Origin of the sequence: Pseudalkalibacillus sp. NRS-1564 (genome assembly GCF_050467905.1) — a bacterium.
Taxonomy (GTDB): Bacteria; Bacillota; Bacilli; order Bacillales; family Guptibacillaceae; genus Guptibacillus; species Guptibacillus hwajinpoensis_B.
In genome coordinates, this window is record NZ_JBITPM010000008.1 from 1 (window position 1) to 115,343 (window position 115,343).

Genomic DNA, 115,343 nt, shown 5'->3' on the forward strand with positions numbered 1-115,343 from the left:
TTTAATCCCTATCCATTCAGCAAGGCTAATTAATAATGGGACACCAACACCTAACGTAGCAAAAATAATATGAAAACCTAACGTTAGACTTGTTAATAGGCGACTTAGAGTCGCTGAATCTAGTTCCAAATTGTTCATCCCCTTTGTACCAATTTCTTATCATCTGTTACTCAACTTCCCTTATCATTCACAATAGAAACGATTGTACCTCTGAATTACACTTTTATTATGGCTCATTCGCGAGATTGTGACAAGTATCACAAACTGTATAATTCCGAAACTTTTTTTCTTGTTAATATTCTGTTCACATTTAGATTAACTTCTGTATTTTTTTCGTTTTACCTCCATTGAAATGTCTGATTCATATTAATGGACAAAAAAAGAAGCCTACTTGGCTTCTTTCTATACAGCGTCCATCATATTGAATTGTGATTTAACAAGCTCATAATACGTTCCACCTTTTCGCATAAGCTCAGTATGATTTCCTTGTTCTAATATGCGTCCGTGGTCGAGAACAATAATATTATCTGCCTCACGAATCGTTGAAAGCCTGTGAGCGATCATGATTGCCGTCCTGCCTTCCAAAACAACATTTAGTGCCTTCTGTATTTTCAGCTCTGTCTCTGTATCTATACTTGCAGTTGCCTCATCTAAAATCAATATTCGAGGGTCCGCAAGAAGTGCTCTCGCAAACGATAATAGTTGTCTTTCACCTACTGATAGGACGTTACCTCTTTCTTCTACCTCTGTTTCATAGCCATCACTCAAGCGCTGAATAAAAGGATCAGCTCCTACTGCTTTAGCTGCTTCCTTCACTTCTTCATCGCTAGCGTCCGGACGTCCAAATCGAATGTTTTCAATAATTGTACCTGAAAAAATGAACGTATCTTGCAAAACGACGCTGACTTTCTCACGTAAGCTATCGAGTTTAACGTCTTTAAGGTCCGTTCCATCAATCCGAACTGTTCCACTTGTAGGATCATAGAAACGGCTTATCAGATTAGCGATTGTTGACTTCCCTGATCCAGTATGACCCACAAGCGCAACGGTGTCACCAGCTTTCATTGTTAAGCTCATTTCATGCAGAGCTTTGCGGCTTTCATCATATGAGAATTCAACATTTTCAAATGTGATTTCGCCTTTCATTTCCTTAAGCTCTTTCGCATTTTCCTTTTCTGGTACATTCGGCTGTTCATCAAGAAATTCGAAGATTCTCTCAGACGAAGCCATCGCAACGAGAAGCTGATTATACACTTGACCAAGTCGAGAGATTGGTTCCCAGAACATCCCTAAGTAGAAAGCAAATGTAACAAATACTCCGTAGTCCATCCCATTTTGAATAAGATAAACCCCGAACCAAATTAATATTGCTGTACCAATGGCATTGGACATTTCAACAAAAGGTCTGAAAATCGCACTCTTTTGAGTCGCGTCTTTCCAACTAGCATAGTTTTCATGATTAACGCCCTGAAAAAATTCCATATTTCCTTTTTCCTGCGTATACGATTGAGTCACTCGAATTCCTTGAATACTTTCATTCAAATGGGAATTCAGCTTGGCTTGCTTAATACGAACTTGTTGCCAGGAACGACGAATACGTTTTCGCAAGCTCGTAGAAATGAGAAACATGAGCGGTAAAATAATCATAATAGCTAGTGTTAACTGAGGACTTAAGACAAACATGATGACAATGATTCCTAACAATAGAACAATATCCATGAGGAGATTAATAACCCCATTCGTAAATAACTCCTGCATGGAGTTCACATCATTAATTACCCTGACAAGAATAGAACCTGCCGATCGTTTATCAAAAAATCCATGCGACAAGCGCTGAATATGTTTAAACAACCCTTGTCTAATGTCGTAAATAATGTATTGTCCAAGCTCATTCGTCCATTTTATTCGATATGAGTTGGCAATCCAAGAAATCAAATACAATCCAGCTATGCCAATAATTAATTGAATAAGCAATGTTTGATCACGATTTTTGATCGCATGGTCAAATAGTAATACCCCAATAAAAATCGGTACGATCAATCTAACAGCCGTTGCTAATAACATTGAAATGATTGCTTTTGGCAACAAACTCTTCTTGTAAGGCTCCATGTATTCAAGCAAGCGCGACATTTGTTTCCAATTGAATTGTTTTTCAATTGCCGTATCTTGAGAGTAATGGAACCTTTCTCTACGATTTTGTTTCAATCCTTCACCCCATTTCAACCAGTTTGTCTGGCCATGATCTCTTTACGATCTTGATATTGTATATCATAAATATTTCGGTAGTAGCCGTTTTGATCAATGAGCTCTTGATGTTTTCCTCGTTCTACAACCTCACCTTCATTTAACACGATTATTTCATCTGCATGTTTCAAAGAAGAAATTCTATGTGCAATAATGAACGTTGTTCTTCCTTTCATAACCTCTTCAAATGCTTTTTGGATTTTCACTTCCGTTTGCATATCAACTGCGCTTGTAGCATCGTCAAGGATGAGAATACTAGGATCTGTTAGAATGGCACGAGCAATAGCAATACGCTGCTTTTGGCCACCAGATAGCCCCATTCCACGTTCGCCTAGTACCGTATCATATCCCTCTTTCATTTCCATGATGAAATCATGCGCCTGCGCTCTTTTTGCCGCATCCTGTATGGCTTCAAAAGAGATATCGGGATCACCATAAGCAATATTATCTCGTATTGTAGACGAGAACAAAAACGTCTCCTGAAGGACCACACCAATATTTTTCCGAAGCGATTTCACTGTATACTCTTTAATATTCCGTCCATCGATTACTACTTCGCCTTCGTTAGGTTCATAAAATCTTGCAATCAATTGGGTAATCGTTGTTTTACCTGCTCCCGTAGCCCCAAGTAAGCCAATCGTTGTGCCTTTTGGAGCATTAAACGAAATATTCTTAAGTGCTTCGTCATCATCAGAAGCATATTTGTGTGTGACATTCTCAAATGACACGTTCCCTTCAAGACGTTCAACATCCAACGCACCATCTCGATCATAAATATCTTCAGGCTCATCTAGAATCTCAAGTAAACGTTCTCCTGATGCTTTGGATTGAGAAAACGTATTGATGACGAATCCAAGGTTCATGATTGGCCAGATAATATACCAAACAAGACTAAAGAAAGCCACTAACTCACCAGGTTTAAGCTGGTTTTGAAACACAAGATATCCCCCATACGAAAGCAAGAAAACAACGCATAAATTCCCGATAAACTCCATGAGCGGGAAAAATTTAGCCCAAATGTATGATGTTGTTAAGTAGTTATCACGATAGTCCGTATTACTGTCAACAAACTTATTGATTTCAAAATCTTCTCTTGATAATGACTTTACCGTATTAATGCCACTAATATTCTCTTGTACTTTCGTATTCAACCGCGCCATTGATTTACGAATTCCTCTAAACGCTGGGTGAACTCTCTTATCGAATCGATAAACCACAATCGCGAGAAATGGGAGCATTCCAAGCGTAACTAACGCAAGCGGAATAGAGTATCCAAACATCACGATTAAACTAAAGCTTACGATAAGAACAAAGTTGATCACTTGTGCGAATCCAAATGATAAGAAAAACCGGAACCCTTCTACGTCAGCCGTTAAGCGTGACATTAAATCCCCTGTTTTCGCGTTATCATAATAACGAAAAGGTAAATATTGAAGTTTTTTGTAAAGCTCCTCTCGAAGTCGATACACTGCTGTTACTCCAAACAAGTCCCCTAGATATTGTTGGAAAAACGTAGCAGTCCCTTTTACGATCATGATTCCTATGAAACCAAATGCAAGATATGGTACCCATTTGTATTCTTGCTTTAGAATGACATCATCAATTGTAAATTGAAGAAGCATAGGATAAAGGACTGTGATACCCGTGACAAAAATAAGGGAAAATACGGACCATAGAAAAAGCTTTTTGTATGGCCAATAAAAATCTTTCAATCTTTTAAACGTTTCCATTCCAACACCACCTTCAGCCAGTAAATAGTCATTAAAAAAATAGTGACAATATACATAATATATCGGAATTCGAAATAAATAACCACCTATTAGGCCTAAAATTCGGAATTATTTAAACAGGGAGATTCCTACTTAGATCGAGAAGATATTTGCAATCATTCAGCTGAACGGTTCCTGCAGCAATTTTTTTCAAGCAGACAACTTAAATTCGTAGGGAACATTCGAGTGATTAGCTATTATAAGTCATACAAAAACCCCAGAGATCAATGCTCTCTGGGGTAGGTTGTTTTCTATCTTATTTAAGTGTTTCTTGACCTGGCTTCCAGTTAGCCGGGCAAAGTCCACCAGTTTGTAGTGCTTGAAGTACACGTAGTGTTTCGTCTACGTCACGGCCAATGTTGTTGTGGTTAACAACAGAGTATTGAAGTTCGCCTTCAGGATTGATGATGAATAGGCCGCGAAGTGCAACACCTTCATCTTCAATAAATACGCCGTATTCTTTAGAAACTTTATGGTTTGTATCTGCAGCAAGTGCATAGTTAAGATCACCAAGACCATTGTCGTTGCGGTCTGTGTTAATCCATGCAAGGTGTGTATGGATTGTATCAGTAGATACTCCGATTACTTCTGCATCAAGATCGTCGAATTCTTCGAAACGATCGCTTAGTGCTGTAATTTCAGTTGGGCATACGAATGTGAAGTCCATTGGATAAAAGAAAAGGACTGTCCATTTATCGTTCTTCATATTTTCTTCAAGGCTTACTTTGCCAAATTCTTTGTTTGTCATAACTGCTTCCATTTCGAAGCGAGGTGCTTGTTTTCCTACCATGCGTTCTACCATGTGTAAATCCCTCCTAGAAAATATCCTGCGGCTTTCGCCCACAAATGACATTATAGTACACGAGTTATTTTTAGTCAATGTTAAATAATAATTAATTTAATGTGGGTTAATGACCTTCCTCCACTATCGTACCCACGTTTACCCCTCACTAAACAGGGTAACTTTAGTATAGCGAAAATCATTTCATTCGTCTCGTCTTAACACTTCACTTGAATTATCATGACAATTTTCGCTATAATTTGACCGAGTGCTAATCCTACATAATGTAGTGAGAATTAAAGGAGGAAGTCTATTGAACTTTGTTGACAACATTAATTGGGAAGGTTTCTTAATGGATACTGGCTTAATTATCCTGAAGTTAATTGCTATCCTAATCATTTATGCAATTGTAAAAGCGATCGGAAATCGTTTCATCGAAAGAACCTTTACTCAAGTATCAGAAAAGCAGAACATGAGTCCAGGGAGAGCAAATACTTTAAAAAATTTATCAAAAAGTATTTATACGTATATTCTACTCTTCATGGTTGTTGCGATCATCTTTGAAACCTTTGGCTTTGATATTAAAGCGCTAATCGCTGGTGCAGGTATTATTGGCCTCGCTGTCGGCTTTGGAGCCCAAGGTCTCGTAAGTGATGTGGTGACAGGCTTCTTTATCCTACTAGAGAAACAAATGGACGTTGGCGATTACGTAACTGCTGGCGGCTTTGGAGGAATCGTAGAAGAAGTCGGGCTTCGCACAACCCACATTCGGTCGTTTGATGGGACATTGAACTATGTACCAAACCGCGAAATTAGCTCATTAAGCAACCATTCACGTGGTAATATGCGCGCTCTTGTTGATATTGGTATTTCTTATGATGACAATATTGACGAAGCGATCCGTGTGATTCAGAAAGTGTGTGACAACGTTGCGGCTACAAACGAAGCTGTCGTAGAAGGACCAGATGTTCTAGGTGTTCAAGGTCTTGGTTCTTCAGATGTTGTTCTTCGTGTTCTATGCCGCACTCAGAACATGGAACAATGGGGCGTTGAGCGTCAGCTACGGAAAGAAATTAAAGAAGCTCTTGATGCGAATGGCATTGAAATCCCATTCCCTCATCAAGTATTCATTGAAAAGAAAGAACAATAAGCGTTTGCCCCTTCCTTTCATTAGGTAAAGATATCACAGATCTTTCAAAGGAGTGTGATCATATTGCCTTACAATTCTAAAAGCGAGTTGCCAGATCAAGTGAAAGACAACTTGCCTTCGCACGCACAGGATATCTTTAAAGAAGCGTTCAACTCCGCATCTGATCAATATGATTCTGAGAAAACAGCTTTTAAAGTAGCATGGAGTGCTGTGGAGGAAAAATACGAAAAGAATGATAATGGAAATTGGGTCAAAAAGAATAACAATAGCTAAAGAAAATGAACCTCTACCTAGGTAGAGGTTCATTTTTTCATTGATAACGACTGTCCACCTGCTGACATACTTGATCAGCTGTCATGCCATCTGCGTTAATAACTGCCCCGTTCGTGCTTGCATTTTGCATGCCCATCACATTTTGATCTTGACCAGACACAACACAACAGTCACAACCATTTGCATCACTTTCTTGTTTAAAGGATACAACCTCATACCCTTTCGCTTGCAAAGCTTGAGCTACATCAGATAGCGTATCTTCTACAGCAATTCGTTTCATTTCCCTCGCTCCTTATGAATATGTAATTTCTAACTCTATTATTTTGACCAACGTTTTATGAATTATACGTATAGCATTCATCAGAGAAAAACTCAGTTATTATGTCAATCTAAAAAACAATAACCCCCAGGCATTAGCCTGGGGGTTATCAGTTTCTTAGTTTGCAACCTTATTTAAATAAGAAGTTAACGCAAGATACGCCGTTTCAATCGCAGACTCATCAGGTTTGAGTGTAGATGTATGCAGACCGGCTGGAGAATTCACTCCTAGCCAGAACATAAATCCAGGAATCTCCTTTAGAAAATACCCAAAATCCTCACCAGTCATCGCTTCTCGACATTCCACTACGTTGACATCTTGAAGCTTTCTCGTTTCTTCCATAAAAGATTGTACCAGCTCGGCATTGTTCGTCACCTGGTAATAATTAGAGCCATAATCAATAGAAGCAACACATTCAAATGATGCCTCGATGCCTTTTACGATAGCTTCAATACGGTGCTTGACTTGGGACATAGAATCAGCAGATAGAGTACGGATTGTACCTTCTAACCTTGCCTTTTCTGCAATGATGTTTTGCTTCGTGCCTCCGTCAATTTTCCCTACTGTTACCACAGCTGAGTCAAGAGGATCTACATTTCTCGCTACAATAGATTGGAACTGAGTAACGAGATGGCTAGCGGCAACAACCATATCACGTGTATGGTGTGGATACGCTGCATGACCCCCCTTTCCTTCTAAATCAATGAATAACTCAGAAGTATTGGCAAAGAGCAATCCTGGGCGTGTGGCAATCGTGCCTACAGGGTACTCAGGTGCAATATGCAACGCAATCATTTGATCCGGCTTCCATGCTTTAAACTCATCACTTTCAAGCATTGGCAAAGCTCCGCCAGGACCTTCTTCTGCAGGTTGGAAGACAAACAGCAAATTGTCTTTTACGGAATGAGTTGAATAGTACTCAAGAACGGAAAGAGCAATCGTCATATGAAGATCATGTCCACAAGCATGCATGAACCCTTCATGCTCAGACTGAAAATCATACCCGGTCTCTTCTTTGATTGGTAACCCATCGATATCTGTCCGATATCCGATCGTTTTTGAAGGACTTTCTCCATTTACAAATACAAGGATACCCGTTCTCCAGGTTTTCACCTGGAGACGGTCCTGTGGGAGTTTTTCTATAAACTGAAGAAGATAACGATGCGTTTTCACTTCCTGAAAGCCAATTTCAGGAATGCGATGCAGGTCTCTTCGTACGGTTTTGATGTCCATTAAAATTAATCGTTTTGAAGCTGACGAAGCTCTTTTTTGATTTCTGTTTTCGAGCGAGTTTGGTCATCAATTTTCTTAAGAACGCGTGCCGGAGTTCCTGCAACTAGTGTGTACTCAGGAACATCTTCAGTCACAATAGCACCAGCGGCTACAACAGATCCTTTTCCTACTTTAACGCCTTCTAGAACGACTGCGTTCGCACCAATCACAACGTCGTCTTCGATGACAACCGGGCTAGCAGAAGGTGGCTCAATAACGCCTGCAAGAACAGAACCTGCCCCAATATGACAGTTCTTACCGACAGTTGCACGTCCACCAAGAACTACGTTCATGTCGATCATAGTTCCTTCACCTACAACAGATCCGATATTGATCATCGCACCCATCATAATAACAGCATTATTGCCAATTTCAACTTGATCACGAATAACAGCACCTGGCTCGATTCGCGCTTGAATTCCTTTAAGATCAAGCATTGGAATAGCTGAATTACGACGATCATTTTCTACTACATAATCTTCAATATTGGAAGCTTCAGACTCAAGTGCTTTCTTAATGTCTTTCCACTCACCAAAAAGAACACCAGTGTTCCCTGTAATGAATGACTTCGTGTTGCTACCAAAGTCGATTCCCTCAAGGTTCCCCTTAATATGTACTTTCACAGGAGTAGATTTCTCACTGTTTTGAATAAAGCTAATAATTTCGTTTGCATCCATCATTTTCATGGTGTATTTCCTCCTTTGTTCATCATGCTTATACAAGCACAGCATGTTACTCATTTTATCGTACATGATCGATCACGTGAAGTCTAATCTTACAGGCTATTCACTTAATAATTCTACAAACTTCTGAACCTGCTTCAATTGCATCGCGGTATCATTTGTTAATAACCAGGTATCACGCTTTAATGGCAATCCTTCACCATCTTTAAGTGGAATCCGAAAATATTCTTTATCATTCTCTGTAATGCTGATGGAAGGTAAGATAGCGTAGCCAATCCCATTTAACGCCATTTGTTTACACGTTTCGATTTGATCAACGACAATTGTTTTCTTTGGAGGCGCAAATGATTGGGTTTGCCACCACTCCTGTATTTCTTGAAAATAAGTAGAGTCACTTTTAAATTGAATAAATGGTTTTTCTGTTTCTCGCAATTCTTCCATTGATTTAATGGACGTATCGACCAAATAGAGCTCATCTGAAATCAAATACTGACTTCTCCCTCTCCAATCGGGCTTTCCTCGAATAATTCCAATATGAATATCATCTTCGTACAAGTACCGTAATATGTCACTACTCCATCCTGTAACTAGCGATATTTTGACACTGGGATAGTGCTCAACAAATTTCTTTAGCACCGCTGGAAGCCAGTACTGTCCGATGATAGATGCTACCGCTAGTTTCAGCGTTCCATGCACTTCCGAGCTTAGCGCTGTCAATGCTTCAAATACTTTTTCTTCTCTCCGAATCGTATCATTAGCAAAAGCGATAATCCGTTCACCCGCGGGCGTAATCGTTAATCCTTTTTGCGAACGAAGAAAAATCGGTATCCCCCATGCCTTTTCAATCGATTGAAGGCGTTGACTTAACGCCGGCTGAGATACGTAAAGTCGCTCAGCCGCTCTTCGCATATTCGCTTCCTCCGCTAAGATCGAAAGAACCTGATATTCTGAGCTCATTAAAAGGCCCCCTTTCTTATAAATCTCCATTTACTCATAAGTAAATCTTATTGTAATTCATCATTATAATCTAATTTCATTATGGATTAAAGAAGACTATACTATGACATGAGATATTTTCGATGGAGATGATCATATGGAATGGCTTTTCTTATTTGGCATTGGTCTTATTGCCACGTTTGTTGGAACCTTGTCTGGCAGCGGAGGACTTATTAACTTTCCCTCGATGATGTTACTCGGTCTTCCCATTCATTCAATTATTTCAGCAAATAAGTTTTCAAATATGCTTAGTTCATTTTCTAGCTTTTTCGTTTTATTAAAGAGGAAGGAACTCTCCATGAAAGAAGCACTGAAAACAGGACCTATCGCTTTAACTGGTGGGGTCCTCGGTGGATTGTTTGCCTCGTCACTATCCCAACAGGCGCTGCAACTATTCGCCGGAGGAATGCTTCTTGTTGCCTTAACTTTATCATTTATGAAAAAGAAGGAATCAATTCATTTATCACATAACGTTCCTACCAAAGCACTCCCGTTCGTTGGTCTAATAGGATGGTATGATGGTACGTTCGGCCCTGGACAGGCGACTCTTCAAATGCACTTATTTCGTCACAGCGGCATCTCCTACCTTGCTTCGATAGGTCTAACACGATTTAATACCTTCTTAAGTTGTACAGGGGCTGTCATGGTCTATTCACTTAGTGGTCACCTTAACATGGCGATCGCGGTCCCACTTGCGGCTGGCTCTATCACTGGAGCACAAATTTCTGTTCGAATGGCCAATAAACTTTCTCTTGTGCAAATAAACTGGTTGCTTCGCTCCATGACCATTTTGTTGATTCTACAAGTATGCTACAGCTTATTTAATACACAATTTTAGGAGTGATTAACATGGTTATCGATTATATTCGTCTCCACCACCTTCAAATTTGTATACCAAACGACCAGGAGGAACTTGCGAGGAATTTCTATATAGGGATACTTGGCTTTGAAGAAATCGAAAAACCAGCTGTTTTAAGAAAAAACGGAGGCTTCTGGTTAAGAGCAGCAGACATTGAATTACATGTTGGGACCGAAAGTACTATTGTGCCAGGGAAAAGACATCCTGCCTTTGAAATTCATAATCTGCTAGAAGCAAAGGCACATTTAGAAAAACACCACATCCCAATACAAAAAGACAAACCAATCGAAGGATATCAGCGTTTTAGCTTTTATGATCCCTTTCAAAACCAAATTGAATTCATTTCACGTATAGGAAAACCCGGCTTATGAGCGAGCCGGGTTTTGTTTCTTATCAGGCTTTGGAATAAAGAGTACTAGCAGAAAGCTTAAGAGTGCCATGACTGCAACTCCTCCATACACCCATTTTAAAGAGGTTGTGAGTCCGTTCTGCAACAAATCAAGCACAGCTGGATCAAGGCTGTTACGCTTAGTTTCATCAAGTAATTGATTGGCTGTATTAAGGTTCACATCTTCTCCCGAAGAGCGGTTCGTTAAATATTGTTGAAGGCGGCTGTTTAAAATACCGCCAAGTAGCGCAGCACCGACTGCACTTCCAAGCGTTCGCATGAACATATTTGAAGCTGTCGCAATTCCTCGCTGTTTCCAAGAAACTGAGCTTTGGATGGCTACAATAAATGTTGTAGACGTTAACCCCATGCCAACACCGATAAGAAATGAACCAAAACCTGCAAAGATTGGTCCTAATGCTGGCGTCATCAACAGATAGATCACCGAACCGCTAATAAGTGAAATTCCTCCAACGACTGATGTAATCCTAAATCCGATTTTTATAACGAGTTTCCCTGCTATAGTAGACGCAATTGGCCATCCTATCGACATCGTTGTAAGCGTAAATCCTGCTACAATAGGAGATTTCTCCATTACTCCCTGAACAAATGTCGGAAGAAAGCTAGAAACACCAATCAAGATCATGCCCGTCGTAAACGTTACTGAATTCGATATGGCGATAACCGGATCTCGCCATATACCAAGAGGCATTAGCGGCTCTTTCGCTTTAAGTTCGACTCTAAAAAAGATCGCCATAGCTACGAATGATGTACTTAGAAGGGCGAGGATAGGTAAGGAAGTCCACTTCCAGTGAACGCCTCCTTCAATCAAGACGACCATCAATGCACTGATCGATACAAGCAAAAGGATGGCACCAGAGTAATCAATCGATTTCCGTTCTTTATCAATCGATTCATGAAGCAAGAGAACAACGCCAACTAACGATAGAACTCCGAGAGGAATGTTCATCCAGAAAACCCATGACCAATCAATGTACTGAACAAAAATACCGCCTAGAGCCGGGCCTGCGATAGCCGATATTCCCCACACGCTAGCAAGATACCCTTGAATCTTTGCCCGCTCCTCCATCGAATACATATCACCCACAATTGTAAGTGCTATTGGTTGTACGGCCCCTGCTCCAATTCCTTGAATAAGCCTGAAAAGGATAAGCGCTTCCATCGACTCCGCAAATCCACATAATAAAGATCCTATTAAAAAAATGACAATACCGATCGAATAGATCGGTTTCCTACCAAAGAGATCTGAAAGTTTACCAAAGATAAGGACCGTAATTGCAGACATTAATAAATAGGCTGAGAAAACCCAGCTAAACGTCGAGAATCCACCAAGATCGCTCACAATACCAGGCATCGCTGTTGAAACGATTGTTCCTTCGATCGCTGCCATGAACATTCCAATAATAATGGCTCCAAGTACGAATGGTCGATTGGTTTCCTTGTTTTGGATACTTGATGTGATTTGATTTGTTAGCGATTTCATTTTATTCATCCCCATATGTAAAAAACCCGGTAATAGTACCGGGATAAATGCTTAAGACTGTCTAACTGATGACTCATGCAAATAACGATTAACAAACTTAAGTAGCGCTCTTCTTGTTAGAATGCCTTTAAAGATATTCTCATCATCGACTACACAAAGGAAAGGATGATCAATTGCTAGCTTTAACCCTTTGAAAAAACCGTCCTTTTCATTAATACAAGGTATTTCTGTATTCATAACTTCTTCAACAACTAATTCACTTAATTTCTCAAATTCAATTCGTTCGATGCCTAGAATTGAATCAAGGATGAGCGGCTGACTAATTAATCCCTTTAGACGGTATTCAGTATCTAATACCGGGATAGACGAATAGCCTGATTTAATCAAAATAAGCATCGCGTGCTCCAAAGGATTCGTCAGCTGAACATGTGCTACTTTTTCTGCTGAAATCACAAGATCTTGAATTCCTGTTTCATACAAATTAGGTAATTCCATATGTTTTGCCATTTAAAACGTCCCCTCAAGCATGATTCGCCCTGTAATTTTTCTCTAATGAAGGTCTGTTATTATAGTAACATGAATGGGGATTGTCCGTTAACTATTGATTAATGTTCATAAATCATTTTACGAGTCATACCTCCATCAACGACTAAATTCTCACCTGTGACAAAATCATTTTCTTCATTCGTTAGGAAGAGACAGGCACGTCCAATATCTGATGGCTTTCCAACTCTTTTGGATAGATGCTGCTCATGATCCACGTCACGTAAGGCATCATAGTCTTCTACTTCAATCCAACCCGGGCTAATTGAATTGACAGTAATATGATCATCTGCAAGGGACACAGCTAGCGCATGAGAAAGCGCTACGATTCCTCCCTTAGTAGCAGCATATGCTTCACTGTTCGGTTCTGACATCGTCGCTCTCGTTGATGCAATGTTAACGATTGAGCCACCGTTATTTCTTCTCATAAGATGAGCAGCGGCACGAGACCCAAGGAATACGCTTCGTAAATTGGTGTTGATGACGTTATCCCACTCTTCTACACCTAGTTCATCCATATGTTTAAATGCTGTTAGGCCAGCATTATTGATTAAGATATCTAGTTGCCCATACTTCTCTTCAACTTTATAAAAAAGCTGTTTAATGGATTCTGGTTTACTTACATCTGTTAAGATAACGTCACCATAACCTCCATGCATTAATTCTGCTGTTTCTTTGCAACCTTCTTCATTCACATCGGCAAGAACAACGCGATAGCCTTTATCGGCATAAGCAATCGCAACTCCCCTACCGATTCCATGTCCAGCACCTGTTACTACAACGACTTTTTGCATCAAATAACCTCCTAAAACCAGTTTTTACGTTTGAAATAAACGAGCATTAAACCAGTTATGATAATCATGACAATCCATACGGCTGGATAACTCCATTCCCAGCTTAGCTCCGACATGTTTGTGAAATTCATGCCATAAATTCCTGCTATGAATGTTAACGGAATAAAGATTGTTGAAACAATCGTTAGTACTTTCATAATCTCGTTCATTTTCATACTTAAGCTGGAATAGTACACATCCAGTAAACCGTAAAGTTGGCCTCGAGAAGTCTCCACCATATCATTTGCTTGGACAATATGATCGTGAATATCCTGCAAATAAAAGGAAATGTCCTCTTTTATATAAGGGACTTTCCGATTAATTAATTTGTTCACGACTTCTCTAACTGGCCAAACCGTTTTCTTAAGCTGCAGAATTGTATTCTTATATTGATTAATATCTTGTAATGAATGATTATCAGGATCTTCCATAATCATTCCTTCTAACTCAGCTATACGATCATCCATTTCATCCATAATGATCAAGTATTGATCAAAGATTACATCAAGTAGGGAATAGTAAAGAAAATCCGCCCCACTCTTTCGAATTCTCCCTTTGCTTTCCTGAAGTTGTAAACGAACTGGATCAAATAAGTCACCGCGCTTTTCCTGAAAAGTGACGACTGTGTTCTCCATTAATATAAAACTCACCTGTTCGATGTCAAGATCAGTACTTTCAGGTGATAAATCAAGCATCTTTACAATCGAAAGTAAGTGATCTTCAAAAAAGTCTATTTTCGGTCGATGATCCGTATTTAAAATATCCTCTGTCGTTAAAGGATGAAGTCCTAATTTTTTACTAATCTGATCTACCAACTGAACATTATGTACTCCATTTACATTAATCCAAGCTACTTGATCAGAGTCAATCAATGTCTTTATTTTATCTATCGAAACATCTTCAAACTCTTCCATTCCATGAGAGTCAAATGCGATAGCTGAAACAGTGACTTCCTCCGTTTGCTCATCTCCTATATAAACAAGCGAGCCTGGGGGCATTCCTTTTTTTTGAGTTCGATTTCTTCTAAGTTTTGTACGAATCCCCATTTGATTCCACCTCAATTCTCTTCTAAAATACCCTAAATTAATGTATTGAAAACACGAAAATCTTTTCAATTTTCCTGTTAAGACGCATGTCCAACAATAATTCAGCATAAAAAAAAGCCCATTAAAAAGGGCTAAAGCACATCTTCTTTACGAATGATCTCTTCATACTTTTTCCAGAACATTTCAAGATCAGACTTAGAAGAATCTGTCTTAATAGCATTCCACACAACTATCATAAATAAAGCAAGTCCAAGAAATAAAGCGGCTAATGATAATAGTACAGCTACCATCAAATCCCCCCTAAACGGTTCTTTCCATTTTATGATGGTAAATGCACTAAAATGTTAGAATAAACAGATAATACTTGATTCTTTTTTCTAACTAGGTTATGTTACGAAAAACATCTTTTTCATCAAACAAGCACTTATTATCAAAAAGCAGAGTATAAGGAGGAGCATTATCATGGATCACTCTCGAAAAGATATTAAACAAATTGAAGAAAAGGCTAAAGAAGATCAACGCCGTGCCGAGAAAGCCAAAAAAGTTGTGAAAGAAGCACAAAAAAGCGCCAATCCACAAAGAGAACACAACGAATTCTCATCGAAACAATAACAAAAGGACGCCTTCTAATTGGAAGGCGTCCTTTTGTTATTGTTCTGTATTCAATTCAATCAGATTGCCATCAGGATCAGAAACAAAAATTTGGGCAAAACCACTTTTACTCGTTGGATTCTCATAAACCTCTATCTTTTTTTCACGCAGCCATTTCAACGTATTATCATAACTAGTAACACGAAAAGCGAAATGCCCTTCCCTGGATGATAATGAGGTTGAACCGCGAAGCGTATTAGCATCAGGATACACAATTAAATGAAGCTGTTGTTGACCGATTTGAAACCAGGCGCCTGGAAAATCAAAATTGGGGCGCTTCATTTCTTTCAAGCATAATATATCTTTATAAAACTTTTTTGCCCGTTCAAGGTCTGTTACCGCCAAACTAACATGATGAATTTGCTGCACTTCAATCAATTTTGTCCCTCCCGCTCTTTACTTCTTGATTCTCTTGATTACTACCTAACTTTTGACTTGAAGGTAAACTAATTCGAAAAACAGTTCCTTTGCCCTCTTGGCTAGTAACATCAATGCAACCACCGTGTTCCTTAATCACTTTATAGCTTACCATTAATCCTAGACCAGTTCCTTTTTCAGAAGTTTGGTAGTAAGGTTCACCCAGTCGATTAATCAGATGCTTGGGTATTCCCTCGCCTTGATCTTCTACTTCCACAATCACTTCTTTTTCTCTATTTTCCAAAAGACTGATTCTAAGTTGACCGCCATGCGGCATGGCTTCAATACCATTATTCATAATGTTCATAATGACCTGCTTAATGTGTGAACTGATACAAACGCACTGAATATCCGTATGACTATAAACTTCAATTATATCAATACTACACTCAGCAGCCTTTTTCGATAGGCGCTCAATTAAATCTCTCATTAGATGATTCATGTGAACCGTTTCGTACGAGACAAACTCTCTTTTTGATAGAAGAAGAAATTCATTTATCGTCTCCTCTAGCTGTTCCATTTCACCCCCAACTACTTTAAGAAGTTCTTGATTAACCGCTTCATTTCCATCCAGCATTTGAAGAAAACCTTTCACTGTTGATAACGGGTTTCTAATTTCATGGGCTACCCCTGCCGCAAGATCACCAAGAACGTGGCTTGTTTCCGTCTTACGTAGATGTTCTTCCGCATTCTTAATCTGTGTCACATCTCGAATAATGACAAGATGATGCTCAGGATAGATGTGGTAGCTTAGTGTAAAACTAAATGTTTGAACGACACCTGTTTGATCGTTCATTCTTTTTCCTTCGCCGCTTCTCCCTAATTCAGCAGGATGGTCCCAAGTAATATCACATTCTTTTTCTAATGAAGAATAATGCTTATCAACGACCTCGTTCTCTTGTAATTGAAATAGTTCACAAAATGCCCCATTAACTTTTACAATGATTCCTTTTTCATTTAGGATAGCCATACCATCTAGAGCTCTTTCGAACAATTGACGAAACCGCTCTTCACTTCGCTTTAGTTCTGAGAACATTTGTTTTCTCTCTGTAATATCACGGTATATGGTTAAGTACAAATCTCCATATCCGCTTTTCTTCGTTGTAAACTCAAGCTGTTTCTTTTCTCCACCGAGCATTGTGAATTGAAGATCGCCTCGAATTTCACCTTGTTCTTCTAACATTATTTGAAACGATTTTCCCGCCTTAATATCAACGCCTTCAAGAAAATCAAACAAATTATACGTTTTCAAATCATTTAAGCTTACCTTAAAGATCTGACAAGCAGCAGGATTCGCGTCTACGATCATCCGATCTTTGTCCCAAATTAAAATACCATCTAGCGCATTTTCAAAGATGTTCGTGAATTTATCTTTGCTTTCCATTAACTGGTCAAACAATACCTGTTCTTCGGTAACATCGCGAATTATTGATAAATTATAATCTCGATAGGCTTTATACGTTATCGATAATTCAACGGATTTCCGTTTGCCATTCTCAAGGAGAACAGGAAGCTTCTCCACTACATATCCCTTGTCAATCAAATTCTTTCTCATTTTTTCCAATGTTTCAAGCCCCTGAGGTGCAACATGATGTCCAAGCTTCATAGATTGAATCGATTCCATATCAATTTCAAAAATATCACAGCATGCCTGGTTGATTTCAATCAAGTTTCCCTCTTGATCTGAAAGCGTCATGCCATCTCTAGAATGATTAAAAATATGATCAAGCTTTCGACTTTTTTCAATCAATTCGAGCTGAAGATCATTTTTTTCCAGTTCAGAGCCGTCTTCAAGCATGGAAAATGTTTGCTGATTTGGTTTTTTATATTCCATACGCGGTCTCCCTTTATGTGTAATAGTCTCATTATACCATCTCGGGGCGTTGAACATAGTATTTAACTCCTAGAGTCATCATTTTACTGTATGATTTAATATCCTTTTCCTTTATCGAATACAACTGAGCCATTTACATATCTTCAGATGAATAAACATGAATGACTACTGACCCTTCGATCGCTTTTGCTCTTATTAGAATCGGCTGATTAAAATCATTTCGAAAGGAAAAATCTGGTCCGTACCAGCTAACCGTAGCATCTCTACCAGGCTTCACATATGGAACACTTCTACTATGGGAATAGCGTTCTAAAATATGGACACCAGCCTGATCTACTGCATTAAAAAGAGTAGATGAGACTTGACAAATCCCACCACCAATTCCTTCAGATAACTCTCCTCTTACAATGACTGGAGCTGGTAAATAGCCTTTCTCTTTTGTTCTTTTCCCAACTGTTCGATTGAAAGAAAACGTTTCTCCTGGGAATATTACAGTATTGTTAATCGCCTCAGCCGCTAACATAATATTCTTCGTTCGCTCCAGATTCCCTTTCCTAAAATAAGTAACAAACCCTCCCACTTGTTTTTTTCTAATGGATGATAAAAGCTCTGCGTTTACTTTTGGGTAAAGAATGGTGAGATCTGGTTGAATCCAAGTTGAACTATTGCGGTATAGACTATGAAGCAAATTCTCTCGAAAAGCGCCTCGATGTAACTTGTATCCATTGACTCCATCGACAATAGCTCCTTGATTATCAATGTAGGCATTTACTGGAGACTTTGAGATAGCTACATCTACCCCATCCATTAATTCCTCCACCCGATCTGCTTCATAAAAGGGATAACCAAGGTCTTTTGAAAACAACTCTTCTTTCTTAATCTGATAAGTTTGTGCTCCTTTGTGGTGAATCGTTATGTGATGGTTTGAAAGCGCTGAAAACGCTATGGCCAAAGATAGAAATAAGTGCACCTTTACCATTCCCCCTTCTGAACTCGATCGTAGTATGCTTCATTTTAGGGATTAATAAAATAGCATACATCAGAATCGCTTGAGCAAAATAACTATGATGACTATACACAAGGGGGGAGCTAATGAAGCGTTTATTTACTTGTTTCATTTTATTATGTACGCTAGTCATTCCTACACGCGCTATAGCTGCCGAACCTTTTGATCACCTTCTCCCTATCGATAGTGAAATCAAACTTCTGCCATGGGAAAAAGCAAATGAGCTCCTCCCTCGGAAATCGATTTTTACAATGATTGATATTGAAAGTGGGACTTCATTTCAAGTTCAACGGAGAGCTGGTAGTAAGCACGCAGATATACAACCGTTAACGAGTAAGGACACAAAGGTTTTAAAAGCGATTTATCAAGAATGGAGTTGGAAACGAAGGGCTGTCATTGTGCTATACGAAGGGAAAATGATTGCTGCTTCCATGAATGGAATGCCTCATGGAGCTGGCGCATTAGATAATGGATTTAACGGACACTTTTGCCTTCACTTCTTAAATAGCACGACTCATCGCACCCCTACACCAGATCCCGCGCATCACTTAATGATTCTAAAAGCAGGAGGACAGTTAGATCGCTATTTAATGAAGCGGACCCCTGAACAGCTCGTTGATGTTCTCATGCTAGCGATCAATAACACAGATGCTTCTTTATTAAGAAGAATTGTTTCTACACCTTTATCTGAGAACGAATTAATCGACCTCTCTCGCTTGTCGTTTACGAAATGGAAAGTGATCAAAACAGATCAAGCTGAACAACAAGTCAAAACCAGAGTCGAAATTTATATAAAAGATGCTGGTGTTATTACAACAACGATTGATTTCGCTGCACGACAAGATCCGATCACAAACAAATGGCAACTCGAAATACCAAAATTACTCGAAATTTCAAAAGACTAACAAGGAGTGACATAAATGGATCGTTTTGAACAAGCTTATGAAGAGTATGTTAAAAATAGTGAGGCATATCATACTCCACCAGAGGCAAATTCCACCCATATTACGGCCGTCCGCAAAAATGAGGATGGAGATTTAATTGCTTTTAAAACAAACACGGGAGAAGAGCTAGATTATGTCCAGGCTTTAGACGCTGCAAAGAATGGTCAACTTTCGGGGGTAGATGTATTTCAAAAGTATGGTAGAGAAATTATTCGAAGTGAGCCTGATGGTACGAAAGAAAATAATTTCGATCATTTACCAGAATTTTAAGGATGTCCGATCTCACTCCTCCGTTTACTTCTTGAACCAATGCAAAAAAAGCGGCACCTCAATGAAGTTGAGGTGCCGCTTGGAATGTATTATGTATGGTGATCCGTATTGGGCTCGAACCAACGACCTCTACCCTGTCAAGGTAGCGGATTGCCCTCCGGAGTGTTCATACGATAAGTCATACGCCGAGTCACGCGCATTTACTACGATAAGTCATTCCGTTCTTATTCCGATTAAGCTAAGTATACGCTATAGCAGCGTTACGTTGCAAGAAGTAATAGCGCTACTCTACGATAGTAACGTCCACTACCCGCGCAAAGTCCAGGCGAAAGTGCTCGTCATTCTCGCAAACAATTCGGAATTGCTTAGCGTAGTCATCCACGTAATGAACGCAGCCGATTACGTCTTTAATCTCGTAGTTAACCCAATATGTAAAGCGCAAGGTTAAGTTCTCCGCCATAGCCTCGCATATAATCCGTTCGAACTCTTCCATTTGCTGCGGATCGACGTCCGGCATTGGTACCCGTTTTTCCTCTTCGCGGAATTGTTTGAGCATTCCGTTGTGCTCCGTCATAAAGAAACCCTGCCATTTAATATTGCCGCGGTCCCGTAAAGTCATGTTAATGCCCCCTTACGGATATTATACACGAACACACGTTCCTTTAAACCACAAAAATAAGAAGCCCCTTTTAAAAGGGCATCTCAGTGCTCACCATATATTTCTTGAGCTCACATGGGCTTTACTCTTTTTTGCTACATTTATACAATTAACACCGCTTAAATATATTCTATAGCGCGCACCCTTCGGTAGAGAAAACTCATAATAACCTTCTAGGGGAATCGAAGAAAGTGCTTGTTCTTCACTTTCTGCTTGAATAACATGTACGAGGCTTTTTCCATCATTGAATTGGAATTCTACACTATATTCATTCATTTGCAACACCTCCTTCTTAATAGATATATTCTACAAAGAATCATTTTTCCCTTTAATTTCCACTTTGTTTTTTTATGTATTCCCGCGCCCATATTCGGACGCGAGCCGTATTTCCTTACTGAATGCGATTTTCCTCGCGGTGCTGAGCGATTCGTGCCCTAACGTCGTCGAGCGAAACTCTGTCACTCTCTTGCGAAACTGTCGTAGTGACCTCGCTTTTGTCGATTAGTAAGCCGTTAGCCTGAAAAAGAAGTTTCGCCATTGCTGCGCTCCCGTTAATCGCGTGTTTAACTACTGCGTCAAACACTTCCGGCAGCTTCGTATGCGTATTCGATACAATCTCCGCCTTTAGCGCCGCTTGAAAGTCCTGCCTCTTGCGCCAGTTTATCAATGTGTTGCGGTGAACACCGATTTCATCCGCGATTTCCTGATAGTTCTTACCTCCGTTATTAGGCTGCGCGAGAAACGAGATAGCCGCCCATTGATCCGCCGTTAATTCGTGTTTTACTCCCATTATAATTTCCCCCTTTTAGAATCTTCTTCTTAATCCTTGAGCAAATTCTCTATGAAAAATTTCATCTTTTTCTATCTCTCTAAAATATTTCCTCGTAGCTTCCGCGAGTTTCCGTCCATCTACTTCGATGACACTGTTCTGCTCCGTGTTCCGCGCAATCTTACCGAGGTATCGAATAGCCTCCGCGTCTGACATAGAACCTCCGTCACTTACTGACGGTTTGGATGCCGGAGTATAGGACGAAAGTAAACGGAACAACTGCGACTGTTGCGCCTCCGTGAGAATCATCTCGTTTTTCAACGCGCGAATGTCTACTTCGTTGTGCAGCTTCGGAAATTCTCGCAAGCCTGGCACTCCGCCCTCATGAAACTTCGGCTTAGCATCGCGAGCAATTCCGCCTTGGTGCTGTTGTGGTCGGTTGCCCCCGTAGAAGTTCGTCGTTACGTTTCGGCTAATTGATTCGATGATGCTTACGCCTTTCGTAACGGACATTCCGAGTTTTTGGTTTAGCGTGTCCGCGTATCCGATGTGATTCGTAACTTCGAAATCTTTGTAGACGTACTCTTCTAGTCCAGCATTTACGTCGCGTACATAATCCATTTTGTTTGTTACGTCGAAGTCTTTAAATATACCGGCTTCAAGATTTGTATTGACCCAATTCACGTAGTCCTCTTTAGAAGTGATGCCAAATTCTTTAAATATCTCGCGCATTAATTTGTCATTAATCATATCCGCGTAAGAATTTTTATCAGTAATATTGAACTCTTTCATGATGTACTCAGCTAATGTAGAATTTATTTTCTCAGCATAGGGTTCCCTATCCTCAACATCGAACTTCTTCTCGATATATTCACCGAGCTTACCGTTAAGCAATTCCGCCTCCGCCGAAGCCGCAGCAGTTTCACCGTAAATATCAACGATTTTATCGCGGACAGCTTGATACGATCCTAATTGCTCGCCCAGGACTCCGAGTTGTTCTTTCTGTTCTTGCGTAAGCCCTCCGGATTCCTCCGCTGCGGTGCGAATCTTATCGATCTGCAGTTGCGTACCGATAATCGCTTCATTTATCGCATTGATTTCGTCACCTTTAGCCGCGGTGATGTCGGTTTGAGTGAGTTCGAGCTGCGCCATTTGCGAATTAATCTCCTTAACCTTCGATAACTTTTTCTCGGTCGCTTTGAGATCCTCGCTATTGGTCTGAATATTTTCGAGTAGTTGCGCCCGTTCATCTAGTAGCGCCTGTTTGCGTTGTTCTACCGCGATAAGGTTCGCTTTAGCCGCTCTCTCACCCGCTGCATTTCCTTCTTCCTTATGCTTCGTAAGAGCCGCCTCTGCTTCCGCTTGTTCTACCGCAATGGCTGATAATTCTTTTTCTAATTCTTGGCGTTTAGCATTATCTGCGTTAATCTCAGCAAGTAATCGTTTCTGCTCGGCTAGGTTATCGTTATAATTCGCCTCTGCCTTCGCCTTTTGATTGTCGAGTTCTAGTCGTAAAGCTGCCCTCTGTTCAACGTTAAGCTTACGCAAAGATTCTGTTTCCTGAGCAAGCGCAGTTCCTTTCTTCGAAATCGCTACTTCCGTCTGAGGCGCCTGTTTAATAACCTCGTCATTGAGACGCAAGTATTCGGACATCTGATCGTTTGAAAGGCCGGATTTCTCTAGTAACGCAGCTTGCTCGTCTTTTAGGCGTTCGATTGCCGCCGGATCGATTGCTTCGTTAAGCTCCGAATTGATGTCGACGAAACGCGCAAGCTCATCCGTCGTTAACTGCATTTTATTGCGAAGACCTTCGAACTTCTCGATCGTCTGCTCCGTGGAATCCGCTTGCTCTTTTAGAGCGTTCGCATTTTCGAGAGAGACTTCGCTATTACGTGCCATTTCGTCTCGAACTCCGACTAATAGACCCGCAGCAACCGATAAGCCAAGAATAAGCCAGCCGGTCGGACCCATTGACGCGTATAGTAATTTAATTGCTCGCGATAGCTTAATCATAGACGTTGCCGCTAGCGCAAATCCGGCGGCAGCTGCGGTAGATTTGAGCCCAGTTGCGATTAATGCCGGGTTGATGTCGCCAAACATGCGGACGAGTTCCGTGCCAGCTTCGACGATTTCTCTAAACGGTCCTAAAAATTCATTCCCAATACTGATGCCCACTTCCTGCATGGCGGATTGAAAACTCTTGAAGGATCCGATTAGTGTATCGTTCTGCACCTTCGCAACTTCTGCTGCTGTACCTGCGGAGTTCTCTAACTCATTCGTATAACTCGCTAATTCGTCTTGTCCTACGTTGAGTAAGGCTATGAACCCCGACATACTCTCAGTGCCAACTAACTGCGCCATTGTAGCCGCCTTTTGCGTTCCGTTCATATCTTTCATTCGGTCGTTAAGGTGGCCAATTAACTCCGGCATTGATTTCATCTCGCCCGCTGAATTTTTAACGTTGATTCCCAATTCGTCCATTAGCTTTGCGGACTTGGCGGCTGGCTTGTTAAGCATTCCGAGTCCCGCTCGTAAACTTGTGCCGGCCTGTGAAGCCTGCACGCCTGCATCGCTCATGCGCCCCACAGCCGCCGCTGTCTCTTCGATCGACCATCCCATCGCATTTGCGACAGGTGAAATATACTTCATCGCCAGCGAGAGCTGGTTAAGATCCGTATTTGCAGTCGTCATTGTCTTAGTTAGCACGTCGACAACGCGTCCCATATCTTCCGCTTCAATGCCGAATCCAGTCATAATATTTGACGCAATATCTGCAGTAGATGCCAAATCTAATTGAGAAGCAGCCGCCAAATCAAGAACGCCTGGCATAGACGCGATAATTTTATTCGCTTTAAAACCCGATTGTGCTAAAAATCCCATTCCTTCTGCCGCTTCCTTCAATTGTTATAGCAAGGCTCTTTATCCTTACTTCTCACCCTTTCGAATGAGTATCGGACTATATCATTACCCTCGTCTTAACGTTAGGGCATTCGGCGCTCGTGGAGATTTCATCTGTACTAGATTACTTTCTCTAGTCTCTACACCTTCTCCGTATCCCTACGGAGCTAGGCTCGGGATTAGCGTAGCGAAAACGCCTTAGCCTTCCCCGAATTCACCGAATATTTTAGGTTACGAGTTTCCCCGTAACTGGCCAATACTTGCGTTTAGCCGAGAATGTCGTTGTCGCACCGAGTTCACGGACGGTTTCTTCTAACGCAGCAAATTCCGTTTCTGTAGCGCCCGATACAGCGGCAACCCTTGCTAAACTTTGTTCGAATTGAGCCGCTGTAGCTACCGAGCTTGCCACTGTTGCGGCTACCGCTCCGCCAAGTGCGAGAGCTCCCGTTTCTAGAGCCTTGAGTGAGCGTTGTGAATTTCTTGCGGAGGAATTAAGATCGCCCATCGAGTCGCGCGCGCTGTTGAGGTCGCGTTGGAATGAACTTGTGTTTAAGAGTAATTCCGCTTTAATTTGGCCGACTAACGACATTAGCGCCCACCTCGATCATGAAAACCTTTGAGTAATTCCGCGATATCATCGTCATCCAGGTCGTACTTGTCTAGCGTACTTTGTGCGAATGATAGTCTTTCGATATACTTATCGAAGCCTACTTTCTCGATAAAATCCGCAAGTTCGCCTTTGAAAGCTTTCTCTGCTATGGCATATATAGTACCCACCGCGTACCCGATCTCACTTGATTCCTGGCCGTTAAATTTGCGTACATTCTCCATATATAAAGCCTCCTAATTTGTTTTTTTGCATACAAAAAGGCCCGCATGGAGGCGGACCCGTTAATATTTTTTGTTTACTCCTGATTTAATTTAGATAAAAGCTCATTAATTTGATCTAGTATTTCATCAGGTTTAGATTCCGGTTCTTTTGTTACTTCCGCTTCTTTCACCTCCAACCTCTTCTTTGCAGCCGCGAATACAGTACGACTGTCGTTCGATCCGTCCATCTTTGCTAATAAACGCGCATTATCAACGTCTTCTTGTGAAAATGAAGAGTTAGTTGCGAGTTTTTCTCTCAGTTGTCTCTTAACGATGTGTGGATTAAATTTCTTATTATTATCCATCAATAGTCACCCCCACCGGAACCTCACCATAACTTAGTGCGCGTAAATCACGGTCAGTAATAAAGTATTTTTCTTTTTCGAGTTCACTGCTAAATTTAATTGGTTTTAACTTGTAGTGATAGCTGTCTCCTAACTCTGCCCTAGCAGCGTTTCTCTCACTTTCAAACTCTTTAACTACTCCGTTATAAGCAAAGACCGCTTCACTAAATTCTTTCTTAACCGCAAGTAAACGCTCAAGAACTGGTTCCATCTTTTTTTCCTTGAACTTACTAAAGAAATCGCTGTTGAACGCATCGACAACATCGTCCGAACTAATTTCCTCATTCGCAATTGTCGAGAATAGATACCGTTCCTCAGTGCGTCGCTCGACTAACTTTTCAGCCGCTTCAATCTTCGCAGCGAGCTGGTCTAGTTTCTTATCAACTGGCTTATCGGTTTTTACTGACTCCGCGATAGTCTTTTCATACTCAAACTTTAAAGCGTGAACCTGTTCAATTGCGTCTTGCTCGCGTTTAGCATATTCCTGACCTTTTTCGTTTCTTTTATTTTTCTGCTCAATGAATTGCTCAATGAATTCAAATTTCATAATTATAACCCTCCATTAGTTTGTTTTGAATTTTTGTTACTAGTTTAATAAGGAACGCGCGGAACCTCGAAGGTCGCGGCAACTCCTCCACCGGCTGTATCTCATATAAATCGTACAGAACTTCCGTATCCCTCTCGATAACACGCTTAGTCTCTACGGTATCGCTTCGGTGTTTAATCCGTCCGAACACTCCGGTCGTACTTAGCGTTTCACCGAACAACTCGCGAGTAGACGTCCATAATTCCGGCGCCGACACTCCGTATTCCTCAGCGAGAATGCGTATCCGGCGAATTGCACCGGTCGCATCTTCGTATTGCATTACGATTTCATCCGCATACTCTCCGTCAGCATCGTAGAGAATCGCGACAAGGAACGGGCTGGCTTCGACCATTTCGACATTGGCTACGACTAGACTTCGCAACGCTCCATCTCCTTAATATATAAATTTTAGAAGCTATGACCTTAACCCTCTTATAGAGTAAAAATTTCTTTCACATAAAAAAGAGCCCATAGAATTGGGCTCTATCTAAAAAAACTCTCCATATGGGAGAGTCTTAATGAGATCAAGCAGTGATCCCTTCTTTTTTTATGTCATTCATGTATTTAGTTTCAAGGCGCTTTCTGTTCATATGGAGGACATTAAAACTTACCTTAAAAGGTTTTTTGCTATAACCTTCATAAATGCTCTCCATTAAATCGCCATAAGAAAAATACCCAGTTTTGTATAGAGCAAAGAGTAATCTTGATTTCTTTTGAAAGATATATTCAAACTTTTCAAAAGCCTCTGGGCTTAATTCCCCTTTCTTTTTCATTTTACTCAAAAACTTCTTCTTTTCAGCATACATTATATTAATGGCAATAAACGGCATTCTGATAAAAAGATCGAAGAAAATCAAAGTTAAGTAAAGAGAAGTTGCTAAATCCTTGGTAAATGCAAAAAAGTTAAGCATCGTAAACAATACGAACAACATTAAAGCAAACCCCATGATTATAGCAATGTTACTGAGAATGAACATGTTTTTCCATCCCCTTTCCGGCGTCCTTTCCTTTTTGGATATTATTATCCAACTTTATCCAATGGCTTAATGTTAATGTGCCCAAAAACACAGTAGCATAAACCAATTGAATACAAAGTAAAAAATTATTAATACCCATACCGAACGAGTAGCCAAGAGAATAATCACTATTTAAAGTTACTTCATAAACTTTTTGAGCGTCATCTACAGTTGCGATGGTTAATATTCCTATTACACCTAATATATTCGCGATCATTGCAATGATTCCTGCAAACCAAATGAATTTCACTATCCATTTAAAGAAAGATTTTATTTCTAATAACGGATAAAATTCAAGTAAAATCGGCGAAAAAAATATCGAATGAGTAATGAATAGATTTCTTGAGTCAGATGGTATTCCACCTACAAAATTTGCCAAACAAATTCCGACAGCAAAGATAATTACTTTGATAGATTTCAAGGGTCAGACACTCCTCTACCAGGATAGTCCGACTAAACATATCACATTTTTCAATTTATTGGTAGATAAATAGTGATTTTTTCCACTTTTATGTCATAAATCTTTTACACTTAACAAATAACCGCCTGCTGTTTCGATAAGCACGTTCATGAATCCGAGCTCTCTTATGCGGTCGATAGCGTCGTCAATCACTAATCGACGGACTATTTCGCGTTTCGTATCGTCAAATGTGCGGCTGAACTCGTTAACTAGCTCTCCGGTTTCTTCGTCTACGATTTTCGTTAAGGCTATCGTTCGACCGTTTTCCGGATCGGTAATGCTTATCGCGATGATCGCCGTTCCGTCCACGTCGTCCACCTCCTCGTTCAATGCGAGGCATTTTCCAAAACCGTTGTGGCCTTCGCAAGTGTGTAAATTCTTCGAAGCTCTCGACAAGCCAGCGCACAAACGGCGCATTGTAGTCGTCGAATCTCGTATATGCGGCTGTTTCAGTCCGCGTTTTATTCCCATCGTTCCTCGGCATGACACACTCTCCTTTTTGATACGTATATTGCTCGCATATTAGTAAAATCGCTTGATTACAGCAACGGTAAATCGTTTTGAATACAAATACTCACGCAACTATTTCGAAGGCTAAAAAGCCGCCATATCAACGTTTTGCGAACACGTCAAATAAACGCACCAACTAAACGTTGAGGTACGCTAAAAGTAGTACGTATATTGCTCGCATATCGCAAAAATCGCACGAAATAAGCGACGCTATTTCCTTCCGAATACTAAACCCTATCCGACCCCATTTTCGTCTTCTAAAGCGACGTTTTCATCAGATACTAAAATGCCTCCGAGAAGGTGACGCGCAGCTCGTTTACGGTGCGACGGGACTCGGAATTGGACTCCGATGAGTTTTCCGAACTTAAAATAATCGGCTACAATCTCGAAATCTTTGTAACTGCGTTTCAAACGTTTAATAGTATCGCGATCCTGGGTGTAGCCCATTAAATTCTCACTAGAAATGCGCCAGAGTTCATTATTTACAGTGCTCATGTGATTCGACCCTCTTTAAATTCTTGATAAATTTCAAGAATTCGATTTAATTTAGTATGGTTTAGCTGCAATTCATCAATTAGTCTAGCTTTTACCGGTACAGTCAATGGTTTTCTCTCCTTCTCAATGTCATTAACATAGCCGGCCGAGATATTTAGGAGATCGCCGAACTCTCTCATCGAACAGTTGTAGACGACCCTTATCTTTTGAAATGTTTCATGAGTGATTTTCAAATACCTTCACCTCCACCAATTTTGTTAGCGAATAAACATTCACTTTTACGGAAAATAAAAAGCGACCCCACTATTTAAAGTAGAATCGCCTCAACGATTTTCAACTATCGGCCGAGTAGCTGAAAATTTCCTTCCCTATATACCTTTTTGTCTGCGGCTAAAATTTCGTGCTCTTTTGCGTTCATATTGGAGCTTTTCCTGTGAATACTTCGCGGTAAGATAACTAGAAATCTCTTTTGGTTCCATATTTTTAATTTCAACTTTTCCTGGCTTACGATCCTTTCTTGATTTAGATACTACTTTCTTTACTTCTTTCGGCTCACTAATCTCACCGCTATTATAAGGAACTTCCCTTTTGGGCTTAATTTTACCGCAAAAGTTGTCATCTCTATTTCGAGCCGCGATTATTAGGTCCAACTTCTCGTTCGAATAGGGTACCTCTTTTTTCCATGATCGCGAGAGCATTTTACGTTCATCAGTCCAAAATGGGTATTCTAACCAGTAAGCATAATGATTTTCTTTCTCCTTTGGATTTAATAGAGCTTCATCAGCTCGTTTTTTAGCTTTTTTTAAAGTATCCCTTTTAATCTTGCATTCTACAGAACATGTTCTACTATTATTTGGCCTTGTCTGATCGCGATAATAATAATGACAGTATTCACAACGTTTTATCTTTTTATCTTTCTTATCATGAAGTTCACCACTGAGCAATTGATTAACCTTTCGCAAAACATCTCCCTTACTCTTTGACTCAATAAATGATTTTGCGAATTCTATGGCGCCCTTGCCTGGATTTTCATATTTCATTATGTCCCCTCTTCTCTCTAAATTTAATGTTCATTTCTAATCCTCCCATTCACCAACCTCAAAATTTAAGGTTAGCCCCTTATACTCTTATTAAGGTTTTAATTCTTTACGCAATTAATGTCTATTACTATCTTGCCTGCGTTTTCTTTTGAATTAATCTTTATTTGTGTGCTTTACTCCGCGTTCTTTTACGAAGTAAAAGGCGCTAATGTTTTATAGTTCTTAGTACATTAGTTCTTAATACATTAGTTCTTAGTTCTACTTAAAATCTAAGGTATGGTGTCCTCAATATTTAAGGTCAGCTATACGTAATATTTAAGGTCGCTCTTAAAGTCGCCCTATCATAGCGTCAATTTCATCCTCTTTTTGAGGCATCCCGTATATCTCCGCTTCTTCCTCGCGTACTTGTTCTAATATTTTCATAGCCTCCTCATACTTTTTACAGGCGACAGGAAATCTACTTCTGAAATCCTCAATAGACAATGGCGTAGGAAAAGAATAAATGTGAAAAGGTTTTCTGAACTTATGTGTTCTGAAAACATCAAGCAAACCTACTTTTTCAAGTATCTTGATGTGTTTGCGAAGCGTTCCATCTGACATAGCCAATTCGAGTTGCAAACTTCTTTGCGCTGGCCATGCTTTTTCAAAATGAGCATGCTCGCTATTAGTATTGCGATGTTGAAAAAGGGCACGATAAACATCCAATGATGCACTTGTAACGCAATAGTCTTCATGTGTCTTTCCTGTCTCCATCCACGGCTCCCGGTCCTTTTTTTATCCGCGTGACCTAGAATCGTATACAAGCCGATCTCATTCGGATATTTAACGAATCCACCCTCATAAATGTGTTTATAGTAATCTCTCAACTTTTTCACCTCCCTCCGTTTTGCCCTCATAGCATAGTACCCGCGGTATTTTCACCTCGCGCAGTTTTGCGCATAAAAAAAGAACGCCCTCATGAGCGCTCACTCTCCCCCTCGAAACATTTGCGTCAGCTTACCGAATCCCACGTATTCCTCATCGTCTGTATTAATGAACCATTTTCCGTCCTCTCCCGTCTCCCAGCACATACTCACCGCGAAGCTGGCTCCGGTATCATCCTCCGGCAGTAAGACGTAATTAGGACGTATCAGCACGCCCTCAATCTCCGAAGTTGCTATCGTTCCGAACCTATCTCTATGCCGCAATTCTACTGCGACTGTTTGTATCGCCATTTTTCGTTCCCCCTTTGCGTAAAAAAGAAAAGCCCGGACGCTTTCCGCCTGGGCACGTTCTATCTCCGACTTATCCGATCGGAGGGTCGATTCGGTTAATTACGGCGATAAATGCTGCCGATGCGACTGCCGCAAGGTAAAGTGCCTTCTTCATAACGTCTCACCTCCTTTCTCGGAAGCATAGCGCTAGGCCATCCGCAGGTAACAGTTAATGGCGGATTCACGTTCGCCATAACGCTCGAGCTCCTTACGCGGTAAGACTGCGAAATGAAGGTCGCCGGATGCGATAAACTCTCCGTACCCGTCCCACATAAGATCGACGTCACCCTTTGCGAGAGCTACGCAAAACGTGCTCATGGGCTTGTTTGTCGATTGGCTTGCGTATTTCTCAGCCGTCGCCACGTCGCCTCTTTTCGCAGCCTGGTACGCCAATTCGGTCGGACTCGTCGGCCGGCAGTCGCGGCCAAAGTGAACGAGAGCGAAGTCGATATTCTCTTTCATCTGACGTAAATACTTCTCGCTTGCTCCCGTAGCCTTTGCGCGATCATAGCAAGCCTGTAAGTCCGAAATAGTCCGGTCTTCATCCTCGTGTAAGTACGAGATGCCGGTGACAAAGTACGATTGTGCCGCGAGACGAGGTGCGAAGGTTGCCGCCTTCACTATTCCCGCATAGTATCTCGCTTTCTTAACGTCTCCGCGATAGAGATAGCTGTAAGAGAAGATTTCCGCGAGCCTAACTAGAAAACTATCACGCAAGAAACTGTTATTTAGCGATCGAACCTCCGCCTCTAGCGATTTACCGACTTCGAACATTAACGAATGCTTGCCCGCCTTGAATAACGCATATACCTCGATGATCTTAATTAACGTAGGTAACTCGTTACTATTTGCGACGCCCATGCACTTAATCCGTTCGTTTAGTTCCTCCGCGGTGATTTCACGAGCAGTATATCGAAGGAATTCCGTATAGAGCCTGGCGAATTGAGCGTTTTCCCTGCGATATCCCTCAACATTCTCGTCGATTAGAGTTCGGAGCAGTTCCGTCTTGCCATTAACCGAAGACCATTCCATCGCGCATCGCTGATTTAACGCTGTTTCTAGCTTCGACACCCACTCCGCAATAACTTCCGTGTAGTTTTCCGGAAACAGATACGCAGCTATTTTTACCATCGCGCTAAATCCAATCTCACTAGAGGAATTTACGAGTCGCGATACGGTAGGTACACTTACACCTGCTATCTTTGCGAGTTGAGTTATGTTAATATCCGCAATTACCATATGATTTTCAATGATGCCGCCAATTGATTCTCGTTTATTTGCTTTCATTGCGTAACCTCCCAAGCTCATCTGCGAGCGCAATTATAGTAAGACCCGATGAAGTTCCGACAAACAAGATACACCATTGCATAAGAGTTAACGTCATGAGATTACCTCCGTAATAGTTTGTTGCGGTGACAGCTTCCGATACTAAGCACAGCGGGCCCTTGCTCCGCTTAATGCCGGGCTGTTCTTTACGGTTGGAGGCTCATACGTCTTGCCTACTGACGTACGAACGGTTCCGACCTCACCGTCTTACTTGCGATCAATTTCCGCTAATCCTTGCCGGGATCCATTCGACCTGTTGCCGAAAATTACTCGACTATTTGATCGAGCGAAAAGTTAACGACGTTCTTAGAATCAAATTGCGACGAAATCATAAAGTCATATAATGAAATTTCTCGCGCAGCTTTCAAATAGTTAATTGCCGGAATGCCGTCCAGCTTTTTACCGAGAAGGATACTGCCAGCCTGCGGAATATATGGGCCGTCTTCCACTTGATAAACACGGACTATTCGTACAGTGTGAGTATCCACAAATAACGCCCAGGAATCATTGAATAATTGCGCATCAAGCTCGATGCCTTCTGAGAAGCGAATGATTATTTTATCCACGAACTCTCACCTCGCAAGTAGGATCAAATGAGACGGGAACCAAACCGTTCAATGCGCGTTCAACTTTATATTTCTTATGGCACTTTGCGCATAATGTAGATTTAACAGATTGATACTTGAGACAGGCTGAACATTTTTGAGTTTTCATAAACCATTTCCTCCTAATATCGTTTTGAGTTATTAACTTTATGAGTTAATATTAACTCTATTCGTTATTAACGTCAAGCGTTATTTGTGATAAAATTTATATAAATTTGAGAGGGGGAGTTTGAATGGTAACTATTACATTAAAAGAGATATTAGAAAAACGAGGAAAATCTATGTACCAGTTAAGTAAAGATACAGGCATTCGACCAAATACAGTTGGACAATGGGTAAATAGTCCTGGAACTGTAAAGTCAATAACCGTAGACACGTTAGATCGTTTTTGCGAAGCTTTAGATTGTGAGATAGAAGATATTATTAAACACAAAAAAGACGCCCTCGATTAAGAGGACGCCTGGTTACGTTTTATTTGATTAATCTCGTCGCGGATTTCCCTATTTGATTGTTCATACGATCTCAGGGACCCTAATATCATTCCAATCCCCAGAAACAGAATACCGCCCAAAACCCCTCCGAATAAAGTTGTGAGCGCCGAATCAACCTCCACATCATGGAGTGCCTTAGCGGATTGGTACTCCATTTGTGCAACTTCATTATCAGGGAGCGTTTCTGCAATATCTTTCGTGTCATTGAATGTTTCTCGATCGATAATTATAAATGAAATCCCTCCAACCAATACCCCAAAAGCTATACTGAGAGCACCTACTACCTTTAGTAATTTCTCCATCGAAAAACCCAGCAAAACTATCTCCCCCTTCGTTATAAAGAACTTTTTCTAATATATTCCACATAATAAAATTTAATCCTTTATTTACGTTTACATGCTTTTGTTTATCGATGATCAAGGTTGTAGATAACTAGAGGAAAAAGGTGGTATAGATGATTAATTACTTGATATTCTTCGGATTACTAATAAGTAGTCTTATCATATTCTTTATCCACAAGGTGAAATATCAAACGCAGCCAATTAACGAGGAGTTTGACAAATGCGAGAGTCCCATTGAACGTCGATTGTATAGAGCTTTACAACACAACGGTTATCGACTAGAGACTCAAGTTCATTGCGGTCCATACCGAATTGATATCGTTTTATCTGCGTTCAATATCGCAATCGAATGCGATGGCAAACCGTTTCATTCTTCTGTAGAACAAAAAGCGCATGATCGTAAGAAAAACACTTATTTAAGAAAGAACGGATGGAAGGTGATGCGTTTTAGTGGCCGGCAAATAAACCGTAATATAAGCAACGTTATAACCCGAATCGAAAACGAGATACAACGGAAGTAACAACACTACTTTATCATGATAAAGCGAAGTTAAAATTGTTGTGCGTAAGGTTCAACCGCCAGGCGCAGGCTCTCACGTACCCGGGCCTTGGGGTATGCGAGTTTTTAAAAACATTCGAACAACATTCGACAAGAACCGCGTGAATACTGTATACATTTTTAGTTTACATAAAAAATCTTTTAGGAAGTCGAATAATTCACAAATGTTGATTTGACGCGGTTTGTTGACTTCCGTTTATTATCGAATATGCACGATTTTATACATCGTTAATCTACCGCGCTTTCCAGCCGTTAACCACCACCGCAATACTGTACGATCTTGTATGAAATACTGCATAAACGAGCCGATCCATTCGACACCGTTTGTGCATCGAACCCCGTGAGTTGCGACCATGCCTCCGTCCCAGGCGGTGCTGGTTGACGGTATGTGTGTCGTGATGTGCCACGGTGTAACGCCCCGCAACGTACGTCTAACCGTGTTCCTTCATATAGTGCGGACGATATGACGCATGTTACATCGGTGACACATCGCACCTTTCCGAAAAATTTCGAGGGTCGCCCGTCAGGTCGGTCTCGTTGATAATCCGCCCCATATGCACATATACGCACACATACCGCATTCCATAACGGTATGCCTATTCGTCTGTCGTATCCTTGCGCCTATCACTTTCGGAAGCCATGCGCCCCTCCCTAACGATGCGTTCAAGCTCCGGCCGTAGCACGCTATAGAACGTATCCACCGCCTCTTTAGACGGCTTGCTCTGCGACTTCTTCTCCGACAACACCCTCGACCACCTTTCGCAACCATGCCGGCCTATATCCGGATTCACGGCGCCTAGTTTCAGCGAACATACCACGCAACGTACCGTATAGATACGCAGGAATAGGACTTCTTAATCGCCCTGCCTTTGCGCTGAATATCGTTTGCTTAAACGCCATTATCGCCGTATCAATCGCCTCATATACTGGCGCATCTATGCCGGCATGCTTATGCGCAAGTAATACACGGCCCCATAACGAATAGATAGTCGAAGCATCACCGAAAAATGGACGGACAGCTTTTACGAATTCTTCCGGAACATTTGACGGAGTGAACGTATAGTCCATTTGCGCCGATCCCTGACGTGTATTTAATTTTATAGTCGAGGTTTCTTTAGTACGGGAAGACCTTTCGTCCTTACTGCCGCATGGACTTTCGCGGTTGATACGACCGGACACTTTCGATTGGACATCTCCGATATTTGCGCGGATAATACATACGTCATAACCTCGACCGCCCTTCGCCCTGACCGTAGGAATGCGCCGAATAATGCCGAGCTGCTCAAGCGTCTTTAGGGCGCGCCTAACAGTTTTCTCCGACTTCTCGATTAACTCCGCTAATGTGGCCGCCTTCAACCACGAGACGCCGGGAATCTTACACGAATAGCGCGATACGGTTTTCAGTACGGTGACGGCCGTTTTGTTAAGCTTGTCCGCGTGGAAATAGAGCGCCTGTCTTACTCCCTCATTCAGCGCTTCGAGAGAATGGAACGACTGGTAGCGTTCATAGCTATCGAAATATGGCATGCGTTTACCTCCGGATTTGAAGACGCTTGCCCATCCATGAAAATCGCGGTATAATGGTTCTATCGGGAACCTACTTAGCGACAGTAGGACGGGCGCTCATCCTTGCCGGGATGGAGCGTCTTTTTTATTTGTCTAACGTTTGATCTTTCTGTCTTTATTCAACTTGCCAAGAACTTCATTAAGCGGCGAGAAATCCGCATGTTGTTTCTTTAGTGACTTCTGCGATAGATGAGTATAACGAATAAGCATCCGCAAATCAGAATGACCCATTAACATCTGTAAATGCCGAATATCCATTCCGGCCTCTAGCGCCATAGTTGCGCCGGTATGTCTGAATAAATGCGGATGGACTCTCCGGTCGATCCCTGCCCTCTTCGCATACTTCCGCAGTTGATTACGAAAGTGATTCGGCTGCAAACGCTCACCATAATTCGCAAGGAACACGTAATCCGACTCGAATTCCTCCGTCTCTTTTAATAACTCACGCAATAAACTGATCGTCTTTTTCTGTAACGGAATAATACGCGATTTCCTACTCTTAGCGACCGCAGCTCTAACGATTACTATTTGCGCGGAAAAGTCTACGTCTGATTGCTTAATAGACGTCGCTTCATTTATCCGCATGAAAGAGTCTATAAGTAACGTCATAAGCACGTAGTCCCGAAAGTCGCTGTATTTGCGTTGGTCCGCTGCGTTCAATAAGGCGCGAAGCTCGTCCGCAGTTAATACCTGGACATCTTCGTCAACCTCTCGAACGTATTTGATTGATTGCGTCGGATTACTGTCAATTACATTTTCGGATTCAAAGAATCGAAAAATAGTCTTTAATGATTTTAAACGGTCGTTCACACTACACGGAGATAATCCAGGCGTCTTTACTTCGTCGGGCTTGTACTTATGGCCGTCAAATTTAACGCGATCTTCTAACATCCACGCTACATAATCGCGGATTACCTTCGTGCTGATGATATGAACGTTTCGTTCTATCCCTTTCGCGTCCAAATATTCCGCAAAGAAACGATAATATAGGCAGTATTTATCTACCGTAGACTCCGCCCTTCCCTCCGCTATTTTAGAATTAATAAAACTCTCGAAAAGAGCGTCCATATCGGATATAGAATACTTATTAGCTGCGGCAACTCTTTTTTGTTTAACGGATTTACCTTTGCGCAAAACAAAAAACGCCCCCTATCCCGATTGATTTCGGAATAAGAGACGTTATGACTGGTGCTGTACACCGTTTTATGTAGTAGCGCTAATCTCCGGTTAAGTCATCGGTAAGTCACCGACAAGTCAACGTTGATGTGGCGCGGTTTCATTCGTATGGTGATCCGTATTGGGCTCGAACCAACGACCTCTACCCTGTCAAGGTAGCGCTCTCCCAACTGAGCTAACGGATCAATTAAGACATTTATAAATATACATGAAGTTCTAAAGAACTGTCAATCCTTTCATGGGAAAATATTAGAAAAAAGGGCACCGAAACGATGCCCTTTCATTTATCCGATTCGTTCTTCTTTATCTCGCTTTTCACGCTCTTCTTTATCAAGGGATTCCTCTCGATCACGCAGACGATGCGCTAGGCGACTAGATGCATTTGCCGCAATGCTTGCGATGAGATCATCAAGGAAGGTATGAACACTTTCCCCTACTTTTGTATCAAGCTTTTCGATGATACCAAATTTTTGTTTATCAAGATGACCGAATGTCGTAACCGCAATACTACCGTAGCCGAATACGGCACCAAGTGCGATTGTTTCATCAACACCAAATAACCCTTCATCCGTCTCCACAATGGATTGAAGTGGTTCAGAAAGCTTCCCTTGTTCCGCTAGCTTATCTAGTTCAATTCCAACCAGAACCGCATGCTGGATTTCTCGTTTTGTGAGAACAGCCTCAACACTTTCGACACAGTCCTCCATGGAAAGGTCATCTACATATGGGGATTGCATTTCGTAAACAATTTCTGCAATATCCTCGATTGTAACGCCACGTTCTTTTATTAGGGCTTTTGCTGCTGCTTCTGTTTCTCTACTATGGATGCGCTTCTTCATAATAAGACCCCTCTCTGTAAACGATAAATAATTATGTGTTAGAATCATTATATCACTAATGTTTTTTACATTGTCAAACAATCAAACTATTTCAACAATTTTACGGGAGGCACTGCAATGAACCGAGGTACATACAAAGATGAAAGCATCTACAGTCACTATTTAAAAGAAGAAATTCCTTTCCAAGTTTATTTACCATATAATTATTCACCACTATACAAATACTCTTTTCTTATCGCTAATGATGGGAGCGATTACTTTAAATTAGGAAGACTTGGCCGCACAGCCGATGAACTAATTGAAGATGACGAAATAGAAGAGCTCATTATTGTAGGGATTCCCTATAAAAGTGTGGAAGATCGCTGGAGAAAATATCACCCAGACGGAGAGCAGTCAGATGATTATCTTCGTTTTCTTGCGAATGAACTTGTTCCTTATTTAGATGAACAGTATGCTACCTACCATCTTGGTTATGGAAGAGGATTAATTGGGGACTCTTTAGCAGCTACAGTCGCTTTGCGCGCTTCTCTTGACTATCCAAGAACGTTTGGTAGGGCTATCCTTCATTCACCATATGTAGATGAGGCAATCATCAATAAGGTAGAGGACTTTGCTGAGCCTGAGTTGCTATCTCTATACCATATTATCGGAACAGAAGAAACAGAAGTACCTACAACAGATGGGAAAACAAAAAATTTCATTAATCCGAACCGTAAATTAAATAAAATTATAAAGGAAAAAGATTTTGATTATTTCTACGATGAATTCGAAGGCGGTCACCTTTGGAAGAACTGGCAACCGGATATGAAACGCTCTCTTTTACACATGTTTAAACTCTAAGTGAGTCAATCGTTTCTTATTTTTGAATTTTTGGTATAATTATAAATGGAACATTATATGACTTGTCATTAATGGCAATCGAGTATATTAACCAGGAGGGAATGGAATATGAAATACGGCATTGCAATTTTCCCATCGAAAAAACTAGCAGACGTTGCTAACTCCTTTCGAAAACGTTATGATCCGCACTATGCGCTCATTCCACCACATTTGACTTTACGCGAGGGCTTTGATGCAACGGAAGAAGAGATTCAGAAATTAACACCTGTGCTACACAAAATCTCTGATGAGTCTAAACCTTTTTCAATGCATGTTTATAAAGTAGGATCTTTTAACCCTGTTAACAACGTGCTTTATTTTAAAGTGAAAGACAATGAAGTTCTTGATGATTTGCATAGAAAGTTAAATCCTGAAGAGGCACTTTCGGAACGTGACTACAACTTTGTTCCTCACATTACGATCGCACAGAACCTTTCGGATGATGAACATTCTGATGTATATGGTAGCTTGCAGATGAAAGATGTTAATCACGAAGAAACGATCGATCGCTTCCAGCTTCTTTATCAATTAGAAAATGGAATGTGGACCGTTTATGAAACGTTCCATCTTGGCAAAGTTCGATAATGGAAGTGAAAGTCGTTCAATCGAAGAAAGAGTTGGATGATGCTTTTCAAGTAAGACAGACTGTTTTCGTTGAAGAGCAAAAAGTACCCGCTGAATTAGAAATTGATGAGCACGAGAAACACGCTTATCACTTTGTAGCTTACGATGATCACCAACCTACAGCTGCTGGTCGTTTTAGAGTATTAGATCATATAGCTAAAGTTGAACGAATCTGTGTGCTAAGGGACTATCGTAAAACAGGCCTCGGACAGATTCTAATGAATTCAATTGAAAAACATGCGAAAGAATTAAACCTTAAAGAAATGAAGCTTAATGCACAAATGACGGCTGTGGGGTTTTATGAGAAACTCGGGTACACAACAGTTTCTGGAGAATTTATGGACGCTGGGATACCTCACGTCACAATGATAAAAGCACTATGACACTGGTTTCTAACCAGTGTCTTTTTATTTGTAGCTCCTTCGATTAATAATGTATCCTCTCTCCAACCTGTATATTTTTTCTTAAATATAATCGTATCAACAAAAAATTCTAAAAAACCAATTAAATCATCCTTTTTCGTGCATGCTAAAATTGATGCAAATTGAATTGGAGATGGTGATCTGTGGGTATTGGATCAATTACGTTAGAGCTACTCGTTGGCTTTCTAGCTTTACTCGTACCAACAAAGGCACTTGGTAAAACACAGATTACTCAAATCACACCTTTTGACTTTATCTCATCACTCGTACTTGGAGAACTTGTAGGAAATGCGATTTACGACAAAGAAGTCAATATTTTTTCAATTATCTATGCAGTCTTACTATGGGGTATATTAATTTATATTGTGGAATGGATTACACAGAAATTCAGAGGTACGAGAAGCATTCTTGAAGGAAATCCTTCTATTGTGATCAGTCACGGAAAAATTAATCGGCGTCAACTTCAAAAAAACAAGTTAGATATCAATCAATTACAAAATCTACTTCGACAAAAGGGTGTTTTCTCACTTCGAGAAGTTGAATTCGCCATTCTTGAAACAAATGGAAGCATTAGTGTATTAAAGAAGTCAGATTATCAGCAGCCGACAAAACAAGATTTTGATCTTAAACCAAAACAGGGTTATTTATCAGTTGATATTATTTCGGATGGGAAAATCGACTGGGAAAACCTTCATGATGCTGGTTTCAATGAGGAATGGTTGAATAAAGTTCTTAAGGAGCATAACATCGATCATGCTGAAGATTTATTAATATTGGAGTGGCAACAGGATACAGGTGTTTTTCTACAAAAAATAGATAAGGATTAGGCGATCTATACTACCAATCCTTATCCCAATTTTAAATAACGTACATCCTTAATCATATGGATCATTGTGATAGGTAAATGAGATGTTTATGGAAAGAACCACAATCATCTACCTAAACTGTATAATTATTATTCTTGCCATTGGATCAATTTTGGATTAGGATCAAGAATACTTTCATACTGCCCTCTTTTTCCATATACAGCTTCCGGATCTAGTTTAAGATACCGGTTGTATTTCTCTGCTCGCAGTTCTTCGGTAGACCATCCTAAATGCTTAATTCTTAAACAAGATAAGCTATTGGGAAGCTGAAAAATATTCTCAGGATATCTTCCACAATGCTGTTTCTGTTCTTTCCATTTATAAATGAAATCGTTTTTGTATCTTAATAAAAAGGGACGATAAAGATGGTGAGCATTCCATTGTTCATCTTCTCGATAGTTCTTTCCGTCCCACATATCATAAATCCGGAAAGAAAACAGATCAAACTCTTCTTGGTTTGTTAGCGCTCTAAGTTGTTGAGCGACGCCGTCCTCAAACATCTCATCAGCATCCATGTTCAGAATCCAATCAGGATTTGTTTCAATTGTTTTCTCCCATTGCTGTTTACGGAGAGTGATTTCATTTGAAAATTTGGATTCGCTATTATGAATAAGGGTTAACGGAATATCCTCTAGTATTTTTTTGCAAATTCTAACTGAATTGTCCGTGCTTCCATCGTCTATGATCACAGCCGCATCAATATAATCCAGGTGCTTTCTTAATACATTTTCTAAGTATTTTCCCTCTTCATTTTTAATAACCATAGACAACGTAATTCGTGGTTTTTGAGAAGTTTTCAGTTTCTTATCCGCTACAGGCATTTCAATCACGTCTTCCTCCAAGTAATCATTTACACCTTCAAGGTCCGATTGCCGATAAAGATGATAAGGAGGGTAATGAGTGTCCGCCCATAAAGAAACACCAAGGGCACCCGCTCGAATACAAAAATGACGATCCTCTCCCCAAAATGTTAAATTCGGGATCTTTTTGAAGCATACCCCTTTTTCAAGCGCATTCCTTGAAAGTAATGTACATGCACCAAGCCCGCCTACTTCATAAACACCTGGTTGCCTTAATTGATTGATGAAATCACGATATCGCTGTGCTTCTTCTGAATCGTTTAGTTCTTCACCAGGTTTTTTTTCAAATTGAGTATACTCGTCAGTAAGCCATACTTGAGGTTGTTCCATCGCTTCAGGCTGCCATCTAGTCCAGAATACCTCGGATATAATATCTTTCTGTTGTGCAACTAAATGTTGAATCGTTTCCTTTTGTAAGACAAGGTCTGAATCCACTAGAAAGATATAATCAAATTTATGTTCTTTTGCATGTTCAATCATTGCATCCTTAAATTGAGCGACCTTCCATACGAGGCTTTCATTCCAATAATGTGTCATCTGATTTTTTCGGTACTCTTCTTCAGAATCAATATCCTTAATCATCACTTCCTGCATTTCCTTTTGAAAATCCTTTAACAATAACGTTGATTTCTTATCCTTATTGTCGTTAATAAAATAATAATAAAATGATAACCCTTCTTGATTTAGCCGTTTCAATGACTTCAGAAAATACCTTAGAATCTCAGGATCTTGCCGAATCGGGCTTGCTATTAAAACCTTCTTTTTAACTGAAAGAAGCCTTATTTCAAGATACTCTTTATTCTGCACATATTTAGAGTCACCTGGTCGAGTAACTCCCGCCATTTCATTATAGTAATAAGCAGTTTCATAATCTCCTAGAACATCATAGCAAACACAAAGTTGAATATACGGAATCCAATTTGAATAGAAACGCTTTTGGGTACCTAAATTATCTTCTTGAATGGTTGTTTTCGTAGCTAATTTATACCAAAATATAGCAGGTTGATAATCCTTCTTTTCAAAGAAATAATTGGCTACCTTACAGCAAAATTCAGGTCTTGGTGTAGTATAAGAAAAAGAATGAAGGATAAAGCGCAAACTGTCTGCCTTCTTACCAAGGGCAGCATAACAGTCAGCAAGCTTTGCACACGTTGCCACATTGTCTTCGATCCAGCCTTTTTGTCCTTCCAAAAATTTCTCATAATACTCAATTGCCGTTTCGAATTCGCTATGGTCTTTAAGCTCATTAGCAAAATAATACATATCTCTAGGAGTAAATTGTTCTCCACGTTCTAGCCTTTCTTTATAGATCGTTATATTTCTAGTTGCATCATGATGGATGGGATTATGAAGAACAGAAATCTCACTGTTGATTATATTACCACCAACTTCTAAATACTCATGAACTGCCCCGATCCACTTGAAATGACGCTCTCGCCTTACTAGACGATTTCGCATCAAACTCGAAGTCACATTCCCAAATTCATCTAAGGAAAGGTTGTAGTGCATCCTTACTGAATCGACAGAGGGATCGAGATCGTTCTTCAACTTCTTCAGCTTTTGACGGTCTTCTTCTAGAAAGACATCGTCCGCATCAAGCCATAGAATATAATCCATTGTCGCTTTAGAAAAAGCAAAATTACGAGCCTTCGCAAAATCATTTACCCATTTAAAATCAAAAATGTTTGCTTGATAACTTTCAGCAATCTCCTTTGTCTTGTCATCGGATCCTGTATCGATAATATTAATCTCATCAACAATGTCATGAATGGAATGAAGACATGTCCCTAATACAGCTTCTTCATTTTTTACAATTAAGCATAAACTGATTGAAACCAAATCTCATTCCTCCTAATAAATAGATCTATTCACTTATTTCAATGGTGGTATAGTTGGTCTTTTATAAATAACGGGACTCCCATGGTTACAAGAGGATGCTATAATGATTTAAACATAATCAGGGGAGTACCCGTTTTAGAAAGTTTATTCAAGTATTAGAGAGCTGTTATTTTTAGCTTCACCAACTTTCAGTTAGTAAAAATGTAGCCGTTACTGTCGCTGTACCTCCCTCCAAATTCACTGCCGCTAGCGTAACAATTTCATTCGTTGGGAGAGTGAAATCTATTAATTCATCCATACCTACTACTCTGCTAACTCTAGAACCACCTGAAGTTGCTCCTTGAAACACTACTTCCCCCGGTGTATATGTTGTGGCCGAATTATTCACCTCTAAAGCCGTCTCGGTATTTGGTATATTCGTATTAGCCGTAGGGAAATTCCCAAATGAACCGTTAATTGTGCCGCCTATTAAGACCTGATAAGCAACATCTAAAGAAGAAATAACCTGAATTCCTTCCAGACTAATTTGAACAGAATTAGCTCTTCCTGATCCTGCTGGAAACACTGATTTTCTCCTAAATGAAATGAGAGGTGTTAACGTTGCTCCAATTCCACTAACCGTCCTTCTCTCAGATGTAACCCTGTATATTGGATTATATCTCCCCACAATCCCGTATTGTCTCCCACCTACAAAAACGGAAAGTGCTGATGCAGTACCATCGTTATCGACCTGCGCTCTTAGTGGAAGATTGGGATCAACAAAACTTGTTTCTCCGGTTGGAGAGTATCTGTGAACCGTAATAACTTCTTGTGCAAGAGTAGTGGGATTTGGCAATACGACTCTAAATTCAATAACTCCATATCCATACCATGTAAAAAGAATTTGAAAGATGTTCCCTTTACTTAGCGAAAGAGTTGCTCCACTAGGACCGCTTCCATCTAACGGATCCACATTCCAGGAAGATTGATTAATAACCGTATCGACACCACCTCTTCTAACAGCTACAAAGGTATCTGTTTCATTCCGACCAAAGTAACCCCCGTTCTGATCATCAAACAACCCCCACCTTGTAACTTGTGTACCTGTTGGAAGACTGGGAAGACGGATTCCTATCCCCGCCTCACCAGCATACCCGGGTTCATACCTTCCTCTTAATGCACTATCCAGTGTAGCCGCGTCAGTGCCGCCTGTAGAAGTACTAACGCTATATTCAGTTGCATCATTTGTAACGGTTCCTCCGCCAGTCGTAGTCACAATATCTCTTATAGAAGAAACACCATAAACGGATGTCAATTCTACGATTGGCGTCCTTTCAGCAGTTCGAAGCTCATCAAATTGTGAACTAACATTTGGGCCAATATTAGTAATGTTTATATCCGCCAAAATCAACCCTCCATTCTCTGCAAGTCCTCACCATTCTTCAGTTACTCTGAACGTGGCAACTACGGAACCACTTCCTGTAAATGTTGCAACGGCTAGTGTCACAAATGCGGTATCAGGGAGTTCGAAATCCAACAAGGATGCAGATGCCAGCACTCGATTGTTCCCCTGGGTAGAAGCTGCTGCAAGACCCTGTAAGAGTACCTGCCCGCCTGTTAATGTAGTGGATGTAGTATTTACAAGTAATGCCGTTTCAGAGTTTGGAATATTCGTCGTTACAGTTGGAAAGGTGACAAAGGACCCATTCAGCGTTCCACCGAGTAAAACTTGATAATAAATATCATCACTTGTTACTAGGTCAATCCCCTCTAGTGTTACACTTACTGAGTTAGGCCTACCTGACCCTGCTGGAAATTCAGTCTTACGTTGAAAAGAAATAACGGGTGTTAATGTTGTTGTTGCTGTGATCGTTCGTCGTTCAGATGTGATTCTAAATGTCGGGTTGTAGTTCCCTATAATTGAATACTGCCTGCCTCCAACAAATACCTGCAGCGCACTTGCAGTTCCATCATTATTAATCTCGGCTCGTAAAGGTAAGTTAGGATCAGCAAGACTCGTTTCTCCACTTGGAGCATAACGATTAACGGTTATAACTTCTTGTGCAAGAGTAGTTGGATTTGGAATCACAACTCGAAACTCAATGACACCATAGCCATACCACGTGAAATCTATTTGAAATATATTACCTTTGGATAAATCTAAGGTCGCTCCACTTGGACCGGTTCCATCGAGTGGATCGACATTCCAAGAAGCTTGCGGAATAACCGTATCTACACCGCCTCTCCTAATTCCTACAAACGATGAAGTATCATCCACTCCGAAGAAAACACCATTTTCATCATCAAACAATCCCCACCTTACAACTTGAGTGCCTGTTGGCAGATCAGGAAGACGGACACCAATACCTGCCTCTCCAGAATAGCCAGATTGATACCTACCTTTTTCCGCACTAGACAATATTGCTGAATCAACTCCGCTGGCTGTAGTCGTTAAAACAAACTCAGTATCATTGCTTGAAACGGTTGCACTACCAGTAGTTGAAACAATATCTCGTAAATCAGATAGACCGTAGACGGAAGTCAATTCAATAATAGGCGTTTTGGCAGCCGTTCTTAATTCACTAAATTGTGAACTGACATTTGGACCTACATTTGCAATTGTTACATCTGGATCTATAGTTCCAGTAGGACCGGTTGCACCTGTTTCACCTGTTGCACCCGTTGCTCCGGTTGCACCTGTTTCTCCCGTTTCTCCCGTGACTCCGGTTGCACCCGTTGCTCCGGTTGCTCCTGTTTCTCCCGTGGCTCCGGTTTCACCGGTTGCTCCGGTGGCTCCGGATGCTCCCGTTGCTCCTGTTTCTCCCGTGGCTCCGGTTTCACCGGTTGCTCCCGTTTCTCCCGTTGCTCCGGTTGCTCCTGTTTCACCGGTTTCTCCTGTTGCTCCGGTTTCTCCTGTTGCTCCGGTTTCTCCTGTTGCTCCTGTTTCACCGGTTTCTCCTGTTGCTCCGGTTTCTCCCGTGGCTCCTGTTTCTCCCGTGGCTCCTGTTTCACCAGTTGCTCCCATTTCTCCGGTTTCTCCGGTTTCTCCCGTTTCTCCCGTGACTCCGGTTGCTCCGGTTATCCCAGTTTCACCGGTTGCTCCCGTTGCACCTGTTTCTCCCGTTGCTCCCGTGACTCCGGTTGCTCCGGTTATCCCAGTTTCACCGGTTGCTCCCGTTGCACCTGTTTCTCCCGTTTCTCCCGTGACTCCGGTTGCACCCGTTGCTCCGGTTGCTCCTGTTTCTCCCGTGGCTCCGGTTCCACCTGTTGCCCCGGTGGCTCCGGATGCTCCCGTTGCACCTGTTTCTCCCGTGGCTCCGGTTTCACCGGTTGCTCCCGTTTCTCCCGTGACTCCGGTTGCACCCGTTGCTCCTGTTTCTCCCGTGGCTCCGGTTCCACCTGTTGCCCCGGTGGCTCCGGATGCTCCCGTTGCTCCTGTTTCTCCCGTGGCTCCGGTTTCACCGGTTGCTCCCGTTTCTCCCGTGGCTCCTGTTGCTCCGGCTGCTCCTGTTTCACCGGTTTCTCCGGTTGCTCCTGTTTCTCCGGTTGCTCCTGTTTCTCCCGTGGCTCCTGTTTCACCAGTTGCTCCCATTTCTCCGGTTTCTCCGGTTGCTCCCGTGGCTCCTGTTGCTCCGGCTGCTCCTGTTTCACCGGTTTCTCCGGTTGCTCCAGTTTCTCCTGTTGCTCCTGTTTCTCCGGTTTCTCCGGTTGCTCCCGTTGCTCCTGTTTCTCCCGTGGCTCCGGTTCCACCTGTTGCCCCGGTGGCTCCGGATGCTCCCGTTGCTCCTGTTTCTCCCGTGGCTCCGGTTTCACCGGTTGCTCCCGTTTCTCCCGTGGCTCCTGTTGCTCCGGCTGCTCCTGTTTCACCGGTTTCTCCGGTTGCTCCTGTTTCACCAGTTGCTCCTGTTTCACCGGTTGCTCCCGTTTCTCCCGTGGCTCCTGTTTCACCAGTTGCTCCCGTGACTCCGGTTGCACCCGTTGCTCCGGTTTCTCCTGTTGCTCCGGTTTCTCCTGTTCCTCCGGTTTCACCGGTTTCTCCTGTTGCACCTGTTTCTCCCGTTGCTCCCGTTGCTCCGGATGCTCCCGTTGCACCTGTTGCTCCCGTGGCTCCGGTTTCACCGGTTGCTCCCGTTTCTCCCGTGGCTCCTGTTTCTCCCGTGGCTCCGGCTTCACCGGTTGCTCCCGTTTCTCCCGTGGCTCCTGTTGCTCCGGCTGCTCCTGTTTCACCGGTTTCTCCGGTTGCTCCAGTTTCTCCTGTTGCTCCTGTTTCTCCGGTTGCTCCTGTTGCTCCGGTTTCTCCTGTTGCTCCCGTGACTCCGGTTGCTCCCGTTGCCCCGGTGGGTCCGGATGCACCCGTTTCTCCGGTTGCTCCCGTGGCACCTGTTGCTCCGGTTTCTCCCGTTTCTCCGGTTGCTCCGGTTATCCCAGTTTCACCGGTTGCTCCCGTTGCTCCTGTTTCACCGGTTGCACCTGTTTCTCCGGTTGCTCCCGTGGCACCGGTTGCTCCCGTTGCTCCTGTTTCACCGGTTGCACCTGTTTCTCCGGTTGCTCCCGTTTCTCCGGTTGCTCCGGTTGCCCCGGTCGCTCCAGTGGCTCCACTCAATTGGGCACCTATCAATTCAGAAGAAACCAAACGATGGGCCGTGACCAATTGACCTGCAGCGTTTTTACCCCAGGCAGATACTTCAATATTTTTTTCAGCGGCCCCACCCGTAGTGAAATTAAACTCAAATGCATCAAAATTAGCCGCAAAAGTCTTAGTTATAACTTGATTCGGTGCAATACTGAACAATTCTTGAACATATAAAGTTCTGGTGTTACTTAATATATATCCTTCGATATAGACAGTTCCGTTCAACGTTGAACTTCGATTTGTTATTTTCGCTGAAAACTGTTGTGTTGCTCTGACACCATTTACTGGAGCGTTTTCGATTGGCCCAGTGTATAATATTGGCATTTTACCCCCCTTTTCCCATTAAAAGCTTCACTTCAACCGTTTGTTAAGGAAAGTAAAATTCCGCTATTTAATCTACTTTCAATTCAGATAGAACAAGTCTATGTGCAGGTTGCAATGTGCCGTTCGACTTTCCCCAAACAGATATTCCTGTTTGCGCCATTGCAAGGCCAGTGATATTAAACGAAAATTGATAACCATCAAGATCTGCAAAATAAGTCTTTGAAACGACACCATTCACAGGAATAGTTATTAGTTCTAAGACATACACCGTCTGAGTTCCGTTTAGTTGCTTCCCCACTATTTCTACTGTAGAGGTATTGATAGGACTACGATTCGAAATCTTGATTGTCACCTGTTGCGTTGTCCTGATACCATTAGTAGGTTTATTTTCAATTGGCCCAGTCGTCAAAATAAGCAACTTCTCTCCTCCTTACCCTATTCACTTCAAGCGACTTAATCACCTCACTTGATCCAGATGACCCTATCTGAAGTGAAAATCCCCGCGTCATTTTTGGAAGGTCTGTCATTACTAAGTTGCATCTTAAACAATATATGATGATCTCTTTCTAATATGAGAAAAATTAGCGGAACACCCCTTTACTTCTAATACATACACATATCACACTTAAACCATCGACCATATTATGTAATAAAATATTGAATGATTTCACAACAAAAAAAGAGCAGAATATTCTGCTCTTAGAACCAATTAAAGCCACCTTTGTTCGTATCTTCTGCTTCTTCCCTTTTCTCCTCATCATTCGATCCAAAAAATCCCCAAGGGTCTCGCTCGTTTTCTCTATTTTCTTCTATATCTTCATATCGTTTATGTTCACGGTCATTGCGGATAATAACTTCATTAGCTTTAACGATCAGTTTATCAACGTGAATGACTTGCGGTTTTCTCTTTTTCTCAGACATTCTAAATCCTCCCCCTCTTATCCTCTTACTTCACATTATCCTATGCAAAAGGAGGATAGTGGGTATGGGCGCCATCTATATTAGTAGCTCAAGGCTATTTGATTTGAAACTTTTATTTTATAATTCTCTTTTTGAAAATAAACAAATCCTTCAATAATAACAGGCTCTTTAAATTCAGATTTAATTGGAATTTGAAAACTTTCGATCCCGATCTTATCTCCAGGCTTCAATATCACTGGGTGTAACGGAGAAACCCAAATTTCCCCCTTCTCTTTTGATTTCTCTAACCAATCATGATCAGGAAATACCCACTGAATTCGATCGCTTGCATCAACACCTTTTGTTTCTACATCATCAATGGAATAAATACGCCCTTTTAAGGTAGCTGCTTCTCTCGGCAAAAAGCGAAAGCAAACAAGAGGATTACGCAATTTCGTTGTTCCACAATTTTCAATTTGTAAATCTCCACGAATCATAACCGTCTGTTTATCGCTAATAATTATAGAAGTATTGAAGTAGCTCACAGCGTAAGTCTCAGCTATTTCATCTGTTTCCTTGACTGACTCTGATACTTCTTCGTTCTTTTGATACTGCGCCCGCTTCTCAAGGTTTTTCACTTTTCCTTGATAATGCTGAAGCCGCTTGTCTTTTTCATTGATCTCTATTTGCATCTCTGCAAGAAGGTTTTCATATCCTTGTATCCTTACATCATCTTGCCCAATACTTTTCTTCTCTTCTACTTCTTCCTTAATAAGCACATGCTCTTTTGCCTGGTTTTCAAGCTCTTTTTCTAATAAATTTAACTCTTCCTGCAAATGAGCGATCGTTTTCTCCTGCTCCTTACTTAACTCGATTTGCTTCTCAAGCGAAGCTAATTGATCGTTCGCAAAAATAAGTTCCTTCTCAAGTTCCAGCGATTTTTCTTGAAAATATTTCGTACGTGAAATGAGACGAGAATAACTCAATTTTTCACCCTGCATGGAACCTCCCCCTCTCTAACCAGCGCTACATTCTATATGTATGAGTGATAGGTCTCTTTTCATAACAAAAAAGTGCAGGATATGATCTCCTGCACTACTGATTTATGACTGTTTCTTGTATTTAATATCATCAAATGTGATGCAATCATCAACGGTAAGATCGCCTTCTTCAACTTCCACAGTTCCTGTATTAAAGACAACTTTTCCTCTACGGTTTAATAAATGCACTTCAAACCACTGATCGTCGTCTGCGTCAACTACAGCAAGTTTAAAGTCAAACGTACGACCGCGATCCGTTACACCGCTACCTTCAACGATGAACTTCAAACCATCTCCACATTCTTCGCACTTAAGAGTATCTTGATCAAAACTCGTTGCAGTGAATGTAAAATCGTTCTTTCCATCGCTTGAGTCTGTGTCATGGAAATTAAGTTTCATAGAGCTTCCAGTAAGACTACAATTATCACAAATGTTTACAAGCAATGTTGCTTTACCAGAATCATCATCACAGTCTATTTCTCCACTCGCTTCCCCACTTAGTGAGCAATCACAATTTGGACGAGGGAAGATGTCTGGACACTGTTCCGGGAATTCAATTGGAGGACACTCATCGATCAAGTCAGGTGCAATTAGATCATTATCACGAGGTGAACAGAACTTCGCAAGAACCTCTAGTTTCACTTCAGCTTCTACTTGAATGTCTACACAGAAAATAACTTCTAGATCAAATGAAGATGGTGCAGGACAGTTTAATAATACAGTTCCTGAAGGAATGCGGCATACAATTTTAGTGATTCGACAGAAGAGATCTGTTCCATTCGGGAAGCATAGCACAAATGATTCAAGAACAGATGCGTTGCAATCGACCTCTGTTACTAAATCGCCATGTCGGTCGACAACCTTCACCTTTACATCAGTTGTAAATAAAAGGTCAACGAGTTGAGCATCTGCAAATCCCCCACCAGGAATTGCTACGCTAACATCCCGTTTTTCTCCAATTTGTTCACAGAAAAAGTCATCTTCTGTATGCTCGCTGCCTGAGAGTGGGAACAAAGGAGGTGCTTCTGGTGTTTTACATACAATACGAAGGGGACGGCGGCTTGGATCTTCCATAGCACATTCGATCTTTTTAAGCTCATGATCTGTAAATTTGATTTTCTTCTTTACAGAAAGCTGATCGGTTACCCAATCGTATACTTTTTGAACGCGAATGCACTCATCCTGTAGGCTATTTGTAGCTGTAGGAACGGTGCGTTGCTTATGTTGTTTGTGACCCATATCGTTCCTTCCTTTCTTTCACATGATAGGTTGATTCACTACATACTATGGAATTAGCACAGAAATGCAACAGAAGGAGCTGCCCAAATTTCATATGCGTTTCTCATGGAGAAGAAAGGAGAAGATTTTTTTGATAAATCTCATCTGGAAAGATAAAGTGATTTGTAAGCTCTCAAGCGAAGAATTAAATGCGCTATTATTACTTCTCCCATACTGGGGGCTGCAGATGAACGACAATGTTCTTACGATGCCTTTAGAAGGGAAGAAGCTGCATCTCACTTCCGAGTGGAGCCACTATGCTTATTCCCTTATGGAGTTAGTAAGGCATACGGGAATCGATGCTACACATATGGAAGAAAACAGTGACCTATCGATCACAATGGATGTAGCCTCACACCTCGCTTCTCCACTATCCATTTTGATCGGGAACAAAAAAGTACGCCCGAAAGCACTCGACTATAAGAGCCTTGATTTACAAAAAAGAATTCACAAAAATGCCTGGCTTCCTTTCAATGGATCCACAATGACTTGCTTTATTAAAGAAGATGATCATTATACTGCAATTGAATGGATTTCCTATATGATCATTCAGTATTTTATGAAACCCTATTTCAAGCCGGTCCATCACATTTCAATCGGTATGTATGAAAGATTAGTTACAAACGTTTTAGAAGAAGTGAATCCAACGCTTGCATCACATCAAAAAACGGATCACCCTCCGTCTGAGTGGCCAGATGTTCCTGATGCGATCGTTCCTCAACAAAAAACAGAGCAGCAAACGACTTCTCTAAATCAAAATCATCAGCCAATCAACCCTTTTTCTCAGTCCAGTACACTTTTTGAACCATCTCCTTTTGATCCATTTAAGTTTAATCATAAACAGCGGAAAACATCAGTCATTAACCCATTTCATCAGAAGAAGTAATCAACTTCACACCTTACTCTTCCTAACAGAATAAGATGTACAAAGGTATAGAAAAGCCTGTCAGGAGGAGAAAGATGAAGAAAGCAGATATTCAAGAATTATATAAAAAAGTGAAGCGTACAAGAAGAACAAGAAAGTCGCGGCCTACTCAAATAAAAGGATGCCGCACATGTGGCAAAACGAATTGGAAGCCAAATACACAGTAAACGACCGGATTATCCGGTCGTTTTTATTATGGAGTGAACAGCATTCAAAAAGGCGTCGACGCTTCGCTTCCACGTCCATTTCTCTGTTTCTTTCTCTCCATTTAATGCGATCTCTTTTCTTAGATTTGGTTGGCTTAGTAGTGTCATAACGTCTTCTGCTAGTCGATTTTCATAGCGGTAAGAAAGCAGGGAATTCACGCCGTGTTTGCAATAATCTAAATTACCTCCGTTATACGTTGTGACGAGTGCAGCTCCACACTTCATGGCTTCAAGTCCAGGAAGTGAAGCCGTATCATACGTAGAAGAATTGACAAATATGTCTGCTTCATTGTAATGATAAGCCAACTCTCGATCATCAGCCGGTGTGAGATAGCGATATTTCCCTGATGCTTTAATCATTTGAAGCGCTTTAGAAGCAGCCAACTCATTAGGTGGACTAATCAATGTGTATTTGGCGTTGGGGTATGACTTTTGAACAATAGCCAGTTGCTCCAATAGGTAATTTTGCTCACGATGCCAGGAATGACCTCCTTCAGGCCTTCTTAGTATCGCTGTAAGATTAGGGACTTTATTTAATAACCGTGTACCCATATTATAAAATTGGTCACTAATTCCTACAGGTACGATTGAGCCAGTAATGCCATGATTTAATCGAATCAGGTCTTGCTGCCATTTCGATAATACAATGAGGTTTGGCGTTACATGATAACTTGGGAAGGATAATTCTTGTTCAGGTAAAAAGGTTGGTTCATAACACAGACTTATTCTTATGTGAATACCTTTCTTGTTCCTACTAGCGTTTTCGGCGTCCTCAATAAGCGTATAATAGTTCGATACAATAACATCTGCTTTCGGATAAGAAGATTCTGGTATCCCGTATAGCTCTGTCGTTCGTTTGACAGTTGATTTTATTGGATATTCAATCACACCGGTTTTTGGCATCAGAATGATGACTTCATGGCCACGGTCTACGAGACCATTCGTCATTTCAGCCAGCATTCTTTGTGCGCCGCCTTTACATAGAGTAATGATTTGGAAGGTGAATTTCATAATTGCATACGCTCTTTCAGATACGCTTCTTGAAGGAGCATTCTAACTTTCTTTTTCACATGACGAAGTTCTGTTCGAATGGCTTCACTGTGTCGTTGTGTTCCCATCTCACTATGCACCCGGTATTGAACAAGACATTCGTCTATATAAGAAAAGGCATGATCCTTTGCAATACGGGCCCATAAATCATAGTCATGTGTAAAACGTAATGTTTCATCAAATCCATTTAACTTTCGCAACACATCCATTTGGACCATAACTGTACAGCCGTTAATGGCACAACCTTTTCTTAAATGATGCAAAAATGCAAATCGATCCCGGAAAGAAACCCCCACTGATCCGCTTGTTACTTCTCCATATTCATTCATCAAAACATAGGATGAATAACCTATCACGCGATCGGATGCTTCTAAATCATTTACTTGCCGTTCTACTTTATGTGGTAAATAGAAATCGTCAGCACTGAGCCATGTAAAATAATCACCTGTTGCATTAGCAATTCCCGTATTTAACGCCCCTGCTGTCCCTTTATTTCCCTGTTCAATATAGCGAATTCGTCCGTAGTAAGGTTTAATTTTCTCTGTATAGAGCGTTGAACCATCATTAATCACGATCACTTCAATGTTCTTATACGTCTGGGCCAACGCACTTTCAATCGCTGCATCAATATATTCACAGTTATAAAAGGGGATAATGATTGATACTTTCTTCATACTCTCCCTCTTTTCTTTTAAGATTTTTTGACATACTCCATCATATCCCTAAGAGATTTCTCAAATGAGATAGTTGACTTCCAACCAAGTTTGTTCATCTTGTTAGATGAGTTCAATGATGCCTGTTCCTTCTTGCGTTCTAGATATGAGGCGTTTATAGGGTATGGTATTAGCTTTTGAAATTCAGCGATAACTTCTTCAAGGGTTCGATAACACCCACTTCCAATCTCGTAAGCTATGCCTACTTCACCATACTCTAGAAGCACTTGATATGCTCTCACTGCGTCTCTCACATCAAGGTAATCTCGCGTAGCAAAGGCATTAGATAATTGTATTTCTTTATCTTTATCCCGATTCTCTTCGTTAATTAGCTGTCTTGCAATCGCTGAACAAACACCAGTAGATGGACCGGGACCGATTAAGTTACATGGAACAGCTAAGATTGTTTGCATCCCATATAAATCTCCCCAGGCTTTCGCTAAGTTGGCCTGGAGTGATTTACTAAAACTATATGGGTGAGGATACGCTTTTTCTGCTTGAAGAGCAGATCCAACAATGACAATCCGACAGTTTGGCACGTGTTTTCTAGCTGCCTCCAAAAGATAAAGCGTAGCGAGCACGTTCGTTTCAAAAGTAGAGACTGGTTCTTCCCAGGACTGTTGGACATGGTTTTGTCCTGCTAAGTGAAGAATCATATCGGGCATTGTTTTGGCCATCATTTCATTTACAGCATACTGATCGCTAAGATCTACACGAAGCATTTTAGGATTTGCACTGCGGGATATTCCAATAACATGATAGTCCTGCTTTAATTTCTTAATGGCATGAGCCCCTGTAAAACCAGTTGCCCCTGTAACAAGAACCGTTTGTTTAGGCATAATCCTTCATCCATGCTTTTAACTCCTGAAGCATAGCTCGGTAAGGTTGTACGTCGTAAAAAGCATCAGTACGAGTATGAACAATCGTTCGATCTAACTTTAATTCGCTAGAAGGGATAATTGTTACATCTTCCTTTTGAAATACTTCTTTAAAAAGAGTAAGCAGCTCAAATTTCGAAACTGTCTCAGGTGCATGCAGATGGTATAGCCCTGTCGTTTCTTGTTGGATTAAAGAGTCGATCGCTTTCGCAAGCTCTAATGTCGTAACCCCATTCCAGAACGCCTGATCAAACCCTTTTATTTCACCTTTCTGTTTGAGAAACCATTGTAAGAGACCAATCCCATTTCCCTTTAGTTCAGGTCCTACAATGGAAGTTCGGACTGTCAAATGAGGGAATTCCGTTACTTCTCCGAGCCCCTTCGATTTGGCATAAACCGTGATTCCATCAGGCTGATCTGATTCTGTATAGTTGCCTTTATCTCCTTTAAAGACACAATCTGAACTTATATGAACAACTTTACCTTTTCTACGGTTCATTAATTTCACAAGTTGATGTGGCAGTAATGCATTAACCTGAAAAGCAAGTTGCTCATTTTGTTCTGCAGACTCATTCAACACGCCAATCGCATTTATCACAACATCCGGCTGGACCTCATCGATGACCGACTCTAATTGCACAGTATCAAGAACATCTAACACATATCCGTTTGGATCACTAGCATCTCTTGAAGTGAAATAAACGTCTTTATACTTTTTTTTGAAATAGGCAGTCAGAACATGACCTGCCATTCCTTTTCCTCCAAGTACTAGCAGCTTCATTAGATGAACCCACCTTTAATGAGCATGGCTTTGATTTCTGCTTTCGTCATAACATCTTCACCAGAGTTATAGTTTTTTAGAGTAACAGGTTGAAAGTTCGCATATCTCTCATTCAGACCAGTAATTTTGATTGCAGGCAAAATAACGAAGTACTCTTTGTCGTAGTACACTGTTGATTGACTTTCATATTCCGAGAAAAGTATTTCATGAAGCTTCTCTCCTGGTCTTATCCCCTGTTCACGTATTTTCACATTCTGGACGCCCGACGACTCGATGAGAACTTCCGCAAGATCTATGATTTTACAAGTTGGCATCTTCATCACAAAAATCTCGCCGCCTCTACTTTCATACGTGGCTTTGAATAGTAGTTTAATGGCGTCTTCAATCGTTAAGAAAAAACGCGTCATTTCTGGATGAGTAATGCCGATTTCAGCTTTGTTTTGAATTTGATTTTTAAAAACATGAATGACGCTTCCGTTTGTTCCAAGGACGTTTCCACCTCTCACGCATACAAAGGTAGTATTCGACTTGAGCGTGTTCGCATGAATGATCAACCGCTCACCCATTGCCTTTGAAAAACCGTAGAAATTAGATGGATTTGCAGCTTTGTCTGTCGAAATGTAAACAACTTTCTTCACATTATTCTCGATCGCCGTTTTAATCACATTTTGTGTGCCGATAACGTTTGTATTTAAAGCTTCAATCGGTTGGTCTTCACAGACAGGCACGTGCTTCAATGCAGCAAGATGGAATAAATAATCAACGCCCTTTCCAGCTTCTAATAAACCTTCTCTTTCTTTAATATCTCCGATTAGAAATGTTAGTCGTGGGTCTTGATGAAATTCCCTCTTCATTTCAACCTGGCTCGTTTCATTTCTCGATAAAACACGAATTTCTTTTGGCGATTTTTGCAACAGCTGTTTTATTAACTCATGGCCCCAGGATCCAGTTCCTCCTGTTACCAGTATCGTTTGATCACGGAACAATTTGTATTCCTCCTAAAATAAATTTCACTACTCGGTCTGATACATTTAAATCCTCATAACCAGTTGGAATCATCCAATTTGGTTGATGATAAAGCATTACGTCAACAGCTCGTTTTATACTCGCAGCATCAATGCCTGAGATCATATTGCTTCCACATGCGATCGTCTCAGGACGTTCAGTTGTGGATCGAACTGTAACAGCTGGTACCCGGAACAAACAACATTCCTCTTGCACTGTTCCGCTATCTGTTAGAACGCAGAACGCTGACTTCTCAAGTCTCACAAAGTCAATAAATCCAAACGGCTCGTGCAGTTCAATAAGCGAGTCCAAGCTATCAGCATATTCTGCCGTTAACTTTGATTTGGTTCTTGGATGAATACTGCAAATAATTCTCTTCTTATATTCCATCGCAATGAGGGTTAACCCATCGAAGATTTCTTTCAATTTCTTCGGATGATCTACATTCTCAGCTCGATGAATCGTCACTAGAAAATAGTCTTTTTCTTCTAGCTTCAGCGAACGTAAAATGTCACTTTGTTGAATCGATGATTCGTAGTGCGTTAGTACCTCAAGAATAGGATTACCAGTAACGTAAATTCTGTTTGATGGAAACCCTTCTCTTAATAGATTTTCTCTACTTTGAGGAGTGTAGGGCAAATTATAGCTAGATACAGCATCGATCACTTTACGATTTTTCTCTTCAGGTACTTCAAGATCAAAACAGCGATTTCCAGCTTCCATATGTGTGACAGGAATGTTTAAACGCTCCGCCAGCACAGCACATAAAGCTGAATTCGTGTCTCCCAGAATTAAAATACGATCTGGTTGATGTGTGAGGAGAATTTGCTCTACCTTCATGAACATGAAAGATAGCTGCTCTCCTAATGAAGAAGCTTTATTTGAAAGCATGTAATCTGGTGATCGAATGCCCATTTCTTTAAAAAACACATCTCGGAGAGAAGGTGCTGAATTCTGTCCTGTATGGATGAGGATGTGTTCATCAGCTAATTGATCGAGTTTATCGATGATCAAACTTAATCTAATAATTTCTGGTCGTGTGCCCAGTATTGTCGCAACCTTCATGTCGGCCCTCATTTCTTACACTTTTTTTACACTAATTAACTTATGTATGAAACGGTAACCCGCAATGGACAATCTCCTAATTTTGAAAAACTACTTTATAATGCCCTTTTTTTCTAAAAGGGGGAGGCCTGTCTATTCCCTCCCTCGTTAGTCCGCATAGGATAAGCTATCCTGATAAGGGAGGAGGTCACTTATGCCTAAGCAAATTTTTGATTATAACAAAAGCGTTCCAACAGCTTTTAGCAATTCAATTGTTCGAAACATTCCACGCTCTCCTTCTCGTGTAACGCTAGCTAGTTTCGGACTATACGTTCCCAATCAAGTAAGCGAAGTTGAACTTAATGCGACTATCGGGGTTAGAGCGACTGCTTTAAATCCAACAATACTTGTTACAATCTACAGAAACTCTATGGTTATTTTCAGTACACGTGTTTCTATTGATGTGAGCGTAGCAGATTATCAAACAATATCTTTCACTGCTGTCGACAATAATCCCCCAGGCGGTTATTATGACTACTCTCTACGAGCAGAGTTAGATCAAAGCCTTATTATTCTTGATAGCGCCAATGCAGTTGGACCCATAACCCTTACTGGAATTTCGTTTGGGTAATGAGAAAACGAGACCGAAATTGGTCTCGTTTTTTATTCGATATTTTTTTCTTCATGCATAATGTAATAAAAGCAGGATGGGAGGCTAACGATGAAAGTTCTTTTTGTCTATTATTTACCGAGTGGTGGTGTTGAAACATTAAATCGAGAAAGATGTCTTGCCCTTAAAGAGGCAGGCGTCTCATGCGAACTTCTGTATATGCAACAAGGAAGCGGCTATGCCAATATTCGTGATATACCTGTTTATGTGACGAATAATGATCAAGAGATCCAAGCATTAATCGAAAAAAATAATTATACGCTCATTATGGTATGCTCCGATCATTTATTTCTTAAGCGTATTCGAACTCTCGGATATGAGGGGAAGTTGATTTATGAAATACAGGGCCTCGGAACCATGCCAGAAGCTGAATGGTGGATGCAGCGAGCCCATCGTCATGTGACGACCTATGCTGATGCAATTTTTTATCCTCGCACGCCTCACCTTGCTTCATTAGTGGAAAAATATATTCCGAATTTCCCTGTTTATTCTTTCCATAATTGTTTTGATACAGATCGGTTTAAATATATTAACTCGCCATCGATTTCTTCTGCTCCCATTATCGGATGGGTGGGTCGGTTGGAGTCCAATAAAAATTGGCGTGGTTTCCTGGAATACGTTTTTGAACTACGAAAACGACAACCTAATTTAGTTATATGGATGTTTCATGATCCTACATTGGCGTTTACGAGCGAAAAGGAAGCATTTGAGACTTTATGCTGTGAACTTGGACTGAATGAAATTATCACTTGTTACTCCAATGTGCCTAATGTAGAAATGGCCAAGTATTTTTCCATGATCGGTGATTCAGGTGGATTTTTATGCTCTACTTCGTTAGTGGAAGGCTTTGGTTATGCATTAGTTGAAGCGATCAGTTGTCACTGTCCAGTCGTAACGACAGATTCAGATGGTGTAAGAAGCTTTGTCCTTCATAATCAATCAGGTAAACTTATTGACCTCTCCGATATGAGTGATGCTGTCAATGAAGGTATAGACCTTTTGACAAATAAAACGTTAAGAAACGCCCTTATACTTCAAGCTAAGAATCACATCGCTTACAACTTGGATCCAAAAAAATACGCTTCTCGATTTATTGATATGATGAAAAACTCATAAAAAATAGCACATTCATATAACGTTATGAATGTGCTTAATCATTTCTTCGACCCTTATCGAGGTTAGGTGCCGTTCTCTCACCATTTCAAAGCCTTTCTGAGAGATGTGCCGTCTTTCTGTCTCGTTCACTAAATAATAATTTACTTTCTCAGAGAAATTGCTGTTATCAATTGCCACAAAGGTTTCTTCATTCTTGAATCCTAAATCTTCTAGTTCTTTAGTTACTGGAGCAAGAAGTAGCGTATTGCAAGCGAGCGTTTCAACATATTTAAGTAATGGATAGTGATAAATGGAATTGCAAGTCAGAAACGGTTTAGCACGGTTTAATTCGCGGGCATATACTTCTCCTACTACTCCAGAATCGATCTCCTTGTCATAGCCAGGATGAGAATGGTACTTAAACCCCTTCTTTTTATTTAAGTGGTCGTACATTTGATTTCGAAATGGGTATAGCTTCGATATCATCGATCCCATCATCAAAATATTAATATCTTTGTTAAGTTGATAGTCATGATAAATAACCTCTGGTACATGGTGTGGAAACCAAACCATTTCGCTTTGAAACTCTTGAAATGATTCCATGAATGCGTCTCGGTAATGAGTAAAGATAACTGATGGTTGAACACGTTTCATCATTCTTTTACGTGAGGCAACTTTGTAATGCAAATCATGCATCATGATACCGATCGGAATATCGGTATTCTCTAATCCTGTAATGTAACGGCCATAAGTAGGATGAAAATCATTCATTAAAATAAAATCTGGCTTCACTCTTAACATGGAAAGAATCGATTGAATGTCGCCATGACTATGCCAAATCGTGAGAGCAGATTGTTTTTGTAATTCTGCAATTAAATACGAAGTACTTTTTTCTATATAATGTGAAACATCATTTGTTATAAAAAGAATCGATATTCTCTTCAACTAGTTCCACTCCTATTCAAAAAAAGGTTTCAAAATCTGAAACCTTTTTTAAATACCTATTAGTATTCGATACATACTATTTTATCAATTGGCATTACAAGTGTTCCAAATCCGCCTGATCCCACTTGATTAAAAATAACGAAGTCATGCCCTACTTCTTGTACTGTAACCCCACTAAGATAAGGATTCCCTAATTCTTCTTGAGTGTTAAATGTATAAACGTAGTCAATTGTAGTATTGCTTGCCTTCATCTGGCACAAAAGTCCTTTAAGTCGTAACATATCATCCATCCTTTTTTTATTATTTCGGTAGTACCACTCCCGTTCTATTAATCATATGAAAGCAATACAAGCTTGTATGGACAATATGCTCAATCTAAAGAAAATTGGACGAATTCTATCTAGCGTTGCACCTAATTTCTAATAAATGGTTGAATATCCGGTGCAACTTGTACCTTCTTTAATACATTATAGTAGACCTGACCTTTTCAGTATCGGGTAAATATGTTTAGAAAGGATGTCGATTAATTGAGTACTTTATTCTCAGATGAATTCTGTCCAAAGAGTAAAAAATATTACGATTCTAAGTGGGATCGTAAGCATGATTCAAAGTGCGATAAGAAAGACGAAGATAAGCAGCGTAAATGCAAATGCGATAAGGACGACCATCATTCAAAATGGACGAAGCATGATGGAGAATGGAAATTAGAAGTACACTGTAATTGCAAGTGTGAAAAAGAGGAACACCATTCAAAGTGTGAGGAAAAGCATGATAAGAAAGAACACGATTGCATCTCTTCTCTCTTGAAAGAACTAGCGCACCACCATCATGAATTGCTACTTCCTAGAAGACCACAGGTTTATCTTCAAATGAAAGGTACAGCAGGGTTTGTTATGCTTGAAACAGGAATAAAAGGGCCAACACCTTTTACACTCGTTAGCTATAATCATAAAACTAACTGTGCAAAATTCACTTATGAATCTTGTAATGACGTATCTCCACAGGTTTATATTGTTGATACAAATTCATTAAGTGGCATCTCAATCGCTGATCAAGCATAAAAAAAACCACGACAAATGTCGTGGTTTTTTCAATCATGTCGCGATAATATTATATCCACTATCCACATGAATCATCTCACCAGTAATTCCACCAGAAAGATCACTCATTAAGAATAGCGCTGTGTTTCCGACGTCTTCTTTCGTTACAGTACGACGCATCGGAGATTTCTCTTCAATCTCTTTAATTACAGAGTTGAAATCATTAATTCCTTTTGCAGCAAGTGTACGGATTGGCCCAGCCGAAATCGCGTTTACACGGATGTTGTCTTTTCCAAGGTCGTTCGCAAGGTATTTCACACTTGCGTCAAGCGAGGCTTTTGCTACGCCCATGACGTTGTAGTTGTTCACAACACGTTCGCCACCAAGGTAAGTCATCGTAAGGATGCTTCCTCCTTCAGTCATAAGTGGACGAGCTGCTTTTGAAACAGCTGTGAGTGAATATGAGCTAATGTTATGCGCTAGCAAGAAACCTTCGCGCGTCGTTTCAAGATACTCGCCCTTTAATTCTTCTGTTTTCGCGAAGGCGATACAGTGAGCAAGTCCGTGAATAACACCAACTTCTTCTTTAATCTGAGCGAATGTCGCTTCGATTTCTTCATCATTCGTAATATCACACGGTAAAATAATAGAATCATCACGATCTAGCGTTCCAGCAAGGTCGCGAACATTCTTCTCAAGACGCTCACCTGCGTAAGTAAAAATCAATCTAGCACCGGCACTGCTTAGCGCCTGCGCAATTCCCCAGGCAATGCTTCGTTTGTTTGCAACGCCCATGACAACATATGTACGGTTCTCAAGAGACAGGTTCATATCCATGCTCCTCCTCGAATTTATTATTAGTTATTAGCACCACGTCCTAAGTATAACATGCTTTAGTGAACATGCACCATGTGGATTTCTTCAACCTTTACTTGTTTGAATATTTCGTCTCTCATAACCGCATATTGGACACTCAAATATGACGTTTTGATTTGACTGAGCTGTAAGAGATTCTTCCATATCACAACTTCCTTTACATACAGGACAAACCACTTTCGGACTTTCAACATCCATTTACCTTCACCCTCCATTCATAACCGTATGGTAAAAAGTATCACCTTGTTCGTCGCATTTATGCTCCCTTCATATAAACGTAAAAAACCCCCTCTCTCTAAGAGAAGGGGCTGAAAATTAATAACTTAGCAACGTTCGAACTTCTTCTACACTATCGCTACTTCCTGTCACAATTAAGCGATCACCAATTCGGAGCTCAGTGTCACCATGAGGGACAATCGAATCCTTACCTCGGAAAATACGTACTATGATCGTATCACCGAGATATGGGAAGCTACGCAGTGGCACACCGTTGTATTCCACATTGTTCATGTTAATTTGATATAGCGCATTTTCTTCACGAGTGAAGATATTAACGACTCCAGGAGACTCGATGAGCGCTTTTAACAAGGCTTTTGTTGAGAAGAAAACAGAGAATACATCAATATTAAGCTCTCTTAGCTGATCGGCTATTTCTGTTAATTCAATTCGAGCAATGACGCGATCTGTTCCATATTCTTTCGCGAATACCGCAATATCCGAGTTCGTTTCATCATCTCCAGAAGAAATGAGGAGGATATCGGCATCGAAGACAGAGCTTTTCTTTAGTGTATCAATGCTATAATCCGAAAGCTCAATTACTTTAAAATGACTGCTTTGTTTCTCAGAGTCCACTTTCTCCTGCTTCGTATGATAAATCGATGTTTCATAATTAGCAGGATTAAGTTCCAGCGAGATAGGCAAAGTGATTTGGTTTGCTCCGATGATCGCCAGCTTCTTCGCATGAGAGCTTTCTTCTGGCTTCGGCATTAGTTTCTTGAAAAGAATTGGTGCTAGAATACAGCTCATAATCGCCACTAAGATTAAAGCAGATGACAGCTGATCATCAATGATATCAATTCGTTCTCCGATTTCAGCTGCTGCAATAACGAGAGAAAGCGTTGATGTTAGCAACATGCCAGAACCGAGAACCGTTTTCGTATCATACCATTTTTTCAATACAACAACGGGCACTAATTTTGAAGCAAAGAGCGCAATCAACAGTAATGGAATAAGAATTAACACTTTAGGATCCTGGAAAAGTGACCAGATATCTAGCTCTACCCCAACCATTACGAAGAAAATAGGAATGAGAAAGCCATATCCAAATGAATCGAGCTTTTGCACGAGTTCCGTATTTGGTGAGAGCAAGGAAACGAGTGCACCGGCAAGAAAGGCACCTAAGATATTTTCCGCTCCAACCGTTTCAGAGATACCGACTAATACAATAATTAACGTAAAGACGGCTCTCGTACCAATTTGAATGGTCCCCTTGGACATCGTCTCGATAAAGGAAAGATGTCGGAAGTAAGCCCCAAGGAAATAAAGCAAAATTCCTGCTCCAAAGAGTATGAGAAGCAGCCACATGTTCCCTTCTCCCCCTGAATTCAGGGAAACAAAGATCGCCAGTAAAATCATTGTAGCCAAGTCAGCTATAACGGCGATTAATAGAATCGTTTGACCGATACTACTCTTCATTATGTTTGCGTCTTTTAACGTAGGAACCACTACACCAAGCGATATGGTTGAAATGATTAACGTCATAAAGAAGGCATTATCCGTATACCCAAGTACAACGAATAGAAGAGACAATAGGTACGATACAAGAAATACAAAAATAAAGACGATAAACGAGACGAGAACACGATTCGGTTCGAGTTTACCGCTTGGTAGCTTTACTTTTTTCTTTTTACTCGCAAAAACCGAGAAATCGATCTCAAGACCACTTAGGAACATCAAGAAGATAAAACCAAGAGTTGATAGCGTATCAAGCCAAGTATCTCCTTGAACAAGGTTAAATCCACTTTGTCCAATGAAAATTCCGGCGATAATCTCGGCAACTACGACTGGCAAAAAGTTCAGTCTGAAGCGGTGTAAGATAAACGGTATTAAAAATGCGATTACGACTACGATAACAAGTGATGATACGGATGCACCGTGTTCCATTTCTTTCCTCCTTCAAACGTCTGCATTGTCAATTAATCTTTAGACTAATTGACTCATAAATGCAGTCGCCATTCCAAAATAAATAAGTATACTGATAATATCATTAATAGTTGTAATGAACGGCCCTGAAGCAACCGCAGGGTCTATGTTAAGTTTGTGCATTAAGAGTGGGACTAGCGCACCAGCAAGAGTGGCAACAATCAACGTAAATAATAACGAAAAACCAACTAATAAGCCAAGTAAAAAGGTTCCTTTCCACAAGAAAATAATAATGGTGACGAGAATACCTGACGTTGCACCGGTAATTAGTCCAGTTCCTGCTTCTCTTACTATTAACGCCCACTTACTATTCTCTTCAAAATCTCCAGTAGCAAGACCTCTTACAACAACAGCAAGCGCTTGTGTTCCTGTGTTACCTGCCATTCCTGCAATAAGTGGAATAAATACCGCTAGCAATGGGACTTTATCAAGGGTTACCTCAAACTGACCAATTAAGCTTGCTGTCATCATTCCAAGAAACAGGAGAATAATGAGCCATGGTAACCTTTTTTTCGCTGATGAGAATGGATTACGGTCAAACGAACCGTCATCTGAAATAGCGGCAAGCTTTGAATAGTCCTCTGAAGCTTCTTCCTCAATAACGTCAACAATATCATCGTGTGTGATAATACCGAGCAAATGGTTTTGGAAGTCGAGAACCGGAAGTGCTAGAAAATCATAATCTCTCATAATTCTAGCGGCTTCTTCCTGATCTTCACCGACCGAAATGGAAACAACCCGCTCATTCATAATCTCTTCTATTAACGTATCTTCTTCTGCAATAATTAAATCTCTAAGAGAAATAACCCCGACGAGCCTTTTCTGTTCATCTAATACGAATATATAGTAAATGGTCTCTGCTTCAGGTGCTTCACGTCTCAGTATTTGCATCGCTCGCTTCACCGTTTGGTGTGCTCGAATCGATACAAATTCTGTTGTCATGATACTACCAGCTGTTTTTTCTTCATAATGAAGAAGTTCTTTAATTTCGTCAGCTGCATCATCATCCATAATGGTTAAGTAACTTGCAATCTGTTCAGGGTTTAGTTCATTTAATACGTCTACTGCGTCATCGGCATACATCTCTGCAAGCATTTTAGCTGCATAAGCTGGCTCCATCTCCGAAATGTATTCTTCTTGCTCTTCAATATCAAAATTCTGAAAGATTTCGGCCATTTCTCTTGGTGATAAATAGGTGTACACAAGCAGCCTGATTTGTTCTGATACGGTTAAGAAGAATTGAGACTGTTCATAAGGGTGAATATCTAGAAACAATTCTCGAAAGGCATCGATTCTTTCTTGTTCTAAATGATGGACAAGTGCTTCGTACAAAGCTTGCGTTTCTTGCTCCTGGTAAGCCACTCTGCACACCTCCTTGATGTTTTAGTAACAAAGTGCGTAAATACTCAAATATGGCTATATCATTTATCGTTTATTTCCGATAAGCTTTTCTAAGGATGAACGTTTTTTCTACTTATCAGTGTCATAAAGTAAAATTACCTTCCTATCTTAGTCGGTGTGTAGTTATTTTGTCAAAAATAAATACAGGAACCGATTTGCAAATGGAAGGATTTCAGATAAGATAGGAATTGTGATTAAAAGAAGGAACGCTTTTCTTTAGAAAGGATTATATCATGAACAATGACAATCAAACACCATGGCAACAAATAGATTTCACACTTTTATTCTTTGTCTTTCTCCTGATGTGCATTAGTACTGTCGCTATTTATAGTGCGCAGGCTTCACTACCTGGAGAATTAAAAAACTTCAACTTCGCAGGCAGACAGCTAACGTGGTATTTCGTTGGTGCGTTTGTCCTCTCGCTCACACTGGTCATTGATTTTGATCGCTTTAAACAATTATCCTGGTATCTCTATGGATTTGGAATTCTTCTTCTAATCTTGCTTGCGGTTAGTCCTGAGTATATTGGAAGTTATCAAATTGCTCCGATTCGAAATGGGGCAAAAAGCTGGTTTGTGCTTCCTGGTTTAGGAAGTGTACAGCCATCAGAGTTTATGAAAATTTTCTTAATTATTACGATCGCTTCTACAGCGGTGAATCATCATGAAAAAAACCCAACAAAAACCATTCAAACAGACCTTTTGTTATTAGCCAAAATTTTCGGTGTGGCAGCTGCACCTCTTCTTATCGTTATGGCCCAGCCTGACCTCGGAACAGCGATGGTTTTTACCGCTATTGTTGTTAGTATTACATTAGTATCAGGCGTACGCTGGCGACTTCTCTCTCTTTTAAGTTTACTAGGGGTTGCAGGAATATCTGCTCTTGTCTTTATTTTCTTTAAGTTTCCGGCCTTCTTTAAAGCCTACTTACTTGATGAATACCAGCTCGCTCGCTTCTATGGCTGGCTTGCTCCTGAAGAGTATACAGATGCAGGCTATCAAGCGACGAAAGCGATCCTTGCCATCGGCTCTGGTAAATTAGAAGGGAAAGGATACGCTGACGGTACTGTTTACTTCCCTGAAGCGCACACTGACTTTATTTTTGCTGTGATTGGAGAAGAATTCGGATTCATCGGAGCAAGTATTACGATCTCCATTTTCTTCATGCTAATCTATCGAATGATTCATACAGCCCTTGAAAGCAATGAGTCCTTCGGAAGCTATTTGTGCGCAGGCGTTATCGGGATGCTAACATTCCAGGTATTCCAAAACATTGGAATGACCATTCGAATATTGCCGATAACTGGTATTCCATTACCATTCGTAAGCTATGGCGGAAGTGCACTTTTAACCTACATGATTGCAGTCGGGCTCGTATTAAACGTCCGATCTCGAACGAAAACGTATATGTTTGAATAACCTGCCAATATGGCAGGTTTTTTTATTTGGCCTTTAACCTTGATACATACTCGTTCAATAGGGTAATGATAAAGAGATGAGATAGGAGGGTGCCAATTGTTAGACATTATCAGCGATATACACGGATGTTATAAAGAACTGAAAGAACTAACCAAACGAATCGGATATTCATAGGAAAGTGGAATTCCCGTCCATCCTGACAGCAGAAAACTCGTCTTTCCTGGTGATATCACCGATCGTGGAAAAGAATCTCTTGCTGTGATTGACGTAGTCTCACAACTCGTTAGCACCGGACAGGCTTACTATTGCCCTGGGAACCATTGCAATAAGCTTTATCGGTATTTTATCGGCCGAAACGTTCAGCAAACACATGGACTGGAGACAACAATTGCTGAACTAAATGCTCTCCCAAATGATGAGAAAGAGGCTGTGAAAAGGAAATTCATCTCTCTTTATGAACATGCACCACTCTATTTATCCCTCGATGACGGGGAAATAATTGCTGCACATGCGGGAATACCTGAACATTATATCGGACAAGTTGGGAAAAAAGTAAAAACATTTGTCCTCTACGGCGACATTTCAGGAGAATCTCATCCGAACGGCATGCCTATTCGAAGAGACTGGGCTAAGCATTATAACGGAGAATCTCTTATTGTTTATGGGCACACTCCAGTGAAAGAACCAAGATGGGTGAATCATACAATAAACATTGACACAGGATGCGTGTTTGGAGGCAAACTGACTTCGCTTAGCTATCCGGAATTGAAAACAACTTCTGTTCAATCATCAATGCCTTATGTTCCTGAGAAATTCACTTCTTTCGAATGAGACATAACATATCCTCTTCAAGCTCTGAAACAAACCGGAGTTTTTTTTCTAGGAAAGGATGATAGAACTCAAGCTTCGCACTATGTAACGCTTGTCTATTTATTAATGCATGCGTTCCACCATAGAGATCATCACCTAAGAGCGGATGACCAAGATAAGACATATGAACTCTAATTTGATGGGTTCTCCCCGTTTTTAGCGATAATTCAAGATGGGAGAATCCTTTATAATGATTTATTGTGCGGTAACTCGTTAATGCGTGTTGTCCATTAGGGCGAACGGCCCTTTCAATGATACTCCCCTCTTTCCTCCCTATTGGCGCATCGATTTCACCTTCTCCTTTAACTTCTCCATGAACAAGTGCAACGTATTGTCGTTTCATCTCTTTGTTTTTCTGCTGTCTTGAAAGAAGGTCATGTGCATAGCGGTGCTTCGCAAATAAAACGAGTCCAGATGTATCTCGATCCAAACGATTAACAGCGTGGATCGTTCGATCTAGCTTATGCGAATGATAATAGTAGAGAACACCCTCTGCGAGTGATTCTTTTGAATGACGAGATGGAATCGTCGGTAGGCTTGCTGGCTTATTGATAAGTAAAAAGTGCTCATCCTCATAACAAATACGAAGTTCCATCTCTTTAGCTACCATCGTTTCGCTCACAGTTTCTTTTGGAAATAAGACTTCCACCGTATCGTCTTTCCTTAAAACAGCTCTAACGGTTTGATTGATGTTATTAACCGTAAGTTTTCCTCCATTGAATTTAATATCTGTTAACATACTTCTTGATAAATTCTTTTCCGTAAGAAGGAATTCCCTTAGCAGCATCCCTTCATCCTTCTCTTCTACGTTCCACGTCATTCTAACGCTCAAGCAAACTCACCTCGTGTATTATAAAATTTTTCATGATAGGCATTCTTTTGTAATAGAGCGAAAAAAACAGCACCGTTCAACTCATGAACAGTACTGCCTCGCTTTAATATACTTCATCGACAAATGATTCCTTTACTCTTTTCCAGAAAGGAAACGGTCTAAAACGCGCGAATCTTACCTTCTCTTCTGCTACTCGATATTGAATGGACTTTACATCTTGTTGCAATAAGAACAGATGGTCAATCGTAATTTGAAAGTCAGCATCGTTCACCGGTCGCAGAAGACACGTATGATGCTGCGGAAGCACAAGTGGAGATCCTACAGTACGAAAGACGCGATTGTTGATAGATGCCATTTCTGAAAGTTGAATGGAAGGAAGTGCGGGATGAATGATCGCCCCGCCCAACGCTTTATTATAGGCTGTACTACCAGATGGCGTTGAAATACAGAGACCGTCTCCTCTAAACGTTTCAAACAGATCACCTTTTATTTCAACATTCATCACTAAAGATCCCTCTACACTTTTGACTGTACATTCATTTAGCGCAAGATAGCGGTTCTCTTTGGAACTATTTAAATAGCGAACCGTTACTTCAAGCAATGGATATTCTACAATTTGAAAAGGAGTCCTTGCAATATGGATGACGAGCTTTTCGACTTCTTCAGGGGTCCAGTCCGCATAGAAACCTAAGTGTCCAGTATGAACACCTACAAAGGCTGTTTGATCCAGGCGATCTTGATAATGATGAAAAGCGTGTAGTAGTGTCCCATCACCGCCAACCGAAATGACAATATCCGGTTCTGCTTCATCATAGTCCAGATCGAAATCACGTAAATAATTTTTGATGCGCTGCTGAAGTTGATTGGAGGTTTGATCCCCTTTTGACTTTACCGCAAATTTCAATTTAGGCACCTCGTCTAGTTTAGTTTTCAGCTTTCTTTTTGTTCATTTTCTTTCTTTTGCATAAAGATTTTCTGAGCTTCCTTAATCTCACCGCGAATTTCAGACATTTCATCATCAAGTTTGGAAGCTGCTTCAGCGGCTCGTTGGAGGCGCTTTTTGACATCATCAGGTATTTTCTTATTGTATTTATAATTCAAAGAATGCTCAATTGTCGCCCAGAAATTCATAGCAAGTGTTCGAATTTGTATTTCAACGAGCAGCATTTGTTCTCCTTGAATCGTTTGAACTGGATACTGAACGACCACATGGTATGATCGATAGCCGCTTACTTTCTGATTCGTCACATAATCTCGTTCCTCAACGATATCAAAATCTTTTCTACCACGAAGGTGATGAATGACTTTATTAATATCTTCTACGAACTGACACATCACACGAACACCTGCAATATCATGCATTTCTTCCTGCAGTCTATTGAGCGGTATGTGTTTCGTTTTGGCTTTATCAAGAATACTTGAAATCGGCTTTACTCTCCCAGTAACAAATTCAACAGGTGAATGATCATCCGCCTTTTCAAATTGCTCTCGAATGCCTTTCAATTTCACTTTCAATTCATTTACTGCTTGTTTATACGGTGCTAAAAATTCTTCCCAATTTTTCATCCAACCACCACCAACGACGATATCTATTATGACGCTGTTAGGAATACTTTCTCAACAGCTTGATTCATCACTTCTCCATAATTCGAATTATCTTTAATATTCTCAACAAGATAGGAAAGTTCCTCTTTTAGATCAGTAAGTTCTATAGATGTGTCATCCTCGGAAGTAACAACCACGTTCACGTCCTGATTGAGCACGTTTGCTAACATTGGCCATACTTCCTCTTGGAAACGAATATATGTATACCCTTCTCCCCCATCGAGTAAATACACAAATGACAAGGAGTCGGAATCCACTAACATATTTCCAGTAGCTGTATAGGAAGTAAGGTCCACTTTTTCATTCAGACCAAAGGTAAGTGTGTGATCTGATAATTCCCCTGTAATGATGTAGTATTGTTCTGGCACAAATACCTCTCCTTTCGTTATTTCCAAGTATGTATCACCTAATAGTTTATCACAATGCAGTGGGAGATTTCACCGTTGTTGTTCTGAATAAAGACATATGCCATAATTCTTTTATATTCATCTAAATGGAGGGTTCACTTATGGCACAGGAAGTAGAAATCGAATTTAAAAATATGCTCACAAAAGAAGAGTATGCCTCTTTACTTGATTACTATAAATTAGAAGAGAACATTAAAACACAAACTAATGATTATTTTGATACAAAGAATTTTATGATTCGTGAAAAAGGAGCTGCGTTACGTATTAGAAACAAGAATGACAAATTCGTATTAACATTAAAGCAGCCTGCCGAGGAAGGACTGCTTGAGACACATCAAGCCGTATCGCAAGAAACCTTTGAAGAGATCAAGAAGGACGGCACACTTCCTGATGGAGAAGTAGCATCGCAGCTAAACGAACTAGGAATTCCATCTCCGCTCCACCACTTAGGACGATTAACGACACATAGAGCTGAATACCAAACGACTCACGGACTGCTCGTCCTCGACCATAGTGAATACCTAGGGAGAGAAGATTTCAAACTTGAGTTTGAAGTCTCTGATTTCACGACAGGAGAGCGTGCCTTCACGTCCCTTCTTCATCAGCATCAAATTCCAAAGAGAAAGACAAATAATAAGATTCTTCGATTCTTCCTAGCATCCCAAGAACAGGCCTAAACGGTCCTGTTCTTTTTGTTTGGCAATGATTTCAAATCGGATTATTTGCTGTTACGTAGGGAGGTTGCTAAAATGAAATTGTAATTAAGTTCTACCTTCCAAAGGGGAAAATGAATATGAAACAAAACATGTATGATCATATCGGCGGTGCGCAGCTTGAACGGCTAGTGACTGCTTTTTATAATCGGGTTTCACAGCATCCCGAATTAAAACCTATCTTTCCAGATGATTTAACTGAAACAGCTAGAAAACAAACTCAATTCCTAACTCAATTTCTCGGAGGGCCGCCTCTATATTCCGAAGAACATGGGCACCCTATGTTAAGAGCGAGGCATCTCCCATTCGAGATAACACCCAAACGTGCGACAGCATGGCTTTCTTGCATGGAGTTAGCAATGGATGAGGTTGAACTAGACGAAGATTTACGAGAACATCTCCTAACAAGGTTAACGTTCACTGCTCATCATATGGTTAACTCGGGTGATCAGGAAGAGAAAGGAGAATCGAATTGACACCGAATGCTACTGGTTCCTATTGCGATTCTTACAATCCAAATGGACAATCCGATACAGCTTGCACGACTACATCTCAAAAAGGTAAACCTATCGAGATCTATTCATTTATTGATCCGCTTTGTCCTGACTGCTGGGGTCTCGAACCGATCATTAAGAAATTACACCTAGAATATGGACATACCTTCCGCATTAGACATCTAGTTGGCGGTAATATAAAATCATTTAACTCGTTTAAACGAAAAAATGAAGGCATCACAACACACGCTGATGTCGCTGAGCGTTGGGAACGTACAGCCAGTCGCTCTGGGATGTCCTGTGACGGTGATTTGTGGTATGAGGACCCTATGGATACCCCTTATATCGCATCAATTGCTATCAAGGCTGCAGAGCTTCAGGGAAAGCTTCCAGGATTTCGTTTCCTAAGGAAAATGAGAGAACTTCTTTTTATCCAAAAGCAAAACATGACAAAAGAAGAAAATCTAGTTCAAGCAGCAAAAGAAACCGGACTTGATGTAGAAGAATTCCAGAAAGATCTTCACTCACAAGCTGCTGTAAAAGCATTTCAATGTGACTTAAAGATCTCTTCAGAAATGGAAGTAAATGAACTTCCTACCCTTGTTTTCTTCAATGAAAATATTGAAGAAGAAGGTCTTAAAATTACAGGACTTTATGAATATGATGTGTATGTTAGAATTCTGACAGAAATGCTTAAAACAACACCAACGCCAGAGCCTCTTCCGTCGCTAGATGAATTCATGGACCGCTATCACTTTGTCGCAACAAAAGAAGTGGCGGTCGTTTACGACATGAGTTGCGACGAGGCAGATGCCGCTATGAAGAAGCTCGCCTTGAAGCAAAAGGTAGAGAAAGTGCCCGCGAAACATGGATGTTTCTGGCGCACTGTAAAAAGTTAAGATCGGGCTTCAAAAAAAGAATGAACCAGCATGGTTCATTCTTTTTTTGTTCTTACCATTCATTTACCTCTCCCCTTCCAAGTAAGTATATGCTTCATCATTTCTCATAACTATAATACGAGGAGGGAAATTCATGACGCGTTTTCTCATCTTACTAGGTGCGGCACTCATCATCGTTAGCTTTGTCATGTTTATCATGGGATTATTAAGATTTATTCCTGTGCCTATTGGTGGAGCTCTTTTGTTTCTTTCTATTCTTTTTACCGTTAGCATGTACAATTCCAGAAACCAATTCAAAGGATTTAACCGCTAAAAAAAGCCTTCTCTAGTAGTAGAGAAGGCTTTTTAGCGGCTTAGCTTATGAAACCTATTCGTCTTCGAATAACAGATTCTCCATTTCGTTAAGAATGGATTCAAATACATCTAGTGCGTCACTGATTGGTTTAGAAGAAGTCATATCTACTCCGGCCTTTTTCAAGACTTCAATCGGATAATCTGAGCTTCCTGCTTTTAAGAAATCAATGTATCTTGAGACGGCTTCATCGCCTTCTTCAAGAATTTGATTTGAGAGGGATGCAGCTGCGCTAAATCCAGTCGCATATTGGAATACATAGTAATTGTAATAGAAATGAGGAATACGCGCCCACTCAAGTGCAATTTCATCATCAATCACAAGATCGTCACCAAAATACGTTTTGTTAAGATCATAGTAGATCGAGGAAAGAAGATCTGGCGTCAACGGCTCACCATCTTGCGCTCTTTTGTGAATCGCATGCTCAAACTCAGCAAACATCGTTTGTCTAAACACGGTTCCTCTGAATCCTTCTAGATAGTGGTTTAATAAATAAAGCTTTTCCTTTTTGTCTGAAGTGTTTTCGAGCAAATAATGATTCAGTAACGATTCATTTGTCGTTGAAGCAACTTCAGCTACAAAAATAGAATAATTTGCGTATGGATAAGGTTGGTTTTCTCTTGTGTAATAACTATGAACCGAATGGCCGAACTCGTGAGCGAGCGTAAATAAATTATTCACGTTATCTTGCCAGTTCATTAAAATATATGGACGTGTTCCATACGTACCTGAAGAGTAAGCCCCACTTCTTTTACCTACGTTTTCTTGCACATCTACCCATCGGTTTGAGAAGCCTTCCTCTAAGATCTCTTTGTACTCTTCTCCGAGCGGAGCTAATCCTTTGAGAATATAATCTTTCGCTTCTTTATATGAAACCTCCATCTTCACTTCTGGTACAAGTGGTGTATAGAGATCATACATATGAATGTCATCAAGACCAAGTGCTTTCTTTCGAAGGTTTACATAGCGATGCAATAGATCAAGTCGATTGTGCACTGTTTCCACAAGGTTGTCATAGACGTCTTCTGGAATGTTATTACTATCAAGTGCAGCTTGTCTTGCCGAATCATAATTACGCACGCTAGCATAATAATTGTCTTTCTTAACTGTTCCACTTAGTGTCGAAGCGAAAGTATTCTTGAATTTCCCATACGTTTCATAGACTGCCTTGAACGCATCTTTTCTTACACGTCGGTCGCTACTCTCAAGAAAACGAATGTAGCGTCCGTGTGTAACTTCCACTTCGTCCCCATTCTCATCCTTAATCGTTGGAAACTTCATATCTGCATTATTTAACATACCAAACGTGTTGCTTGAACTATTCGTTACGTCGCTAACACCAGCCAGAATGGCTTCTTCTTCCTTAGATAAAACGTGCGGACGCTCTCGATTGATTTCGTCTAATGCTTGCTCATAAAGTTTCAGTTCTTTCTTTTCGTTCAAATACTGCTTGATGGTTTCTTCGGGTACGCTTAGAATTTCTGGTACAACAAAAGCGAGCTCACTACTCACCTGCGTCGCAAGATTAGCTGCACGATCATTAAGACCCTGGTAATGCGAGTTTGTCGTATCTTGATCATAGCGCATATGGGCATATGTATACAGCTTGCCAAGCTTAATTGTAATTTCATCTTGTTTTTGAAGGGCCGCATAAAGCGTATCTGCAGAATCGGCTAACTTCCCTTTGTATTCTTCCATCTCCGGGAGAAGTGCTTTTATTTCTTTAAATTCCTCATCCCATTTTTGATCGTTTTCGTAAATGGCTTCAAGATCCCAAGTATCTTCTACTGGAATTTCGTCTCGTTTAGGTAGAGCGTTTACTTTTTTCTCTTCCATCATTAGACACCTCCATCAAATAATTACCTCACATACATTATCGTACCATATTCCTCTTAGGATGCTTACAATTTCGCTCGACAAACGTTGCAGTTTCACACAAGTTTCCCGAGAATTTCATGATCTTTTTAGTGCATTGCTCAACTTGCTGATGAACCTCAGGTTGATAAAGCTTTTCATATCGTTCATTATCCCATTCTTTCAAAACTTTTAACCGAATTAATTGATCAACATACCCTTTTAGTGCCGCTGATACCCCTTCCCCCTGAACCATGTGCGGACTATATCTTACTTTAATAAGAGTAGCATCGATTACTTGTTGGAAGGCATTTATTAATGACTGCATAGAGAATGATTTATTTTGAGGGGTTAAAGAAAGAAAGCAAATAATAATCCACGTTTGCCATAAATAAGAGGGGGTTTCAATCCAGTAGTTTTGCGAAGATGGAATTCCAGCTTCGGAAGGGAAAAATCGAATAGACTTTCCGCTAAGATAGAGTCGTTTACGCAAGAAGTAATAAATGAATGATTTTTCACCATGGGGATTTTGACGCCAAATTTGTTTTTGCTTAAACCATATGGGCACGGATTCATGAATAGTAAAAGGAGAATGAGACTTAAATAAATCGAAATAAGAAGTAGTTGAAGCGCTGTGATAAGTGGTTGTACAGATGAATTTTGTAGGGGTTAAGCTATAGTGGATGGTTAGATTCGCGAAGGTACGTTCTTCTGGGCAATAATAGTAAATGGACGGAGAACCTCTATGGTGGGATGCTGCTGCCCAGTCCATAGCTGAAAGGTTGTGGATGAGGGAATATATTCGCTTGAGGCGCTTTGCTCCAAGAATCCATGTCACATGAATGTTTGTAGCGTTATAATCATGTGATCGTTTCGTAAGCAGTCTCGCTTCTATTGAGGCACATTGAAATTCAACCGCCGTACGAGATGAGGGGAGAAATAAATCGGGGCGCTGATTAGAGGCAATTAACACATGTTCTAATTGCACATCCTGATGATCTTCTCTTAGCCAATTATAAAGCTGTTGTTTACCGGTTAAGTGATAATTAGATTCCCGTTCCCATTCCATTTCACAAGGCGGGGACCCTTGATGGGCAAAATGCCATATCTTTTTTTCACCTAGCTTCATCACAACCCGCTCACGGCACCCAGGACAATAATAGGGTGTGGAACGCCTTAATTTCCGTAGCTCATCAAGGCTGAAGCAACGGTCGGCAAGATTGAGTAATGATCCATTTATAGTTGAAGCAGTTAACATCACAACACCTCTCTTTTATTCGTTCCTAACAATAATTCTCTTCCTAGAGAAACATCCCTCTACACTTTCTATATTTATTTGAATAAGATAACCGGTTTAACCACAAAGGATGATTCGTCCCCTTAAAGAAATGAAGAAATAAAAAAAAGCCGATTTCCATAGAAATCGGCCTCACCTTATAAGAGTGGGAAGTGTCCGCGGAGTTGTTCAAGAGCCTGCTCAGAGAGAATCTCCTTACCGTATTCATGAATGCGGTGAATGGTCAGGTCTGTTTCATATCCGTATTCTAACAGCTGACTCAATCGGTTGTCCTGATCTTCTTCTATCAATGTTTCGTCGAAGACAACATGGAGATAATAACGGTCCTCATAATGATACAATCCATTTTCAACTCCAGTTGAATCAAATCCGTGTGACAATGAAATCACATCTTCAAAGTCTCTAAATCCGATCATAAAGGAAAGCTCTTCACCTTCTAACGGTTCAGGCTCGTCTTCTGGATCTAAATTATTCTGAAGCGCAAATTTATCATCAAGAATTTTATCCATATTTTCATCGAGCGGAAGATCAAGCTGCTTATCCTCTGACATCGGAAGTTCAAGTTTGGACCCGTCATTTGACATTTGTGCACGTGTCACAATGATTTCAAGACCCTTTTCAAGTGCTTGAACTTGTATCCAGAGTGGACCCTCAAGTGAAAACTGTTCCCTTTGATGCGCTTCGTCCATCATTTCCCAGAACAATTCTTCTCCTCTTTCTCTGTCGTACCAAATTTCTTCTCGATCGAACCCTCTATTTTCAATATCTCTATACGTAATAAAGAATTTTAAAGTATTCGCATTGACGCGTTCGATTTCCATGTGCACTCTCTCCCTCCTGTTTAGTTAACCGGAAGGCTATTCCCTCTGGGATACTCCTAATTTTCTCTTTCCCTTAAGTGGCTTGAGTTTAACCACTTTTTCTCTTGTAATACCATTCTATGATAAACCATCAAAGAATGGAAATAAAAAATCGTTTGATTTTTTCACTCATATTAAACCATATACACGATATATTTATTTATGTGTATAGCTTGCCCTAAAGTGCTCCTGTCATATGATTAAAAATTCGCTATTCGGGAGTGGATTCCTTGCTTACCTTAGAAACCATGACACAGATTCTGTTTATTATCGGTATTGATATCGTCCTAGGTGGTGACAACGCAGTTGTAATCGCCCTCGCGTGTCGTAATCTCCCCGATTCTCATCGCAACAAAGCCATCATGATGGGAACAGCCATTGCTGTTGGACTTAGAATAGCACTAACCATTGTCGCTGTCTATTTATTGATGCTCCCTTTCTTATTAATTGTTGGTAGCCTCTTTCTTCTCTACATTTCCTTCAAATTGGTAATCGATAGTGAAAGTAATGAATCGGTCCAATCCACCTTTTCGTTTTGGGGAGCCATTCGAACCATCGTCATAGCAGATCTCATTATGGGGCTCGATAATGTACTAGCGATCGCTGGTGCATCCGAGGGGAAACTGCCGCTTGTCGTTTTTGGATTATTCATCTCTATCCCTATTATCGTATGGGGTAGTAGAATGATCATGCATGCCCTTGATCATTTTCCTGTTTTAATTTATATTGGCGCCGGCATTTTAGCTTTTACTTCTGCAAGGATGTTAACAAGCGCAGCAGAATTAAAAACCTTCTTTTATACATACCCTTCCATGGAAGTGGCCATCGAGATTATTTTTCTTCTCGTTGTGATTGTTGGAGGATGGTTAGTAAAGAAGGTGAAAGGGAACATTCTTTACATTTATTAAGAGCTACAAAAAAACTTCTACAGGATCTCCTGTAGAAGTTTTTATTAGGTAGCTCTGTTAATGAACCTTTAACTCGAATGAATTAAAACCGAGCATCATTATTATAAGCTAATTAATTAACGAGACGCTGTGCCTCTTGAAGTTGAAAAGTACGAACCTTGCGAGGTAGGAAACGACGAATTTCATCTTCGTTATAACCAACCTGTAGTCTTTTTTCATCCAAAATGATTGGACGGCGAAGCAATCCTGGATGCTCGCTAATTAGCTCAAACAATTCCTGTAAAGAAACCGTATCAAGATTTAAGTTCAATTCCTGGAAAGTTTTTGAGCGAGTTGATATAATTTCATCTGTTCCGTCTTCAGTCATACGTAGAATTTCTTTCACTTCTTCAATAGTAAGAGGTTCAGAAAAAATGTTACGTTCTGTAAACGGAATATCGTGCTCCTGCAACCACGCCTTCGCTTTTCGACAAGATGTGCAGCTTGGTGATGTATAGAGTGTTACCATAAGGAATTGCTCCTTTCTATAAGTAAACGTCAAATCTACATTAGAAAAATTATCTTTTCACAATTTGTATTATACCACAATTCTTATCAAATAAATAGAGGATGACAAAAATTACATAAAAGCTATACAATAACTATACAAATGATTTATGTTAAGTCTAACTCCTATATACCCCTTCTTCACGCTCCCAAACCTTTATTGTTTAAAAATGTTTGATTTTTATCTGAAAAAAGTTTCCTTCACATGATACGATTCATAAGAGATACACTAATTCTGAGGTGAATAATATGAAAAAGGCTCTGTTTCTTGTAAGTATGCTCGTCTTTGCAAGCGCTTGTACAACACAGGAAATTACAAATGAAGAAACTTCAAATGAACCGATTCCAGTCGAAGTCGCTACTGCTCAACAAAAAAACATTTCGAATGAACTTGAATTAGCCGGACAAGCTACTCCTGGAGTGACGATCCCGCTCGCTGCCCCTTCTCCACTCGAGGTAAAAGAAATAAACGTGACTGTTGGAAGCTCTGTGGAAAAAGGAGATCTCATTGCTTCTCTCGATGATTCTACAGCGAGAGAAAATGTCAACCAGCTAACGAATGCGGTCAATGAGCTTGAAAAAGCCGTTAGCCAGGCTCAAGAATTGTCTGGACAAGCAGAAAAAAGTGCTCAAGAGTTAAAAAATCTTCAAGATGAATTAAATGCTTCACTCGAACGATCTAAGCAGCTACTTAATGAACTTGATTCAGAAGAAGTGACAGCTGCTGATGTTTTAAAGGAAAGTCTTGAAGTAACCATAAAGCAGGCACAATTATCCCAAGCTGCAGCCCAGGTTCCTTCAATGTCAGCAGGTAATGTGACACAGCTTGAAACACAGTTGTCCGAAACGAAAGCAAGCCTTAACCAGGCAAGGGACGTCCTAAATGCAACTACCATTGAATCACCTATAAATGGGATCGTTTCTCAAATCAATGCTGAAGAAAATGCTGCAGCCGTGCCAAGCACCCCGCTTGCGGTCGTCGTGAATTTAAATCCGATTAACGCTGCCTTTCAAGTAAATAGCTTTCAAATTACACAGTTACAAAAAGATCAGGAAGTGAAGATCACTTTTGACGGTGTCGATGGATCTTTTGATGGGAAATTAAAAGCGATCCCACCTACAGCAAATGAACAAACGGGTTCATTTCTAATTGAGATTCCAATTGAAAACAAAGATTTAAAAATTAAAGGTGGTATGAAAGCAACTCCGACCATACAAACAGACGTCATAGAGAACGCTGTAACTGTCCCTAAGGATTCAATTATCTATGGTGATGATGAAACGTATGTTTACGCACCACAAGGAAAGAAAGTGAAACAAGTTAACGTCGAGCTAGGAGCAGAGACTGATGAAAGCATTCAAATTACGAAAGGTCTCTCAAAAGGTGATAAAGTCATCACTAAAGGTAAAGATCGTCTAAACGAAGCATCTGAAATCCAGGTACAGAAGTGAGTTGAACACACATGAATATTGCTAAGCTTTCCGTCTTTCGTCCAATTGCTATGGGGATGGTGATTATTTTCATCCTCATTATCGGAACAGTATCACTACGGAACATGCCAGTTGATCTGTTTCCCGATCTTACTTTCCCTGTTGCAGCCGTAACGGTTACATATGATGGTGCTGGTCCTGAAGAAGTTGAGAACTTACTAGCCTCCCCTCTTGAGAACGTGATGGGAACCCTACCGAATGTCGAAAGTATATCGTCCGTCTCACAAAATGGTGGTGCACTGATCCTCGTTTCATTCGAATGGGGAACAGATATGGATTTTGCCACGTTAAATATGAGGGAACAAATTGATGCAGTTAGAGACTCTCTACCTTCTGAAGTACCAATTCCTAAAGTATTGCGTTTTAATCCAAGTGATATTCCTATCATGCAACTTGGAGTGGCTGGATCGGAGGAAGATCTTACTGCAGTAAAGAAAGTAATTGAAGATCAAATTAAACCTTCACTTGATTCAGTACCTGGGGTTGCAGCTGTTACGATTGAAGGTCAGTTAGAGAAGGAAATTAGATTAACTGCTGATCCAGATAAATTAAGTCAATATGGCGTCACCCTTACAAACTTACAGCAGCTCATTGGATCAGAAAATCTTAACTTACCAAGCGGATCTATTGAAACAGAGAATAAAAACCTGCCTCTTCGCGTAACAGGAGAGTTTAAATCCGTTGATGATTTGAAAAACTTATCCGTTCCAACACAGAATGGTACCGTCAAACTTAATCAGCTCGTTGAAATCGAAGAAATGATGAAACCTGCTGTTCAAGAAAGTTTCTTAAATGGTGAGCCGGCGATTGGTTTTTCAATTCAAAAACAATCTGGAGCAAACACCGTTCAAGTAGTGAAGCAAATTAATGAGAAGCTTGAAGAAATTCAGCCTTCCCTACCAGAAAGCATGGAAATTAAAACCGTATTCGATCAGGCGAAATTTATTAATCAGTCAATCCGTGCTGTTGTATGGAATATTATTATTGGAAGTCTTTTAGCTTCTGCCGTTCTATACCTGTTCTTACGCAATATTCGCAGTACGCTAATTATCGGTTTATCAATACCTATTTCGATCGTGGGTGCATTTATTTTAATGTATTTCTCAGGTCAAACGATCAACCTCCTAACACTAGGAGGCCTCGCGCTCGGAGTTGGAATGATGGTAGACAACTCTATTGTTATTCTAGAAAACATTTACCGACTAAGGCAGGAAGGTAAATCACTGAAAGAAGCGGCAGTAGATGGTACGAAAGAAGTTGGTAGTGCAATCATTGCATCTACACTCACTACAGTTGTAGTATTCTTACCAATTGTATTTGTTACTGGGCTCGCAGCCCAGCTCTTTAAACCATTAGCGCTAGCTGTTACCTTCTCACTATTAGCGTCTCTATTTACAGCACTTATTATTGTGCCACTATTATCATCTCTTCTGATGAACCGAAACGAATCCAAATCGATTTTTCAACTTAAATTTGATCGGGTTAATCAATGGTATCGTCGAGTATTAGATAAAACGCTGTCTCATCCTAAAAAAACAATCGGCTTTACCGTTCTGCTCCTTGCTATTTCAGCAGCCGGAACGCCTTTTATTGGGACAGAATTCCTTCCTGCACAGGATCAGAGCTTTGTGAATATATCAGCGAACCTTCCTGCAGGAAGCTCGCTTGACGCCACTGAAACCGTCACAGAGGAAATTGATAACGTCTTAAAGTCGATTCCTGAAGTTGACTTATCCTATTTAACAGCTGGAGGAACCGACAACTTTAGTGTTGGAGCTGGCAGTCAAACGAACCGGGCTAGCTACAGCGTCCTGCTCGTTCCAATCAATGAGCGAGATCAATCTGACTTAGAAGTAGCCGAAGATATACGAAAGAAGCTTAAAGGTATACCGAACGCCGATATTTCTGTATCTGCCAGTGATTCTGGATTTAGCGCTGATCCTATTTCAATTAACATCATCGGACCTGAGCTTGATGTTTTGAAAGAACTTTCGGATGATGTGATGGAGAGCTTATCAGAAGTCGATGGCGTAAGAGAACCAACTTCGAGTATCGAATCCAATAATCCAGAAGTTCAAATTCTAATCGATCGTGAGAAGGCTGCGAGCTATGGAATAGGCAGCTCACAAATTTCAACAACGATTTCTAATGCCACAAAAGGGCTTGTAGCGAGCAATCTTGCAAGAGATGGCAATCAATTAGATATCCGCTTAGCAGTTGAAGATAAATATACAGATTCCCTTGATTCTCTATCTAGCCTATTAATCGAGACTCAAACTGGGGAAAAAATCCCCCTTTCTGCTGTTGCCGAAATTAAACGGGGGCTTGGTCCATCGGAAATTACACGTTCGGATCGATTAAGACAAGTGGAAATAACGGCGAGTCTATTGGGTCGAGATCTTGGAACGGTTACAGATGAAATTCGCGAAAAACTAGTCAAAGACGTTCCGCTCCCTGGTAATTCATATAAAATTACTTTTGGTGGACAAGATGAACAAATGAATGATGCTTTCTTTAAATTGTCCGGTGCTCTTGCTCTTGCCATTGTTCTTGTTTATATGGTTATGGCAGGACAGTTTGAATCATTTCTCTATCCGTTTATCATTATGTTTTCTGTTCCACTCACAGCTATTGGGGTTATTTTCGGACTCCTTATCTCCTTCCAGCCTCTTGGAGTTGGTTCACTCGTTGGTATGCTTATTTTAACGGGGATCGTGGTCAATAATGCGATTGTACTCGTTGATTATATTAATAAGCTTCGTGAAACAGGGATGGGAACTCGTGAAGCGATTTTAGAAGCAGGACCTATTCGCTTAAGACCGATTTTAATGACAGCCTTAACGACGATTCTTGGTCTGGTTCCTTTATCACTCGGGTTTGGTGAAGGTACAGAAATACAGCAACCGATGGCCATCGTCATCGTATTCGGATTGAGTGTAGCAACATTTATAACATTAGTATTTATTCCTGTTGTTTATTACTTGATTGATCTACGTCGTCAGAAACGATTAGATAAAAAATTAGAAACAAATGAATAGAAAAAAACCGAAAGCCAGTTTTAAGGCTTTCGGTTTTTTGTTACATTTTTTATGCAGATGTTCTCGTATTTGAGGCGGGCTCTTTCGAAGACTGCGGTTTCCAGGTTTTCCATCGTCGTTTCAATAAATCCTTCAACCATTCGCGCTTCTTTTGCTTTTTCTTCTCACGATTCTTCATAAGAAGGTTCCCTCCTGATCGAAAACAATACTCTTACTCTTCAATGAGTTCCTTATCTTCTTTAAGACTCAGCACTTCTTCGACAGGCTGATAAGACTCACCATACAACTGCATATCTTTGTAAGTATGAATCTCCTGATACGTATGCTTCATCGCTTCGTAAATTTCTTTCTCACCAGCTTCGTTTGGAGACCAGAAAAGAATTTCCATTTCATTAATCTCGTTTGTAGCAAGAGATCTTCTTCGGTAGCCAATTGACTTCGCGTGTTTAAATCCTTCTCTCAAATAAAAGCGCTGTCTTTTTTCAGTATCCGTTTCATCGTAATCAACAGGCTCTACCTCGAGGATAATTGGCTTATTCTTTCCTTTAAGTTCTTCAATTAATTTCTTTCCTAGCCCCTGACCTCTGGCATCCTTGGAAACGAAAATATAATCCACGAATATGAAATCAGGAAGATCGGCATACATTAGAACATGGTGCGGTCCCTCGTCCTTATTGTAAATGTCACCTTTTTCTTCAAGCAGTAAGTCCATATGCTCTTTTGATTTCATCTCTTCAATGGGGAAATATTGCTTCAGCTTCTCATACCAGTTCATTGATCTACTCCCTTTTAAATTAATTCGTCACTAATAGTATAACACATTTATCCAGTAAAATAGTGCTAAGCTAGATAAGGCAGTAGTTATTTTCCCCTCTTCTCAGTTATGTAAACATACTGTACACTAATATCAAACATGCTAAGGAGGAATGAAATGAACTTTTTTGCTGAGTTTATCATGCTCGCTATTCTACTCATTAGCTTCACAGCATTTATTGCTATCTTCTTAAATGCTTCAGGACGCTTCATTTTTTCTAAAGAAAAAACCTCCTTCCAACACCCTTTAGAGGATAGTCAGAAAAACTGGAGGAAATTAACGAAAGATTCATTCTAAACCAGCGCATTGAGCGTTAGCGGGAAGGGAATCGTATATAGAGAAAAAGGATTGCCTTCAGAGGCAATCCTTTTCTTTACGTATCACGGTGTATAGTCGACATTCTTTGTATAACTATTGCTTGCGTCCCAAAGTAGATATTCATTAATACCATTGTCTTTCAAGGCTTTAATTTGGGCTTCTACTTCCGCCTTTCCGTAATTCAAGTAATTCCCACTACCAAGATAACTTGCAGTGAAATCCTGAATCCATGGACGACTTGTAGGAGCATCATCCAATTTGCCTAATACTTCATTCTCTACTTTTGCATACTCATTTATTAAGTTATACGGTTCCAAATCAGGCTTTGAAATTCCAAAATAGGATCCCCAGTGACTTGGATAAATCATAGATGAAATAACATCAACGTTACTAGAAATTTTAGAGAAATTCTGCCCGATACCAGGCGCTTCAGGAATCGTTGCTGAGTAACCAAAAATATCAACCGATACATCAACATCATACTGCTCAAGCTTCGAATTCGCATATGCTACAAAGTCCGTTACAGCCTGCACACGTTTTTGAACATTATCCATATCCATATCAGCATATTTGCCCATCGAATATTCTAATGTGTCTTCACGTGTTTCAAACCCTTCTGGGAAACGGACGTAATCAAATTGAATTTCTTTGAAGCCCATTTTAGCTGCTTCAATTGCAATTTCAACATTGTAATCCCATACCTCTTCCTTAAATGGGTTAACAAATGCTTCTCCACGTCCATTTTTCCAAACCGAACCACCTTCTTTATATGAAAGCTCTGGTCTTGCTTCTGCAAGCACTGTATCCTTAAATACAACTACTCTCGCAATTGGATAGATCTCGTTTTTCTCCATCTCTTCTAAAACCTTGCGAGGATCTTTCATATAAGGTTTGCCAATCTCATACTCTGCTAATGGAGAATCCTTCTTTGGTTCATATGTAAGATTTCCAAAATCATCTTTAAGATCGATGACCATTGCATTTAAATCTGTAGAGTTCACAAATTCTGTGAGCTTACTGAATCGACTTCCACCTGCTGAATTCCCTGTTACATAAATACCTCGAACTGCATCGGGATATTCGAAATCTAGACCAGAATCATAAACGAATCTTGGTAGTCGATCTGGTAACGTTAGTTCCTTTTTTTCTGTTTCAATCCCTTTAAGATTTGTCGCTGATAATGCTTCATCTGCTTGTACCGATTGCCCGAAAACAGAAAAAAGCAAAACTGACGCGAGCAGGCCTTTCAACCCCACATTAAAAATACGCACAGCTTCTCTCCCCTTTATTAGTTTGCCTCCTCTATTATAAGATGAATATACGCTCTTTGAAAGAACTTCCAGTAAAATTTCTCATGTCTTTTTCGTGAACAATATAAATTGCTTTATTTTTTATCAAATGGTATGATATTTAGAAAAATAAATTTAGATTGGTGAGGAGGCCATAACCATGAGAAACGTAACACTAACTGATATTTATCAACTACCATTTGCACGAAAGTATTTAAAACGCGCTGGATTGGCTCATGCGATTACTGTGGCCAAACACGCTTATCATTTCGCAAGTGAACACGATGTCAATCCTGATCTTGCTGCAAAAGCAGCATTACTTCATGATATTGGTCACTATACATGGTACCGAAATGGAAAATGGGATTATAACTTATATAAACAGAATGACATTCATGCAATCAAAGGGGCTGAACGCGCTCACAAAATGCTGATACGACTTGGTGAAAATCCAGTTTCAGCAAAGGAAATTGCCGTCGCAATCCTATTCCACACGGATTCCTACTTCATGGGAACGGTAAACCGTAACGCCCTTCAAGAAGTAGTTGCAATGGCTGATGAAGCGGACGAAGAACCTGGTGGTAACCACCATTATAAAGTCATCTCTGAAGAAGAAGCGAGAAATGAGCTCGCTGCACTCGATCAATTGATTGAACAAAGCTTGAACAATCAAAATGAGTGGCAGCAAAGTGTTTAAGATCCACTATAGCTCAGGAAAGGGATCTCAATGTGTAAATCCTTTCCATCCCTTTCCCTTATCTCCCCTTCCCACTTCTTTACAAAAGTCATTCCATACTCACTATTAGGAACACTCATAATAATCCTCTGCTTTCTCTGCTTATAAGCCAATTGAACGATAAATTCGTACAGACCCCACCTCTTCTTTTCATTGCCTTTATTAAAAAATTCTACAACTTCAACGTATTCTTCATATGTTTCAATCCAAACATATCCTACGGTTTGTTCTTTTTCTTCAAACAAGTATACGATAGAATGAGAAGAAGGTTGTAACTGTAACCTTGCCATATTTTCTGATCTAATCGAATCTAGCGTTTCTTCATCAAATTCGCAATTGTAAGTGTAAAAAATCATATGGATCCTCCTCTATTTTGCTTTGTATGATTTCACAAAAGGTATCTCAGTAAAACGAACAAAGTAACTACAGCTTTTCTGAAAGGAGAGTTTATGAACAAATTGAAACTTAGTTTACTTATTTCTACTTTTATTCTGTGCGGACTTATTTTAGTAGACTATTCGCTTCCAGTTGACTTATCCCTTTATGTAAAAGGATTTCTGAATGTCCCAATTCTACTCTACATAGGTTATCTAGTCATAAAATTTCGTCATAAAAAGCACTAAAAAAGGACCTCATTTCAGTTGAAATAAGGTCCTTACCTTTTAAACTGTTACTCGGTACTTTTGGTACTCTTCTTCAGTACAAGCGATCCAGTGTCCTTCCACAACTTCACGAAGAACTCGTTCTTCTCCATTTTCAGGAAGGTGCTTATCAGGATCATAAACTTTACGTTTTCTAGAACGCTCATATTCCGGATCCGGAAGTGGAATCGCAGAAAGAAGAGACTGCGTATAAGGATGTAGTGGGTTTCGATAAAGCTCTTCACTTTCAGCAAGCTCAACGATTTGGCCACGATACATAACACCAATACGATCACTAATGTATTTCACCATAGAAAGGTCATGCGCAATAAACAAATACGTTAAGCCTTTTTCTCTTTGAAGTTTCTTCATCAAGTTAACAACCTGTGCTTGAATCGAAACGTCTAGAGCAGAAATAGGCTCATCCGCAATAATAAATTCTGGATCAACCGCAAGAGCACGAGCGATTCCGATACGCTGTCTTTGCCCACCACTAAATTCGTGAGGGTAGCGGTTCGCATGTTCTTTGTTCAATCCTACTGTTTCAAGAAGTTCAACCACTTTGTCCATACGAGCTTTCTTAGACGTTGCAAGACCGTGAATATCAATGCCTTCAGCAATAATATCAGAAACGGTCATTCTCGGATTTAAAGAAGCGTATGGATCCTGGAAGATCATCTGCATTTTTTGATTAAATTTCTTAAGTTCTTTCGCAGATTTCTTTCCATGGACATCTTCTCCATTAAATCGAACTTCACCGTCAGTTGCATCGTATAGGCGAATAATGGTACGTCCAGTTGTGGATTTCCCACAACCAGACTCTCCAACTAGACCGAACGTCTCACCTTTATAAATATCAAATGTTAAGCCATCAACAGCTTTTACTGTGCTTTTACCTACTTTAAAATGCTGCTTTAAATTTTTAATTTCTAGGAGTTTTTCTTGACTAGACATTCTTACCACCATCTTTCGCGCCAATGATCGGCTCACTTGGAGCCATTCCCTGCATACGTTTTTTAATTGCTGCAGGCGGTTCTACTTTAGGTGCTTTCTCGTGCAATAGCCACGTTGCTGCATAATGCGTATCTGAGATCTTAAACAACGGTGGCTCCATTTCTGTATCAATCTTCATTGCGTATGGATTACGCGGAGCAAATGCGTCACCTTTAGGTGGATCAAGTAAATCTGGCGGTGATCCTGGAATAGCAATAAGCTCTTCATCCGTTGAGTCTAGACTTGGCATTGAACCAAGAAGTCCCCATGTGTAAGGATGCTGAGGGTTGTAGAAAATTTCATCTACAGTTCCAGTTTCAACAATTTTACCTGCATACATAACCGCTACACGATCTGCGATATTAGCTACAACCCCAAGGTCGTGAGTAATAAAGATAATCGACGTGCCCATTTTTTCTTGAAGATCATTTAGTAGCTCAAGAATCTGAGCCTGGATTGTAACATCTAGAGCTGTTGTCGGCTCATCTGCAATAAGAACACGAGGGTTACATGCAAGAGCAATGGCAATAACCACACGCTGTCTCATACCACCTGAAAATTGGTGTGGGAATTCATTTACTCTTCCCTCTGCATTCGGAATACCAACAAGTTTCAAAAGCTCGATCGCACGTTCCTTCGCTTCTGATTTACTCATATTTTGGTGCTTCACTAGACCTTCCATGATTTGCTTCCCAATAGTCATGGTCGGGTTAAGTGAAGTCATTGGATCTTGGAAAATCATTGAGATTTCAGACCCACGAATTTTTTGCATTTCCTTTTCGGACAGTTGAGCAAGATCACGATCACCGAACTTAATCTCACCTTCTTTAATACGTCCAGGAGGATTTGGAATCAAGCGCATAACGGCTTTCGATGTTACAGATTTCCCTGATCCAGACTCTCCTACAATTGCTAATGTTTCACCTTTATTTAAATGGAAGTTTACTCCACGAACGGCTTGTACTTCTCCAGCAAACGTATCAAAGGAGACGTGCAAATCATTCACTTCTAGAATCTTTTCCATTCTAATCCCCCCTATTTACGTAGCTTTGGATCAAATGCATCTCGAAGGCCGTCACCAAGAAGGTTAAAGGCAATCATAATCAATGAAATGATAATTGATGGCCATAGCACAAGATGCGGATAAATTTGTAGACTCTTAAATCCATTGTTAATGATGGAACCAAGTGAAGCTTCAGGAGGTCGTAGTCCAAGGCCGATAAAGCTTAGGAATGCCTCGAAGAAAATCGCACTTGGAATTGTAAACATTGTTGTAATAATAATTTGTCCGAGTACGTTTGGAATTAAATGTTTCCCAATTACTCGTCCACTTGTAGCTCCTAAAGTACGAGAAGCGAGAACAAACTCTTGAGTTTTAAGTTTTAAAACCTGTCCTCGAACAATACGCGACATTCCTATCCACCCTGTTACCGAAAGTGCGAGAATAATTGAGAATATTCCAGGCTCAAATATTAAAATAAATAGAATAATTAATATTAGATTTGGAATACCTACTAAAACTTCAATAATACGCTGAAGAATGTTATCAACTCGCCCACCATAATAGGCAGAAATACCACCATATGCGACACCAATTACAAAATCAATAAAGGCTGCTGCTGCAGCGATGAATAGCGAAATTCGCGTCCCCTGCCATACTCGTGTCCACTGATCTCGGCCGAATTCATCCGTACCGAACCAGAAGTATTCGTCTTCATAGCCTTTAGCTTCATACTGATCAGTTCCGCGAATATCAACTCCGTTAACTCCTAGAAAATCAATATTTTCAAGGACTGGAACTTTAGCAGGAAGCTTCGCTCTCGTTAATTCTTGCTGCGAATATGAGTGTTCATTCATTCCAGGTCCGAAAATCGCCAATAAAATAATGGCAATAATGATAACTAGTCCGGTAATAGCCCCTGGATTCTTTTTTAATCTTCTCCACGCATCTTTCCAAAATCCTGTACTTTCACGTGCTATTTGTTCGTTTTCAGAAGAATCAATTTTAGCGGGTTGAAACATGTCGTCTGAGATATCATGTAGCTTTTCTTGTTTCATACTCATTAACTCTTACCTCCCGCTAGACGAATTCGTGGATCAATAATCCCATACATAATGTCTACTATTAAAATCACAACTATAAATAGCAAACTAAAGAAAAGCGTTGTACCCATAATAATTGGGAAATCGTTTGTTAAAATCGAGTTAACAAATTTCTCACCAAGTCCTGGTATGACAAAGATTTGCTCAATTACTAGAGTACCTGTCATTAGACCTACAACCAGTGGTCCCATAATAGTAATGATAGGTATAGAAGCATTACGGATTGTATGTCTAATAACAACCGCTGTGCTACTTAAGCCTTTTGCTTTCGCTGTTGTAATATAGTCCTGACCGAGAACTTCTAGCATTTCTGTTCTCATAAAACGAGCTATTGTTGCGACAACAATCGAAGCAATTGCAATGGTTGGCATGATTGTATAAGCAAAGCCATCCCAGTAAGCTACTGGTAACAACTGCCACTTAACACCCAACCAGTATTGCATAAGGCCAGCGATAACGAAGTTCGGAATTGAAATACCAAGAACTGCGATAACCATCGTTCCATAATCTAAGAACGAATTGTGTCTTAATGCTGCAATAATTCCAAGAAAAAGACCAATGATAGTTCCAACTACTAGTGATTGAAGTCCTAAATATGCTGAAGGTCCAATACGTTCACCGATAATTGTTGACACTTCACGGCCATCCTGCTGGAAGGAAACACCGAGATCACCTGATAATAAGTTTTTCATATAATTAAAGTACTGTACAGGAACTGGATCGTTTAAACCATATTTATCGTTCAACTGCACAATTTGTGTTTCTGTAAGCTTATCCTGGTTATTAAACGGTGTACCAGGGAGAAGCTTCATTAGAAAAAATGTTAGCGAAGCAATAATTAGGAAGGTAATCAACATTGAAATGATCCTTCCGCCAATATAACGTCCCACTACAACCAACCTCCTCAAAAGATACCTGCTTATATAGTATAAGTCGAAAAATGGAATTTCACTAGAAAAAATTTTCTATCTATTTCACTTCTAGCTATCGTTTCGACATATTTCTTATTACAGGTAAAAAAGAGAGTATATGTCAGGATGACATATACTCTCCTGAAAATCCAAAATTACTTTTCAATCTTAACCCACTTATATGAAGAATCAGCTCCAAATGAGTGTACATAGAAGTTTTTAACGTAATCTTTTTGTAGAATTGCGTTACCTTTTTGGTAAGTTGGGATAATCGCAATATCCTCTTCCATTAGAACTTTCTCAGCGTCTTGCATCATTTTCCAACGCTTCGCTTCATCTGTTTCTTTCTTAGCTCCTGAAACTAGCTCGTCATACTTCTCGCTAGAGTAGCCCATGCGGTTATAAGCGCCGTCAGTTTCAAACATATAAAGGAACGTCATTGGATCTGGATAGTCAGGTCCCCAACCGCCAGTTGAGATATCAAAGTCGCCAGAATCTTCAAGCTCAAGGAACTGCTTCCAAGGCTGTTTGTTGATTGTTAATGTAAGACCATCAAGCTTTGTTTCAAACTGATCTTTTGCATATTCTGCGATTTTAGCAGCAAGCTCGTTATCAGTAGTTAGGAATTCTAGTTCTACAGAATCTGTACCAAGTGCTTTAAGTCCAGCTTCCCAAGCTTCTTTCGCTTCATCTTCTCCTTGGTCAGCATAGAAGCCGTCTGGAGCAAATTCACGGAAGTCATCACCTTCAGGACCTTTTACAAAGTCTTTAGGTACGAAATACTTTGCAGCAATTGATCCGTTATTAAGAAGTACATTTACAAGTCCTTCACGGTCATATGCAAGGTACAATGCTTTACGAATATCTTTGTTAGCTAGTGCTTCATTTTCTTGGTTCATACGCATGAAGTACATTGTTGGATCTACTAGTGTAGAAAATTCTTCATTATCTTTGAATTGATCTACGAAATCTGCAGAAAGACCAGCGCGATCAATCTTACCAGTTTCATAAAGGTTTACAGTAGTAGCTGTATCTTGCACTACTTTAGTCGTAATCTTTTCAAGACTTACAGTGTCAGCATCCCAATATTCAGCGTTCTTTTCGTAAGTCCAGCCTTCACCGTGGTTCCACTCAGCAAATACGAATGGTCCATTGTAAAGCATTGTTTCAGATTCTAGTGCAAATTTTTCACCCTGCTCTTCAGCAAATGCTTTAGGCTGTGGATAGAATGTCGCAAAAGTAAGTAGTGCTTTAAAATAAGGCACTTGGTTTTCAACAGTAATTTCTAGTGTTTTCTCATCTACTGCTTTAGCTCCAAGCTCTTCTACTTTACCGTAAAGTGGATCGCCTTCAGTAATGATTGCATTACCGTTTTTGATTCCAGCAGTACCAAACATAGAAGCGTAAGGAGAAATTGTATCTGGGTTTAGCGCTTTATGCCATGCATAGATGAAGTCATCTGCTACTACATCTGATCCGTCAGACCATTTAGCATCGTCACGAATTGTAAATGTGTAAACAGTTTCACCATCTTTTTCTTCTTCTGTTGGTTCTTCAGCAGCCATACCAAGTGTAGGCTCGTTATTTTCGTCAAGACGATATAGTCCTTCGAAAACCTGGTTCATTGCTTTAAAAGATGTGTTATCAGTAGCTTGTGTAGTATCCATTGAAGGAATTTCAGCTGTTTCTACTAAGTTAAGTACTTGTTCAGCAGAACCGCCTTCTCCGTCGCCTTCTCCACCACTGTTCCCCCCGTTGTTTGAGCCGCCGCCGCAAGCCGACAGGAATACGCTCAATACAAGCACAAGAGATAGGACAAGAGTCCATCTTGATTTCTTCATGCTGTGTGACCTCCCTTAAAATATGTAGCTATAAAAGCTAGTGATCCGCATGACGGAATTCATCAAATTATCTAACTATTCACTCGAGAATAATCTGATTCGTTTCGCCCACAACTCGTATTATACAAGTTTTCTAATTATTTTGCATACGTTATTTTTACACTCATTTACAAAAACCGCGCCACAATTACGTTTGCATAACAAAAAATAGTTCTTTAGTCCTGGTATAAATTCTCTGGTTTCTGGGTAACATTTGATATTTTACAGTGAAATGTATGAAAATCTACTTAGCCCCCCTTACCTAAAAGTATATAGTATACTTTGGTGTATACTGTATTCATATCGCGAAATATTCTGAAATGTAAACGATGTGTTAAACCGTTACACATTTCTACCTCGTTTATATTGTTCTAGACTATTTATTTTTTTATACTTGATAGTAGAAAGAAAATGGGGGCTATTATGAAATCACTTACTTTAAAATCAGGTATCTTAATTGTGCTTGCGATTACCGCGTCAACGATCATCTCATTTACTTCTGACGGAGGCCTTGGCATCCAATCCATATCAGATATTCTCTTTATGATTGCACTTGCTATGGTACTTATTGGTGCTGCTCTTCACGTTGTTCAAACGGGGTTTTTTGACGGGATTGTCTATTCATTTAAGCGGTATTTTAGAAATACGGCTAAGCGACAAATGATTGAGGAGGATACTTCCGAAATCCATTACAGGCTTGATTATGATAACCCAATCACTTATCCACTCTTAATGGCAGGCGGGTTTTGTGTCATACTCACTATTATCATTTCCATCATTCTTGTAAGTAGCTAACTTGTTGCATGCGATGATTTAGTTGCGCTATACTAGTTAAAGAAGAAGGATACAGAATGGCTAAGATGAAGAGTAGTACAAACTGATGTGATTTATAGAGAGCCTATGGTTGGTGGAAATAGGTATCACACTTTTTGGAATGGACTTCTGAGCCCCTTTGCTGAAGACTTTAGTAGGCATTGGCGTGAGCATTCACGTTATCACTAGCGGTATTTAATACCATAAGTGATCCAGACTTACTGGATAAGCAGGGTGGCACCACGGTCCATTCGTCCCTAGCATTAAGGGATGAATGGGCCTTTTTGTATGCTTTTATAGAAAATGAGAGGAGCAACACACAATGAGCGTTATTTTTTCGGGTATTCAACCGAGTGGAACATTAACAATAGGGAACTATCTTGGAGCAATGAAGCATTTTACTGATCTTCAGGATGAGAATGAATGTTATTTCTGCGTTGTAAACCAGCACGCAATTACAGTACCTCAAGAAAAACAGGCTTTAAAACAGAATTCAAGGAGTCTTGCTGCATTATACCTTGCTTCAGGAATTGATCCTGAAAAATCAACACTTTTCATTCAATCTGAAGTACCAGCTCATGCTCAGCTAGCATGGATGTTACAATGCGTTTCTTATATAGGTGAATTAGAGCGCATGACCCAATTTAAGGATAAATCAACTGGAAAAGAAGCTGTAAGCGCAGGTTTACTTACGTATCCCCCACTTATGGCTGCTGATATTCTTCTTTACGGTACAGAGATTGTCCCTGTTGGAGATGACCAGAAACAGCACATTGAGTTAACTCGTAATCTTGCTGAGCGTTTTAACCGTAAATTTAATGACATTTTCGTTATGCCAGATGCGCGCATTCCTAAGGTCGGGGCACGAATCATGTCACTACAAGATCCTTCTAAAAAAATGAGTAAGTCTGACTCCAATCAAAATGCATTTATTTCAATGCTTGATGAGCCATCTACTATTATTAAAAAAGTGAAGCGTGCGGTTACTGATTCAGATGGAGTTGTCCGTTACGACAAAGAAAACAAACCAGCGATCTCTAACCTGCTTACGATTTACTCTCTTTGCTCAGGTAAAAGCGTTGAAGAAATTGAATCCCTATATGAAGGTCGAGGATATGGTGACTTTAAGGCGGAGCTTGGTGAAGTAATCGCTGAGATGTTAAAACCTATTCAAGATCGCTATAATGATCTCGTTTCTTCTTCTGAACTAGATGACATCCTTGATCTTGGGGCGGAGAAAGCGAACCGTAAAGCATCTAAAATGCTTACAAAAGCAGAACGTGCTATGGGGCTTGAAAGAAAAAGAAGATAAAGAAAAAAGGAAGGTTGCACTGGGCAACCTTCCTTTTGCTTTATCCAAATCAATAATAGTCATTAATTGAGAGACGATAGATCTAAGCCTTTTCGTTAATTCACGTGTGTTCCTTTTTCAAGTTCCCATATTTTTTCAAAATACGGCTGCCCTTTGATGATTCGCTCACAGATTTGCTCATGCTTAGCTGACCAACCTGCCTTCACTTCTCTATATAACCCTTCCCATGCCTCGTCCATTTCCATACTTTGGATTTGCACATACTGTTTCGGCTGACATTCTGTGAACCAATAGCGTATTTCAGCCGAGTTACCACTCGAATACAGTTGGTCTAGTGCCATAAACAAAAGCTGTTTCAACTGTCTTTCTTTTCTAGTAAGTCCCATCATAATGTCTGGTCCTGGAGAAAGAATATGATGTTCTTTCAAAGGTTGATCTGATTCAAACGGATAACTGATAGCTTCAACATCTGCCACCATTTCATAAACTGCTTTTTCTTGTCTAGGTATCACTCGACTTTTGCGAATCGGAATCTTATACCCTAATGTATCAATGACAATAACCCCTCTGCCGTCCGTAGCCAAGAAGCAATACTCTAAAGGTGATCGTTCATTATTTTTACGTATATAGCTCTGTTGAAAAACATCACTAAGTAAACTCTCCGGAAGCTCCGTCAAATCATTTTCAATGTAATGATACAGGAGTGACTCCACCTTAATAACAGGCACCTGATCCAGCAACTCAATAAAATCATCTTTTCGCCATTCATGAAAATTGCAAACATTGTACCCATTCTCTTCACCTTCAAACCAATTCACCCAAACATCTCGCAAATACAACATCTGGCTACCCCTCACTTCGCTACTGTTTGTAAAAACAGTATAGTCAGGACCAAGTCAAATTATTCCATGATAAGTATATTATTAAGAAAAGATTAATAGAACACCGAAAAGCGGAAGCCTCCGTTTAGACCCGGCAGGCACTGGAGCCTTTTCATTTGAACACGGTCTTTGTGTTCGGATGAAAAGGTGAAGTGACCGAGGGTCTGGAGGCTGCAGCTAGACACGAAAAGCGGAGACGAGTGTTTAGAAACGGAGATATTGGAACTCTTGAACTAGAACACGCTTTTTGTGTTCTGGTGAAAGAGTGAAATATCGCAGTTTCTGCGAGTCGCAGCTAGACACATGAAAAGCGGAAGCCTCCGTTTAGACCCGGCAGGCACTGGAGCCTTTTCATTTGAACACGGTCTTTGTGTTCGGATGAAAAGGTGAAGTGACCGAGGGTCTGGAGGCTGCAGCTAGACACGAAAAGCGGAACGGGCCCGCCTAAATCTGCAGGATGTTGGAGCCCATGAGACTGAGACGCTCTTTGTCTCATTCGATTGGGCGAAACAGCCGAAGGATTTGGCCCGCGCAGCTAGACACGAAAAGCGGAAGCCTCCGTTTAGACCCGGCAGGCACTGGAGCCTTTTCATTTGAACACGGTCTTTGTGTTCGGATGAAAAGGTGAAGTGATCAAGACCCGACCAACTCCATCTAGACACCAAAACCCACGAGACACATTCAATAACAAAAGCCCCCTGGGAAATCTCCCAGGGGGCTACAACCTATCTACTTTACAAATTTCTTAAACACCAATGTCGCATTATGACCACCAAAACCAAGTGAATTGTTCATGACAGCATTCACTTCAGCCTTACGCGCTTTGTTTGGCACATAATCGAGATCACAGTTTGGATCAGCCGTTTCATAATTGATTGTAGGTGGGAGAATTCCTTCTTCTAACACCTTCGCGCAGAAAATCCCTTCAACCGCGCCTGCAGCGCCGAGCAAATGACCAGTCATTGACTTTGTTGAACTAACCGCAAGCTTATAAGCATGCTCTCCAAAGACCGACTTAATCCCTGCTGTTTCATACCTATCATTATAATCCGTGCTTGTCCCATGGGCATTGATGTACCCAATGTCAGCAGGAGTAAGGCCAGCATCATCGATTGCCTGTTGCATTGCACGTGCGCCGCCTTCCCCTTCAGGAGCCGGTTGCGTAACGTGATATGCATCACCTGTTGAACCGTACCCTACAATTTCTCCATAAATTTTAGCGCCGCGTTTTTCAGCAGATTCAAGACTTTCAATGACAAGGATACCTGCACCCTCACCAATAACAAACCCATCACGATTCGCATCAAATGGACGACTTGCTGATGCAGGATCTGGATTAGTAGATAAAGCCTTCATTGAGCCAAATCCAGCTACGCTCATGCTTGTGATAGGTGCTTCTGAACCACCAGTAATCATAACATCAGCATCTCCACGCTGAATCACCTTGAAAGAATCACCAATGGAGTTTGTTCCTGAAGCACATGCTGTCACTGTACATGAGTTAATTCCTTTTGCACCAAGCATGATCGAAACCTGGCCAGAAGCCATATCAGGAATCATCATTGGCACGAAGAATGGACTTACACGACGAGCGCCTTTGTCCATAAATGTGCGGAATTGTGATTCATAAGTTTCCATACCACCAATACCAGAACCGATCCAAACACCGACTCTTTCAGCATTCTCATCAGTAATTTTCAATCCAGCATCTTCAACTGCCATTTGAGAAGCTGCAACGGCAAATTGAGTGAAACGGTCCATTTTTCGAACATCTTTACGATCCATGAAATTTTCAGGATCAAATTCTAGAGCTTCACCTGATACTTTTGCTGCAAATTGATCTTTATCTAATCGTGTTAGTGGATTAATCCCAGAAACACCGTTAACTATATTTGTCCACGTTTCATCTACCGAATTTCCGAGTGGAGAAACAGTTCCCAACCCAGTAATAACTACTCTTCTTTTCATTTTACCAGCGCTCCTTTTTCTCTACTACTCATTAACGTCCTAATTTTAGGGCAACTGCTCCCCATGTTAAACCGCCACCAAAGCCAACAAGAATAACCACATCGTCTTCCTTAACACGGCCTTCCTCCATCGCCTCTGAAAGTGCGATTGGAATCGTGGATGAAGACGTATTACCGTATTTCTTAACAGTTGTCGCCATTTTCTCAATCGGAAGTTCAAGTCTCTGTCTTGACGCTTCCATGATGCGAATATTTGCTTGGTGAGGAATAAGGAAATCCACATCTTCTTTCGTTAAACCAGCTTTATCGATTACGTTAATCGCTGATTGCCCCATTTGTCTAACGGCAAACTTAAATACTTCTCTACCATTCATAGCCATAAAGCCATTCGGCTCTTGATAAAGATGTTTAGCTCCAGCTCCATCTGAACCTAGTTCAAATGAGAGAATACCTCTTCCTTCTGTAACTGGCGCAATTACTGCTGCACCTGCTCCATCTCCAAATAGCACGGCTGTGTTGCGATCTTCCCAGTCAGTAATTTTCGAAAGTTTCTCTACACCAACTACTAGGATGTTTTTATAAGTATCATTATTAATGTACTGACCAGCTGTAATCATGCCATACATAAATCCAGCACAAGCCGCACTTAAATCCATCGCTGCTGCATTCGTTGCACCAAGTTTATCTTGAAGCAAACAGCCTACTGATGGGAATGGATAATCCGGAGTAACTGTGGCAACTAGAATAAGATCCAAGTCTTCCGCTTTTATATTAGCATCTTCAAGGGCCTTTTTTGAAGCTAAATAAGCCATATCAGATGTATTCATATCATCGTCTGCAATTCTTCTTTCTTCTATTCCTGTTCTAGTGCGGATCCATTCGTCAGATGTATCAACCATTTTCTCTAAATCTTGGTTGGTTAATACACGTTCAGGTACATAATGTCCTACACCTACTAAACCAGCGTTCATCATGAATTTCCCCTTTATAAGATATTTTCTAACTTAAAACCAATCTTTAGTAGCTGGTACTAATTTTAATTCATAAGTATGTGTTTGTCTACCTAACTGCTTCTTGGTAGCACTCACCATTCTCGCGTTACATTCATAAACTAAACATAAGTAAACTTGAACGAAGGGGGATAGATAGATGTATCCGTATAATCAACAACAGCCTTATTTTCACCAACAGCCTGGATATCATCACTATCAGCAACAGCCTTTCACACCTTATCCGTCATATCAGTCATATGACCCCTATCAGTCACAGCATTATCAGCAGCCTATTCAGCAACCTATCCAACAGCCACAGCCCTACTATCCACACCCTTACTACCAGCATGCCTATCATCCATACTATCCTCAGCAAGGATACCAGGGCGGACAGCCATTTATGAATCAATTTAAAAAGCAAAATGGGCAGTATGATTTTCCTAAAATGATGAATACCGTTCAACAAATTACGCCGATGGTGAAGCAAATGGGCTCATTGCTAAATTTATTCGTTAAATAATAGAAAAGACGTGTTTCCACGTCTCTTCTATTCATTTAGAAAGAAACAACATGCTTCCTGCACTTATAAATAGTAAAATTCCGGATATGACCATTAAGCTAAAACTACCAATCAATATTCCTATTAACAAACCACCTAGTGGGACAAACCAGATCCAGAAAGCTTTACGGCCCATAGTACTCTCTCCTTACTCCTGTGCATCCTGCTTCCCGAGCTCATAAGCATCTTCCATAGCCTTAAGAAAGAGCTGAAGCAATGGCTGCATCTTTTCAAGATCTAATTCGATTTCTTGTTCTCCAAGCGACTGCTTCGCTTCAGGTAAATACTTCATTGCAATTTGCATAAACTTCATGTTTTGATCCATTTCATTCACTCCTAATTTACTTTCGCCAGTACGGCTCCCTTCTATTATAACGACAAATACGGTGTATTGAAATGCTCCCGATCTTCCCGCTGTCCAGAAACCATCTTTAATACCATCGCAGCCTGTCCTCTATGGTAAGCTTCATGGTCGATTAAATGGCTTATGATCCATTCAGGAGAGTAACGGTGCACCTCTCCATTAATCGTAACTTCAGGTCCTGGTTTTCGATACTCTACATCAGATAGATGATTGAAATAAGATTTTATCAAGTCGCGCGCCTCTGCAAGGCGAGCTAAAAACCAGGAAAGATCTTTATCATCAGGACTAGAGATCACTTGCTCCTCTTGAAAGTAATATCGCTCTTTTTCATCCTCTGTCACGCTTTCTCCCATAAGGGCATTTTTCACCCACCAAAGCTCAATTTGTGCAATGTGTAGTATATAAGCTCCAACTGTAGGAAAACTTGAATACCCATAGTGAAGTTCCTGAAATTCAATGTCACTTACCATCGAAAGGAGTTTTTCTCTCGTTTCTTTTAAAGCTTGAAGCCCATGAGAGGAATCGTGGACATCATAATTACCGAGCGTCTTTTCAATCATTCATCATCTTCCCTTCTCAATCAGTCAAATAAATCGAAGGATCAATCGCCATCATTTTCTCCGTATGCAATAGTTGCAGTTGCAATCCTTCATCAATAGGTGTCACATTCTTAAACCCAAGCTTATTGGCACATTCTTTGCTAGAAACCCTGCACTTCAAATTACTCTGATAACGCATTTCCTTTGGATCTTCTATACACCATTCGACTCCGGTTTGCCATTCTCCTTCTCTTCCACTTGTTAGATTGAACGATTCTGATTGATCGATTCGACATCCTGCTTGATACAAAGCCCAACACACATCTCTTACATAAACCGCATCATGATGAAATTTCTTCCCCTCATTTTCATACGATGACGGTAGCTTTTTAGTTAGAAAGTAATGTTGATAAACATACTGAGTAGGTTGCCAAGGTCCATAAACAAGCGGGGCTCGAAGTACTTTTACAACACAATCTCGTTGATCAGACTTCAATAAAACTTGTTCATCTTCAGCGTTTAACTTGCCCGACATTGTTGTAGGGTGAAGAGGTGTTTTTTCTGTAATTTGTCCGTAACGTGTTCCGAAAACTTCCGTGCTCGATAAGTAGACGAGTACTTTTCCATTGGATGCTTGTAAGACCTTGCTTGTGTTCTGTAATCCTTCCTCGATCATCTTAGTGCCGCGAACATGTTCAAACCCTGGATGACTAAGATGAAAAATCGTGTCACATTCTTCGGAAATCTGGGTAAGAGAAGCTTCACTTAAAGAGCTGTTGATTTGTTTGTAATTAGCGTTTCGAAGTAACATCATTTCCTTCATTTCATATTCAGCATTTCTTAGGGTATTTAATTTATTATCAATTGCTACTACTTCAATCCCTTTGCCTAGTAGAAATTCTGTTAAATGAAAGCCAATGAATCCCAATGCCCCTGTTATAAATGCTTTCTTCACTAGTTTTCACCTCTGTTTAGATCGAATACTTTTCATCCCATCTGACCATTCTAAGAAGGATATCATTTGTCTAACTTAAGTTACCAAACCCTTTAAGGAGGATACTTTCATGCAGCTTCACCACGGAAATTTATTCTGGCCAACAACTGTAGCAGAGCCCCCTACATTTCCTGAACTCACTTCATCCATCAACTGTGATGTCCTAATCATTGGCGGTGGTATGTCGGGAAGTATTCTGGCAAAGACGCTTGCTGACTATCATGTTGACACTGTTTTAATAGAAAAAGATACGATCGGCTCTGGAAGTACTTCGGCGAATACTGGCCTTCTTCAATTTTCTAATGATGCTATGCTTGTAGATTTGATCGATCGATTCGGGAAAGAGAAGGCTGTTTATTTTTATAAACTTTGCTTAAAGGCAATAGACGAACTAGAAAAGGTTGCAGGCTCTTTAAGTGAATCAGCTGAATTTAAACGAGCAGAAAGCCTTTATTTCGCAAGCAACGACCATCATGTAAAGAAAATCAAGAAAGAATACGAAGCTTTAACACATCATGGGTTTGAAGCAGATTATATTGATCGTCACGCCATCGAAAGTCTCTTCTCCTTCACAGCTCCTGCAGGGATCTATACGAAAGGTGAAGCGGAAGTAAATCCGTATAAATTCGCACTTGCCCTTACAAGTGGCGCCAGAGAACTAGGATTAAAAGTGTTTGAGCATACCGAGATCCTCTCTCATCAATTTAATAAAAATGATTTAATCTTCGAAACTGAAAAAGGAGAAATTCGAGCAAAACATGTGATTTACGCAACGGGTTATGGTACGCAGGAGTTTGCCAAAACAAAAGGCGCACTACTCGAGCGCACCTATACCATTGCGACTGAACCCATACCGAAGTTTCCTGGTTGGCACAATCAAGCCCTTATCTGGGAAACCGATCGTCCTTATTACTATTTAAGGACGACTGCAGATCATCGCATCCTCATTGGTGGACTTGATTCTAATCTCAAAAAAGAAGAAAAACTCGAACAACAAGGACAGCTATTGCTAACTAAACTGCATGAAATGTTTCCTTCTATCCAAACATCAATCGCATATGAATGGAGTGCCATATTTGGTTCCACAAAAGATGGGCTACCTTACATAGGAAAACACCCAAAGTACGAGGGTGTCTATTTCATGTTAGGATATGGTGGAAACGGGACGGTTTATAGCATGCTTGGTGCCGAAATACTAAAAGATCTTATTTTGTATGATCATCATCCAGCCATGGAAATAACACGATTGAATCGATCGTAAATCATAGTTCCTCATGCTGTTGAAAAAAACGAATCATCTTCTTACCAAGGAATTGATAACTATCACTCAACAGAGCAAGGTCAATGGAGTATCCTAACTCCTGTTGAAGACGCTCGTATTCTCTAATTTGTTCTAACGAATAGGGACTTTTCATGGAATGGTGCCAAATCTTAACCGGACAAGGACACGCTTCCGTTTCTTTGTTGTCAATTCTCGTTAAAACCTCGTCATTCTCAATTTCATAAGCTTGTGCCATCTCTCGTAGTAACCGTTTATAGAAAAGGCGGTTCACTTGTTCTTGTCTGACAAGACGCTTCAAATCAAAACAAGGGTTTAATAATGCCGCTGATCTAACTAAGGTATGACGATTGTTTAAAAAAGCATTTGCTGCTAACACTCCCATACCTTCCGCAACAACATGTATCCTCGGATTCAGAATTTCCTGTTTGTGAACAAGATGATAAATTCGTTCAGTTAATTTCGCTGCTTTTGGTGATCCCCAGTGCCTTCCATATAGATTGCTTGTATAGACTGTATAACCAGCCTCTAGAAAATCGGCAATCATCCCTTCACGCGTATGATTCTGCAACCAGAAACTTGTATCAGCATCAACGAAATGTGTTAAGCCACCTATAATAAATATGCCAAACCCGTTAGGCCGTTCAGGGACAAGAACGATCGTCCACTCCCCGTCTAATTGATAGGCTCGTTTACGAATACACATACTCTCCCCTCGCCCTTTTATCACTTTCTGTATAACCTATGCAAGTTACATATGGAAGAAAGGGTGAAGTGCCTATTTTGAGGGAATTTCATATCTTCTTCATCCCGCGTCATTAGAAAGCGCCCTTAGTCATGATATGCACTATTGTTTCTATATATGTCCTTGCATGAAATTGGATATGATTGGGTATGGGAAAGAAGGTGGTGAGAAAAATGAAAAAAACAACTGTACTCGTATTTATTATTGTTTACCTTCTATTTAGTATTTCTGGATTTCTATTCCCCTATGATGCTGATTGGTATACGTCGCTTGCTAAACCTGATTGGACACCAAACGGTTCCGTTATAGGGACCATTTGGGCATTTCTGTTTGGGTTAATCGCTTTATCAACCGCCATTGTCTACCAAAAGCGTAGCTTCGGTCGTCATAATAGTGAGTACCTCTCACTACTCGGGATAAACTACATACTGAATCAAGCATTTAGTTATTTGCAATTTGATCAGCATGCTCTGTTTGCAACGTTCATGGACGCCCTCTTTATTGCAATCACTTCATTGATTCTTATTTTTCTTGCAGGTAGACAAAATCAGTTAGCAGGTTGGCTATTACTTCCTTATTTTCTTTGGACGGCGTTTGCTACCTATTTATCATGGCTATTTTATTACATGAATTAAAATTGATAGATGTTGCACTTAAATATTTTGTGGTATGATAATCGATAGAATACGTTTACAAATGAGGTGAATTTATTGCGTTATCTTTGGGCAATTATCTGGGGAGTTCTACTTAGCAATATGATATTCTACGTACTTGCTTCTATGCAAGGTGGTCATTACGAGTTTGGCCCCGCATCACTATTTGGAGTTATCCTAGCTGTTGCGGCAACGCTTCTTGGAGAAGGTTTAATTTCCGATCCAGCCGAACAATAGAAACAAGCGCCATTTACGGCGCTTGTTTTTTTATTGCCTGTACCTATGCCCGATTCTTATTAATGATGAGGCTTCGGTTCCCTTGACCACTTTCGATTTTGATTTGAACATTCAGGGAACGCTTCACCTGCACGAAGTTCAATTTGTTGTGGATCTTTCACCATACCACCTGTCTCTCCGATTTCAATATATACACCATTGTTCGGCGCTTTTTGTCCAGGTGTAAACTGACGATTTTCTCCGCCCATATTACTGCCTCCTTCCACTCATCAACTTTTGCCCCCTTTATCAGCATTCATCATCGAATAATGTTTTATGTAACCTGACATACAAAATTCCCTTTACAAAAATGGAAGGACTGGTGTTTAATGGTTACATGTGTCAATTTATCTTGTAACCATTACTGGAGGAACATTACTCATGGAACTGTTGGAACTACTTAAGTATGCATTTCTTGGTTTACTTCAAGGCTTCACTGAACCCATTCCAATCTCATCAAGTGGACACCTTGTCATAGCGCAAAAATTTTTTAATTTAGACATTGAAGGACTTAGTTTTGAAATCTTAATGAATTTTGCCTCCTTACTTGCGGTTCTTCTTATTTATCGCAATGACCTTATTCGCCTCACTTCTCATGGAATACGATACGTTGTCTCTCGGGAAGAAGAGTCAAAAAGCGAATTTATGTTTATCGTCTATCTTGTTGTTGCAACTATTCCTGCCGCTGTTCTTGGTATTTTGTTCGATGACTTTATTGGAGAAGAACTGAAGGGCATTAAAGTTGTTGGAGCTACTCTCATTATTACAGGTATCGCACTTTGGCTCATTCGTAACCTTCGTGGCTCCAAAGGCGAAGCTGGACTTAGTATCAAAGATGCCCTTATTGTAGGTTTGGCACAAGCTGTCGCTTTAATCCCTGGTATTAGTCGCTCTGGTGCAACAATCGTAGCGGCCATGGGACTTGGAATGAAACAAGAAACAGCTCTAAGGTTTTCGTTCCTATTATTCATACCTGTAAGCGTAGGTTCAATGATCCTTAGCATTGGGGATCTCCAATTTGGTGACATGCTTATACCATATATCGTCGCCTTCCTTCTATCTCTTACAGCTTCTTACTATTCATTGAAATGGTTTATGAATATTATGGCGCGAGGAAACTTAATTTATTTCTCTATCTATTGCTTTATCGTGGGCGCACTTGTCCTTATTTTCTAACCGGCTATCGCCGGTTTTTTTATTTGCCCTAACAAATTCCCTTCGGATAAAAGGAAATGTTGGTTGTGATAAGAAAGGATTACATGGGATAATAGAAAAAAATGATCAAAGGAGGATGAAAATGAAAGAAGATACGATTACATCAGACCCACTAAAAAAGTGGATTGCTGAAGAAGGCGAATCCATTTCGTTTCAAAAAGACGAGCCCCTTTATATGGATGGAATGAAAGCGGACCGTCTTCTTCTTATAAGATCTGGAAACGTACGTTTAAATAAGCTCACATCTGAAGGTAGAGAATTAACGCTACAAATCTGTCAACCAGGTGATCTTATTGGCGAACTTGCGCTCTACACTGGCCAATTAAACTTCTCCTCCAACGCATGGGCTGTAGATGACGTACAAGCAACCTTTGTGAAACAAGCTCACCTTGAAAAGACTCTAACAACAAACGCCCTGCTCGCCACAGAATTCATGAAATTCATGGGAGAAAACTTCAGGAAAAACCAATCAAAATTCCGAGATCTACTCCTACACGGAAAAAAAGGAGCACTCTACTCCACTCTCATTCGACTATCCAATACATATGGCGTTCAACAAAAAGATGACATACTCATCGACCTCCCTCTCACAAATCAGGAGCTAGGCAACTTCTGCGGCCTAACAAGAGAAAGCGTCAACCGCATCCTAAGTGAACTCAAAAAAGCCGACATCGTCTCCGTCACCCACAGCAAAATCACCATCCACAACCTAGAATTCCTCCGCTGCGCCATCCACTGCGAAGACTGCCCAATAACGATATGTAGGTTATAAGAAAAGCGAAAGCGCCCGTTTAACCTCGACAAGCGCTGGAGCCCCATAAAAAGAACACGTTCTTTGTGTTCATTTTATGGGGTGAAGCGATCGAGAGGCTGGGCGCTGCAGCTAGACATGAAAAGCGAAGACGAGCGTTTAGAAACGGAGATATTGGAGCTCTTGAACTAGAACACGCCCTTTGTGTTCTGGTGAAAGAGTGAAATATCGCAGTTTCTGCGAGTCGCAGCTAGACATGAAAAGCGGAAGTGGGCGGTTAGACACGGCAGGCACTGGAGCCTTTTCATTTGAACACGGTCTTTGTGTTCGGATGAAAAGGTGAAGTGACCGAGTGTCTGCCCACTAAAGTCGGAACGAGCAATAATACAATCTTTTAAAGAAAAGGATCGAAGCCATCAGCTTCGATCCTTTTTTTAGTCGACTAAATTCACGTTATGATGCTCCATCCAATAATTAATTTGAGCAAGGTGTGCAATCAATTGAGGTCCTGCCATAAGCTGACCGAACCAGGGTACTTTAAACGCCTTTCCTTCTGAATCTATGATATCTTGCACAACTTTTCTATCGATCAATTCAAGAAGCGGCGACTGCTTGTTATCGAGCGTATCTTGAAGCCATGAAGAAACGGCTTTCGTATAAGCAGGATTATAGGTTTTTGGATATGGACTCTTTTTTCGATAAAGAACATCATGTGAAAGCGTTCCTGTCATCGCTTTTCGCAAAAGTCCCTTCTCTCGACCATCAAGCATTTTCATATCCCACGGGACATTCCACACATATTCGATAATGCGGTGATCAGAAAATGGCACCCTTACTTCTAGACTAGCTCCCATGCTCATACGGTCTTTTCGTTCAAGAAGTGTTGTCATAAACCAATTTAAATTCAAGTAAAAGAGAGCTCTTCTTTTTGCTTCAATCTCACTCTCACCATCAAGTACTGGCGTTTCCTTAATTGACTCACGATATCTTTCCGTGACGTAATCTTCTAGCTTCAATTTATTCCGAACATCTTCTTTTAACATCGCCTGTCTTTCAAGTGTCGATCTCATCCACGGAAACTGCTCCTGATCTAAAAGCTCCGGCTTATGAAACCATGGATACCCACCAAATATTTCATCTGCACATTCACCAGAAAGAGCAACAGTCGCATGTTTCTTAATTTCCTTTGAAAACCACAATAATGAAGAGTCTACATCCGCCATACCAGGCAGGTCTCGACATTCAATCGCTTCCTTTAAATGATGCACAAGCTGAGGTGTATCAATCACACAGTTCGTATGATCAGTTGCAAGCTCTGCTGAAACTTTTTTGATCCACGGAGCATCTGAATTTGGCTGAAATTCACTACTCTTGAAGTATTTATCATTATCCACATAATCAACCGAAAAAGACCGTAATGTGCCCTTATTGTCATCAAGGAATGCCGTTTGAGCAACGGACGTAATGGCACTTGAATCAACTCCACCAGACAAAAACGTACAAACTGGTACATCGGCAACAAGCTGTCGTTTAATGGAATCTTTTAAAAGGTCCCCTACTTTACCTACAGTTGTATCAAGATCATCAGTATGTTCACTACTTTTGACATTCCAATAGCGCCATTTACGAAGACCACTCTGCTCAAACTTCATCGCAAATCCAGGTCGCAGTTCATTTATCCCTCGAAAAACCCCATGTCCTGGTGTTCTCGAAGGACCTAAACCAAAAATTTCTTGAAGCCCCGCTCGATCGACCTCCGTCTTCACATCGGGATGAGCAAGAATGGCTTTAAGTTCTGAGCCGAATTGAAGCGAGCTGCCACTTTGTCGATAGAATAACGGCTTAACACCAAGGCGGTCTCTTGCAAGGAATAATTTCTCTCCATCCCAAATGCCAAAGGCAAAAATACCATTCAAATGATCAACGCATTGCTCTCCCCATTCAACATAGCACGTTAAAAGAACTTCTGTATCCGAATGAGATTGAAATGTATAACCCTTTGCAAGGAGAACTTTACGCAAATCCTCCGTATTATATAGCTCACCGTTATAACAAATCGTATATTTCTTGTCGCTGTGTGTTCTAGTCATTGGCTGACTTCCACCAGCTGGGTCAACGACAATCAAACGAGTATGCCCAAATCCACAATGCGCGCTAACCCAGCTGTTTGAAGCATCTGGCCCCCGTCGTGATAGCGTATTCGCCATTCGCCTAAGAACGTTCTCTTCTCCTGTCAGATTCTGCTTCCAATCCACCCATCCTGTTATCCCACACAAAAAGATCTCCCTCCTCTCATTCCTCTCTGTTCACATTATGCATACGCCCAATTTTTGTGCAAAATGTCTTTCAGGGAACGAAAAAAGAGACCTTTTGATAGGTCTCACACTTTCTGAAAACGCAAAAAGTACCATGCGCCTTCTTTTACAACTGGTTTTATTTGTTTAAGCTTAAATCCTGTTTTTGTTGCTAAGTCGTCCATTTCATCACGACTTGGCAATGGATAAAGGTTATCATGAGCACTCATGAAGCTGTTAAACGCAGCCGAGAAAGCCTGTCCGTGTTTTGATTCATGGATAGGAGTGATGATAATCAGCTGACCACCTTCACCTGTTACCTCATTTGCCTTTTGGAACAGTTTCAATCGATCTTCTGGAGCAAAATAATAAAGTAAATTATTCATCATCGCCATATCAAAGGGGGCACCATCCCATTTCCATGTCATCATATCATCAGGATAAAGGTGTAGCGGTGATTTTAGCGGAAAATGGATATTAGCTTCTGCATCTAAACAGACGGATCGATTTTTTTCAATTCCAACAAGCTTCATGTCCTCTAGCTTTGCTCCAATACGCGATAAATACCCTGCGTAACCTGCCCCAAAATCAATAACGGATTGTGCATTCGTCGTCTTAATCGCTTGATAAATCTTCGGAAAAGCAAAACGTTCAATAAAGCTTGATGTTGCTGCAACCGTTCCACCATAGTCTTCGTCCTCATATCGTGCGGGTTGATCTTTGCTTAATAAATCAGGATAGGACAGCAAGATCGGAATATGTAACTCCATCATTTCTTTTAGTAAGATACCAACAGAGTGCTCACTGCTTTTTGAAATCGATTCAACCATATGTTTCTTAGAACGAACCTTTCCATCCTTCTCTTTTTTTAGGTGACCAATTGCCACCCCCACTTCAGCCCATCTTGTTAATAGCAGTTCATTCATGTCTCGTTTGGTTGCAACAGCAGAGACGGTTGTTCCTAATTCGAACTCATCAAATAAGTCATGTACATAGCCTACATGGGCATGCCAGGCGTATAAAAAAGGTTCATTGCTTTTCATCCACTTTCTAGCACGCCAGATTTTCTTTATTTCCTTCATCTCGTTTCCTCCCGTCTCATTTGCAATACCACGGATAATCATCCTCTTTCGTGAACATTACTTTCTCATTTGGATGCTTACTTAATTTCCCATTCCCTATTGCAGCTGGAATTACTCCTGCTTGCTTCAATCGATCCAACAGGTTAAACTTCCAAATGCCAAGTCCCGACGTATTTAACATCTGTTTATAGTGCAGAAGAGGTGAATGCTCTGTTTGATTGACCCCTTTAATTCGAAGTCTCTGCCACGGACGATAAGGAAAAGAGTAGAGCAGTGCAGCTTGATGACTAAGCGTAGACACATATTCCGCTCTCGGTTTTCTCACTTTCTCATACCACTTAAGCTGCTTCCATTCCGTCTGATTCGTTTTATACATCCAGCAAAGAAGTTCTCCCAATACATCAGAATCTTGAATCGCCAGGTTCATTCCTTCCCCTGCCATAGGATGTACGCTATGAGCGGCATCCCCTGTTAAGATCAAATTATTTTTGACGTAATTGGAGACATTGTGCCTAACAGGAATCATGAGTTGAATCTTTTTCCACGTATCAATTTGATGAACATAGCCCTCAAGCTCCGGCATTAGCTCACAATAAGCACGGTAAAAGGACTCTAATCCTTCTTCACGCATCGATTTGAACTCTCCCGGCTTAATCAACAGTACACTTCTTACTTCATTGTTCGGAAGTGGGAATAATCCGACAAATTTATTTTGAGTTGTGATGATAGTTGACTGATTTAGCGTCTCTGGTCGGGGAAACGATACCGTCAAGAAATGATGATTATATTTTGTATTCTTCATCTCCACTTCCATAGCTGTTCTTGTTAGTGAAGCTCTTCCTTCAGCACCAACATAAAAACCTGCGTGAATTTCACGTTCTCCTTCTTTAGTTTGAATGATCGCTTTCTTATTCTCAGGCTCATCATCAGTAAAGCCCGTAAATTTAGCAGGCTGTATATAATCAACAGATTCATATTTTGAAGCCTCTTCGAAAAGAAGCTCTTTTAGCCTCTCACGTGGAATCATAAGCGATGTATTATAGAGAGATGGAATCACATCGTAGCGAAATTCATTTGAACTAAGGTGCTCCATCGTGCCATCGTCTTTTTGGTTATACTCATGGAATTCAATCGAAGGTAAGTGAAAACCATTTTCTTTTACTACATCTAAAACATTAATTTGGTCAAGGACTTGAAGACTTTTTGGCTGAAGAAGTTCACCTTTATAAATCAACCCGCTTCTTTTATCTTTTTCAATTAATAGCGTTTTCACATTACTTTGTCCTAATTTGACAGCGAGTGTGAGGCCCGATATGCCTCCTCCAATAATCATGACGTCGTAATCCATCTCTTTATCACCTCTTTGCTATGGTCCTATTCCCTTCCAACTATCGGTTGAAACAGCTGGAGCACATTGGAGGCAGGACGCTCTGCAAAATAAAAAAGATCGACCACATTGGGTCGATCTTCGTTAAGTTGCCAAAGGAAATTGCTTTGATAGAAGCAGTTTCTCGAAACGATCCTTATTCAATGGTTTACTATAGAAAAATCCTTGCGCGAAGTTACACCCGAAGCTTCTAATAATATCACCCTGTTCTTTCGTCTCAATTCCTTCCGCAACAATTGATAAATTCAAACCTTCGCACATCGTAATGACCGCTTTAACAATCGCTGCATCTGCGTTGTTTTCCTGAAGGTTTCAAATAAAGGACTGATCGATTTTCAAAATATCTAATGGGAAATCCTTCAGATAACTAAGCGAAGAATAACCAGTTCCAAAATCATCAATGGACACTTTAATACCCATTTCTCTTAATTCATTTAGCATCGAAATACTATAATCCGTATTGACGAGCGTTGTGCTCTCCGTTACTTCAAGGTGTAGAGATTGAGGATCGAGACCAGAAGCCACTAATGCTTCTCTAACGGAATCAACGAATTTCTCACTTTGAAACTGTCTTCCAGACACGTTCACACTAATCGACAAGTCATCATATCCAAGCTCTTGCCATTTGCTCGTTTGCATGCATGCTTCGTTCAATACCCAAATACCAATTTCTTCGATTAGTCCCGTTTCTTCTGCAAGCGGTATAAACTGCGCTGGAGACACTAGTCCTAATTTCGGATGATTCCACCTAATCAACGCTTCACAAGCATAAATTTTCTGTTCATCTAGATTAACTTGTGGCTGATAGAAAAGAGTCAGTTCTTCTTTCTCAAGGGCTCGACGCAAATAACTTTCAAGCTCTAATCTCTCAAAAGCCTGATCGGTCATTTCATCGGTATAGAATTCAATATAATTAGCACCTTGTTGCTTGGCGCGATCTAATGCGATATAAGCATTTTTCATAACAGTATCAATTTCTAATCCATCATGAGGGAAAAGACTGATACCGATGCCTACTGTCATAAAGTACTCAACCTCGTCAAAGACGATAGGCTGCTTCAAATGTTCAATGACGCGTCTCGCAAGCATAAGGGCATCTTTTTCGCACTTCAGTCCAGGTAAGAGAACAGTAAATTCATCACCACCAAATCTAGCAAGGACAGCATCATCCTTTATAGCTTCCTTGATTCGAGTTGTCACTTGTTTGAGGATCTGATCCCCTCTTTGGTGGCCCAAACTATCATTAATCAATTTAAACCGATCTAAATCAATGAACATGACAGCTAGCTTCTCATCGGGATTCTTAATTGATTCATTTAGTAAGTTCTCAAATAACAAACGATTAGGAAGCTCGGTTAACACATCATAATAAGCGAGATGAGCGATTTTCTCCTCCGCTTTCCGTTGATTCATAATGCTTTTGGCTATTCCATACGCCCCGGTAATTTCGCCATTAACAATGATTGGGATATTGGTAATTGTAAAGAGAACGCTCATTCCAGACTTGTGTACAAGGTGAGCATCATATGTTTGAGCTACCCCCTGAAACGTTTGATAGAATTTCTTCCTAGTCATTTCTGCATCCTCTGATGAAACAAACTGAAGAGAATGCTTACTCATAACTTCTTCAGACGAGTAACCTAACAATGATTTTAATGCAGGGTTTACGCTCGTAATTTTACCGTATACATCCACAGAGTAAACAAGATTCGGATTTTGTTCAAACAGAGATTTAAAGCGCTGTTCTGATTGCTGTAAGTTTAAATTTAACGTCTCTAATTCCTCTGTTGAAGCTTTAATTAAATGTGATAATGCCATTAAACCATCCAAGTCCTTCATCTCCTGATTGTGTAATGGTTGATGCCCGTTGGCTTTCATTCGAGCATTTTTTTCATTGAAATGCGCAAAAACCATGCTGTTATTTCCAATTTGTACTTCTTGGCTATCTGAATAATATTCCGTTGCAAGGAAAACAGATGTGAGATCACACCTCTTTTCAAGATTCTCTAAATAAGTAATAATGCCGTTTGAAAATAGAGCACGAAGCGAAGCAGATGAATAAGTAAATAGACTTTGGCTCCAAGAATCACTAGCCATTTGGTCAATGCGCTCATAGGACGTTTGAATTTGTGCGGCGTCTCCATATGAGAACTGTAGCTTCGACCCCTTTGTTAGTACATGATTCGACGTAACCGATCCATCTCGATGTTTCTCCATAATGGTAATCGGCTTCACATTCCCATTATCCCGCTGAAGTAACGGGACGTGAGCTGCTGATTGCGGAAGTTTATTCGCAACATCATATCCTAAATACTTCTCATAAAACTGCACTGGCGTCAGGCCTTCAATTTCAAAAATACGCGTCCCGAGCGCTTTTGTCACCTCATACGTTCGTCCGGCTGGTTTCCAGAACGTTTCTTCGAAAATCTTAACTTCAAGCTCACTTCCGATAATTTTAGCTGCAGCGACGCCTGTCGTTAGCAGTTGATTACCTTTGATCACAAAGGAATCCTCATTAATAGTATGGGCTCTACCTCCGATCAATCGGTTCGGTTTCATATCTTCAAACAAAGTACGATCTTCCACATTACTATTAAAAAGAATGACAAGTTCATCATGTGTAGTCCTCTCATTCATAAGGGTGGAAGCATTCTCTTCCAAATCAAACAGCTTAATCTCGGCGTGTTGAAAAGTCGTAAAGGAAACGAGTATCCCTTCTTTCACGTAGTCCTTTTGATAATAAGCGCCACTTGCTGTGGCCCCTATAAGAACGGCGTGAGGAAGGAATGTCAATGTTTGTTGCGCGATTGCTTTAGCCCGCTTGCTGTCACCTGACAAAGAAAATAGTTGAATGAGTACGGCATGTGCCTGAAACAGTTCCGGTTGATTATTAATGCACTCCAGCAAATCTTGATCATGATAAACCATGACTGAAAATGTCCTCAAGCTATACACACCTCATCCTTTAATCCCTTTAATTCGAAACTTTTATATTTATGTATATGATATCAAAAAGTAGAAAGCGCGAATACACTTATCCCAGAAATATGCCAATCTACCCTACTTCTTATATCGGCATCGATAAACCAAACGTTTAATTCAAAAAAATCACCTTATCAAAGGTGATTTTTAGGACTTATAGCTGATAAAGATGCAGTATAGAATACCCATAAAAGATGACAAGAAGAAAAGCGAACATAAACTGAATCCAAAACGGCCAAATTTTTTTCTCCTTTTTTCCTCTTACTAGTATCATTTCCATCGAAAAAATAAGCCAAAGGGCGACGACCCCTTTCACAATAGAAGGTCCCCAAAACTCATAACCTATTACAAGAAACATTCCTGAAATGACAGTGAGAATATAAAATATTCGAAGAACCGTATGGATCATTTCTAGCGATTTCCCTTTCCCAGCTCTCATTAAAAAATAGCTAACAAGAAAAAGAATCAAAGTTAATCCCCAAGCAGAATAATGGGCGTGCAGCATAAACGATCTCTCCCTCTTTCTATGTAAAGATTCTTCTCTATCATATCATGAAAGGTTATAAGAGAAGTTAATGAAACATTCCTCCCAATTTCTTTCAAATGATAGGAAGTAAACGATTTCATTGTTATACTATAAAAGAAGCTTCAACTAAAAGATGGGAGTGAACCGTAACATGGTACAAACACAGGATATTATTCAAATGACGGAGCAATACGGCGCACACAATTATCATCCACTGCCTATAGTCATTGCAGAAGCAGAGGGTGTTTGGGTGAAAGATCCCGAAGGAAATCGTTACATGGATATGCTAAGTGCTTATTCAGCTGTCAACCAGGGGCACAGACACCCTAAGATTATTCAAGCTCTAAAGGACCAGGCAGATCGTGTCACATTAACTTCTCGTGCATTTCACAATGATCAACTCG

At 40.5% G+C, this 115,343-nt stretch carries 125 protein-coding genes, 1 tRNA gene, 2 pseudogenes and 1 other annotated feature (1 of these 129 running past the window's edge); of the genes and pseudogenes, 38 read left to right on the top strand and 90 right to left on the bottom strand.

Annotated features, from left to right (window positions below; genetic code table 11):
* Positions 1-402 precede the first annotated feature (402 nt).
* The 3 genes from ACIFPW_RS03220 to ACIFPW_RS03230 all read right to left on the bottom strand — a co-directional run bounded on the left by ACIFPW_RS03220 (position 403) and on the right by ACIFPW_RS03230 (position 4,815).
* Entirely contained in the window at positions 403-2,205 is a 1,803-nt protein-coding gene (locus tag ACIFPW_RS03220) for an ABC transporter ATP-binding protein (protein WP_430241959.1), read from the bottom strand.
* A 14-nt stretch (positions 2,206-2,219) separates the two neighbouring features.
* Positions 2,220-3,974, bottom strand: coding sequence for an ABC transporter ATP-binding protein (locus ACIFPW_RS03225; RefSeq protein ID WP_430241961.1), 1,755 nt, complete (start codon positions 3,972-3,974; stop codon positions 2,220-2,222).
* 295 nt (positions 3,975-4,269) lie between these two features.
* Positions 4,270-4,815 carry a peroxiredoxin gene (locus tag ACIFPW_RS03230; RefSeq protein ID WP_098443217.1) on the bottom strand — a complete coding sequence of 182 codons (546 nt, stop codon included), beginning with the start codon at positions 4,813-4,815 and terminating at the stop codon, positions 4,270-4,272.
* A gap of 331 nt (positions 4,816-5,146) precedes the next feature.
* On the opposite strand from ACIFPW_RS03230, the gene ACIFPW_RS03235 reads away from it, so the two are divergent.
* Complete coding sequence (locus tag ACIFPW_RS03235; RefSeq protein ID WP_370314489.1) at positions 5,147-5,944, top strand: mechanosensitive ion channel family protein; 798 nt, start codon at positions 5,147-5,149, stop codon at positions 5,942-5,944.
* 63 nt (positions 5,945-6,007) lie between these two features.
* Positions 6,008-6,217, top strand: a complete 210-nt coding sequence (locus ACIFPW_RS03240; protein ID WP_194221258.1) for a ChaB family protein — start codon at positions 6,008-6,010, stop codon at positions 6,215-6,217.
* A gap of 37 nt (positions 6,218-6,254) precedes the next feature.
* Here the strand turns inward: ACIFPW_RS03240 and ACIFPW_RS03245 are convergent, their stop codons facing one another.
* From ACIFPW_RS03245 to ACIFPW_RS03260, 4 genes are all read right to left on the bottom strand, one after another.
* On the bottom strand, positions 6,255-6,497 hold the full coding sequence (locus ACIFPW_RS03245) for a YkuS family protein (protein ID WP_430241964.1): 243 nt from the start codon (positions 6,495-6,497) through the stop codon (positions 6,255-6,257).
* Positions 6,498-6,653: 156 nt separating this feature from the next.
* Entirely contained in the window at positions 6,654-7,769 is a 1,116-nt protein-coding gene (locus ACIFPW_RS03250; RefSeq protein WP_430241966.1) for an N-acetyldiaminopimelate deacetylase, read from the bottom strand.
* A 5-nt stretch (positions 7,770-7,774) separates the two neighbouring features.
* Positions 7,775-8,494 (bottom strand): 2,3,4,5-tetrahydropyridine-2,6-dicarboxylate N-acetyltransferase, encoded by a 720-nt coding sequence (gene dapD, locus ACIFPW_RS03255; protein ID WP_194221255.1) that lies wholly within the window; start codon positions 8,492-8,494, stop codon positions 7,775-7,777.
* Between the two features lie 96 nt (positions 8,495-8,590).
* Entirely contained in the window at positions 8,591-9,448 is an 858-nt protein-coding gene (locus ACIFPW_RS03260) for a LysR family transcriptional regulator (protein ID WP_430241969.1), read from the bottom strand.
* A gap of 136 nt (positions 9,449-9,584) precedes the next feature.
* Here ACIFPW_RS03260 and ACIFPW_RS03265 point away from each other — a divergent pair, with 136 nt between their 5' ends.
* A complete protein-coding gene (locus ACIFPW_RS03265) occupies positions 9,585-10,325 on the top strand; it encodes a sulfite exporter TauE/SafE family protein (protein ID WP_430241972.1) in 741 nt (246 codons plus the stop codon).
* An 11-nt stretch (positions 10,326-10,336) separates the two neighbouring features.
* Positions 10,337-10,717, top strand: coding sequence for a VOC family protein (locus ACIFPW_RS03270; protein ID WP_430241974.1), 381 nt, complete (start codon positions 10,337-10,339; stop codon positions 10,715-10,717).
* Here the strand turns inward: ACIFPW_RS03270 and ACIFPW_RS03275 are convergent.
* The 5 genes from ACIFPW_RS03275 to ACIFPW_RS03295 all read right to left on the bottom strand — a co-directional run bounded on the left by ACIFPW_RS03275 (position 10,712) and on the right by ACIFPW_RS03295 (position 14,950).
* The gene (locus ACIFPW_RS03275) at positions 10,712-12,238 is read right to left on the bottom strand and encodes an MDR family MFS transporter (protein WP_430241976.1); all 1,527 of its coding nucleotides are present in this window, start codon (positions 12,236-12,238) and stop codon (positions 10,712-10,714) included. The genes ACIFPW_RS03270 and ACIFPW_RS03275 overlap by 6 nt on opposite strands.
* Before the next feature lie 51 nt (positions 12,239-12,289).
* Positions 12,290-12,745, bottom strand: a complete 456-nt coding sequence (cbpB, locus tag ACIFPW_RS03280; protein WP_430241979.1) for a cyclic-di-AMP-binding protein CbpB — start codon at positions 12,743-12,745, stop codon at positions 12,290-12,292.
* Between the two features lie 98 nt (positions 12,746-12,843).
* A complete protein-coding gene (locus ACIFPW_RS03285) occupies positions 12,844-13,575 on the bottom strand; it encodes an SDR family NAD(P)-dependent oxidoreductase (RefSeq protein WP_430241981.1) in 732 nt (243 codons plus the stop codon).
* An 11-nt stretch (positions 13,576-13,586) separates the two neighbouring features.
* Positions 13,587-14,660 carry a magnesium/cobalt transporter CorA gene (corA, locus tag ACIFPW_RS03290; RefSeq protein ID WP_430241983.1) on the bottom strand — a complete coding sequence of 358 codons (1,074 nt, stop codon included), beginning with the start codon at positions 14,658-14,660 and terminating at the stop codon, positions 13,587-13,589.
* 131 nt (positions 14,661-14,791) lie between these two features.
* Positions 14,792-14,950: a hypothetical protein gene (locus ACIFPW_RS03295; RefSeq protein ID WP_430241985.1), complete on the bottom strand. Its 159-nt coding sequence runs from the start codon at positions 14,948-14,950 to the stop codon at positions 14,792-14,794.
* Between the two features lie 172 nt (positions 14,951-15,122).
* Between ACIFPW_RS03295 and ACIFPW_RS03300 the strand changes: the two genes are divergently transcribed.
* Positions 15,123-15,272: a hypothetical protein gene (locus ACIFPW_RS03300; protein WP_226612666.1), complete on the top strand. Its 150-nt coding sequence runs from the start codon at positions 15,123-15,125 to the stop codon at positions 15,270-15,272.
* A gap of 36 nt (positions 15,273-15,308) precedes the next feature.
* On the opposite strand, the gene ACIFPW_RS03305 is transcribed toward ACIFPW_RS03300, so the two are convergent.
* The 3 genes from ACIFPW_RS03305 to ACIFPW_RS03315 all read right to left on the bottom strand — a co-directional run bounded on the left by ACIFPW_RS03305 (position 15,309) and on the right by ACIFPW_RS03315 (position 18,532).
* Positions 15,309-15,680: a VOC family protein gene (locus tag ACIFPW_RS03305; protein WP_430242411.1), complete on the bottom strand. Its 372-nt coding sequence runs from the start codon at positions 15,678-15,680 to the stop codon at positions 15,309-15,311.
* Position 15,681: 1 nt separating this feature from the next.
* Positions 15,682-17,562, bottom strand: a complete 1,881-nt coding sequence (locus ACIFPW_RS03310) for a PAS domain S-box protein (RefSeq protein ID WP_430241987.1) — start codon at positions 17,560-17,562, stop codon at positions 15,682-15,684.
* A 133-nt stretch (positions 17,563-17,695) separates the two neighbouring features.
* A complete protein-coding gene (locus tag ACIFPW_RS03315; protein ID WP_430241989.1) occupies positions 17,696-18,532 on the bottom strand; it encodes a VanW family protein in 837 nt (278 codons plus the stop codon).
* Between the two features lie 122 nt (positions 18,533-18,654).
* On the opposite strand from ACIFPW_RS03315, the gene ACIFPW_RS03320 reads away from it, so the two are divergent.
* Entirely contained in the window at positions 18,655-19,473 is an 819-nt protein-coding gene (locus ACIFPW_RS03320; RefSeq protein ID WP_430241991.1) for a hypothetical protein, read from the top strand.
* Positions 19,474-19,488: 15 nt separating this feature from the next.
* Positions 19,489-19,782: a DUF3892 domain-containing protein gene (locus ACIFPW_RS03325; protein ID WP_430241993.1), complete on the top strand. Its 294-nt coding sequence runs from the start codon at positions 19,489-19,491 to the stop codon at positions 19,780-19,782.
* Between the two features lie 283 nt (positions 19,783-20,065).
* Here the strand turns inward: ACIFPW_RS03325 and ACIFPW_RS03330 are convergent, their stop codons facing one another.
* The 19 genes from ACIFPW_RS03330 to ACIFPW_RS03420 all read right to left on the bottom strand — a co-directional run bounded on the left by ACIFPW_RS03330 (position 20,066) and on the right by ACIFPW_RS03420 (position 32,573).
* Entirely contained in the window at positions 20,066-20,401 is a 336-nt protein-coding gene (locus tag ACIFPW_RS03330) for a YolD-like family protein (RefSeq protein ID WP_430241995.1), read from the bottom strand.
* A 90-nt stretch (positions 20,402-20,491) separates the two neighbouring features.
* Complete coding sequence (locus ACIFPW_RS03335; RefSeq protein ID WP_430241997.1) at positions 20,492-20,716, bottom strand: hypothetical protein; 225 nt, start codon at positions 20,714-20,716, stop codon at positions 20,492-20,494.
* Between the two features lie 115 nt (positions 20,717-20,831).
* Positions 20,832-21,230, bottom strand: coding sequence for a phBC6A51 family helix-turn-helix protein (locus tag ACIFPW_RS03340; RefSeq protein WP_430241999.1), 399 nt, complete (start codon positions 21,228-21,230; stop codon positions 20,832-20,834).
* Between the two features lie 15 nt (positions 21,231-21,245).
* A complete protein-coding gene (locus ACIFPW_RS03345) occupies positions 21,246-24,110 on the bottom strand; it encodes a phage tail tape measure protein (protein WP_430242001.1) in 2,865 nt (954 codons plus the stop codon).
* Between the two features lie 223 nt (positions 24,111-24,333).
* Complete coding sequence (locus ACIFPW_RS03350; RefSeq protein WP_430242003.1) at positions 24,334-24,696, bottom strand: phage tail tape measure protein; 363 nt, start codon at positions 24,694-24,696, stop codon at positions 24,334-24,336.
* On the bottom strand, positions 24,696-24,938 hold the full coding sequence (locus ACIFPW_RS03355; protein ID WP_430242005.1) for a hypothetical protein: 243 nt from the start codon (positions 24,936-24,938) through the stop codon (positions 24,696-24,698). The genes ACIFPW_RS03350 and ACIFPW_RS03355 overlap by 1 nt, the downstream gene beginning before the upstream one ends.
* A gap of 74 nt (positions 24,939-25,012) precedes the next feature.
* The gene (locus tag ACIFPW_RS03360; RefSeq protein WP_430242007.1) at positions 25,013-25,282 is read right to left on the bottom strand and encodes a hypothetical protein; all 270 of its coding nucleotides are present in this window, start codon (positions 25,280-25,282) and stop codon (positions 25,013-25,015) included.
* Positions 25,275-25,868 carry a hypothetical protein gene (locus ACIFPW_RS03365; RefSeq protein WP_430242009.1) on the bottom strand — a complete coding sequence of 198 codons (594 nt, stop codon included), beginning with the start codon at positions 25,866-25,868 and terminating at the stop codon, positions 25,275-25,277. The genes ACIFPW_RS03360 and ACIFPW_RS03365 overlap by 8 nt, the downstream gene beginning before the upstream one ends.
* Positions 25,858-26,289 (bottom strand): hypothetical protein, encoded by a 432-nt coding sequence (locus ACIFPW_RS03370; protein WP_430242011.1) that lies wholly within the window; start codon positions 26,287-26,289, stop codon positions 25,858-25,860. The genes ACIFPW_RS03365 and ACIFPW_RS03370 overlap by 11 nt, the downstream gene beginning before the upstream one ends.
* 142 nt (positions 26,290-26,431) lie before the next feature.
* Positions 26,432-26,839, bottom strand: a complete 408-nt coding sequence (locus tag ACIFPW_RS03375; RefSeq protein WP_430242012.1) for a hypothetical protein — start codon at positions 26,837-26,839, stop codon at positions 26,432-26,434.
* Positions 26,840-26,867: 28 nt separating this feature from the next.
* The gene (locus ACIFPW_RS03380; protein ID WP_430242014.1) at positions 26,868-27,344 is read right to left on the bottom strand and encodes a hypothetical protein; all 477 of its coding nucleotides are present in this window, start codon (positions 27,342-27,344) and stop codon (positions 26,868-26,870) included.
* A 93-nt stretch (positions 27,345-27,437) separates the two neighbouring features.
* Positions 27,438-27,692, bottom strand: coding sequence for a hypothetical protein (locus ACIFPW_RS03385; protein ID WP_430242016.1), 255 nt, complete (start codon positions 27,690-27,692; stop codon positions 27,438-27,440).
* Between the two features lie 435 nt (positions 27,693-28,127).
* On the bottom strand, positions 28,128-28,388 hold the full coding sequence (locus tag ACIFPW_RS03390; protein WP_430242017.1) for a hypothetical protein: 261 nt from the start codon (positions 28,386-28,388) through the stop codon (positions 28,128-28,130).
* Entirely contained in the window at positions 28,385-28,621 is a 237-nt protein-coding gene (locus tag ACIFPW_RS03395; protein WP_430242019.1) for a helix-turn-helix domain-containing protein, read from the bottom strand. The genes ACIFPW_RS03390 and ACIFPW_RS03395 overlap by 4 nt, the downstream gene beginning before the upstream one ends.
* A gap of 135 nt (positions 28,622-28,756) precedes the next feature.
* Positions 28,757-29,428, bottom strand: a complete 672-nt coding sequence (locus tag ACIFPW_RS03400) for a hypothetical protein (protein WP_430242020.1) — start codon at positions 29,426-29,428, stop codon at positions 28,757-28,759.
* Between the two features lie 327 nt (positions 29,429-29,755).
* Positions 29,756-30,181: a hypothetical protein gene (locus ACIFPW_RS03405; RefSeq protein WP_430242022.1), complete on the bottom strand. Its 426-nt coding sequence runs from the start codon at positions 30,179-30,181 to the stop codon at positions 29,756-29,758.
* A 212-nt stretch (positions 30,182-30,393) separates the two neighbouring features.
* A complete protein-coding gene (locus ACIFPW_RS03410) occupies positions 30,394-30,642 on the bottom strand; it encodes a hypothetical protein (protein ID WP_430242024.1) in 249 nt (82 codons plus the stop codon).
* 186 nt (positions 30,643-30,828) lie between these two features.
* Positions 30,829-31,968, bottom strand: coding sequence for an AimR family lysis-lysogeny pheromone receptor (locus tag ACIFPW_RS03415; protein WP_430242026.1), 1,140 nt, complete (start codon positions 31,966-31,968; stop codon positions 30,829-30,831).
* 305 nt (positions 31,969-32,273) lie between these two features.
* Positions 32,274-32,573 carry a hypothetical protein gene (locus tag ACIFPW_RS03420; protein WP_430242028.1) on the bottom strand — a complete coding sequence of 100 codons (300 nt, stop codon included), beginning with the start codon at positions 32,571-32,573 and terminating at the stop codon, positions 32,274-32,276.
* A gap of 272 nt (positions 32,574-32,845) precedes the next feature.
* On the opposite strand from ACIFPW_RS03420, the gene ACIFPW_RS03425 reads away from it, so the two are divergent.
* Positions 32,846-33,064 carry a helix-turn-helix domain-containing protein gene (locus ACIFPW_RS03425; protein ID WP_430242030.1) on the top strand — a complete coding sequence of 73 codons (219 nt, stop codon included), beginning with the start codon at positions 32,846-32,848 and terminating at the stop codon, positions 33,062-33,064.
* Here ACIFPW_RS03425 and ACIFPW_RS03430 read toward each other — a convergent pair.
* On the bottom strand, positions 33,061-33,420 hold the full coding sequence (locus ACIFPW_RS03430; RefSeq protein ID WP_430242031.1) for a hypothetical protein: 360 nt from the start codon (positions 33,418-33,420) through the stop codon (positions 33,061-33,063). The two genes, ACIFPW_RS03425 and ACIFPW_RS03430, sit on opposite strands and share 4 nt — an antisense overlap.
* Before the next feature lie 137 nt (positions 33,421-33,557).
* Here ACIFPW_RS03430 and ACIFPW_RS03435 point away from each other — a divergent pair, with 137 nt between their 5' ends.
* Complete coding sequence (locus tag ACIFPW_RS03435) at positions 33,558-33,965, top strand: endonuclease domain-containing protein (protein ID WP_430242033.1); 408 nt, start codon at positions 33,558-33,560, stop codon at positions 33,963-33,965.
* Positions 33,966-34,202: 237 nt separating this feature from the next.
* On the opposite strand, the gene ACIFPW_RS03440 is transcribed toward ACIFPW_RS03435, so the two are convergent.
* From ACIFPW_RS03440 to ACIFPW_RS03460, 5 genes are all read right to left on the bottom strand, one after another.
* Complete coding sequence (locus tag ACIFPW_RS03440; protein WP_430242035.1) at positions 34,203-34,358, bottom strand: hypothetical protein; 156 nt, start codon at positions 34,356-34,358, stop codon at positions 34,203-34,205.
* 353 nt (positions 34,359-34,711) lie between these two features.
* Positions 34,712-35,530 carry a helix-turn-helix domain-containing protein gene (locus ACIFPW_RS03445; protein ID WP_430242037.1) on the bottom strand — a complete coding sequence of 273 codons (819 nt, stop codon included), beginning with the start codon at positions 35,528-35,530 and terminating at the stop codon, positions 34,712-34,714.
* A gap of 132 nt (positions 35,531-35,662) precedes the next feature.
* Positions 35,663-36,703, bottom strand: coding sequence for a tyrosine-type recombinase/integrase (locus tag ACIFPW_RS03450; RefSeq protein ID WP_430242039.1), 1,041 nt, complete (start codon positions 36,701-36,703; stop codon positions 35,663-35,665).
* 151 nt (positions 36,704-36,854) lie between these two features.
* Positions 36,855-36,930: transfer RNA gene (locus ACIFPW_RS03455), tRNA-Val, on the bottom strand.
* A 99-nt stretch (positions 36,931-37,029) separates the two neighbouring features.
* A complete protein-coding gene (locus ACIFPW_RS03460; protein ID WP_194221240.1) occupies positions 37,030-37,584 on the bottom strand; it encodes a phosphatidylglycerophosphatase A family protein in 555 nt (184 codons plus the stop codon).
* Positions 37,585-37,701: 117 nt separating this feature from the next.
* Here ACIFPW_RS03460 and ACIFPW_RS03465 point away from each other — a divergent pair, with 117 nt between their 5' ends.
* The 4 genes from ACIFPW_RS03465 to ACIFPW_RS03480 all read left to right on the top strand — a co-directional run bounded on the left by ACIFPW_RS03465 (position 37,702) and on the right by ACIFPW_RS03480 (position 40,336).
* Positions 37,702-38,424 (top strand): alpha/beta hydrolase, encoded by a 723-nt coding sequence (locus ACIFPW_RS03465; protein WP_430242041.1) that lies wholly within the window; start codon positions 37,702-37,704, stop codon positions 38,422-38,424.
* A 108-nt stretch (positions 38,425-38,532) separates the two neighbouring features.
* The gene (locus tag ACIFPW_RS03470) at positions 38,533-39,048 is read left to right on the top strand and encodes a YjcG family protein (protein WP_430242043.1); all 516 of its coding nucleotides are present in this window, start codon (positions 38,533-38,535) and stop codon (positions 39,046-39,048) included.
* The gene (locus ACIFPW_RS03475; RefSeq protein WP_430242045.1) at positions 39,048-39,470 is read left to right on the top strand and encodes a GNAT family N-acetyltransferase; all 423 of its coding nucleotides are present in this window, start codon (positions 39,048-39,050) and stop codon (positions 39,468-39,470) included. The genes ACIFPW_RS03470 and ACIFPW_RS03475 overlap by 1 nt, the downstream gene beginning before the upstream one ends.
* A gap of 182 nt (positions 39,471-39,652) precedes the next feature.
* On the top strand, positions 39,653-40,336 hold the full coding sequence (locus ACIFPW_RS03480; RefSeq protein ID WP_430242047.1) for a DUF421 domain-containing protein: 684 nt from the start codon (positions 39,653-39,655) through the stop codon (positions 40,334-40,336).
* Between the two features lie 128 nt (positions 40,337-40,464).
* Here ACIFPW_RS03480 and ACIFPW_RS03485 read toward each other — a convergent pair whose 3' ends face one another.
* The 7 genes from ACIFPW_RS03485 to ACIFPW_RS03515 form a co-directional block, all read right to left on the bottom strand.
* Positions 40,465-43,074: a glycosyltransferase gene (locus tag ACIFPW_RS03485; RefSeq protein WP_430242049.1), complete on the bottom strand. Its 2,610-nt coding sequence runs from the start codon at positions 43,072-43,074 to the stop codon at positions 40,465-40,467.
* Between the two features lie 178 nt (positions 43,075-43,252).
* Positions 43,253-44,458, bottom strand: a complete 1,206-nt coding sequence (locus tag ACIFPW_RS03490; protein ID WP_430242050.1) for a hypothetical protein — start codon at positions 44,456-44,458, stop codon at positions 43,253-43,255.
* Positions 44,459-44,485: 27 nt separating this feature from the next.
* Entirely contained in the window at positions 44,486-48,010 is a 3,525-nt protein-coding gene (locus tag ACIFPW_RS03495) for a hypothetical protein (protein WP_430242052.1), read from the bottom strand.
* Positions 48,011-48,077: 67 nt separating this feature from the next.
* A complete protein-coding gene (locus ACIFPW_RS03500) occupies positions 48,078-48,428 on the bottom strand; it encodes a hypothetical protein (protein WP_430242053.1) in 351 nt (116 codons plus the stop codon).
* A 281-nt stretch (positions 48,429-48,709) separates the two neighbouring features.
* The gene (locus tag ACIFPW_RS03505) at positions 48,710-48,931 is read right to left on the bottom strand and encodes a hypothetical protein (protein WP_430242055.1); all 222 of its coding nucleotides are present in this window, start codon (positions 48,929-48,931) and stop codon (positions 48,710-48,712) included.
* Between the two features lie 80 nt (positions 48,932-49,011).
* Positions 49,012-49,911, bottom strand: coding sequence for a hypothetical protein (locus ACIFPW_RS03510; RefSeq protein WP_430242056.1), 900 nt, complete (start codon positions 49,909-49,911; stop codon positions 49,012-49,014).
* Positions 49,912-50,013: 102 nt separating this feature from the next.
* Entirely contained in the window at positions 50,014-51,189 is a 1,176-nt protein-coding gene (locus ACIFPW_RS03515) for a hypothetical protein (RefSeq protein ID WP_430242058.1), read from the bottom strand.
* A gap of 130 nt (positions 51,190-51,319) precedes the next feature.
* Between ACIFPW_RS03515 and ACIFPW_RS03520 the strand changes: the two genes are divergently transcribed.
* Positions 51,320-52,114 carry a hypothetical protein gene (locus ACIFPW_RS03520; RefSeq protein WP_430242059.1) on the top strand — a complete coding sequence of 265 codons (795 nt, stop codon included), beginning with the start codon at positions 51,320-51,322 and terminating at the stop codon, positions 52,112-52,114.
* A gap of 74 nt (positions 52,115-52,188) precedes the next feature.
* Positions 52,189-52,320 carry a hypothetical protein gene (locus ACIFPW_RS03525; RefSeq protein WP_430242061.1) on the top strand — a complete coding sequence of 44 codons (132 nt, stop codon included), beginning with the start codon at positions 52,189-52,191 and terminating at the stop codon, positions 52,318-52,320.
* Positions 52,321-52,329: 9 nt separating this feature from the next.
* Here the strand turns inward: ACIFPW_RS03525 and ACIFPW_RS03530 are convergent, their stop codons facing one another.
* Genes ACIFPW_RS03530 through wecB form a run of 6 tightly spaced genes read right to left on the bottom strand, consistent with a single transcriptional unit; the run spans position 52,330 to position 57,851 of the window.
* The gene (locus tag ACIFPW_RS03530) at positions 52,330-53,370 is read right to left on the bottom strand and encodes a glycosyltransferase family 4 protein (protein ID WP_430242063.1); all 1,041 of its coding nucleotides are present in this window, start codon (positions 53,368-53,370) and stop codon (positions 52,330-52,332) included.
* Complete coding sequence (locus tag ACIFPW_RS03535; RefSeq protein WP_430242065.1) at positions 53,367-54,083, bottom strand: glycosyltransferase family 2 protein; 717 nt, start codon at positions 54,081-54,083, stop codon at positions 53,367-53,369. The genes ACIFPW_RS03530 and ACIFPW_RS03535 overlap by 4 nt, the downstream gene beginning before the upstream one ends.
* A gap of 17 nt (positions 54,084-54,100) precedes the next feature.
* Positions 54,101-54,961, bottom strand: a complete 861-nt coding sequence (locus ACIFPW_RS03540) for an NAD-dependent epimerase/dehydratase family protein (protein WP_430242067.1) — start codon at positions 54,959-54,961, stop codon at positions 54,101-54,103.
* Positions 54,954-55,781: a dTDP-4-dehydrorhamnose reductase family protein gene (locus ACIFPW_RS03545; RefSeq protein ID WP_430242069.1), complete on the bottom strand. Its 828-nt coding sequence runs from the start codon at positions 55,779-55,781 to the stop codon at positions 54,954-54,956. Before ACIFPW_RS03545 ends, ACIFPW_RS03540 begins: the two co-directional genes overlap by 8 nt.
* Entirely contained in the window at positions 55,781-56,767 is a 987-nt protein-coding gene (locus tag ACIFPW_RS03550) for a polysaccharide biosynthesis protein (protein WP_430242070.1), read from the bottom strand. The genes ACIFPW_RS03545 and ACIFPW_RS03550 overlap by 1 nt, the downstream gene beginning before the upstream one ends.
* On the bottom strand, positions 56,757-57,851 hold the full coding sequence (gene wecB, locus ACIFPW_RS03555) for a non-hydrolyzing UDP-N-acetylglucosamine 2-epimerase (protein ID WP_430242072.1): 1,095 nt from the start codon (positions 57,849-57,851) through the stop codon (positions 56,757-56,759). The genes ACIFPW_RS03550 and wecB overlap by 11 nt, the downstream gene beginning before the upstream one ends.
* A gap of 193 nt (positions 57,852-58,044) precedes the next feature.
* On the opposite strand from wecB, the gene ACIFPW_RS03560 reads away from it, so the two are divergent.
* Both ACIFPW_RS03560 and ACIFPW_RS03565 read left to right on the top strand, forming a co-directional pair.
* The gene (locus ACIFPW_RS03560; RefSeq protein WP_430242074.1) at positions 58,045-58,461 is read left to right on the top strand and encodes a hypothetical protein; all 417 of its coding nucleotides are present in this window, start codon (positions 58,045-58,047) and stop codon (positions 58,459-58,461) included.
* 90 nt (positions 58,462-58,551) lie between these two features.
* On the top strand, positions 58,552-59,616 hold the full coding sequence (locus tag ACIFPW_RS03565) for a glycosyltransferase family 4 protein (protein WP_430242076.1): 1,065 nt from the start codon (positions 58,552-58,554) through the stop codon (positions 59,614-59,616).
* A gap of 12 nt (positions 59,617-59,628) precedes the next feature.
* Here the strand turns inward: ACIFPW_RS03565 and ACIFPW_RS03570 are convergent, their stop codons facing one another.
* Positions 59,629-60,540 carry a glycosyltransferase gene (locus tag ACIFPW_RS03570; protein ID WP_430242078.1) on the bottom strand — a complete coding sequence of 304 codons (912 nt, stop codon included), beginning with the start codon at positions 60,538-60,540 and terminating at the stop codon, positions 59,629-59,631.
* Between the two features lie 59 nt (positions 60,541-60,599).
* Positions 60,600-60,821: a hypothetical protein gene (locus ACIFPW_RS03575; RefSeq protein ID WP_430242080.1), complete on the bottom strand. Its 222-nt coding sequence runs from the start codon at positions 60,819-60,821 to the stop codon at positions 60,600-60,602.
* A gap of 246 nt (positions 60,822-61,067) precedes the next feature.
* Between ACIFPW_RS03575 and ACIFPW_RS03580 the strand changes: the two genes are divergently transcribed.
* A complete protein-coding gene (locus tag ACIFPW_RS03580) occupies positions 61,068-61,601 on the top strand; it encodes a hypothetical protein (protein WP_430242082.1) in 534 nt (177 codons plus the stop codon).
* 33 nt (positions 61,602-61,634) lie between these two features.
* On the opposite strand, the gene fabI is transcribed toward ACIFPW_RS03580, so the two are convergent.
* From fabI to mgtE, 4 genes are all read right to left on the bottom strand, one after another.
* Positions 61,635-62,411 (bottom strand): enoyl-ACP reductase FabI, encoded by a 777-nt coding sequence (fabI, locus tag ACIFPW_RS03585; protein ID WP_194221216.1) that lies wholly within the window; start codon positions 62,409-62,411, stop codon positions 61,635-61,637.
* A 90-nt stretch (positions 62,412-62,501) separates the two neighbouring features.
* Positions 62,502-62,654 (bottom strand): hypothetical protein, encoded by a 153-nt coding sequence (locus tag ACIFPW_RS03590; RefSeq protein ID WP_283152335.1) that lies wholly within the window; start codon positions 62,652-62,654, stop codon positions 62,502-62,504.
* 117 nt (positions 62,655-62,771) lie between these two features.
* Positions 62,772-64,619: a monovalent cation:proton antiporter family protein gene (locus ACIFPW_RS03595; RefSeq protein ID WP_194221214.1), complete on the bottom strand. Its 1,848-nt coding sequence runs from the start codon at positions 64,617-64,619 to the stop codon at positions 62,772-62,774.
* A 39-nt stretch (positions 64,620-64,658) separates the two neighbouring features.
* Positions 64,659-66,020, bottom strand: a complete 1,362-nt coding sequence (mgtE, locus tag ACIFPW_RS03600; RefSeq protein ID WP_430242084.1) for a magnesium transporter — start codon at positions 66,018-66,020, stop codon at positions 64,659-64,661.
* 272 nt (positions 66,021-66,292) lie between these two features.
* On the opposite strand from mgtE, the gene ACIFPW_RS03605 reads away from it, so the two are divergent.
* Together ACIFPW_RS03605 and prpE are read left to right on the top strand one after the other, a co-directional pair.
* Entirely contained in the window at positions 66,293-67,477 is a 1,185-nt protein-coding gene (locus ACIFPW_RS03605; protein ID WP_283152336.1) for an FtsW/RodA/SpoVE family cell cycle protein, read from the top strand.
* A 96-nt stretch (positions 67,478-67,573) separates the two neighbouring features.
* A pseudogene (gene prpE / locus ACIFPW_RS03610) lies at positions 67,574-68,308 on the top strand (bis(5'-nucleosyl)-tetraphosphatase PrpE).
* Here the strand turns inward: prpE and ACIFPW_RS03615 are convergent.
* The 4 genes from ACIFPW_RS03615 to ACIFPW_RS03630 form a co-directional block, all read right to left on the bottom strand.
* Positions 68,292-69,179 (bottom strand): RluA family pseudouridine synthase, encoded by an 888-nt coding sequence (locus tag ACIFPW_RS03615; RefSeq protein WP_430242086.1) that lies wholly within the window; start codon positions 69,177-69,179, stop codon positions 68,292-68,294. The pseudogene prpE and the gene ACIFPW_RS03615 overlap by 17 nt on opposite strands.
* Before the next feature lie 103 nt (positions 69,180-69,282).
* A complete protein-coding gene (locus ACIFPW_RS03620) occupies positions 69,283-70,083 on the bottom strand; it encodes an NAD kinase (protein ID WP_194222277.1) in 801 nt (266 codons plus the stop codon).
* 26 nt (positions 70,084-70,109) lie between these two features.
* Positions 70,110-70,745 (bottom strand): GTP pyrophosphokinase, encoded by a 636-nt coding sequence (locus tag ACIFPW_RS03625; protein ID WP_194221210.1) that lies wholly within the window; start codon positions 70,743-70,745, stop codon positions 70,110-70,112.
* A 26-nt stretch (positions 70,746-70,771) separates the two neighbouring features.
* Positions 70,772-71,179, bottom strand: a complete 408-nt coding sequence (locus ACIFPW_RS03630; protein WP_194221209.1) for a hypothetical protein — start codon at positions 71,177-71,179, stop codon at positions 70,772-70,774.
* A 113-nt stretch (positions 71,180-71,292) separates the two neighbouring features.
* On the opposite strand from ACIFPW_RS03630, the gene ACIFPW_RS03635 reads away from it, so the two are divergent.
* The 4 genes from ACIFPW_RS03635 (at position 71,293) to ACIFPW_RS03650 (ending at position 73,610) form a co-directional block, all read left to right on the top strand.
* On the top strand, positions 71,293-71,868 hold the full coding sequence (locus ACIFPW_RS03635) for a CYTH domain-containing protein (protein WP_430242088.1): 576 nt from the start codon (positions 71,293-71,295) through the stop codon (positions 71,866-71,868).
* Positions 71,869-71,984: 116 nt separating this feature from the next.
* Positions 71,985-72,380, top strand: a complete 396-nt coding sequence (locus ACIFPW_RS03640) for a globin (RefSeq protein ID WP_404682403.1) — start codon at positions 71,985-71,987, stop codon at positions 72,378-72,380.
* A gap of 92 nt (positions 72,381-72,472) precedes the next feature.
* Entirely contained in the window at positions 72,473-73,297 is an 825-nt protein-coding gene (locus tag ACIFPW_RS03645) for a ClpXP adapter SpxH family protein (RefSeq protein WP_430242413.1), read from the top strand.
* 133 nt (positions 73,298-73,430) lie between these two features.
* Complete coding sequence (locus ACIFPW_RS03650) at positions 73,431-73,610, top strand: hypothetical protein (RefSeq protein WP_430242090.1); 180 nt, start codon at positions 73,431-73,433, stop codon at positions 73,608-73,610.
* Positions 73,611-73,664: 54 nt separating this feature from the next.
* Here the strand turns inward: ACIFPW_RS03650 and pepF are convergent, their stop codons facing one another.
* The 3 genes from pepF to mecA all read right to left on the bottom strand — a co-directional run bounded on the left by pepF (position 73,665) and on the right by mecA (position 77,621).
* The gene (pepF, locus tag ACIFPW_RS03655) at positions 73,665-75,488 is read right to left on the bottom strand and encodes an oligoendopeptidase F (protein WP_430242092.1); all 1,824 of its coding nucleotides are present in this window, start codon (positions 75,486-75,488) and stop codon (positions 73,665-73,667) included.
* Between the two features lie 34 nt (positions 75,489-75,522).
* On the bottom strand, positions 75,523-76,761 hold the full coding sequence (locus ACIFPW_RS03660; RefSeq protein WP_430242094.1) for a competence protein CoiA: 1,239 nt from the start codon (positions 76,759-76,761) through the stop codon (positions 75,523-75,525).
* Positions 76,762-76,937: 176 nt separating this feature from the next.
* Complete coding sequence (mecA, locus tag ACIFPW_RS03665) at positions 76,938-77,621, bottom strand: adaptor protein MecA (RefSeq protein ID WP_194222276.1); 684 nt, start codon at positions 77,619-77,621, stop codon at positions 76,938-76,940.
* 287 nt (positions 77,622-77,908) lie between these two features.
* Here mecA and ACIFPW_RS03670 point away from each other — a divergent pair, with 287 nt between their 5' ends.
* On the top strand, positions 77,909-78,568 hold the full coding sequence (locus ACIFPW_RS03670; protein WP_430242415.1) for a TerC family protein: 660 nt from the start codon (positions 77,909-77,911) through the stop codon (positions 78,566-78,568).
* Positions 78,569-78,680: 112 nt separating this feature from the next.
* On the opposite strand, the gene spxA is transcribed toward ACIFPW_RS03670, so the two are convergent.
* Complete coding sequence (gene spxA, locus ACIFPW_RS03675; RefSeq protein WP_098443134.1) at positions 78,681-79,076, bottom strand: transcriptional regulator SpxA; 396 nt, start codon at positions 79,074-79,076, stop codon at positions 78,681-78,683.
* 287 nt (positions 79,077-79,363) lie between these two features.
* Here spxA and ACIFPW_RS03680 point away from each other — a divergent pair, with 287 nt between their 5' ends.
* Together ACIFPW_RS03680 and ACIFPW_RS03685 are read left to right on the top strand one after the other, a co-directional pair.
* Positions 79,364-80,566 carry an efflux RND transporter periplasmic adaptor subunit gene (locus ACIFPW_RS03680; protein WP_430242096.1) on the top strand — a complete coding sequence of 401 codons (1,203 nt, stop codon included), beginning with the start codon at positions 79,364-79,366 and terminating at the stop codon, positions 80,564-80,566.
* Between the two features lie 11 nt (positions 80,567-80,577).
* Positions 80,578-83,643 carry an efflux RND transporter permease subunit gene (locus ACIFPW_RS03685; protein ID WP_430242098.1) on the top strand — a complete coding sequence of 1,022 codons (3,066 nt, stop codon included), beginning with the start codon at positions 80,578-80,580 and terminating at the stop codon, positions 83,641-83,643.
* 49 nt (positions 83,644-83,692) lie between these two features.
* On the opposite strand, the gene ACIFPW_RS03690 is transcribed toward ACIFPW_RS03685, so the two are convergent.
* Positions 83,693-83,821, bottom strand: coding sequence for a hypothetical protein (locus ACIFPW_RS03690; protein WP_255462008.1), 129 nt, complete (start codon positions 83,819-83,821; stop codon positions 83,693-83,695).
* A 33-nt stretch (positions 83,822-83,854) separates the two neighbouring features.
* A complete protein-coding gene (locus ACIFPW_RS03695) occupies positions 83,855-84,418 on the bottom strand; it encodes a GNAT family N-acetyltransferase (RefSeq protein ID WP_194221199.1) in 564 nt (187 codons plus the stop codon).
* A gap of 156 nt (positions 84,419-84,574) precedes the next feature.
* Between ACIFPW_RS03695 and ACIFPW_RS03700 the strand changes: the two genes are divergently transcribed.
* Entirely contained in the window at positions 84,575-84,754 is a 180-nt protein-coding gene (locus ACIFPW_RS03700; protein ID WP_226612615.1) for a hypothetical protein, read from the top strand.
* 83 nt (positions 84,755-84,837) lie between these two features.
* Here ACIFPW_RS03700 and ACIFPW_RS03705 read toward each other — a convergent pair whose 3' ends face one another.
* Positions 84,838-86,046, bottom strand: a complete 1,209-nt coding sequence (locus ACIFPW_RS03705) for a putative glycoside hydrolase (protein ID WP_430242101.1) — start codon at positions 86,044-86,046, stop codon at positions 84,838-84,840.
* A 178-nt stretch (positions 86,047-86,224) separates the two neighbouring features.
* Here ACIFPW_RS03705 and ACIFPW_RS03710 point away from each other — a divergent pair, with 178 nt between their 5' ends.
* Complete coding sequence (locus ACIFPW_RS03710) at positions 86,225-86,761, top strand: HD domain-containing protein (RefSeq protein WP_430242103.1); 537 nt, start codon at positions 86,225-86,227, stop codon at positions 86,759-86,761.
* Here the strand turns inward: ACIFPW_RS03710 and ACIFPW_RS03715 are convergent.
* From ACIFPW_RS03715 to ACIFPW_RS03740, 6 genes are all read right to left on the bottom strand, one after another.
* Positions 86,758-87,156 carry a hypothetical protein gene (locus tag ACIFPW_RS03715; RefSeq protein ID WP_430242104.1) on the bottom strand — a complete coding sequence of 133 codons (399 nt, stop codon included), beginning with the start codon at positions 87,154-87,156 and terminating at the stop codon, positions 86,758-86,760. The genes ACIFPW_RS03710 and ACIFPW_RS03715 overlap by 4 nt on opposite strands.
* 306 nt (positions 87,157-87,462) lie before the next feature.
* Positions 87,463-88,395 carry an ABC transporter ATP-binding protein gene (locus ACIFPW_RS03720; RefSeq protein ID WP_430242106.1) on the bottom strand — a complete coding sequence of 311 codons (933 nt, stop codon included), beginning with the start codon at positions 88,393-88,395 and terminating at the stop codon, positions 87,463-87,465.
* Positions 88,388-89,458: an ABC transporter ATP-binding protein gene (locus ACIFPW_RS03725; protein ID WP_194221193.1), complete on the bottom strand. Its 1,071-nt coding sequence runs from the start codon at positions 89,456-89,458 to the stop codon at positions 88,388-88,390. Before ACIFPW_RS03725 ends, ACIFPW_RS03720 begins: the two co-directional genes overlap by 8 nt.
* Before the next feature lie 11 nt (positions 89,459-89,469).
* On the bottom strand, positions 89,470-90,492 hold the full coding sequence (gene opp3C, locus ACIFPW_RS03730) for an oligopeptide ABC transporter permease (protein ID WP_226613129.1): 1,023 nt from the start codon (positions 90,490-90,492) through the stop codon (positions 89,470-89,472).
* 5 nt (positions 90,493-90,497) lie between these two features.
* On the bottom strand, positions 90,498-91,427 hold the full coding sequence (gene opp3b / locus ACIFPW_RS03735) for an oligopeptide ABC transporter permease (protein ID WP_430242108.1): 930 nt from the start codon (positions 91,425-91,427) through the stop codon (positions 90,498-90,500).
* A 176-nt stretch (positions 91,428-91,603) separates the two neighbouring features.
* Positions 91,604-93,289, bottom strand: coding sequence for a peptide ABC transporter substrate-binding protein (locus tag ACIFPW_RS03740; RefSeq protein ID WP_430242110.1), 1,686 nt, complete (start codon positions 93,287-93,289; stop codon positions 91,604-91,606).
* Between the two features lie 462 nt (positions 93,290-93,751).
* Between ACIFPW_RS03740 and ACIFPW_RS03745 the strand changes: the two genes are divergently transcribed.
* Positions 93,752-94,123 carry a DUF3899 domain-containing protein gene (locus ACIFPW_RS03745; RefSeq protein ID WP_430242111.1) on the top strand — a complete coding sequence of 124 codons (372 nt, stop codon included), beginning with the start codon at positions 93,752-93,754 and terminating at the stop codon, positions 94,121-94,123.
* 53 nt (positions 94,124-94,176) lie between these two features.
* Positions 94,177-94,403, top strand: a binding site (T-box leader).
* A gap of 60 nt (positions 94,404-94,463) precedes the next feature.
* Positions 94,464-95,453: a tryptophan--tRNA ligase gene (gene trpS, locus ACIFPW_RS03750; protein WP_430242113.1), complete on the top strand. Its 990-nt coding sequence runs from the start codon at positions 94,464-94,466 to the stop codon at positions 95,451-95,453.
* Between the two features lie 95 nt (positions 95,454-95,548).
* Here trpS and ACIFPW_RS03755 read toward each other — a convergent pair whose 3' ends face one another.
* From ACIFPW_RS03755 to ACIFPW_RS03765, 3 genes are all read right to left on the bottom strand, one after another.
* Positions 95,549-96,295, bottom strand: coding sequence for a YjbA family protein (locus ACIFPW_RS03755; protein ID WP_194221188.1), 747 nt, complete (start codon positions 96,293-96,295; stop codon positions 95,549-95,551).
* 768 nt (positions 96,296-97,063) lie between these two features.
* A complete protein-coding gene (gene fabF, locus ACIFPW_RS03760) occupies positions 97,064-98,302 on the bottom strand; it encodes a beta-ketoacyl-ACP synthase II (protein WP_226612602.1) in 1,239 nt (412 codons plus the stop codon).
* Positions 98,303-98,333: 31 nt separating this feature from the next.
* On the bottom strand, positions 98,334-99,272 hold the full coding sequence (locus ACIFPW_RS03765; RefSeq protein WP_283152355.1) for a beta-ketoacyl-ACP synthase III: 939 nt from the start codon (positions 99,270-99,272) through the stop codon (positions 98,334-98,336).
* A gap of 178 nt (positions 99,273-99,450) precedes the next feature.
* Between ACIFPW_RS03765 and ACIFPW_RS03770 the strand changes: the two genes are divergently transcribed.
* Positions 99,451-99,813 (top strand): YppG family protein, encoded by a 363-nt coding sequence (locus tag ACIFPW_RS03770; RefSeq protein WP_430242116.1) that lies wholly within the window; start codon positions 99,451-99,453, stop codon positions 99,811-99,813.
* 31 nt (positions 99,814-99,844) lie between these two features.
* On the opposite strand, the gene ACIFPW_RS03775 is transcribed toward ACIFPW_RS03770, so the two are convergent.
* The 4 genes from ACIFPW_RS03775 to ACIFPW_RS03790 are packed head-to-tail and all read right to left on the bottom strand — an operon-like array spanning position 99,845 to position 101,710.
* Positions 99,845-99,988, bottom strand: coding sequence for a hypothetical protein (locus ACIFPW_RS03775; RefSeq protein ID WP_159782169.1), 144 nt, complete (start codon positions 99,986-99,988; stop codon positions 99,845-99,847).
* 12 nt (positions 99,989-100,000) lie between these two features.
* On the bottom strand, positions 100,001-100,177 hold the full coding sequence (locus ACIFPW_RS03780; RefSeq protein ID WP_194221184.1) for a ComZ family protein: 177 nt from the start codon (positions 100,175-100,177) through the stop codon (positions 100,001-100,003).
* Between the two features lie 44 nt (positions 100,178-100,221).
* Positions 100,222-100,776 carry a DinB family protein gene (locus ACIFPW_RS03785; RefSeq protein WP_430242119.1) on the bottom strand — a complete coding sequence of 185 codons (555 nt, stop codon included), beginning with the start codon at positions 100,774-100,776 and terminating at the stop codon, positions 100,222-100,224.
* Positions 100,777-100,792: 16 nt separating this feature from the next.
* Positions 100,793-101,710 (bottom strand): NAD-dependent epimerase/dehydratase family protein, encoded by a 918-nt coding sequence (locus ACIFPW_RS03790; RefSeq protein ID WP_430242121.1) that lies wholly within the window; start codon positions 101,708-101,710, stop codon positions 100,793-100,795.
* Positions 101,711-101,819: 109 nt separating this feature from the next.
* Here ACIFPW_RS03790 and ACIFPW_RS03795 point away from each other — a divergent pair, with 109 nt between their 5' ends.
* Positions 101,820-103,010: an NAD(P)/FAD-dependent oxidoreductase gene (locus ACIFPW_RS03795; RefSeq protein WP_430242123.1), complete on the top strand. Its 1,191-nt coding sequence runs from the start codon at positions 101,820-101,822 to the stop codon at positions 103,008-103,010.
* A gap of 1 nt (position 103,011) precedes the next feature.
* On the opposite strand, the gene ACIFPW_RS03800 is transcribed toward ACIFPW_RS03795, so the two are convergent.
* Positions 103,012-103,734 carry a hypothetical protein gene (locus tag ACIFPW_RS03800; RefSeq protein WP_430242124.1) on the bottom strand — a complete coding sequence of 241 codons (723 nt, stop codon included), beginning with the start codon at positions 103,732-103,734 and terminating at the stop codon, positions 103,012-103,014.
* Positions 103,735-103,946: 212 nt separating this feature from the next.
* On the opposite strand from ACIFPW_RS03800, the gene ACIFPW_RS03805 reads away from it, so the two are divergent.
* Together ACIFPW_RS03805 and ACIFPW_RS03810 are read left to right on the top strand one after the other, a co-directional pair.
* Positions 103,947-104,408 (top strand): TspO/MBR family protein, encoded by a 462-nt coding sequence (locus tag ACIFPW_RS03805; protein ID WP_430242127.1) that lies wholly within the window; start codon positions 103,947-103,949, stop codon positions 104,406-104,408.
* 75 nt (positions 104,409-104,483) lie between these two features.
* Positions 104,484-104,663, top strand: coding sequence for a YjzD family protein (locus ACIFPW_RS03810; protein ID WP_430242129.1), 180 nt, complete (start codon positions 104,484-104,486; stop codon positions 104,661-104,663).
* 59 nt (positions 104,664-104,722) lie between these two features.
* On the opposite strand, the gene ACIFPW_RS03815 is transcribed toward ACIFPW_RS03810, so the two are convergent.
* Entirely contained in the window at positions 104,723-104,911 is a 189-nt protein-coding gene (locus ACIFPW_RS03815; protein ID WP_194221177.1) for a YjzC family protein, read from the bottom strand.
* Positions 104,912-105,083: 172 nt separating this feature from the next.
* On the opposite strand from ACIFPW_RS03815, the gene ACIFPW_RS03820 reads away from it, so the two are divergent.
* Both ACIFPW_RS03820 and ACIFPW_RS03825 read left to right on the top strand, forming a co-directional pair.
* Positions 105,084-105,878: an undecaprenyl-diphosphate phosphatase gene (locus tag ACIFPW_RS03820; protein WP_430242131.1), complete on the top strand. Its 795-nt coding sequence runs from the start codon at positions 105,084-105,086 to the stop codon at positions 105,876-105,878.
* Positions 105,879-105,999: 121 nt separating this feature from the next.
* Positions 106,000-106,689 (top strand): Crp/Fnr family transcriptional regulator, encoded by a 690-nt coding sequence (locus ACIFPW_RS03825; protein ID WP_430242133.1) that lies wholly within the window; start codon positions 106,000-106,002, stop codon positions 106,687-106,689.
* A 413-nt stretch (positions 106,690-107,102) separates the two neighbouring features.
* On the opposite strand, the gene asnB is transcribed toward ACIFPW_RS03825, so the two are convergent.
* The 5 genes and pseudogenes from asnB to ACIFPW_RS03850 form a co-directional block, all read right to left on the bottom strand.
* Positions 107,103-108,944, bottom strand: a complete 1,842-nt coding sequence (gene asnB, locus ACIFPW_RS03830) for an asparagine synthase (glutamine-hydrolyzing) (protein ID WP_430242135.1) — start codon at positions 108,942-108,944, stop codon at positions 107,103-107,105.
* Between the two features lie 104 nt (positions 108,945-109,048).
* Positions 109,049-110,044 (bottom strand): class I SAM-dependent methyltransferase, encoded by a 996-nt coding sequence (locus ACIFPW_RS03835; protein ID WP_430242137.1) that lies wholly within the window; start codon positions 110,042-110,044, stop codon positions 109,049-109,051.
* Positions 110,045-110,060: 16 nt separating this feature from the next.
* Complete coding sequence (locus ACIFPW_RS03840) at positions 110,061-111,392, bottom strand: FAD-dependent oxidoreductase (RefSeq protein WP_430242139.1); 1,332 nt, start codon at positions 111,390-111,392, stop codon at positions 110,061-110,063.
* A gap of 123 nt (positions 111,393-111,515) precedes the next feature.
* Positions 111,516-114,359, bottom strand: a pseudogene (locus ACIFPW_RS03845) (EAL domain-containing protein).
* Positions 114,360-114,567: 208 nt separating this feature from the next.
* Positions 114,568-114,918 (bottom strand): DUF1516 family protein, encoded by a 351-nt coding sequence (locus tag ACIFPW_RS03850; protein WP_430242141.1) that lies wholly within the window; start codon positions 114,916-114,918, stop codon positions 114,568-114,570.
* Positions 114,919-115,090: 172 nt separating this feature from the next.
* Between ACIFPW_RS03850 and ACIFPW_RS03855 the strand changes: the two genes are divergently transcribed.
* Positions 115,091-115,343, top strand: partial view of an ornithine--oxo-acid transaminase gene (locus ACIFPW_RS03855; protein WP_430242143.1) — the 5' portion only. The gene runs 944 nt beyond the window's last position; only the first 253 of its 1,197 coding nucleotides appear in the window; the start codon lies at positions 115,091-115,093; the stop codon falls past the right edge of the window.

Bases quoted from the DNA above. Each gene is read 5' to 3' on its own strand.
- ACIFPW_RS03350 (WP_430242003.1), bottom strand. From the start codon at position 24,696: ATGTCGTTAGTCGGCCAAATTAAAGCGGAATTACTCTTAAACACAAGT.
- ACIFPW_RS03300 (WP_226612666.1), top strand. From the start codon at position 15,123: ATGGATCACTCTCGAAAAGATATTAAACAAATTGAAGAAAAGGCTAAA.
- ACIFPW_RS03740 (WP_430242110.1), bottom strand. From the start codon at position 93,289: ATGAAGAAATCAAGATGGACTCTTGTCCTATCTCTTGTGCTTGTATTG.
- ACIFPW_RS03660 (WP_430242094.1), bottom strand. From the start codon at position 76,761: ATGTTAACTGCTTCAACTATAAATGGATCATTACTCAATCTTGCCGAC.
- ACIFPW_RS03720 (WP_430242106.1), bottom strand. From the start codon at position 88,395: ATGTCTAGTCAAGAAAAACTCCTAGAAATTAAAAATTTAAAGCAGCAT.
- fabI (WP_194221216.1), bottom strand. From the start codon at position 62,411: ATGAACCTGTCTCTTGAGAACCGTACATATGTTGTCATGGGCGTTGCA.
- ACIFPW_RS03260 (WP_430241969.1), bottom strand. From the start codon at position 9,448: ATGAGCTCAGAATATCAGGTTCTTTCGATCTTAGCGGAGGAAGCGAAT.
- opp3C (WP_226613129.1), bottom strand. From the start codon at position 90,492: ATGAAACAAGAAAAGCTACATGATATCTCAGACGACATGTTTCAACCC.
- ACIFPW_RS03680 (WP_430242096.1), top strand. From the start codon at position 79,364: ATGAAAAAGGCTCTGTTTCTTGTAAGTATGCTCGTCTTTGCAAGCGCT.
- ACIFPW_RS03835 (WP_430242137.1), bottom strand. From the start codon at position 110,044: ATGAAGGAAATAAAGAAAATCTGGCGTGCTAGAAAGTGGATGAAAAGC.
- dapD (WP_194221255.1), bottom strand. From the start codon at position 8,494: ATGAAAATGATGGATGCAAACGAAATTATTAGCTTTATTCAAAACAGT.
- ACIFPW_RS03545 (WP_430242069.1), bottom strand. From the start codon at position 55,781: ATGAAGCTGCTAGTACTTGGAGGAAAAGGAATGGCAGGTCATGTTCTG.
- ACIFPW_RS03820 (WP_430242131.1), top strand. From the start codon at position 105,084: ATGGAACTGTTGGAACTACTTAAGTATGCATTTCTTGGTTTACTTCAA.
- ACIFPW_RS03805 (WP_430242127.1), top strand. From the start codon at position 103,947: ATGAAAAAAACAACTGTACTCGTATTTATTATTGTTTACCTTCTATTT.
- ACIFPW_RS03440 (WP_430242035.1), bottom strand. From the start codon at position 34,358: ATGGTCGCAACTCACGGGGTTCGATGCACAAACGGTGTCGAATGGATC.
- ACIFPW_RS03235 (WP_370314489.1), top strand. From the start codon at position 5,147: ATGGATACTGGCTTAATTATCCTGAAGTTAATTGCTATCCTAATCATT.
- ACIFPW_RS03265 (WP_430241972.1), top strand. From the start codon at position 9,585: ATGGAATGGCTTTTCTTATTTGGCATTGGTCTTATTGCCACGTTTGTT.
- ACIFPW_RS03800 (WP_430242124.1), bottom strand. From the start codon at position 103,734: ATGTGTATTCGTAAACGAGCCTATCAATTAGACGGGGAGTGGACGATC.
- ACIFPW_RS03460 (WP_194221240.1), bottom strand. From the start codon at position 37,584: ATGAAGAAGCGCATCCATAGTAGAGAAACAGAAGCAGCAGCAAAAGCC.
- ACIFPW_RS03775 (WP_159782169.1), bottom strand. From the start codon at position 99,988: ATGGGCCGTAAAGCTTTCTGGATCTGGTTTGTCCCACTAGGTGGTTTG.
- ACIFPW_RS03710 (WP_430242103.1), top strand. From the start codon at position 86,225: ATGAGAAACGTAACACTAACTGATATTTATCAACTACCATTTGCACGA.
- ACIFPW_RS03745 (WP_430242111.1), top strand. From the start codon at position 93,752: ATGAAATCACTTACTTTAAAATCAGGTATCTTAATTGTGCTTGCGATT.
- ACIFPW_RS03475 (WP_430242045.1), top strand. From the start codon at position 39,048: ATGGAAGTGAAAGTCGTTCAATCGAAGAAAGAGTTGGATGATGCTTTT.
- ACIFPW_RS03755 (WP_194221188.1), bottom strand. From the start codon at position 96,295: ATGTTGTATTTGCGAGATGTTTGGGTGAATTGGTTTGAAGGTGAAGAG.
- ACIFPW_RS03625 (WP_194221210.1), bottom strand. From the start codon at position 70,745: ATGAAAAATTGGGAAGAATTTTTAGCACCGTATAAACAAGCAGTAAAT.
- ACIFPW_RS03565 (WP_430242076.1), top strand. From the start codon at position 58,552: ATGAAAGTTCTTTTTGTCTATTATTTACCGAGTGGTGGTGTTGAAACA.
- fabF (WP_226612602.1), bottom strand. From the start codon at position 98,302: ATGAAAAGAAGAGTAGTTATTACTGGGTTGGGAACTGTTTCTCCACTC.
- ACIFPW_RS03405 (WP_430242022.1), bottom strand. From the start codon at position 30,181: ATGGAGACAGGAAAGACACATGAAGACTATTGCGTTACAAGTGCATCA.
- ACIFPW_RS03575 (WP_430242080.1), bottom strand. From the start codon at position 60,821: ATGTTACGACTTAAAGGACTTTTGTGCCAGATGAAGGCAAGCAATACT.
- ACIFPW_RS03650 (WP_430242090.1), top strand. From the start codon at position 73,431: ATGACGCGTTTTCTCATCTTACTAGGTGCGGCACTCATCATCGTTAGC.
- corA (WP_430241983.1), bottom strand. From the start codon at position 14,660: ATGGGGATTCGTACAAAACTTAGAAGAAATCGAACTCAAAAAAAAGGA.
- ACIFPW_RS03635 (WP_430242088.1), top strand. From the start codon at position 71,293: ATGGCACAGGAAGTAGAAATCGAATTTAAAAATATGCTCACAAAAGAA.
- ACIFPW_RS03530 (WP_430242063.1), bottom strand. From the start codon at position 53,370: ATGAAATTCACCTTCCAAATCATTACTCTATGTAAAGGCGGCGCACAA.
- ACIFPW_RS03310 (WP_430241987.1), bottom strand. From the start codon at position 17,562: ATGGAATATAAAAAACCAAATCAGCAAACATTTTCCATGCTTGAAGAC.
- ACIFPW_RS03765 (WP_283152355.1), bottom strand. From the start codon at position 99,272: ATGAACGCTGGTTTAGTAGGTGTAGGACATTATGTACCTGAACGTGTA.
- ACIFPW_RS03595 (WP_194221214.1), bottom strand. From the start codon at position 64,619: ATGGAACACGGTGCATCCGTATCATCACTTGTTATCGTAGTCGTAATC.
- ACIFPW_RS03590 (WP_283152335.1), bottom strand. From the start codon at position 62,654: ATGGATGTTGAAAGTCCGAAAGTGGTTTGTCCTGTATGTAAAGGAAGT.
- ACIFPW_RS03540 (WP_430242067.1), bottom strand. From the start codon at position 54,961: ATGCCTAAACAAACGGTTCTTGTTACAGGGGCAACTGGTTTTACAGGG.
- ACIFPW_RS03515 (WP_430242058.1), bottom strand. From the start codon at position 51,189: ATGGGTCACAAACAACATAAGCAACGCACCGTTCCTACAGCTACAAAT.
- ACIFPW_RS03505 (WP_430242055.1), bottom strand. From the start codon at position 48,931: ATGTCTGAGAAAAAGAGAAAACCGCAAGTCATTCACGTTGATAAACTG.
- ACIFPW_RS03770 (WP_430242116.1), top strand. From the start codon at position 99,451: ATGTATCCGTATAATCAACAACAGCCTTATTTTCACCAACAGCCTGGA.
- ACIFPW_RS03330 (WP_430241995.1), bottom strand. From the start codon at position 20,401: ATGACTTTACGGGACCGCGGCAATATTAAATGGCAGGGTTTCTTTATG.
- ACIFPW_RS03365 (WP_430242009.1), bottom strand. From the start codon at position 25,868: ATGAAATTTGAATTCATTGAGCAATTCATTGAGCAGAAAAATAAAAGA.
- ACIFPW_RS03470 (WP_430242043.1), top strand. From the start codon at position 38,533: ATGAAATACGGCATTGCAATTTTCCCATCGAAAAAACTAGCAGACGTT.
- ACIFPW_RS03425 (WP_430242030.1), top strand. From the start codon at position 32,846: ATGGTAACTATTACATTAAAAGAGATATTAGAAAAACGAGGAAAATCT.
- ACIFPW_RS03275 (WP_430241976.1), bottom strand. From the start codon at position 12,238: ATGAAATCGCTAACAAATCAAATCACATCAAGTATCCAAAACAAGGAA.
- ACIFPW_RS03825 (WP_430242133.1), top strand. From the start codon at position 106,000: ATGAAAGAAGATACGATTACATCAGACCCACTAAAAAAGTGGATTGCT.
- ACIFPW_RS03495 (WP_430242052.1), bottom strand. From the start codon at position 48,010: ATGCCAATATTATACACTGGGCCAATCGAAAACGCTCCAGTAAATGGT.
- ACIFPW_RS03685 (WP_430242098.1), top strand. From the start codon at position 80,578: ATGAATATTGCTAAGCTTTCCGTCTTTCGTCCAATTGCTATGGGGATG.
- spxA (WP_098443134.1), bottom strand. From the start codon at position 79,076: ATGGTAACACTCTATACATCACCAAGCTGCACATCTTGTCGAAAAGCG.
- ACIFPW_RS03780 (WP_194221184.1), bottom strand. From the start codon at position 100,177: ATGGATCAAAACATGAAGTTTATGCAAATTGCAATGAAGTATTTACCT.
- ACIFPW_RS03445 (WP_430242037.1), bottom strand. From the start codon at position 35,530: ATGCCATATTTCGATAGCTATGAACGCTACCAGTCGTTCCATTCTCTC.
- ACIFPW_RS03605 (WP_283152336.1), top strand. From the start codon at position 66,293: ATGAACAATGACAATCAAACACCATGGCAACAAATAGATTTCACACTT.
- ACIFPW_RS03410 (WP_430242024.1), bottom strand. From the start codon at position 30,642: ATGGCGATACAAACAGTCGCAGTAGAATTGCGGCATAGAGATAGGTTC.
- ACIFPW_RS03230 (WP_098443217.1), bottom strand. From the start codon at position 4,815: ATGGTAGAACGCATGGTAGGAAAACAAGCACCTCGCTTCGAAATGGAA.
- ACIFPW_RS03695 (WP_194221199.1), bottom strand. From the start codon at position 84,418: ATGAACTGGTATGAGAAGCTGAAGCAATATTTCCCCATTGAAGAGATG.
- ACIFPW_RS03715 (WP_430242104.1), bottom strand. From the start codon at position 87,156: ATGATTTTTTACACTTACAATTGCGAATTTGATGAAGAAACGCTAGAT.
- ACIFPW_RS03850 (WP_430242141.1), bottom strand. From the start codon at position 114,918: ATGCTGCACGCCCATTATTCTGCTTGGGGATTAACTTTGATTCTTTTT.
- mecA (WP_194222276.1), bottom strand. From the start codon at position 77,621: ATGGAAATCGAACGCGTCAATGCGAATACTTTAAAATTCTTTATTACG.
- ACIFPW_RS03415 (WP_430242026.1), bottom strand. From the start codon at position 31,968: ATGAAAGCAAATAAACGAGAATCAATTGGCGGCATCATTGAAAATCAT.
- ACIFPW_RS03700 (WP_226612615.1), top strand. From the start codon at position 84,575: ATGAACTTTTTTGCTGAGTTTATCATGCTCGCTATTCTACTCATTAGC.
- ACIFPW_RS03360 (WP_430242007.1), bottom strand. From the start codon at position 25,282: ATGGATAATAATAAGAAATTTAATCCACACATCGTTAAGAGACAACTG.
- ACIFPW_RS03785 (WP_430242119.1), bottom strand. From the start codon at position 100,776: ATGATTGAAAAGACGCTCGGTAATTATGATGTCCACGATTCCTCTCAT.
- ACIFPW_RS03510 (WP_430242056.1), bottom strand. From the start codon at position 49,911: ATGCAGGGTGAAAAATTGAGTTATTCTCGTCTCATTTCACGTACGAAA.
- ACIFPW_RS03375 (WP_430242012.1), bottom strand. From the start codon at position 26,839: ATGTTGTTCGTATTGTTTACGATGCTTAACTTTTTTGCATTTACCAAG.
- ACIFPW_RS03335 (WP_430241997.1), bottom strand. From the start codon at position 20,716: ATGAATGAATATAGTGTAGAATTCCAATTCAATGATGGAAAAAGCCTC.
- ACIFPW_RS03840 (WP_430242139.1), bottom strand. From the start codon at position 111,392: ATGGATTACGACGTCATGATTATTGGAGGAGGCATATCGGGCCTCACA.
- ACIFPW_RS03295 (WP_430241985.1), bottom strand. From the start codon at position 14,950: ATGGTAGCTGTACTATTATCATTAGCCGCTTTATTTCTTGGACTTGCT.
- ACIFPW_RS03340 (WP_430241999.1), bottom strand. From the start codon at position 21,230: ATGGGAGTAAAACACGAATTAACGGCGGATCAATGGGCGGCTATCTCG.
- ACIFPW_RS03435 (WP_430242033.1), top strand. From the start codon at position 33,558: ATGATTAATTACTTGATATTCTTCGGATTACTAATAAGTAGTCTTATC.
- ACIFPW_RS03245 (WP_430241964.1), bottom strand. From the start codon at position 6,497: ATGAAACGAATTGCTGTAGAAGATACGCTATCTGATGTAGCTCAAGCT.
- wecB (WP_430242072.1), bottom strand. From the start codon at position 57,851: ATGAAGGTTGCGACAATACTGGGCACACGACCAGAAATTATTAGATTA.
- ACIFPW_RS03795 (WP_430242123.1), top strand. From the start codon at position 101,820: ATGCAGCTTCACCACGGAAATTTATTCTGGCCAACAACTGTAGCAGAG.
- ACIFPW_RS03325 (WP_430241993.1), top strand. From the start codon at position 19,489: ATGGATCGTTTTGAACAAGCTTATGAAGAGTATGTTAAAAATAGTGAG.
- ACIFPW_RS03535 (WP_430242065.1), bottom strand. From the start codon at position 54,083: ATGAAGAAAGTATCAATCATTATCCCCTTTTATAACTGTGAATATATT.
- ACIFPW_RS03465 (WP_430242041.1), top strand. From the start codon at position 37,702: ATGAACCGAGGTACATACAAAGATGAAAGCATCTACAGTCACTATTTA.
- ACIFPW_RS03670 (WP_430242415.1), top strand. From the start codon at position 77,909: ATGACACAGATTCTGTTTATTATCGGTATTGATATCGTCCTAGGTGGT.
- ACIFPW_RS03390 (WP_430242017.1), bottom strand. From the start codon at position 28,388: ATGAGCACTGTAAATAATGAACTCTGGCGCATTTCTAGTGAGAATTTA.
- ACIFPW_RS03320 (WP_430241991.1), top strand. From the start codon at position 18,655: ATGAAGCGTTTATTTACTTGTTTCATTTTATTATGTACGCTAGTCATT.
- ACIFPW_RS03690 (WP_255462008.1), bottom strand. From the start codon at position 83,821: ATGAAGAATCGTGAGAAGAAAAAGCAAAAGAAGCGCGAATGGTTGAAG.
- ACIFPW_RS03560 (WP_430242074.1), top strand. From the start codon at position 58,045: ATGCCTAAGCAAATTTTTGATTATAACAAAAGCGTTCCAACAGCTTTT.
- pepF (WP_430242092.1), bottom strand. From the start codon at position 75,488: ATGATGGAAGAGAAAAAAGTAAACGCTCTACCTAAACGAGACGAAATT.
- ACIFPW_RS03815 (WP_194221177.1), bottom strand. From the start codon at position 104,911: ATGGGCGGAGAAAATCGTCAGTTTACACCTGGACAAAAAGCGCCGAAC.
- ACIFPW_RS03285 (WP_430241981.1), bottom strand. From the start codon at position 13,575: ATGCAAAAAGTCGTTGTAGTAACAGGTGCTGGACATGGAATCGGTAGG.
- ACIFPW_RS03725 (WP_194221193.1), bottom strand. From the start codon at position 89,458: ATGGAAAAGATTCTAGAAGTGAATGATTTGCACGTCTCCTTTGATACG.
- ACIFPW_RS03250 (WP_430241966.1), bottom strand. From the start codon at position 7,769: ATGGACATCAAAACCGTACGAAGAGACCTGCATCGCATTCCTGAAATT.
- ACIFPW_RS03355 (WP_430242005.1), bottom strand. From the start codon at position 24,938: ATGGAGAATGTACGCAAATTTAACGGCCAGGAATCAAGTGAGATCGGG.
- ACIFPW_RS03640 (WP_404682403.1), top strand. From the start codon at position 71,985: ATGAAACAAAACATGTATGATCATATCGGCGGTGCGCAGCTTGAACGG.
- ACIFPW_RS03225 (WP_430241961.1), bottom strand. From the start codon at position 3,974: ATGGAAACGTTTAAAAGATTGAAAGATTTTTATTGGCCATACAAAAAG.
- ACIFPW_RS03270 (WP_430241974.1), top strand. From the start codon at position 10,337: ATGGTTATCGATTATATTCGTCTCCACCACCTTCAAATTTGTATACCA.
- ACIFPW_RS03525 (WP_430242061.1), top strand. From the start codon at position 52,189: ATGAAGAAAGCAGATATTCAAGAATTATATAAAAAAGTGAAGCGTACA.
- trpS (WP_430242113.1), top strand. From the start codon at position 94,464: ATGAGCGTTATTTTTTCGGGTATTCAACCGAGTGGAACATTAACAATA.
- cbpB (WP_430241979.1), bottom strand. From the start codon at position 12,745: ATGGCAAAACATATGGAATTACCTAATTTGTATGAAACAGGAATTCAA.
- ACIFPW_RS03400 (WP_430242020.1), bottom strand. From the start codon at position 29,428: ATGAAATATGAAAATCCAGGCAAGGGCGCCATAGAATTCGCAAAATCA.